89 protein-coding genes and 7 tRNA genes (1 of these 96 running past the window's edge) are annotated in these 115,343 nt (G+C 37.3%); 45 read left to right on the plus strand and 51 right to left on the minus strand.

Translation table 11 applies throughout. The features are described 5' to 3' along the window. The 3 genes from glnD to rlmA form a co-directional block, all read left to right on the plus strand. Positions 1 to 2,172: the 3' portion of a [protein-PII] uridylyltransferase gene (glnD, locus tag ABXH06_RS06285; RefSeq protein WP_353517644.1), read on the plus strand. Its footprint begins 417 nt before the window's first position; 2,172 of the gene's 2,589 nt are visible here — the last part of the coding sequence; its start codon lies off the left edge, out of view; the stop codon is at positions 2,170 to 2,172. 151 nt (positions 2,173 to 2,323) lie between these two features. Next, positions 2,324 to 3,130, plus strand: coding sequence for an exodeoxyribonuclease III (gene xthA, locus ABXH06_RS06290; RefSeq protein WP_353517645.1), 807 nt, complete (start codon positions 2,324 to 2,326; stop codon positions 3,128 to 3,130). A gap of 50 nt (positions 3,131 to 3,180) precedes the next feature. Further along, positions 3,181 to 3,996, plus strand: coding sequence for a 23S rRNA (guanine(745)-N(1))-methyltransferase (gene rlmA / locus ABXH06_RS06295; protein ID WP_353517646.1), 816 nt, complete (start codon positions 3,181 to 3,183; stop codon positions 3,994 to 3,996). Between the two features lie 438 nt (positions 3,997 to 4,434). Here rlmA and yfbV read toward each other — a convergent pair whose 3' ends face one another. Further along, positions 4,435 to 4,860 carry a terminus macrodomain insulation protein YfbV gene (yfbV, locus tag ABXH06_RS06300; protein WP_353517647.1) on the minus strand — a complete coding sequence of 142 codons (426 nt, stop codon included), beginning with the start codon at positions 4,858 to 4,860 and terminating at the stop codon, positions 4,435 to 4,437. Between the two features lie 156 nt (positions 4,861 to 5,016). On the opposite strand from yfbV, the gene ABXH06_RS06305 reads away from it, so the two are divergent. The 6 genes from ABXH06_RS06305 to ABXH06_RS06330 all read left to right on the plus strand — a co-directional run bounded on the left by ABXH06_RS06305 (position 5,017) and on the right by ABXH06_RS06330 (position 11,382). Further along, positions 5,017 to 6,213, plus strand: coding sequence for an acetate kinase (locus tag ABXH06_RS06305; RefSeq protein ID WP_353517648.1), 1,197 nt, complete (start codon positions 5,017 to 5,019; stop codon positions 6,211 to 6,213). Between the two features lies 1 nt (position 6,214). Further along, positions 6,215 to 8,338, plus strand: coding sequence for a phosphate acetyltransferase (gene pta, locus ABXH06_RS06310; RefSeq protein WP_311575997.1), 2,124 nt, complete (start codon positions 6,215 to 6,217; stop codon positions 8,336 to 8,338). A 487-nt stretch (positions 8,339 to 8,825) separates the two neighbouring features. Next, positions 8,826 to 9,200: an ACT domain-containing protein gene (locus ABXH06_RS06315; RefSeq protein ID WP_311576000.1), complete on the plus strand. Its 375-nt coding sequence runs from the start codon at positions 8,826 to 8,828 to the stop codon at positions 9,198 to 9,200. 7 nt (positions 9,201 to 9,207) lie between these two features. After that, the gene (locus ABXH06_RS06320) at positions 9,208 to 9,552 is read left to right on the plus strand and encodes an ArsC family reductase (protein WP_311576003.1); all 345 of its coding nucleotides are present in this window, start codon (positions 9,208 to 9,210) and stop codon (positions 9,550 to 9,552) included. Further along, on the plus strand, positions 9,552 to 10,691 hold the full coding sequence (dapE, locus tag ABXH06_RS06325; protein ID WP_311576006.1) for a succinyl-diaminopimelate desuccinylase: 1,140 nt from the start codon (positions 9,552 to 9,554) through the stop codon (positions 10,689 to 10,691). Before ABXH06_RS06320 ends, dapE begins: the two co-directional genes overlap by 1 nt. A gap of 10 nt (positions 10,692 to 10,701) precedes the next feature. Then, the gene (locus ABXH06_RS06330; protein ID WP_353517649.1) at positions 10,702 to 11,382 is read left to right on the plus strand and encodes a M15 family metallopeptidase; all 681 of its coding nucleotides are present in this window, start codon (positions 10,702 to 10,704) and stop codon (positions 11,380 to 11,382) included. 299 nt (positions 11,383 to 11,681) lie between these two features. Here ABXH06_RS06330 and ABXH06_RS06335 read toward each other — a convergent pair whose 3' ends face one another. Both ABXH06_RS06335 and ABXH06_RS06340 read right to left on the minus strand, forming a co-directional pair. Beyond that, positions 11,682 to 12,470, minus strand: a complete 789-nt coding sequence (locus ABXH06_RS06335; protein WP_353517650.1) for a M48 family metallopeptidase — start codon at positions 12,468 to 12,470, stop codon at positions 11,682 to 11,684. A gap of 158 nt (positions 12,471 to 12,628) precedes the next feature. Then, positions 12,629 to 13,231, minus strand: coding sequence for a hypothetical protein (locus ABXH06_RS06340; RefSeq protein WP_311576013.1), 603 nt, complete (start codon positions 13,229 to 13,231; stop codon positions 12,629 to 12,631). Between the two features lie 165 nt (positions 13,232 to 13,396). Between ABXH06_RS06340 and ABXH06_RS06345 the strand changes: the two genes are divergently transcribed. Further along, a complete protein-coding gene (locus tag ABXH06_RS06345) occupies positions 13,397 to 13,759 on the plus strand; it encodes a hypothetical protein (protein ID WP_311576015.1) in 363 nt (120 codons plus the stop codon). Here ABXH06_RS06345 and ABXH06_RS06350 read toward each other — a convergent pair. From ABXH06_RS06350 to smc, 4 genes are all read right to left on the minus strand, one after another. Next, the gene (locus ABXH06_RS06350; protein ID WP_311576017.1) at positions 13,756 to 14,091 is read right to left on the minus strand and encodes a DUF3392 domain-containing protein; all 336 of its coding nucleotides are present in this window, start codon (positions 14,089 to 14,091) and stop codon (positions 13,756 to 13,758) included. The two genes, ABXH06_RS06345 and ABXH06_RS06350, sit on opposite strands and share 4 nt — an antisense overlap. Beyond that, complete coding sequence (gene ligA / locus ABXH06_RS06355; RefSeq protein WP_311576020.1) at positions 14,088 to 16,139, minus strand: NAD-dependent DNA ligase LigA; 2,052 nt, start codon at positions 16,137 to 16,139, stop codon at positions 14,088 to 14,090. The genes ABXH06_RS06350 and ligA overlap by 4 nt, the downstream gene beginning before the upstream one ends. A gap of 64 nt (positions 16,140 to 16,203) precedes the next feature. Continuing rightward, a complete protein-coding gene (zipA, locus tag ABXH06_RS06360; protein WP_353517651.1) occupies positions 16,204 to 17,292 on the minus strand; it encodes a cell division protein ZipA in 1,089 nt (362 codons plus the stop codon). Positions 17,293 to 17,306: 14 nt separating this feature from the next. Continuing rightward, complete coding sequence (smc, locus tag ABXH06_RS06365) at positions 17,307 to 20,807, minus strand: chromosome segregation protein SMC (RefSeq protein WP_353517652.1); 3,501 nt, start codon at positions 20,805 to 20,807, stop codon at positions 17,307 to 17,309. Between the two features lie 149 nt (positions 20,808 to 20,956). Between smc and cysZ the strand changes: the two genes are divergently transcribed. Both cysZ and ABXH06_RS06375 read left to right on the plus strand, forming a co-directional pair. Next, positions 20,957 to 21,715 carry a sulfate transporter CysZ gene (gene cysZ / locus ABXH06_RS06370; protein ID WP_311576027.1) on the plus strand — a complete coding sequence of 253 codons (759 nt, stop codon included), beginning with the start codon at positions 20,957 to 20,959 and terminating at the stop codon, positions 21,713 to 21,715. 141 nt (positions 21,716 to 21,856) lie between these two features. Beyond that, entirely contained in the window at positions 21,857 to 22,204 is a 348-nt protein-coding gene (locus ABXH06_RS06375; protein WP_353517653.1) for a hypothetical protein, read from the plus strand. 16 nt (positions 22,205 to 22,220) lie between these two features. On the opposite strand, the gene ABXH06_RS06380 is transcribed toward ABXH06_RS06375, so the two are convergent. The 9 genes from ABXH06_RS06380 to bamJ all read right to left on the minus strand — a co-directional run bounded on the left by ABXH06_RS06380 (position 22,221) and on the right by bamJ (position 30,445). Continuing rightward, complete coding sequence (locus ABXH06_RS06380) at positions 22,221 to 22,355, minus strand: hypothetical protein (protein ID WP_353517654.1); 135 nt, start codon at positions 22,353 to 22,355, stop codon at positions 22,221 to 22,223. A gap of 164 nt (positions 22,356 to 22,519) precedes the next feature. Then, positions 22,520 to 22,804, minus strand: a complete 285-nt coding sequence (locus tag ABXH06_RS06385; protein ID WP_353517655.1) for a hypothetical protein — start codon at positions 22,802 to 22,804, stop codon at positions 22,520 to 22,522. Positions 22,805 to 22,927: 123 nt separating this feature from the next. Next, a complete protein-coding gene (locus ABXH06_RS06390) occupies positions 22,928 to 23,098 on the minus strand; it encodes a hypothetical protein (protein WP_353517656.1) in 171 nt (56 codons plus the stop codon). 123 nt (positions 23,099 to 23,221) lie between these two features. Further along, positions 23,222 to 23,698: a transcription elongation factor GreA gene (gene greA / locus ABXH06_RS06395; protein WP_311576037.1), complete on the minus strand. Its 477-nt coding sequence runs from the start codon at positions 23,696 to 23,698 to the stop codon at positions 23,222 to 23,224. Positions 23,699 to 23,815: 117 nt separating this feature from the next. After that, on the minus strand, positions 23,816 to 27,034 hold the full coding sequence (gene carB / locus ABXH06_RS06400; RefSeq protein ID WP_311576039.1) for a carbamoyl-phosphate synthase large subunit: 3,219 nt from the start codon (positions 27,032 to 27,034) through the stop codon (positions 23,816 to 23,818). Between the two features lie 33 nt (positions 27,035 to 27,067). Next, on the minus strand, positions 27,068 to 28,198 hold the full coding sequence (carA, locus tag ABXH06_RS06405; protein ID WP_311576041.1) for a glutamine-hydrolyzing carbamoyl-phosphate synthase small subunit: 1,131 nt from the start codon (positions 28,196 to 28,198) through the stop codon (positions 27,068 to 27,070). Positions 28,199 to 28,456: 258 nt separating this feature from the next. Then, positions 28,457 to 29,260, minus strand: a complete 804-nt coding sequence (dapB, locus tag ABXH06_RS06410) for a 4-hydroxy-tetrahydrodipicolinate reductase (RefSeq protein WP_311576043.1) — start codon at positions 29,258 to 29,260, stop codon at positions 28,457 to 28,459. Between the two features lie 21 nt (positions 29,261 to 29,281). Then, entirely contained in the window at positions 29,282 to 29,716 is a 435-nt protein-coding gene (locus ABXH06_RS06415; RefSeq protein WP_353517657.1) for a DUF6841 family protein, read from the minus strand. A 114-nt stretch (positions 29,717 to 29,830) separates the two neighbouring features. Then, positions 29,831 to 30,445, minus strand: a complete 615-nt coding sequence (bamJ, locus tag ABXH06_RS06420; protein WP_311576047.1) for a BamJ family beta-barrel-assembly machinery protein — start codon at positions 30,443 to 30,445, stop codon at positions 29,831 to 29,833. 323 nt (positions 30,446 to 30,768) lie between these two features. Between bamJ and ABXH06_RS06425 the strand changes: the two genes are divergently transcribed. Further along, on the plus strand, positions 30,769 to 32,094 hold the full coding sequence (locus ABXH06_RS06425; protein WP_311576049.1) for a Na+/H+ antiporter NhaC family protein: 1,326 nt from the start codon (positions 30,769 to 30,771) through the stop codon (positions 32,092 to 32,094). Positions 32,095 to 32,161: 67 nt separating this feature from the next. Here the strand turns inward: ABXH06_RS06425 and bamC are convergent, their stop codons facing one another. Next, positions 32,162 to 33,256, minus strand: coding sequence for an NlpB/DapX family lipoprotein (gene bamC, locus ABXH06_RS06430; protein WP_353517658.1), 1,095 nt, complete (start codon positions 33,254 to 33,256; stop codon positions 32,162 to 32,164). A gap of 276 nt (positions 33,257 to 33,532) precedes the next feature. Between bamC and ABXH06_RS06435 the strand changes: the two genes are divergently transcribed. Then, complete coding sequence (locus ABXH06_RS06435; protein WP_311576053.1) at positions 33,533 to 34,060, plus strand: glycine cleavage system transcriptional repressor; 528 nt, start codon at positions 33,533 to 33,535, stop codon at positions 34,058 to 34,060. A gap of 31 nt (positions 34,061 to 34,091) precedes the next feature. Further along, positions 34,092 to 34,565 (plus strand): thioredoxin-dependent thiol peroxidase, encoded by a 474-nt coding sequence (gene bcp, locus ABXH06_RS06440; RefSeq protein WP_311576056.1) that lies wholly within the window; start codon positions 34,092 to 34,094, stop codon positions 34,563 to 34,565. Positions 34,566 to 34,645: 80 nt separating this feature from the next. On the opposite strand, the gene ABXH06_RS06445 is transcribed toward bcp, so the two are convergent. Then, positions 34,646 to 35,722: an AI-2E family transporter gene (locus ABXH06_RS06445; protein ID WP_353517659.1), complete on the minus strand. Its 1,077-nt coding sequence runs from the start codon at positions 35,720 to 35,722 to the stop codon at positions 34,646 to 34,648. Further along, entirely contained in the window at positions 35,722 to 35,952 is a 231-nt protein-coding gene (locus ABXH06_RS06450; protein ID WP_311576063.1) for a sulfurtransferase TusA family protein, read from the minus strand. Before ABXH06_RS06450 ends, ABXH06_RS06445 begins: the two co-directional genes overlap by 1 nt. Positions 35,953 to 36,454: 502 nt before the next feature. On the opposite strand from ABXH06_RS06450, the gene bepA reads away from it, so the two are divergent. From bepA to ABXH06_RS06465, 3 genes are all read left to right on the plus strand, one after another. Further along, on the plus strand, positions 36,455 to 37,915 hold the full coding sequence (gene bepA, locus ABXH06_RS06455; protein WP_311576066.1) for a beta-barrel assembly-enhancing protease: 1,461 nt from the start codon (positions 36,455 to 36,457) through the stop codon (positions 37,913 to 37,915). Between the two features lie 99 nt (positions 37,916 to 38,014). After that, the gene (arsC, locus tag ABXH06_RS06460; protein ID WP_353517660.1) at positions 38,015 to 38,353 is read left to right on the plus strand and encodes an arsenate reductase (glutaredoxin); all 339 of its coding nucleotides are present in this window, start codon (positions 38,015 to 38,017) and stop codon (positions 38,351 to 38,353) included. Positions 38,354 to 38,362: 9 nt separating this feature from the next. Beyond that, positions 38,363 to 38,764, plus strand: coding sequence for a DUF2069 domain-containing protein (locus ABXH06_RS06465; protein WP_353517661.1), 402 nt, complete (start codon positions 38,363 to 38,365; stop codon positions 38,762 to 38,764). A gap of 24 nt (positions 38,765 to 38,788) precedes the next feature. On the opposite strand, the gene hda is transcribed toward ABXH06_RS06465, so the two are convergent. After that, complete coding sequence (hda, locus tag ABXH06_RS06470; protein ID WP_353517662.1) at positions 38,789 to 39,508, minus strand: DnaA regulatory inactivator Hda; 720 nt, start codon at positions 39,506 to 39,508, stop codon at positions 38,789 to 38,791. Continuing rightward, the gene (locus ABXH06_RS06475; RefSeq protein WP_353517663.1) at positions 39,505 to 40,623 is read right to left on the minus strand and encodes a DUF2066 domain-containing protein; all 1,119 of its coding nucleotides are present in this window, start codon (positions 40,621 to 40,623) and stop codon (positions 39,505 to 39,507) included. Before ABXH06_RS06475 ends, hda begins: the two co-directional genes overlap by 4 nt. A gap of 191 nt (positions 40,624 to 40,814) precedes the next feature. Between ABXH06_RS06475 and purM the strand changes: the two genes are divergently transcribed. From purM to ABXH06_RS06490, 3 genes are read left to right on the plus strand one after another with little or no spacing between them, the layout of a single operon-like run. Beyond that, positions 40,815 to 41,858: a phosphoribosylformylglycinamidine cyclo-ligase gene (purM, locus tag ABXH06_RS06480; RefSeq protein ID WP_311576080.1), complete on the plus strand. Its 1,044-nt coding sequence runs from the start codon at positions 40,815 to 40,817 to the stop codon at positions 41,856 to 41,858. 16 nt (positions 41,859 to 41,874) lie between these two features. Beyond that, positions 41,875 to 42,516: a phosphoribosylglycinamide formyltransferase gene (gene purN, locus ABXH06_RS06485; protein WP_353517664.1), complete on the plus strand. Its 642-nt coding sequence runs from the start codon at positions 41,875 to 41,877 to the stop codon at positions 42,514 to 42,516. 15 nt (positions 42,517 to 42,531) lie between these two features. Then, positions 42,532 to 43,287 (plus strand): DUF3108 domain-containing protein, encoded by a 756-nt coding sequence (locus ABXH06_RS06490; RefSeq protein WP_353517666.1) that lies wholly within the window; start codon positions 42,532 to 42,534, stop codon positions 43,285 to 43,287. A 49-nt stretch (positions 43,288 to 43,336) separates the two neighbouring features. Here the strand turns inward: ABXH06_RS06490 and ABXH06_RS06495 are convergent, their stop codons facing one another. Next, positions 43,337 to 44,155, minus strand: a complete 819-nt coding sequence (locus ABXH06_RS06495) for a class II glutamine amidotransferase (RefSeq protein WP_311576087.1) — start codon at positions 44,153 to 44,155, stop codon at positions 43,337 to 43,339. A 74-nt stretch (positions 44,156 to 44,229) separates the two neighbouring features. Beyond that, positions 44,230 to 46,506, minus strand: coding sequence for a peptidase U32 family protein (locus ABXH06_RS06500; protein WP_353517667.1), 2,277 nt, complete (start codon positions 46,504 to 46,506; stop codon positions 44,230 to 44,232). Positions 46,507 to 46,625: 119 nt separating this feature from the next. On the opposite strand from ABXH06_RS06500, the gene ABXH06_RS06505 reads away from it, so the two are divergent. The 5 genes from ABXH06_RS06505 (at position 46,626) to ABXH06_RS06525 (ending at position 53,281) form a co-directional block, all read left to right on the plus strand. Then, complete coding sequence (locus ABXH06_RS06505; RefSeq protein WP_353517668.1) at positions 46,626 to 47,303, plus strand: glutathione S-transferase; 678 nt, start codon at positions 46,626 to 46,628, stop codon at positions 47,301 to 47,303. Between the two features lie 240 nt (positions 47,304 to 47,543). Continuing rightward, positions 47,544 to 49,982, plus strand: coding sequence for an acyl-CoA dehydrogenase FadE (gene fadE / locus ABXH06_RS06510; protein WP_353517669.1), 2,439 nt, complete (start codon positions 47,544 to 47,546; stop codon positions 49,980 to 49,982). A 197-nt stretch (positions 49,983 to 50,179) separates the two neighbouring features. Beyond that, on the plus strand, positions 50,180 to 51,073 hold the full coding sequence (gene yihG, locus ABXH06_RS06515; protein WP_353517670.1) for a 1-acylglycerol-3-phosphate O-acyltransferase, YihG family: 894 nt from the start codon (positions 50,180 to 50,182) through the stop codon (positions 51,071 to 51,073). 89 nt (positions 51,074 to 51,162) lie between these two features. Continuing rightward, positions 51,163 to 51,831 (plus strand): TetR/AcrR family transcriptional regulator, encoded by a 669-nt coding sequence (locus ABXH06_RS06520; RefSeq protein ID WP_353517672.1) that lies wholly within the window; start codon positions 51,163 to 51,165, stop codon positions 51,829 to 51,831. A gap of 76 nt (positions 51,832 to 51,907) precedes the next feature. Continuing rightward, on the plus strand, positions 51,908 to 53,281 hold the full coding sequence (locus tag ABXH06_RS06525; protein ID WP_353517673.1) for an aldehyde dehydrogenase family protein: 1,374 nt from the start codon (positions 51,908 to 51,910) through the stop codon (positions 53,279 to 53,281). A 90-nt stretch (positions 53,282 to 53,371) separates the two neighbouring features. Here ABXH06_RS06525 and ABXH06_RS06530 read toward each other — a convergent pair whose 3' ends face one another. The 3 genes from ABXH06_RS06530 to ABXH06_RS06540 all read right to left on the minus strand — a co-directional run bounded on the left by ABXH06_RS06530 (position 53,372) and on the right by ABXH06_RS06540 (position 58,653). Beyond that, positions 53,372 to 55,192, minus strand: coding sequence for an acyl-CoA dehydrogenase C-terminal domain-containing protein (locus ABXH06_RS06530; protein WP_311576108.1), 1,821 nt, complete (start codon positions 55,190 to 55,192; stop codon positions 53,372 to 53,374). A gap of 96 nt (positions 55,193 to 55,288) precedes the next feature. Then, positions 55,289 to 57,022, minus strand: coding sequence for a thiamine pyrophosphate-binding protein (locus ABXH06_RS06535; protein WP_353517674.1), 1,734 nt, complete (start codon positions 57,020 to 57,022; stop codon positions 55,289 to 55,291). Continuing rightward, the gene (locus ABXH06_RS06540) at positions 57,022 to 58,653 is read right to left on the minus strand and encodes an FAD-binding protein (protein WP_353517675.1); all 1,632 of its coding nucleotides are present in this window, start codon (positions 58,651 to 58,653) and stop codon (positions 57,022 to 57,024) included. Before ABXH06_RS06540 ends, ABXH06_RS06535 begins: the two co-directional genes overlap by 1 nt. A 79-nt stretch (positions 58,654 to 58,732) precedes the next feature. Here ABXH06_RS06540 and ABXH06_RS06545 point away from each other — a divergent pair, with 79 nt between their 5' ends. Beyond that, positions 58,733 to 59,719 carry a response regulator transcription factor gene (locus ABXH06_RS06545; RefSeq protein WP_353517676.1) on the plus strand — a complete coding sequence of 329 codons (987 nt, stop codon included), beginning with the start codon at positions 58,733 to 58,735 and terminating at the stop codon, positions 59,717 to 59,719. A gap of 42 nt (positions 59,720 to 59,761) precedes the next feature. On the opposite strand, the gene ABXH06_RS06550 is transcribed toward ABXH06_RS06545, so the two are convergent. The 8 genes from ABXH06_RS06550 to ABXH06_RS06585 all read right to left on the minus strand — a co-directional run bounded on the left by ABXH06_RS06550 (position 59,762) and on the right by ABXH06_RS06585 (position 63,881). After that, a tRNA-Asp gene (locus ABXH06_RS06550) sits at positions 59,762 to 59,838 on the minus strand. Positions 59,839 to 60,102: 264 nt separating this feature from the next. Continuing rightward, positions 60,103 to 60,179 (minus strand) — tRNA-Asp (locus ABXH06_RS06555). Positions 60,180 to 60,218: 39 nt separating this feature from the next. Further along, positions 60,219 to 60,295, minus strand: a tRNA-Asp gene (locus ABXH06_RS06560). Between the two features lie 27 nt (positions 60,296 to 60,322). Further along, positions 60,323 to 60,399 (minus strand) — tRNA-Asp (locus tag ABXH06_RS06565). Between the two features lie 173 nt (positions 60,400 to 60,572). Further along, positions 60,573 to 61,871 (minus strand): TIGR03503 family protein, encoded by a 1,299-nt coding sequence (locus ABXH06_RS06570; RefSeq protein ID WP_353517677.1) that lies wholly within the window; start codon positions 61,869 to 61,871, stop codon positions 60,573 to 60,575. After that, positions 61,859 to 62,602 carry a DNA polymerase III subunit epsilon gene (gene dnaQ / locus ABXH06_RS06575; RefSeq protein WP_353517678.1) on the minus strand — a complete coding sequence of 248 codons (744 nt, stop codon included), beginning with the start codon at positions 62,600 to 62,602 and terminating at the stop codon, positions 61,859 to 61,861. The genes ABXH06_RS06570 and dnaQ overlap by 13 nt, the downstream gene beginning before the upstream one ends. 54 nt (positions 62,603 to 62,656) lie before the next feature. After that, positions 62,657 to 63,142 carry a DUF2919 family protein gene (locus ABXH06_RS06580; protein ID WP_311576127.1) on the minus strand — a complete coding sequence of 162 codons (486 nt, stop codon included), beginning with the start codon at positions 63,140 to 63,142 and terminating at the stop codon, positions 62,657 to 62,659. Beyond that, a complete protein-coding gene (locus ABXH06_RS06585) occupies positions 63,132 to 63,881 on the minus strand; it encodes a DUF599 domain-containing protein (RefSeq protein WP_353517679.1) in 750 nt (249 codons plus the stop codon). Before ABXH06_RS06585 ends, ABXH06_RS06580 begins: the two co-directional genes overlap by 11 nt. A gap of 245 nt (positions 63,882 to 64,126) precedes the next feature. Between ABXH06_RS06585 and ABXH06_RS06590 the strand changes: the two genes are divergently transcribed. Together ABXH06_RS06590 and ABXH06_RS06595 are read left to right on the plus strand one after the other, a co-directional pair. Next, entirely contained in the window at positions 64,127 to 66,493 is a 2,367-nt protein-coding gene (locus tag ABXH06_RS06590; RefSeq protein ID WP_353517680.1) for a carbohydrate binding family 9 domain-containing protein, read from the plus strand. A gap of 332 nt (positions 66,494 to 66,825) precedes the next feature. Beyond that, the gene (locus tag ABXH06_RS06595) at positions 66,826 to 69,198 is read left to right on the plus strand and encodes a carbohydrate binding family 9 domain-containing protein (RefSeq protein WP_353517681.1); all 2,373 of its coding nucleotides are present in this window, start codon (positions 66,826 to 66,828) and stop codon (positions 69,196 to 69,198) included. A gap of 140 nt (positions 69,199 to 69,338) precedes the next feature. Here the strand turns inward: ABXH06_RS06595 and ABXH06_RS06600 are convergent, their stop codons facing one another. After that, positions 69,339 to 70,181 (minus strand): RDD family protein, encoded by an 843-nt coding sequence (locus ABXH06_RS06600; RefSeq protein WP_353517682.1) that lies wholly within the window; start codon positions 70,179 to 70,181, stop codon positions 69,339 to 69,341. A 244-nt stretch (positions 70,182 to 70,425) separates the two neighbouring features. Here ABXH06_RS06600 and cysK point away from each other — a divergent pair, with 244 nt between their 5' ends. Beyond that, positions 70,426 to 71,394, plus strand: coding sequence for a cysteine synthase A (gene cysK / locus ABXH06_RS06605; RefSeq protein WP_311576142.1), 969 nt, complete (start codon positions 70,426 to 70,428; stop codon positions 71,392 to 71,394). A 182-nt stretch (positions 71,395 to 71,576) separates the two neighbouring features. Next, positions 71,577 to 72,011, plus strand: coding sequence for a hypothetical protein (locus ABXH06_RS06610; protein ID WP_311576145.1), 435 nt, complete (start codon positions 71,577 to 71,579; stop codon positions 72,009 to 72,011). Between the two features lie 53 nt (positions 72,012 to 72,064). Here ABXH06_RS06610 and ggt read toward each other — a convergent pair whose 3' ends face one another. Together ggt and ABXH06_RS06620 are read right to left on the minus strand one after the other, a co-directional pair. After that, the gene (ggt, locus tag ABXH06_RS06615; protein WP_353517683.1) at positions 72,065 to 73,834 is read right to left on the minus strand and encodes a gamma-glutamyltransferase; all 1,770 of its coding nucleotides are present in this window, start codon (positions 73,832 to 73,834) and stop codon (positions 72,065 to 72,067) included. A 20-nt stretch (positions 73,835 to 73,854) separates the two neighbouring features. Next, entirely contained in the window at positions 73,855 to 74,445 is a 591-nt protein-coding gene (locus ABXH06_RS06620; protein ID WP_353517684.1) for a tRNA-uridine aminocarboxypropyltransferase, read from the minus strand. A gap of 33 nt (positions 74,446 to 74,478) precedes the next feature. Between ABXH06_RS06620 and rrtA the strand changes: the two genes are divergently transcribed. Then, a complete protein-coding gene (gene rrtA, locus ABXH06_RS06625; protein WP_353517685.1) occupies positions 74,479 to 75,084 on the plus strand; it encodes a rhombosortase in 606 nt (201 codons plus the stop codon). Between the two features lie 113 nt (positions 75,085 to 75,197). On the opposite strand, the gene ABXH06_RS06630 is transcribed toward rrtA, so the two are convergent. Beyond that, on the minus strand, positions 75,198 to 76,064 hold the full coding sequence (locus ABXH06_RS06630) for a flagellar protein MotY (protein WP_311576158.1): 867 nt from the start codon (positions 76,062 to 76,064) through the stop codon (positions 75,198 to 75,200). 174 nt (positions 76,065 to 76,238) lie between these two features. Here ABXH06_RS06630 and rnt point away from each other — a divergent pair, with 174 nt between their 5' ends. Then, positions 76,239 to 76,934: a ribonuclease T gene (rnt, locus tag ABXH06_RS06635; protein ID WP_353517686.1), complete on the plus strand. Its 696-nt coding sequence runs from the start codon at positions 76,239 to 76,241 to the stop codon at positions 76,932 to 76,934. Between the two features lie 59 nt (positions 76,935 to 76,993). On the opposite strand, the gene ABXH06_RS06640 is transcribed toward rnt, so the two are convergent. From ABXH06_RS06640 to gltX, 3 genes are all read right to left on the minus strand, one after another. Next, on the minus strand, positions 76,994 to 77,368 hold the full coding sequence (locus ABXH06_RS06640) for a hypothetical protein (protein ID WP_311576165.1): 375 nt from the start codon (positions 77,366 to 77,368) through the stop codon (positions 76,994 to 76,996). 96 nt (positions 77,369 to 77,464) lie between these two features. Continuing rightward, positions 77,465 to 77,986, minus strand: a complete 522-nt coding sequence (locus ABXH06_RS06645) for a hypothetical protein (protein ID WP_353517687.1) — start codon at positions 77,984 to 77,986, stop codon at positions 77,465 to 77,467. A gap of 104 nt (positions 77,987 to 78,090) precedes the next feature. Further along, positions 78,091 to 79,503 (minus strand): glutamate--tRNA ligase, encoded by a 1,413-nt coding sequence (gene gltX, locus ABXH06_RS06650; RefSeq protein ID WP_353517688.1) that lies wholly within the window; start codon positions 79,501 to 79,503, stop codon positions 78,091 to 78,093. Positions 79,504 to 79,758: 255 nt separating this feature from the next. Here gltX and ABXH06_RS06655 point away from each other — a divergent pair. The 3 genes from ABXH06_RS06655 to ABXH06_RS06665 all read left to right on the plus strand — a co-directional run bounded on the left by ABXH06_RS06655 (position 79,759) and on the right by ABXH06_RS06665 (position 80,060). Beyond that, positions 79,759 to 79,834: transfer RNA gene (locus tag ABXH06_RS06655), tRNA-Val, on the plus strand. A 35-nt stretch (positions 79,835 to 79,869) separates the two neighbouring features. Continuing rightward, positions 79,870 to 79,945, plus strand: a tRNA-Val gene (locus ABXH06_RS06660). Positions 79,946 to 79,984: 39 nt separating this feature from the next. Beyond that, positions 79,985 to 80,060: transfer RNA gene (locus ABXH06_RS06665), tRNA-Val, on the plus strand. Between the two features lie 604 nt (positions 80,061 to 80,664). Here the strand turns inward: ABXH06_RS06665 and ABXH06_RS06670 are convergent. Continuing rightward, on the minus strand, positions 80,665 to 80,892 hold the full coding sequence (locus tag ABXH06_RS06670; protein WP_353517689.1) for a helix-turn-helix domain-containing protein: 228 nt from the start codon (positions 80,890 to 80,892) through the stop codon (positions 80,665 to 80,667). 273 nt (positions 80,893 to 81,165) lie between these two features. On the opposite strand from ABXH06_RS06670, the gene ABXH06_RS06675 reads away from it, so the two are divergent. The 5 genes from ABXH06_RS06675 to ABXH06_RS06695 all read left to right on the plus strand — a co-directional run bounded on the left by ABXH06_RS06675 (position 81,166) and on the right by ABXH06_RS06695 (position 85,522). Further along, positions 81,166 to 81,411: a hypothetical protein gene (locus ABXH06_RS06675; RefSeq protein ID WP_353517690.1), complete on the plus strand. Its 246-nt coding sequence runs from the start codon at positions 81,166 to 81,168 to the stop codon at positions 81,409 to 81,411. Continuing rightward, the gene (locus ABXH06_RS06680; protein ID WP_353517691.1) at positions 81,398 to 82,576 is read left to right on the plus strand and encodes an Arm DNA-binding domain-containing protein; all 1,179 of its coding nucleotides are present in this window, start codon (positions 81,398 to 81,400) and stop codon (positions 82,574 to 82,576) included. The genes ABXH06_RS06675 and ABXH06_RS06680 overlap by 14 nt, the downstream gene beginning before the upstream one ends. Beyond that, positions 82,569 to 83,492, plus strand: coding sequence for an HD domain-containing protein (locus tag ABXH06_RS06685; protein WP_353517692.1), 924 nt, complete (start codon positions 82,569 to 82,571; stop codon positions 83,490 to 83,492). The genes ABXH06_RS06680 and ABXH06_RS06685 overlap by 8 nt, the downstream gene beginning before the upstream one ends. A 16-nt stretch (positions 83,493 to 83,508) precedes the next feature. Next, a complete protein-coding gene (locus ABXH06_RS06690; RefSeq protein WP_353517693.1) occupies positions 83,509 to 84,066 on the plus strand; it encodes a hypothetical protein in 558 nt (185 codons plus the stop codon). A gap of 85 nt (positions 84,067 to 84,151) precedes the next feature. Further along, positions 84,152 to 85,522: an AAA family ATPase gene (locus tag ABXH06_RS06695; RefSeq protein ID WP_353517694.1), complete on the plus strand. Its 1,371-nt coding sequence runs from the start codon at positions 84,152 to 84,154 to the stop codon at positions 85,520 to 85,522. A 234-nt stretch (positions 85,523 to 85,756) separates the two neighbouring features. On the opposite strand, the gene ABXH06_RS06700 is transcribed toward ABXH06_RS06695, so the two are convergent. After that, positions 85,757 to 87,949 (minus strand): multiheme c-type cytochrome, encoded by a 2,193-nt coding sequence (locus ABXH06_RS06700; RefSeq protein WP_353517695.1) that lies wholly within the window; start codon positions 87,947 to 87,949, stop codon positions 85,757 to 85,759. A 206-nt stretch (positions 87,950 to 88,155) separates the two neighbouring features. On the opposite strand from ABXH06_RS06700, the gene fucP reads away from it, so the two are divergent. Further along, positions 88,156 to 89,577: an L-fucose:H+ symporter permease gene (gene fucP, locus ABXH06_RS06705; protein ID WP_353517696.1), complete on the plus strand. Its 1,422-nt coding sequence runs from the start codon at positions 88,156 to 88,158 to the stop codon at positions 89,575 to 89,577. Positions 89,578 to 89,909: 332 nt separating this feature from the next. Here the strand turns inward: fucP and ABXH06_RS06710 are convergent, their stop codons facing one another. From ABXH06_RS06710 to ABXH06_RS06730, 5 genes are all read right to left on the minus strand, one after another. Continuing rightward, positions 89,910 to 92,987, minus strand: a complete 3,078-nt coding sequence (locus tag ABXH06_RS06710) for an efflux RND transporter permease subunit (RefSeq protein WP_353517697.1) — start codon at positions 92,985 to 92,987, stop codon at positions 89,910 to 89,912. Continuing rightward, positions 92,987 to 94,255: an efflux RND transporter periplasmic adaptor subunit gene (locus ABXH06_RS06715; RefSeq protein ID WP_353517698.1), complete on the minus strand. Its 1,269-nt coding sequence runs from the start codon at positions 94,253 to 94,255 to the stop codon at positions 92,987 to 92,989. The genes ABXH06_RS06710 and ABXH06_RS06715 overlap by 1 nt, the downstream gene beginning before the upstream one ends. Positions 94,256 to 94,259: 4 nt before the next feature. After that, positions 94,260 to 95,648, minus strand: coding sequence for a TolC family protein (locus ABXH06_RS06720; RefSeq protein WP_353517699.1), 1,389 nt, complete (start codon positions 95,646 to 95,648; stop codon positions 94,260 to 94,262). 163 nt (positions 95,649 to 95,811) lie between these two features. Further along, positions 95,812 to 105,657 carry a carbohydrate binding domain-containing protein gene (locus ABXH06_RS06725; RefSeq protein ID WP_353517700.1) on the minus strand — a complete coding sequence of 3,282 codons (9,846 nt, stop codon included), beginning with the start codon at positions 105,655 to 105,657 and terminating at the stop codon, positions 95,812 to 95,814. A gap of 75 nt (positions 105,658 to 105,732) precedes the next feature. After that, complete coding sequence (locus tag ABXH06_RS06730) at positions 105,733 to 106,311, minus strand: PEP-CTERM sorting domain-containing protein (RefSeq protein ID WP_353517701.1); 579 nt, start codon at positions 106,309 to 106,311, stop codon at positions 105,733 to 105,735. Between the two features lie 498 nt (positions 106,312 to 106,809). Here ABXH06_RS06730 and ABXH06_RS06735 point away from each other — a divergent pair, with 498 nt between their 5' ends. The 3 genes from ABXH06_RS06735 to ABXH06_RS06745 all read left to right on the plus strand — a co-directional run bounded on the left by ABXH06_RS06735 (position 106,810) and on the right by ABXH06_RS06745 (position 110,264). Next, the gene (locus ABXH06_RS06735; RefSeq protein ID WP_353517702.1) at positions 106,810 to 108,363 is read left to right on the plus strand and encodes a sulfatase family protein; all 1,554 of its coding nucleotides are present in this window, start codon (positions 106,810 to 106,812) and stop codon (positions 108,361 to 108,363) included. A gap of 83 nt (positions 108,364 to 108,446) precedes the next feature. Then, positions 108,447 to 109,484, plus strand: coding sequence for a class II fructose-bisphosphate aldolase (gene fba / locus ABXH06_RS06740; RefSeq protein ID WP_353517703.1), 1,038 nt, complete (start codon positions 108,447 to 108,449; stop codon positions 109,482 to 109,484). Between the two features lie 78 nt (positions 109,485 to 109,562). Further along, positions 109,563 to 110,264 carry a transporter substrate-binding domain-containing protein gene (locus tag ABXH06_RS06745; protein WP_353517704.1) on the plus strand — a complete coding sequence of 234 codons (702 nt, stop codon included), beginning with the start codon at positions 109,563 to 109,565 and terminating at the stop codon, positions 110,262 to 110,264. Positions 110,265 to 110,350: 86 nt separating this feature from the next. Here ABXH06_RS06745 and ABXH06_RS06750 read toward each other — a convergent pair whose 3' ends face one another. The 3 genes from ABXH06_RS06750 to ABXH06_RS06760 all read right to left on the minus strand — a co-directional run bounded on the left by ABXH06_RS06750 (position 110,351) and on the right by ABXH06_RS06760 (position 115,267). Beyond that, a complete protein-coding gene (locus ABXH06_RS06750; RefSeq protein WP_353517705.1) occupies positions 110,351 to 111,910 on the minus strand; it encodes an alpha-L-fucosidase in 1,560 nt (519 codons plus the stop codon). A gap of 172 nt (positions 111,911 to 112,082) precedes the next feature. Beyond that, on the minus strand, positions 112,083 to 113,942 hold the full coding sequence (locus ABXH06_RS06755) for a tetratricopeptide repeat-containing diguanylate cyclase (RefSeq protein WP_353517706.1): 1,860 nt from the start codon (positions 113,940 to 113,942) through the stop codon (positions 112,083 to 112,085). A gap of 128 nt (positions 113,943 to 114,070) precedes the next feature. After that, positions 114,071 to 115,267, minus strand: a complete 1,197-nt coding sequence (locus ABXH06_RS06760) for a glycoside hydrolase family 117 protein (RefSeq protein ID WP_353517708.1) — start codon at positions 115,265 to 115,267, stop codon at positions 114,071 to 114,073. Positions 115,268 to 115,343 lie beyond the last annotated feature (76 nt).

A 115,343-nucleotide genomic window follows, 5' to 3' on the forward strand; every position in this document is an offset into this window, starting at 1 on the left:
TTATTAGATATCAGAACCTTAGTTGGCCAACCGAATCACGCGAAACATATGCTTGAAGTGCTATATAATAATAGTTTATGGAATAGCGAAAAGTTTTGTCAGCATAAACTTCAAGAACAAGATGACAGACACGATAAAGCAAAAAATACGGCTTTATATTTAGAGCCCAATATTAAAAATAATCCGGGCGGTATGCGAGATGTTCAAACCATTATTTGGATAGCTCGTAAGCACTATAATGTGCCAGACGTACAATCATTAAAATCCCTTGGTGTGCTTAAATCTGATGAATATTACGAATTGATCGAATCATATGATTTTATTTGTCGTATTCGCTGGGCATTACATATGGTGTCTAATCGTGCCGAAGAAAAGCTACTGTTTGATTACCAATTAGAAGTCGCCAAATATATGAAATTTGGTTATGGCGACAACGCTCAACTTGCCGTTGAAAAAATGATGCGTCAACTTTTCAGAGCCATGACCCGTATTCAAGAGCTCAATCAAATGATGATTGGCGTATTCAAACGTGAAGTGTTTAGCGTGAATAAAAATGACTCTAAATCCATTGATTTAGATGAAGGTTTTATCCTTGCTAATAATATGATCAAAGCAAATTTTGACGAGATATTTCTCAATAAAGCCAATGTATTACAATTATTTAAATTAATTGCCGAGTATGACCAGATAAAATATATTGCCCCTGAAACTTTAAGACTGATCCGTCAAACACGCAGGCGATTATTAGGGGAATTACAAGACTATCAAGAATGTCGAAAAGTGTTTATTTCAATCATTAAACATAAAAACGGCTTAAAACGAGCATTTAGTTTGATGCATCGCTATGGCATTTTAGCCGCTTATTTTCCTCAGTGGAAAGCCATTGAAGGGCAAATGCAGTTTGATATGCATAATGCTTATACCGTTGATGAACACGCCTTTAAGCTTATTCAGTGTATTGATAGTTTTGAAATAAATAAAAAAAATAAAAATTTAATCAACAGTATTTATAAACCCTCTTCTCATAAGCATATTTTAGTCATTGCAGGTTTATGCCATGACTTATCAGGCAAGCAATCTCATGAAACCAACGAAGTTAGTGCTATCCACGCGAAAGAGTTTGCGTTATTACACGAGTTAAAAAAATCGGAAGTTGATTTGATCCATTGGATTGTTGAGCATCAAGACCTACTTGTTTCTACGACGCAAACTCTCGATATTGCCGATCCTGAAGTGATCAAAAAAGTCGCGAAACAAGTTCGTACAGAATCAAAGCTTAATGCCCTATACTGCTTCACCGTCGCTGATTTAATGGCAACTAATGATGAAGTCTGGAATGAATGGCAAGAAAGCTTGTTAAACGATTTGTATTTATCTCTTAGGAGTGCCTTAAAAAATGGCATTGAAAATGTTTTTGAGCAACGTACCGTAATTCGAGAAAATAAAACGGAAGCCTTAACTGAATTACTCGCAAAAGGCTATGATAACGCTCAAGTTAAAACACTGTGGACGACCCTTCCTTCCAGTTTTTTCAGTTCAAATCAATTACATGAAATTGTCGAATTTACGGTTCAAATCCTCAACAGCGACTCAGTTGAACAAGCCGTGTCTATTTCAGATGACTCAAATTTAGAGTGCAGCAATTTATTAGTCTACGCCGATGATAGAAGTATGCTGTTTGTTGATATTTTTAATACACTGTCGTTATTAAAAATTAATGTCAAAGAAGCTCAACTTCATAAAACGAAAGATAATAAAGTGTTGGAAGTAATAAAGATTCTTGATCATAACGGTGAGTCTATAGCTGATCCATTTCGTATCAAGAAAATTATTAGTCGTGTTGAAGAAGTGATTTCAGGCGTTGACGTTGTTAAAAAACCTTCCAGCCCAAGGTTTGTTAAAAACTTTGAAAACACTCCTGTGATCGAGTTTTTAGCGACACCTAAACCCAATAAAACCTTATTAAGAATTAATGCTCTTGATGATCCTTTATTTATTGAAAAAATTTGTAATGTTTTCAAACATCAGCAACTTACCATTCACTCAGCGAGAATGAGTACATTAGGTGAAAGTTCAGAAAATGTGTTTTCTATTTCGTCCAAAGATAATGAAGCAATCTCACCAGAAGGCAAACAAGAATTAGCCGCTTTATTAATCAATAAAATAGCTTAAATCATTAAGGCTTATGCTTTTTACCTTTACTAAATGCGTGTTCGCTCATTAAACCTCGGCATATCACGCATTTTCATTTTTCTCTGTTTTCAATCATGGTATTATCGCAAAAATATTATTCTCACTTAGTTCACCTCTAAAGGTTTTTTCGATGAAAATCATCTCTTTTAATATAAATGGCCTTCGTGCTCGCCTGCATCAATTACAAGCAATTATCGATAAACATCAACCCGATATTATTGGTTTACAAGAAATTAAGGTACATAACGACGCTTTCCCCATTGAAGACGTTGAAGCGATGGGTTATCACGTATATTTTCATGGTCAAAAAGCGCATTATGGTGTTGCTATGCTTTGTAAAAAAGAGCCAACAAAAGTGCAGTACGGTTTCCCTACAGATAATGATGAAGCACAAAAACGCATGATCATGGTTGATACCATCAACGAACAAGGCGAAAAAGTTACCGTGCTTAATGGCTATTTTCCTCAAGGAGATAACATTGCTCATGAAACAAAGTACCCATACAAACGCCAGTTTTATAAAGATTTAATGACTTATTTAAACGAAAACCATAGCCCTGAAGATAACGTGGTTGTTATGGGAGATATCAATATTTCTCCTATCGATTTAGATATCGGCATTGGCGAACCGAATAGAAAACGCTGGTTAAAAACCGGGAAATGTAGTTTTCAACCAGAAGAACGCGAATGGTTAGCTACATTAATGAACTGGGGTTTTAAAGATACGTTTAGACAATTACACCCAACCCGTGAAGAGCGCTATTCATGGTTTGATTATCGTTCACGTGGTTTTGACGACAATAGAGGTTTACGTATTGACGTGGTGCTTGCGACTGAAAAATTAGCAGCAACCTGTATTGAGTCAGACGTAGATTATGAACTCCGTGGTATCGAAAAACCGTCAGATCACGCGCCTATTTGGTCGACATTTAAATAACCTAAAGTACAGAGCAAAGGGAGAATAGATCACTTCTCCCAAATAACATTATGACGCAAAACCCGCAATATCAATGCCCTATCTGTCATCAAGCGCTTTTGTTAAAAGCGAGAACTTTTCGTTGCCCACAAAATCATTGTTTTGATCTCGCCAAAGAAGGCTATGTCAATTTATTACCGGTGCAATTTAAACATTCTAAAGAGCCTGGTGATAATAAAGCGATGGTTAATGCCCGTAGAGCTTTTTTAGAACAAGGCTATTATCAGCCTTTACTAAATAAGCTCTTAGATATTTATCACACTTATGGACAAAAAACGGCGAATCTATTTGATGCAGGCTGTGGCGAAGGTTATTACACTCACCAACATAAAACCGAAGAAAACACAGTCTATGGTATTGATATCGCAAAAGAAGCGGTAAAAAAAGCCGCCAAAAAGTATCAACAATGCCATTTTAGTGTCGGCACTTTGTCGCAATTACCTTTCGAAGATAACTTTTTTGATTGGATGATTTCAATTTACGCACCTATCTTAGAACAAGAGTTTACCCGTGTCCTTAACAAGCAGGGTTATTTTTTAACGGTTACGCCTGCTCAACGTCATTTAATGGAATTAAAAGAAAAAATATATCAAGAAGCAAAAGAGCATGATGTTGAACGACAACCTATTGAAAAATTAAGCTTAGTTCATCAAGAAACTTTATCTTACTCGATGCAGTTAAAAACAGGTGACGATATTTTAAATTTATTGTCGATGACTCCTTTCGCATTTAAAGCCAGTGAACAGGTAAAGCATCACTTAGCACAGTTACACAATTTTCAATGCCAAGCCGACTTTCTTATTTGCCTATATCAAAAGAACTGTTAAGTTCTGCGCTATCTTTACTTAGGCTATTTAATGATCCAACGATTCTCGGAAAGCAATAAACTCTTCATAGAAAACAGCGCAGTTTCGGCAATTTTCTTCTCCTTGATAGTGTTTTTACTATAGTCTTTTATTTCTTTGGTAGATTATTTTCTGTCGATATTACTCAAAATACTCACCCAATATTACAAACGCTATTTTCTCGCTTATGGCGCTATGGTGATCTTAGTCGAAAATGGCTTGTTTAATTTCAATATACTCACTTAGCAACAAAATGTCTTAAGCACAGCTATCAGTGCAGCATTATATTTCCTTGTATCTTTTATATTTAACCCAAAAAGAACAGTTAACCCTGCATCATTGACAACAAAAAAAAAGCGTTAATCTCAATAGATAAACGCCTTTTAAACTTTTCAAAAAATGTAATTTTATACAGAATATTTAAGAGCTGTGGTGGGCTCCAGAATAACTAACATTGAGTAATTTAGCTAAATCGAAATAACGTGGTTTTTGCACAGAAAGCTTAATATTGCCTCCGCTTTGATTAATTTTAGCCACGCCTTCTTTATACCAGGTTGCTAATGCAGGAGGTAAGAATTTATCGGCTTTTACACCTAACATGACTAACGCTTGAACGGGAATACTTAAAATAAAAAAAGCATAAACAATTGATTGTGGTAATTGTTGAATACCACCTAAATAAAGTTGCATGATAAAAACGAATAAAGCTACACCGGGTAAATAACGGCATACTAAACGACTGACTTGAATAGCTCGGTACTCTTCAAAATAACTCGCTAATTCAACTTTTTCTGGCCAAAGCTGTTTGTACTTCTGACCTAACTTGATAATTTCTACTACATTCATAGGCGCACACTATAACAACTATTAATTAAAAGATAGTATAAACTTTTTACATAGTCTAAATAAAACCCAAGAAAATAAAAATATTGTAGTAAGTCAAACTTATATAAATTAAAAGCGTCTATACTCTAATTACCTTACTTAAATCCCTTAAAATAGATGCAAAACAATATATTAGTAATTAACTGTGGTAGTTCTTCTTTAAAGTTTTCATTAATGAATCCCGTCAATGGTCAAATCATCCTTGCAGGCCTTGCTGAGTGTTTATTAACAGCAGAAGCGGTTATTACCATCAAACATCAAGAGAAAAAAATATCCATAGCCTTATCTGATCCTTTTGATCATGAAGTAGCAATAAAGTTTTTAGTGGACTATTTAACCGAACATCAATTGAAAAAAAGCGTTTATGCCATTGGTCACCGTGTTGTTCATGGCGGAGAAAAATACAGTCAGCCGACGTTAATTGATGAAGACGTTAAAATCAGTATTGAGCAACTATCAAAGCTCGCCCCTTTACATAACCCTGCTAATTTACAGGGGATACAGGCAGCCGAAAAAGCATTTAAACAAACACCACAAGTTGCAATTTTTGATACAGCATTTCATCAAACTATGCCTAAGAAATCGTATTTATATGGTTTGCCCTATCATTTTTATCAAGATCATGGCATCAGAAAATACGGCTTTCATGGCACAAGTCACTACTTTGTTTGTAAAGAAACCGCCACCATCCTTAAAAAACCAATAGAGCAATGCAATATTATTAGCGCACACCTGGGTAACGGATGTAGTGTAACAGCCGTTAAACAGGGTAAAAGTGTTGATACCAGTTTAGGCCTAACCCCGCTTGAAGGGGTCATGATGGGCACACGCAGTGGCGACATCGATGCCGGCGTAATTTTTCATCTGGTGGAGCAACTCGGCTATAGCCTAGAAGAAGTGAATAATATCCTAAATAAAAAAAGTGGCTTACTTGGCGTTTCACAATTAAGCAATGATTGTAGGACAATAGAAGAAGCGGCCAGTAATGGCAATGTACAAGCAACACTCGCACTTGAAATATTCAGTTATCGTATCGCAAAAAGTATTGCGTCTTTTACCTGTAATTTCACCTCGTTAGACGGTTTAATTTTTACTGGTGGCATTGGTGAAAACTCTATGTTCATTCGCTCATTAATTTTATCGCAACTTGCCCTGCTCAATTTCCATGAAGATAAACTTGCCAACGAAACCATGCGATTTGGCAAACAAGGCAATATTGCTCAAAGAAACTCGACTCCTTGTTGGGTGATCCCAACAAACGAAGAATGGGTTATCGCGGAACAAACCTATCAACGATTAAATCAGGAGCAATAAGATGAGTCGACGTATCATGTTAATTCCCGTTGGTTTTGGGGTTGGTTTAACCAGTGTAGCTTTAGGTTTAATGCATGCATGCCAACAAAAAGGCATTAAAGTTGGGCACTTTAAACCAATCAGCCAACCTTCAAGAAACATCCTACAAAATAAAAATCACGTAGTGAGCCTGTCTCAAAATACTAGCTCGATACCTCTAAGTTATGTTGAGGAACAAATGGGTGAAGGACATCATGATGTGGTACTTGAACAATTAGTGGCGAATTTCGACCGTTTCAGTAAAGATTATGACTTAACCATAATAGAAGGTTTGATCCCAACGACACGCCAACCATATGCAGGAAGAATTAATAGAGACGTTGCACAAACCTTATCTGCAGATATTATTTTAGTAGCGTCCCCGGATAATGACTCTCCAGAAGAATTTGAAGATCGCATAGAAATGAGTGCAGGAACCTTTGGCGGTATTAAAAATAAGAAACTCATTGGCTGTATTATCAATAAAATTAACTCTCCTGATAAAGACGAATTTGGCCTTTTACCAAGAGAGCACGAATTTACACATGACACCAATAGTGTTGACTGGCAAAACTTAGCCATCTTTAATGCAAGAAACTTTGACTTACTCGGCAGTATTCCTTGGGAAATGGATCTCATTGCTCCAAGAGTTATCGATATTTGCGATTATTTAGAAGCAAAAGTGATCAATGCTGGTGATATTGATCATCGGAGAGTTCGCAGTATTAGTTTTTGTGCTCGTAGTGCGGAAAATTTGATGAGTCACTTACAACCCAGTCGCCTTATTGTGACACCTGGCGATCGAACAGATATTATCATTGCAACCTGCCTTTCTGCTATGAATGGGACGAAAGTTGCAGCGTTGTTACTGACGAATGGTTATCAACCTAACGAACAGGTGATGCAATTATGTAAACAAGCTTTTCTAACCGGCCTTCCCGTACTTTCTGTACCATGGGATACGTGGCAAACATCTCGTTACTTAATGAATTTTAATCCTGAAATTCCACAAGATGATTGTCAGCGCCAAGACCGAGTTAAACAATATATCGCGGATAATATATCTCCTCAATGGTTAACTGAATTATCAAATCAAGCAACAGAACTGGAGAAGTTTTCGCCGCCAGCATTTCGCCACAAATTAACTGAATTAGCTAAAAGTGCGAATAAATTAATTATTCTACCTGAAGGCACCGATGTACGAACAATTAAAGCGGCTGCAATTTGTGTTGAACGTAATATCGCTCGATGCCAATTATTAGGGAATAAAGACACGATTCGCACGATTGCCGAACAACAAGGTATCATGTTACCACCGGGCTTATTAATTACAGATCCAAATACAATCAAAGACAACTATGTGGCGCCTTTAATGGAACTGAGAAAACACAAAGGGCTCACTGAAGTTGTAGCTAAACAAGAGCTCAATGATAACGTTGTACTTGCCACTATGATGTTACAACTCGGTCAAGTCGATGGTTTAGTCTCCGGCGCCGTTAATACGACCGCGAATACAATTCGCCCTGCACTTCAACTAATAAAAACCGCGCCCAATAGCAATTTAGTCTCATCGATCTTTTTTATGTTGCTACCAGATCAAGTGTTGGTTTACGGCGATTGCGCCATTAACCCAGAACCAAATGCCGAGCAGTTAGCCGATATCGCTATTCAGTCTGCTGATTCGGCTAAAAGCTTTGGCATTGACCCTAAAGTTGCGATGATTAGCTACAGTACCGGCAATTCAGGCAAAGGAGCGGACGTTGAAAAAGTGATTAAAGCAACCGCTTTAGTTAAAGAGCGTCGGCCAGATATAATTGTTGATGGTCCATTACAATATGATGCTGCCATTATGGAAAATGTTGCCAAGAAGAAAGCCCCTAATAGCCCTGTTGCCGGTAAAGCAACGGTTTTTGTTTTCCCTGATTTAAATACCGGTAATACAACGTATAAAGCGGTACAGAGATCAGCCGATTTAGTCAGCATTGGTCCCATGCTTCAAGGCATGAAAAAACCAGTAAATGACTTATCACGCGGTGCATTAGTTGATGATATTGTTTACACCATTGCTTTGACAGCGATACAAGCCAACAACATTAATAGTGAGTGACAAATAATATACATTTGTTAGATAAAACATGGATTATCGGCTGTTTAATCTAAGTTAACTAGAAAATTCAACTAGGTTAACGAACATTAGTTTAAAAGTGGTTATTTAACCTGATCTTATTAAAAATTTGTTGACAAATTAACTAGACAAAAAACGAACGACCATTAAAACCTTTAAAAATCAACAGACTGAAAAGATAAACAACAGTTGCTCACAATGATATCCACAGCTTTTGTGGATATCATTTTTTATATTAATCAAGCCATTTATTCTATTTGTTTAAGATTTAAGCTAAATAAATAACGAGATTTAGCAAATTTACTGTTAAGTGCTCTTATTTGATCGTTTTTCTTGATTTTTAAATTTAAACACATCCAACTTATCGAACAATATAAGAGATAAATCAGCTGGGCTCTCTAGCGTTATCTCCTTGACAACGGTATAGTAACTAACACATTAATAATTCAGTAATCTGTTATTTAAATTTATGCTTACATTAAAATTATTAAAAGAAAATTTTTCCATCCATAGCTTGGCTGTTGATAGTAAAATTCCAGCGAAAGTGTTTGATGCGCCAATCTATTTTATTGGTAAAACATATGATGAAGTCTCTATTGTTTTACCTAGTTCAATTCACATTGACAGTGAAGACGTTGAATCAGACTGGCAAGCGCTTGAAGTAGTCGGTCCATTAGATTTTAACCTAACCGGTATTTTATCCAGCATTTCTACCGTACTCGCCAATGAAAAAATCAGCATATTTGCCATTTCAACATTCGATACCGACTATATATTAGTCAAAACGAACAAAGTAAACGATGCCGTAAGCGCATTACGTAAAAACCATTACCAAATAATATAAGAAGCCAATGACAACTCTCTACGGAATAAAAAACTGCGATACGATCAAAAAGGCCCGTAAGTGGCTTGAAGAGCAAGCAATACCTTATCAATTTCACGATTTTAAAACTGATGGTTTAAGCCATGAGCTACTCAGTGAATTTGTCAGTAAAAGCGACTGGCAAATATTACTCAATAAACGCAGTACTACGTTTAGAAATCTCAGCGATGAAATAAAAGAAAATTTAACCGATGACGTGATGTTTAACGCGGTGTTAGAGCAACCAACCTTGCTAAAACGTCCGTTATTATCACTTGATAACACTATACATATCGGCTTTAAAAAAGAACAATACCAAGAGTTATTTGCCTAATGAGTCAATCTACATCACCGGTAATTGAATTAACAAAAACACTCATTTCCCGAAAATCAGTCACGCCAATTGATGCCCAATGCCAAGTATTAATGGCTGAGATGTTAGCAAAATCAGGTTTTGCTAACGAAAGTATGGTCTTTGAAGATACAACAAACTTATGGTCAAGACGAGGCAGTGAATCCCCTGTTTTTTGCTTTGCCGGTCATACTGATGTTGTTCCCGCTGGAAATCTTGATAGTTGGAATACACCGCCCTTTGAACCCACGATAAAGGATGGCATGTTATACGGGCGCGGTGCAGCAGATATGAAAGGTAGTTTAGCGGCAATGTTAGTGGCCACTGAAAAATTTGTCGCGGAACATCCTGATCACAAAGGCTCAATTGCCTATTTGATCACTAGTGATGAAGAAGGCCCTTTTATTAACGGCACTACACGCGTTATTGATACGTTAGAAGCGCGTCATGAAAAAATTGACTATTGTATCGTTGGGGAGCCTTCTAGCACTCATGAAATTGGCGATATCATTAAAAATGGACGTCGAGGCTCTATTTCAGGAGAGTTAACCATTAGAGGTAAACAAGGTCATGTCGCTTACCCTCAACATGTTATTAACCCTATTCATAAAGCTATGCCTGCTTTAGCTGAATTGAGTAGCACTCATTGGGATCATGGCAATGATTATTTTCCAGAGACCAGTTTTCAATTATCAAATATAGAATCTGGCACTGGCGCAACCAACGTGGTACCTGGACATTTAACCGCATTATTTAATTTGCGTTTTAGCACAGAGCTAACCTTTGAAAAAATCGTCGATAAAGTCAATGAAATATTAACTAAGCATGATCTTGATTACGACATAAAATGGACATTTAATGGCAAGCCTTTTATAACAGAACCTGGTATTTTTATTAATGCTGTCAGTACTGCAATAGAAAACGTCACGGCCCGTAAAACCGAACTATCGACCTCTGGAGGTACATCAGATGGTCGCTTTATTGCACCAACAGGTGCTGAAGTGATTGAAGTAGGTCCATGTAATGCGACAATCCATCAAGTAAATGAATCCGTTAAATGTGCTGATTTAGAGGCGTTGGTGGATATTTATTATCAAACGTTAGTGCACGTTTTAACATAAGCTGCGCAAAATGAATATTGAAAGTTTAACAGGACAATCTGATCAACATATTCATTGGCTCTCTGCCAATACAGGCATTCACCAACACGTTATCGAACCTTGGCAAAAGCTCTGCGCTGCTGCTGAAAAACAAGGGTTTGAGTTAACTATCGCCAGTGGTTTTCGATCATTTGATCGCCAATTGGCGATTTGGAATAAAAAATGCCTTGGTCAACTTGATATTAAAGATATTGATAACAAACTTGTTGATCTCAACCGCCTTAGTGATGATGAAATCATTGAGGCTATACTAACTTTTTCAGCCTTACCTGGTGCTAGTCGCCATCATTGGGGCACAGATGTAGATTTTTACGATAAGAGTGCTTTAACAGCAGAACAATCAATACAGTTAGAGCCTTGGGAATATCAAAAAAATGGCCCTTTTTTTGCCCTAACGCAATGGCTGAATCAACATGCAACTAGTTTTGGTTTTTATTTTCCATATGATAAATACCGAGGTGGAATTGCCGCAGAGCCTTGGCATTTATCCTACTACCCTATTGCTGAAAATTGTCAGAAACAATTTACACAAGAAAAGCTTTATCAATGCCTACAATCAAGTGACATTCAACTTAAAGCAAAAATATTAACGAAATTAACCGTCATATATAACCAATATATTACTAACATCGGACACAATTACCATGGATAGCTGGATTGCCCCAACCATTATCATTATTGCTTTAGTCCTTATAATCGGTAACTTTAGTACTTTTCAAAAAAGTGCCAAAACCCCACTTCGCAAAAAAAGCCTGAACGACTTAAAAGAAACACTGCCAAGAAGTCATAAAACTGAGCATAAAATGAAGACCATACCGAAAAAGTAAGTCATTTAGCCTTATATCATTTATCACGCCCAAATTACCTAGATAGCTGCCTGTAAAAACAAAGCCTTAAGCGTAATACTTAAGGCTTTGTTGTTCTAGACGTTAGTTTAGTTTGAGCATAAATTTAAGGTTTTATACAACTAGGACGACTCTTGCTTTGATATAATTTATTAGCGGTCGTTAAATGTTGAGATAAATCATCAATTCTTGTTTGATTTGACGGATGCGTTGATAAAAACTCTGGCGGCGCCCCCTTAGATTGTTTAGCCATATTCTGCCATAAAGCAATAGCTGCTTTGGGTTGAAAGCCAGACCTTGCCATTAAGTCTTGTCCAACAATATCAGCTTCACTTTCATGCATTCGACTATAAGGCATTAGAAATCCATACTGTGCAATGGCCATTCCTGCCATTAACCAAGTTTCTTTATTTTCAACGCCTTGTTGCGTCAATATTGCACTGCCGGCTGCAGCACCAATTTGTGTTAATTGATTAGAAGATAGTCGTTCATTTGAGTGACGTTCAATCACATGAGCCACCTCATGACCTATAATCGCCGCTAATTGATCTTGATTTTCGGTTACTTGTAAAATTCCGGTGTAAACACCTATTTTTCCGCCTGGTAAGGCAAAAGCATTCACTTGCGGTGAATCGAAAGTCACAACTTCCCAATCACCACTATGAGCAGATTTTGGAACATGTTTTATTACTGCATTTGCTACACATTGAACATATTGATTAGTTTTTACATCGGTACTAATTTTTTCTTTTTGTTTTAACTCTTCAAATGAAGTTATTCCCATTTTGCTTAGTTCACTATTAGAGAATAAGGTGATTTGATTACGACCAGTAGAGGATTTGGCGCAACCCGTAATAGTGAAGATGATTAAGCAGATTAATAATTTTATTTTCACAATGAATCCATATAATTAGAAGTTAACGTCTTTATTTTAGAAAGTATTTCAGAAAATTTCGAGGCAAAAATGGTTATATTTCCTCGGCAACTAATACTTCAGTCATAATCAGCATAAAGCCTGACGTGACAAAACAGTATGATTAGCACAATTTTTGATTATTTAATTAAAGCGGTTTTGTCTTTAGCCACGCCAAACACATCTTGTGACTTAAAGCCAAGCGTGACATGAAAGTCTTTATTTTGAAGTAATAATTTTTGACGTAAAAATTGCCCGTCCGGTGAACTTGCAACAACAAAGTAAGCGGTATTGTCACCTTGGCTAACTCGGCCTAAGCCATGTAATTGTACGCGTATTTTTTGATTAACAATTGCCTTTTTATCTGCTAAGGCTTGATATTCGTACGGATTAACTAAAGTTACATGAAATGAGTTGTGATCTCTGGCGCTTTGATGTCTACGATAAACGTCAAATTCATCAGCTAAAATCACCTGCATTTTATTAAGGTACTGTTCAATATCGGCTTTATTAACTTTGCCTGCTAAATATTTCAAGCCTGTACTATCAGACAATTCTTGTATTTCAAGTACCAACATCTTTATATCATCCATTTGATATTTCGCTTGTTCAATGGCTCGTAGAGCACGTGCGTGTCCAGGACGAACATGAATAGGCTTATTTTTAATTTCTGCTTGCCCATTACTATCATTTGGCGCTTTCTGTAAAATAGCAGCATGACTTTCTTGTGTGACAAGTGTCATTTCTCCGACAAAGTTTGCATGCGTGATAAATGAACAAAATAATAGTGAAGATAATGTTATGCTCTTTTTTACGTTGAGTTTCATTTGCTTATTTATACTTAAATTAAGTGATTGGAAAACTGCTAAGATAATCATAGCACTTTTTAATAAGGAAAAGCCTGACAAATGAAGCTTTGGTTCAGCCCTGAAGTATTTAACACAATCGCAATTTCTATTTCAGAATATCGCTGGAATTTATTGGCTTGGAGTGTTTTTTCGTTTCTACTCTTTATGGTATTACAACATCAAGTGACACAAACAACGCCAACATTACTCATTTGGTTAGCAATATTTGTCTTGTTTTCAGCGCTGCAAACTCTGGTCATCGCATCGTTTATCTTTTTCTTTCAAGTATTACCTTCTTCCAAAGTACAAAATACCCAATGGTACAAATTTTACCGCTCAATTGAATGGTGCGAAACCATACTCTTTGGCATTATTTTACCGGTTCCAACGCTGTTATTTATATATGCGTTTATAACCATTTAAATGTGGCGTTGCTTTTGCGCATATAGCCCCAGTGCAATAAAGATTACACTGACTACAGGTAGAATATAAAGATTGGGGATTTTTGCTAATTGCAGTGATAATAGTCCAGTTAACCAGACCGTGATTAAGCCATAACCTACGGCACAAACCACGATAAATATTATCGTGCGAATAATAAAATGTTGTTTACGTACTAACTGCTTAATAACATTATTAATATCATTACCAAATATCACTAATATTGTGGCAATAATTGCTAACGCACACTGGTACTGATAAGGACGAAACCAAACGCCTAATTCAATAAGCGAGCTACTGATCACTTCACTCATATACCAATACCATGCTCTTGTAATAAATTAAGCATATCTTGCTCGGATAGCACTTTGACACCTAAGTCTTGTGCTTTGGTCAATTTAGAACCGGCTTTTTCTCCTGCGACTAAATAATTTGTTTTTGCAGAAATACTGCCTGAAACTTTAGCCCCAAGTGATTGTAAATGCCCTTTGGCCTCACTGCGTCCCATTTGACTTAACGTACCCGTTAAAACAAAAGTTTGATTCAGTAACGGTTGTTGATCTTCACTTTTCACTTCAATCGTTGGCCAAGACATAATATTTTCAAGTTCATTCACCACTTCAACATTATGTGCTTGTTGAAAAAATGAAACGATGTTTTGCGCAACTACGGCTCCAACATCGGGCACTTGCTGTAAGCTTTCTATATCAGCAATTTTTATTTTTTCAAAAGTTAAAAAGTGTTGGGCTAAATTCGCAGCCGTAGTTTCACCCACTTCACGGATCCCCAAAGAATAAATAAACTTAGCTAACGTCGTTTGTTTCGCCTTTTGCAAACCTTGGATAAGGTTTTGTGCAGACTTTTTCCCCATTCTTTCCATCGTACTAACATTAAGCTCTGTTAAGCTAAACAAGTCAGCAGGCGTTTGAATAAGTTTTTCATCAACAAGTTGTTCTACTAACTTATCGCCTAAACCATCGATATCAATCGCTTTTCGAGAAGCAAAATGTTTGATGGCTTCTTTTCGTTGTGCACCACAAAATAGGCCGCCGGTGCAACGCAGTACGGCTTCACCCTCAAGTCGTAAAACTGCTGAACCACAAACGGGGCAAGATTCAGGAAAATAAATATCGACCGCATGGCTTGGGCGTTTATCGAGAACCACACTAACAATTTGAGGGATAACATCACCTGCTCGTCGAATAACCACAGTATCGTTAATTTTAATCCCTAAGCGATTAATCTCATCTTGATTATGCAACGTAGCATTACTGACGGTCACCCCGCCAACAAATACTGGTTTAAGGCGCGCAACGGGCGTTATTGCTCCCGTTCTCCCCACTTGAAATTCAACATCTTCTAAAGTGGTTAACTCTTCTTGCGCAGGAAATTTATAGGCAATCGCCCAGCGTGGTGCTCTAGCCACAAAGCCTAGTTTTTCTTGCAAGTTAATGTCATCGACTTTAAATACCGTACCATCAATTTCATAACTTAATGCTTGACGATTCGTGAGAATATCTTGATAAAAGGCTTCAACTTCTCCAGTGTTTTTCAAAAGCTTTACTTCTGGACACATAGGTAAACCTAACGTTTTTAACTGGCATAAACGTTGATAATGAGAGTTTGCTAACCAAGATTGGCCATTGTCTTGTTCATTTTCTCCGCCGACATAACCTATACCGTAGGCATAAAACGCTAAGTTACGTTTGGCGGTAATTTTTGAGTCTAATTGTCTTAAACTACCCGCAGCTGCATTACGCGGGTTTGCGAAGGTTTTCTCAGCTTTTTTAATGGCTGTGGCATTGAGCTGTTCAAAACTTGCTTTTGGCATAAACACTTCCCCCCGCACTTCAAGAACAGGTGGATAATCATCGCCTACTAGTTTAAGTGGGATAGACTTAATCGTACGGACATTTTCAGTAATATTTTCACCTGTTGTACCATCACCACGGGTAGCCGCTTGCACAAACACGCCGTTTTCATATCGAATACTAACCGCTAAACCATCCAATTTTGGCTCTGCACATAACGCATAATCCTGCGTAGATTTCAGTCGGTCTTGAATTCGTTTGTCAAATGCTTGCCATTCTTGCGCTGAAAAAACATTATCCAGTGACAACATAGGGACTTGATGAGTAACTTGAGTGAACGCTTTTAAAGGTGCGCCGCCAACTTTTTGGCTTGGCGAATCAAGAGTTTTTAATTCAGGAAATTCAGTCTCAATTTCAATCAGTTCACGCATAAGCCGATCATATTCGATATCGGGAACACTTGGCTCATCTAAAACATAATATTGATGATTGTACTGATTAAGCAGTTCATGAAGGGCTATTATTCTTTTTTTTGCGGGTGATTCAGTCATAGTTTTTAATTCTTAACGTTAGGTCTCTTAATAGATACAGTTTAAAAGACCCAACTAAAATAGGTTAGGCAGAAGCGATACGGTTTCTACGTTCAAATTCTCGTATTTTACCAATATAGTGTTGTTCCGTTTGTTTGGTCATCACACTGCGTTTGTCATCCAATAACTGAGCGTTAAACTCCATCGACAATTGTTTAGCTGCCGACATCATTTGAGCAAAGACTTCAAAAGGGTCACCTTCATTCGGTAAGGTCATAAATAACGTAACCCCTTGTGTATTAAAGCTTTCAATTTCATCCAAATCAAACGTACCAGGGTTCATCATGTTCGCTAAACTAAAAGTTACTTTTCCATTGCCAGCATTATCTTCATGGCGATGAAAAATATCCATATCACCAAAACGTAATCCTAAAGTGAGTAAGGTAGGTAATAAAGCAGCGCCTGAAATATTATTGTTCTCCGGCATCACCACTGACACGACAATAACTTCGGGATCGATCGCTTTTTTATTTTCCTTTGCAGCACTTTGTGTGGACTGGTCATGTGCGGAAGAGGAAGTAGATAATTCCTCATTTTCTGTCTGTTCAATATCACCACCAAAGTTAATTTCCATTTGGTTACGTGCTAACTTTTCTTTCGTTGTTTTTCGTCCACCTTTAGCTTTAGATTTAGCCGTTGGTTTGATCGATGGTTTTTGTTGTTCTACAGGCTGCTGATAAACAGGCTGATCTATTTGAATTTGTTCAGGAGCAAGCTCACTAGTTTGCGCCGGATGTGGCGTATTCACTTTAGGGGGTTGTTCTGATATATCCGACAGATCTCCTAACGCAGGTTCAAGTGCTGGTTGCTCTGCACTCGGTTTTTCAACATCTATTGGTAATGGCTCTTCATCAAAAGAAGGTGCAGGCGCGGCTTCAGATGGAATTTCATTATCATTTAACGTGTTTACGCCAATAACTTTTGCTTTGCCAACTCCGTCTTGATCAAAGCCTGAACCATCAAAACCTCGAGTTTGTGGCTCAACTTTTTCATTTTTAGCTTTTAGCTTATAGGGGTTTTTATTTTTTCTAATTGTCCAAAAACCATGGATAAAGATAGCCGCTATGATAATAGCGCTGATAATAATTAAAACGTTTCTGAAGTTATCTTCCATTACCTAGCCTATTTTTATGATACTTCTGCCATAGCAACTGCTTCGTCAATATCGACCGCAACCATTCTTGAAACACCGGCTTCAACCATAGTTACTCCCGTTAAATGTGAAGCCATTTCCATGGCAATTTTATTATGACTAATATAAATAAATTGTACGGTTTGTGACATTTCTCTGACTAAATTACAAAACCGACTGACATTTGCGTCATCAAGTGGCGCATCTACTTCGTCTAACATACAAAACGGGGCTGGATTTAAACGAAAAATAGCAAAAACCAATGATAATGCGGTTAACGCTTTTTCTCCACCCGATAATAGATGAATCGTACTATTTTTTTTCCCTGGGGGTCTGGCCATTATCGTAACACCGGTATCTAATAAATCATCACCAGTCAGTGTTAAATAAGCTTGACCTCCACCAAATACTTTAGGAAATAAAGATTGTAAGTCTTGATTCACTTTATCAAACGTAATTTTAAATTTATGTCGACTTTCTTTATCTATTTTATCTATCGCTGATTCTAACGTTGAAATAGCTAAATTTAAATCCTGATCTTGTTGATCAAGATAGTTTTTTCGCGTTAATTGCGTTTCAAACTCTTCAATTGCTGCTAAATTAATCGCTCCCAGCATTTGTATGTCTTTTGCTAGCTTAATCAGTTGCGCTTGCCACTGTGATTCGCGAGCATTTTCTGGCATTGCTGCTTGTACAGATTGAACCGTTTGCCCTAATTCATGTAATTGCTCTAACGCACTTTGTGCTTTTAAACGATAACTTTCTCTGTCGAGGTGCAATTGATTAAGCGATTCTTTTAATGAATTAATAGCTTCAACGGTGACACGTTGTTTTTGTTCGCTTGATTGGATCACTTCATGGGTGTCACTTAACGTGGCTTGTGCTTTATCAAGTTGATTATCTAGGCTTACGAGCTCTGATAACCAAACTTGTAATTGTTTTTCATCAGCTTGTAATGGACTAATCCCTGCATCATGCATTTGTGCATGTTGATTTTGCTGTGCAGTAAGTTGTCGGATATTTTCTTGAAAACGAACAATATGCTGTTGACATTGGCTTTCAGCATTTTTGGTTTTTTCGATCGTTAATTCAAGTTGATGCTTTTCAGTCGTTAAAAACGATAGTTGCTTCTGAAAATCTTGTGCCTCTTGCTGTAATTGTTGCAGCTTCTGGGTTTGTGCTTGAATTGAAGTATTGTTGGCTACATCAGCTTGATGACTCGATGTTTTATCAGCCGATAATGAAGCTTCCAATGCTTCATAAGATCCCAAAGTTTCTTTTATGGTTTGTTCCAGTGATAACTGTTCAAGCTGCAATTGTTGATGTTGTGCTTGCTGTGTTTCTTGTTTTTGTTTATTCAAAGCATGCAACTGATTTAAATCGACCAACTGTTGTTGACGTTTATTGATCTGATGTTTGATTTCATCCAGTTGAGTAGTAATAGTATTCTGTTCTTTCTCCAAGCACGATATTTGTTTTACATGTTCATCGTATTGCTGATTTAACCCCGATAAAGCGTGTTCATTTTCAGCTAACGTTTCAGTATGGCTAAAGTGATCATTTTTAGCCGTAAATATACCTCGATGGATAAAATGCTGACTTAACCAAATACCTCCGGGACTTATCACCGACTCGTGTTCTTTAAGTTGAGGTAAAAGTGCAATAGCCGCTTGATAATCACTGGCGATCCTTATTTGATTTAAGATGTTATTGATCGCCTCACTTCCTTGCACTTTTTCAGCTAAGGTATTGGCTTTACTTTTGTTAGCTATTTGATGATTTAACAATAAAAAGGAGGAAGGACTGTTTTCAAGACTAGTTAAATTTAAAGGGAACTCTTCAATAAAAAGCGCTTGTAATTTATGTGACAACACCATTTCAACCGCTAACTCCCAGCCTTTAGCAATAGATAACTTACTCTGCAGTTCACCAAGCATGCGAACATTATGTTTATCCAGCCAGCTTGCTTGATCTTTTTGCCAGTCGTGTTGCTGTGCCAATTTTTTAGTTAATTGGTCAATTTCTCGAACTAAAGCCGCCCTAGTTCCAGCAATATCACTTTTTTCTTGGTTTAACTGTAATATTTTATCTTGGTGTGCCTGCTTTTGAGTTAATAAAGCTTGTTGCTGTTGGTACAAATGGTCGCGTTGTTCCGTTAAGCTAGAAAGTGAGTTTTCATCATCTTCAAGGTTGTTTGTCATTTCGGTCGTTAACTGAGTTAATTGTTCAACGACCACCGCCAATCTTGATTTTTTTTGCTCAATAGTTTCAGTCAGTTGCGCTTTTTTTCTGGTTTCTTCTAGTAACAGTTGATTTTGGTGTTCTTGCTGCTGATGGTAGGCTTGAACTGTTTGTTGCTGCTTTGACAACATTTCTTGGCACTGTTGATATTGCTGATTTAGCTCCGTATATTCTGCTGTTATTTGCAAATATTGCGGTTGTAAAGCATCAAGCTTATCTGTGTATGTTTTAAGATTTTCTTGCTCAATTAATAACGATTTTTGTGCTTGGCTTATTTGTTGTTGATGAACTTGATTATCTTCTAACAACTTTTTCTGTTGTTGCTGTTGGTGTTTAATTTGCTGTTCAATTCGTGCCGTATTATTAATTAAAGTAATCTTTTGTTGCTGTAATGCTTGAATAGACTCGTTGGCAGATTGATAATTTTGCTTTGCGGTAAATAAAGCGATTTCATCACTTTTTTGTAATGATTCTTTTTGCGTGATTTGCGCCTGAAAGCCTTCGATACGAGATTGATTACTGTTATATTGTTGATCAAATTTTTGCCATCGTAATACCGCCAATTCTGCTTTGATTTTTCTTTCTTGAGCTTTTAAGGTTTTAAAACGTTTTGCCGCTTCAGCTTGTTGATGTAATTTATCGAGCTGCGTATTCAATTCTGATCGAATATCAAACAATCTCGCTAGATTCTCACGTGTGTGTCGGATCCTATTTTCAGTATCTCGCCGACGCTCTTTGTATTTTGATATTCCAGCAGCTTCTTCAATAAAAATGCGAAGCTCTTGAGGTTTAGATTCGATTAAACGTGAAATAGTCCCTTGTTCAATAATCGCGTAACTACGCGGTCCCAAACCAGTTCCTAAAAAGATATCCGTAATATCTTTACGACGACATTTAGTCCCATTTAAATAATAAGAATTTTGACTGTCGCGATTTACCACACGACGAATAGACACTTGATTTCTATCCGCCATCGAGCCTTGGATGCGCTCAGCGATATTATCAAATAAGAGTTCAACACTAGCTTGGCCGACAGGTTTTCGAGTGGCAGCACCATTAAAAATAACATCTGTCATGGCATCGCCACGTAAATTTTTTGCTGAGCTTTCCCCTAACACCCAACGTACAGCATCAATAATATTCGATTTACCACAGCCATTTGGGCCAACAATAGCCGTCATTTGCTGTTCAAATGGCACTTTTGTTGGATCCACAAAAGATTTAAATCCCGCCAATTTGATGTGCTTTAATCGCATGTAGTCAGCAAACCTAATATGTATTGTTTTAGTGGTGATTAATGACTTTATCAGAATTTGTTTTAGTTTGTAACAACTGACAACTTCTCACATTACATTAATAGCACTATAATCAATATTTGAACTTAACTAGTTAAAAAACAAACTAAATGTCATTACAAATTCAACAACCGTTTGCCAAAAGTGGCGCTGGCTATTTTATCAAGGGCTTCGATCTGATCAAATTAAAAGGGATCAAACGTTTCGTTTTTATCCCCTTGGTCATCAATTTAATCTTATTTAGTGCTGCCTTTTATTTATTGATCGAGCAACTCGATGTATATATGCTCGAATTACAAAACTGGTTACCGGAGAGTTTATCTTGGTTAACTTCTACTGTTTGGTTAATCAGTTTATTATTTTTATTAGTGATGTTCTCTTTCGTTTTTAGCTCTGTAACGAATTGGATAGCCGCCCCTTTCAATGGCCTCCTTGCAGAAAAGATGGAAGCTTTGTTAACAAAAGATACGCCTCCGCCTGGCTCAGCTATCGACATCATTAAAGATGTACCTCGAACATTAAGCCGTGAATGGTGTAAATTTCGTTATTATTTACCAAGAGCTATTGGTTTTTTTATACTTTATTGGCTTCTACCGATAATTGGTCAAGTGTTATGGTTTTTATTTTTAGCTTGGATGATGGCAATACAATATAAAGATTATCCCTTCGATAATCATAAGATTAATTTTAATGAGATGAAATCGGCCTTAATAAAACAAAAAGGCTTAAGCTATAGTTTCGGTATTACGACGGCGGTTTTTTCGATGATCCCACTTATAAACTTAGTGGTTATGCCCGTTGCTATTTGCGGTGCTACGGCACTTTGGGTTGACCATTATCGAGATGACTTTATTAAATCAAATCAGTAACTGATTATTATATGAACGAATTTTTAATAATGTCGTCCGTTCATATAAAATATAAAACAAACAATACATTGCTACTTTATAAACAATGTTTTAGTTTGATCAACTATGTTAATAAAAGCCCATTGCTTTGGAGACAAACCCATGAATAATCAAAAACACTTTATAATGATATTAATGAGTTTTCTGCTATGTTTACCTTCCATAGAAAGCCAAGCACAAGAAGCGAATAGCAACTACGCTATTCCCTTTATGGATGATGCTAAAATTTTCGCGCAGTTTACCCATGAATTGCCAGCAGTCATGAATTATTTTACCGCTCATACGGAACAAGAGATCATTGCGTTTTATGAAAGTAACTTCGGAAAAGCAACCAGTAGTGAGCTAAAAAGAGAGAGATTAACACTATATTTCACTCATCATGATAAACAACTTAGGGTGATAATTTCTCAACAAGATAAGAAAAATCAGGTAGATATTCTATTAAGATAAGTCTCAGGGACTCAACTTAATGTTTGGCTGCTTGGGTAACTAAACAATTTTCGCGGGTCGCCATCTGTTTCAGCAACGTTTTACTTTCATCGCTTATTTGCGGGTTATCTAAAAGAATAACGTCTCTTTCATGACGATTAAATTGCTGCAAAATATTTGCACTTATCGGATGCTCTTTGAACAATTGCTCAAAACTGCCGTCTTTTACTGCTTGCTGTAAGCCATACTCTAGGCGTGCAGCTAAACGTTTATTTGCTTTACTGACAAAAAAGAAAAAAGGCGAATCATAATAGAATAAAAATCGCTTTTCGATAGCTAACTCTGGATATTCAATAACTTCAGCTCTCGCTTCATGTAATGACGGAAATAATCAAAGCGCTCTTTTGCTAACATTTCAAAAAGACTTTCATCTTCTGTGGAAGTCGTTAAGTTAAATTGATTTGAGCGCAAAATAATACTATCAGGCCAATCTTCACCTTGTCCTGCAAAAAGTAATTTTAATTGGTCGTTATTGTCTAATTGATCAAACCTTGTTTGTTGGCCTTTTTTAATTAATGAGATGCGACAACCAAATAAGCCTTTAAACAATAGGAAACGCACGGGTAATAACCTCTGCTCCCTTTTTTTAGAGGCTACCATCCAGTACAAGTTAACAAATTTATTCTCTTGAACAAGTCTCAAATTATGAGCTTGACTCGTACCTGCCTCCACTTTATTTACTATTTAAGCACCATATTTATCTTCAGATTTATTCAGAGCGAGTGTTAAAACTTCTTCAAAGTAATTTTCAGTCGATAAGTATGTCTGACCCGACCAAGGAAAATTGATCACATCGTTAGCAAAAGATAATGATGAATAAAAAATTACCGTTACCAATCGTATTAACACCTTCATTTAATTACTTTTCCTGATTAAAAAAAACAAACATCTGTTAAATCATAATAGTTAAATTTAGCGATAAAAAAAGCACCGCTATCGGTGCTTTCATATGAAATAGAAATTAAGCCGTGTTAATGATTAAATATGATCAACAGCAATAATTTCGTATTCAACTAACCCGCCGGGTGTTTTAATTTCAATCTCAGTGTCTACTTCTTTACCGATTAAGCCACGTGCGATCGGAGAATTAACTGAAATTCTGTTATTTTTAATGTCAGCTTCATCATCGCCAACAATTTGATACTTCACTTCTTCATCCGTATCAATATTAAGCAAAGTGACGGTAACACCAAAAATAACTTTACCGTTATTAGGAATTTTTGAGACATCAATCACTTGTGCGTTACCTAATTTCCCTTCAATCTCTTGAATTCGGCCTTCACAAAAACCTTGTTCTTCACGTGCAGCATGATATTCAGCATTTTCTTTCAAGTCACCATGTTCACGGGCATCAGCAATATCATTGACAATTCTAGGACGTTTAACGGTTTTGAGGTAATTAAGTTCTTCACGCAAAGCATCAGCACCTTGCACAGTCATTGGAAATTGATTCATTATAATCCTTACTACATTTAACGATAAAGGCGGCTATACATAAAGCACAACCACCTTTATTTATATGTTTTGAAAGCTTAATTTTCAATACGAATATTGTTATCAAGCTTATTTATTTTATTGACACTTTTTGTGTAATTCTTGAATAGACGTTACTGTATTTCTATCGTCTGCAGCATGCGCTTGACAAGCAGCAAACGCAGCATTTAACGTTGTCGTATAAGCAACTTTATAGCGTAATGCTCCGCCGCGCAAGACTTTAGAGTCTTCAATTGCTTTTCGACCTTCAGTGGTGTTAATAATATAACTATATTCTTCATTCTTAATCCTATCAAGAATATGTGGGCGACCTTCATGGACTTTATTAACTAAACGACATGGAATATTTGCTTCACCAAGAATAACTGCAGTCCCGTGAGTGGCATCTAATTCATACCCTAGTTCAACCATTTGTTTCGCTAAATCAACAACACGTGCTTTATCACTATTGCGAACTGAGATAAGGGCTCGACCTGATTTAGGTACTGAAACACCAGCGCCTAAGTTTGCTTTGGCGTATGCCTCTTCAAAAGTTTTACCCACCCCCATGACTTCACCCGTTGAGCGCATTTCTGGACCAACTAATGGGTCACTGCCGTGGAATTTGTTAAATGGAATAACCACTTCTTTCACTGAAAAGTACGGCGGGATCACTTCTTTTGTAATTCCTTGCTCTTTCAGTGACTTACCAGCCATAACACGCGCACCGACTTTGGCTAGCGGTACAGAAGTTGCCTTTGAAACAAAAGGGACTGTACGAGCAGCACGAGGGTTTACTTCTATAAGATAAACCTTGCCATCTTTAACCGCCATTTGTGTATTCATTAAACCATTAACGCCTAATTCAAACGCTAAATCAGTAACTTGTTTGCGCATCACATCTTGCACTTCTTGGCTTAAACTATAAGCAGGTAATGAACATGCTGAGTCACCTGAGTGAACACCTGCTTGTTCGATATGTTGCATAATACCGCCAACAACCACATCAGTGCCATCACACACCACATCGATATCTACTTCAATCGCATCATCTAAAAAGTGATCAAGCAAAACAGGAGAGTCGTTAGAAACACTTACCGCTTCTGTCATATAACGACGTAAATCATCTAAGTCGTAAACAATTTCCATTGCTCGGCCACCTAAAACATAGGATGGGCGAACAACCAGCGGGAAACCAATAGCTTCAGCTTTTGCCATTGCTTCATCTAATGACGTCACTGTTGCATTTTCAGGTTGTAATAAATTTAAACGATCAACGGCTTGTTGAAAACGTTCTCTATCTTCTGCTCTATCAATGGCATCTGGTGAAGTACCTATGATAGGCACGCCAGCCGCTTCTAATGCACGCGCTAATTTAAGTGGCGTTTGACCACCATATTGTACGATGACACCTTTGGGCTTTTCTATACGAACAATTTCTAACACATCTTCAAACGTAATCGATTCAAAATATAATCTATCAGACGTGTCATAATCGGTAGAAACCGTTTCAGGATTACAGTTCACCATGATAGTTTCGTAACCGTCTTCACGAAGCGCTAATGCCGCATGAACACAACAATAATCAAATTCAATGCCTTGACCGATACGGTTCGGGCCGCCACCTAAAATCATGATTTTATCATTATTGGTTGGTGCAGCTTCACACTCTTCATCATAAGTAGAATACATGTAGGCCGTGTCAGAACTAAATTCAGCTGCACAAGTATCCACTCGTTTATAAACAGGAAAGATTTCCGCAGTGTGACGTTTTTTACGTACTTCTGCTTCTGCAACCCCAATTAATGAAGCTAAGCGTGAATCGGCAAAACCTTTGCGTTTTAACTGACGCAAGTACTCTGGTGTCAATACTTTTAAGCCACCTTCAGCCACTTTCGCTTCTTCAAGAATAATATCTTCAATTTGAACTAAGAACCAACGGTCAATTTTCGTTAAACGGAATACATCATCAACCGATAATCCTAGTCGAAATGCATCAGCAACATACCAAATTCGATCAGCGCCCGCTTCTTGCAATTCGTGCATTATTTTCGTTTTAGCACCAGGTTGAGTAACATCTACCATAGGATCAAAACCACTTACGCCTACTTCAAGACCACGCAATGCTTTTTGTAATGACTCTTGTTGGTTACGCCCAATTGACATGACTTCACCCACTGACTTCATTTGGGTCGTTAATCGGTCTTCTGAGCCAGCAAATTTTTCAAAGTTAAAACGAGGAATTTTGGTAACAACATAGTCAATGGTTGGCTCAAATGAAGCCGGTGTTGCGCCACCAGTAATATCATTTGATAACTCATCAAGGGTATAACCTACGGCAAGTTTCGCGGCAATTTTAGCAATAGGGAAACCTGTTGCTTTAGACGCAAGTGCTGATGAACGTGAAACACGAGGGTTCATCTCAATAATAACCATACGACCTGTATTTGGACAAATACCAAATTGAACGTTTGAACCACCCGTTTCAACACCAATTTCACGTAATACTGCAATCGAGGCATTACGCATGATTTGATATTCTTTATCCGTTAAGGTTTGCGCAGGAGCAACCGTAATTGAATCGCCGGTATGAATACCCATAGGATCAAAGTTTTCAATCGAACAAATAATGATACAGTTATCATTTTTGTCGCGAACCACTTCCATTTCATATTCTTTCCAACCGATTAATGATTCGTCGATCAATAACTCAGAGGTTGGTGAAAGATCTAAACCCCGTGTACAAATTTCATCAAATTCTTCACGGTTATAAGCGATACCACCACCGGTTCCACCCATAGTGAAAGAGGGGCGAATAATACAAGGGAAACCTATACGTTTGGACGTGTCGTGTGCTTCTTCCATACTGTGAACAATTTCAGCGCGAGGACATTCTAAACCAATGTTTTTCATTGCTTTGTCAAAACGTTCACGGTTTTCTGCTTTATCAATTGCGTCAGCGGTCGCCCCAATCATTTCAACGCCAAACTCCGCCAAGACACCTTTTGCTTCAAGCTCTAATGCACAGTTTAATGCAGTTTGACCACCCATCGTAGGTAAAACGGCACAAGGGCGTTCTTTCTCAATAATTTTACGAACAACTTCCCAATGAATTGGCTCGATGTATGTCGCATCGGCCATTTCTGGATCAGTCATAATAGTGGCTGGATTCGAGTTAACTAGTATAACGCGGTAACCTTCTTCACGAAGTGCTTTACAAGCTTGTGCGCCAGAATAGTCAAATTCACATGCTTGACCAATTACAATTGGTCCAGCACCTAAGATCAAGATACTTTTTAAATCAGTACGTTTTGCCATTTTTCAATTCTCTCTTATATCTTGGTTAAGTGCTTAAGCTTTTGATGCTTTGATTAAATCAATAAAATGATCAAACAAAGGTGCAGCATCATGCGGTCCGGGGCTCGCTTCTGGATGTCCTTGGAAACTAAAAGCGGGTTTATCGGTTAAATGAATGCCCTGAATCGAATTATCAAATAATGACTTATGCGTCACTTTAATATTGTCAGGTAAATTATTTTCATCAATCGCAAAACCATGGTTTTGTGCAGTTATCATCACAACATTACGTTCAAAATCTTTCACCGGATGGTTACCACCATGATGACCAAACTTCATTTTCAATGTACTTGCCCCACTAGCTAGTCCAAGTAATTGATGACCTAAACAAATACCAAAAATGGGGATGTCGGTTTCTAAAAAGGATTGAATTGCTGAAATAGCATAATCACATGGCTCTGGATCACCAGGACCGTTTGAAAGGAAAATGCCATCAGGGTTCATGGCTAAAACATCAGCCGCAGGAGTTTCTGCAGGCACTATGGTAAGTTTACAACCACGGTCAACCAACATACGTAAAATATTACGTTTAGCACCAAAATCATAAGCAACTACATGAAAATCGTTATTTTCTGGTGTGATATGCCCTTTTCCTAACTGCCAACTTCCTTCTGTCCATAGGTATTGTTCTTTAGTAGAAACAACTTTTGCTAAGTCCATTCCTTTTAAACCGGGGAAGTCTTTAGCTTGAGCTAAAGCAGCTGATTCATCTAGTGAATCGCCGGCTAATATGCAGCCATTTTGTGCACCTTTTTCACGAAGAATACGGGTTAATTTACGTGTATCAATATCCGCTATCCCAAGAATATTTTTCGCTTTTAAGTAATCGCTTAAGTTTTGTTCATTCCTAAAATTACTCGCTAATAATGGTAAGTCACGAATAACTAGGCCTTTAGCCCAAATAGTACTAGATTCTTCATCTTCACTATTAGTCCCTGTGTTACCAATATGTGGATAAGTTAGCGTAATAATTTGTTCTGCATAAGATGGGTCGGTAAGAATTTCTTGGTAACCAGTCATTGAGGTATTAAATACCACCTCACCAACTGCTGCCCCGTCTGCACCGATAGCGGTGCCTTTAAAAACAGTGCCGTCTTCAAGCACTAAAATTGCAGATTTAGTCAATTTAACCTCCGTAAAGAAGAAGTAAACTTAACGAAGAAACAACTAAACTTCATTCATTAAGTATAAAAGCGATACACATAAAAAATGCCAAAAATTTGTTTATCATCCCTTGAATAATTCAGAATCAATAAATTTTTGACAAAATCCACTTATTTTACGCTTATATTACATATTCGTCCAGTGAAAAATGTAAAAACTAAGCGTTTAATTGTTTTTTAACCTAAAAGCATCATAAACAACACTTTCATAAAATTATAATTACTTTAAACCTAAAACATCTTGCATGTCATAAAAGCCATTTTCAGCATCATTTAACCAAAATGCGGCTCGCATTGCGCCCAAAGCAAAAGTCATGCGTGAACTTGCTTTATGGGTAATTTCTAGTCTTTCACCTAAGTCAGCAAAAAAGGCAGTATGCTCACCCACGATATCCCCGGCTCTAACCGTTGCAAAACCTATGGTGTCACGTTTACGTTCCTCTGTTATCCCTTCTCGACCATAAACAGCAACTTTATTCAAATCACGGCCTAAGGTCTCAGCGATAACTTGCCCCATTTTAACGGCAGTGCCAGACGGTGCGTCTTTTTTAAAGCGATGATGTGCTTCAAAAATTTCTATATCAGTATAGTCGCCAATTGCCTTTGAGGTAATTTCTAATAGTTTAAACATTAAATTAACGCCAACACTGGTATTGGGTGCTAAAACAAGCGGTATATTTTCAGCTGACTTTTCAATCAATTTAACTTGTTCATCGTTAAAGCCTGTCGTGCCAATCACTATCGCTTTATTGTGTTGCTGACACCATTTAATATTTTCTAATGTTGTTTCAATTGAGGTGAAATCAATAAAGACATCAGCATCAAGTAATTCATTAAGGTCCGTTGAGGTTTGTTTACCTATCGCGCCTATTCCTGCTAATTCGCCTAAATCAAAATGAACAAAAGAGGATGAAGAACGAACAGAGCCACCAATCAGTTCAACCGACTCATGTTCAATAGCCGCTTGAATTAGATTACGACCCATTCGACCACTACAACCTAAAATGGCAACTTTAACTTTCATATTTTTTCTCAACTTTTTCTTTTATTTCAATTTTGACAATTGCGCTGTTATGTTTTCAGCTAACGCTATGCTATTGGATAATTCGTGTGACACTACACTCATTATTTTAAATTCTTCAACTATTTTAGTGATATGATAAAACGCACAAAAATCAGCAAATACTTCACCGTTTTCATCAATAAATACCCAGCTAATACATACATCAACCGCATTATTGACTGATTTGCTATATGTCGCCTTAGTCATGTTAATGTCACTGACTTTTGCTTGCTGTAACATTGTGAAAATGGCTAAAAACTCTTGTTCAAAGGCTCGGTCATCTGCAAGGTATGCAACTTTATCGGGTGTATGCAATACACAAGGTAATTGATAACACTGTTTCAACTTTGTTAAGTCATAATACTTAAACGCGGTCAAATACTGCTGAAATAAGTTTTCTAATGCCGACTCAATCATTTTCACAAACATCCATGCTTTATTTTTATCAATAAACTTTTATAACTTATCAAACTATATTATTTAAATTCATTCATAAAAAAGCCCTCAACGGAGGGCTTTAAAAATAACTGGTTAGCTAACGATGGCTAACAACTCAACGTCAAATACCAAGGTTGCGTATGGAGGAATTGCACCTTGAGAGCCACGCTCACCATAAGCTAAGTTATAAGGTACATATAAACGCCACTTAGAACCTTCTGTCATTAATTGTAAAGCTTCAGTCCAACCTGCGATTACGCCACCCACTGGAAATTCAGCTGGTTGACCGCGATCAACAGAACTGTCAAAAACATCACCATTGATGAAAGTACCGTGGTAATGAGTTCTTACCGTGCTTGAAGCTGATGGTTTTTCGCCTTCACCTGTCGCTAATACTTCATATTGCAAACCTGATTCAGTTACGGTTACTTCATCACGCTTAGCATTTTCAGCTAAATAAGCTTCGCCTTCAGCAGCTTTAACTTTAGCTTCTGCTTGCTCTTGTTCTTGTAATTTTTTCGAAATAACAGAGAAAGCTTCGTTTAATAATTCATCAGAAACTTGACTGTCAGCATTTGCAATGGCATCAGCAATACCTGCTTGCACTGCAGCTACATCAAATTCTTTAAAAGGGTTATTACGTAGTTGATCACCTAATTGACGACCTACACCGTAACTTACGCGTTGTTCGATAGTTTCAAAAGACATATTATTCACTTATATTTTCGCCGACTTTGCCAATTGAATAAACAAAGTTAAGGGCGAGTACTAAAAAATTCGCGAAAGGATAGCATAAACACAGCCTTCTCTGTAGTGTGTTTTGCTGAGAATTTGTTATTTATTATAATTTTTTTCTTGTTCTGTAGTTTTAACATTCCGTTAATTCGAAACTTTTTTCATTTTAGCTCTTTGTTTGAATGAGCCACAGGAGCACTTTTGCGATGATAATGTAATAATCTTCATAGACTTTTTCTCAAATTACTTTATTGTTTTCCATAATTAAATCGATAAAACACTATTAGAATTGACTCATGACAACATCTGAATTAAAAAAATCTCCTAAAGCGGAGCGTTTAAGTAGTTTATTTCCCTTTGCCGTATTTTTAGGTCTGTTTTTAGGAACCGGCGTTGTACTTACTTTGCAAGGAGTAGACTTTGCTTTTTACCAATTACCCGCCAGTATTGCGATTATTCCCGCCATTTTAGTTGCAATTTGGCTTGGTAAAGCCCCAATAAGTGAACAAATATCTCAATTTATTCAGGGAGCTGGCCATCAAAACATTATTACAATGTGCATCATTTATTTGTTAGCGGGTGCTTTTGCTACCGTGGCTAAAGCCACAGGAAGTGTCGACGCGAGTGTTCAACTTGGCTTATCACTCTTTCCTGATTATCTATTATTACCTGGATTATTTTTAGTCGCCGCTTTCATCTCTACAGCGATGGGCACTTCTATGGGGACAATTGCAGCGATAGCACCTATCGCACTCGGTTTTATTGAATCGGCAAATTTAGACGCCAGTATTATCGCAGGCGTCATTATTTCAGGGGCAATTTTTGGAGATAACTTATCGATAATATCTGATACAACAATCGCCTCAACACGAAGTCAAGGCGCTCAAATGAAAGACAAATTTAAAGTGAACTTTAAGTTTGCCATTCCCGCCGCCATTATTTGCCTTATTATCTTTGCCAGCTTAGGAGTGTCGATTCCTCATGAACAAATCAATGATATTAACGTCGTCGGTTTAATTCCTTACATAGTTATTTTAGTGTTAGCTTTATTAGGCGTTAATGTGTTCTTAGTGCTGATTATTGGTATCGTACTCGCCGCTGGTGTTGGCATGTTTACTCAAGGGTATCAACTGAGTACTTGGGTGAAGGATATTAATACCGGCTTTGGCAACATGCAGGACCTCTTTATCTTAGCATTGTTTATCGGCGGCTTAAGCGAACTGATCAAGCAACAAGGTGGTTTAGCTGCTTTAACCCATAAAGTAGAAAACCTTGCTCGTAAACTTAGTCCTAATAATAAAAAACGTGCAGCGGGTTTAGGAATAGCAAGTTTGGCATTTACTTGTAACTTTTTTACGGCAAACAATACGGTTTCTATCATCGTTACCGGAGAAACTGCGAAAAATTTAGCGAAAGATGGCGAACTTTCACCTGCACATTCAGCCAGTATTTTAGATATTTTTGCTTGTATCAACCAAGGTTTATTACCCTATGGAGCACAAGCACTGCTATTAGGCACTACCTTAAAGATATCGCCAATTGAGGTTGTTTCAAGTGCTTTTTATCCGTTGATTCTTTTCGTAGTCGCGAGCATTGCTTTTTGGCGTGTGACTAAAAAATAATGCTTTTTCAAGTATCCAGATATAAAAAAACCAGTCAGTTGACTGGTTTTTTTTTATGGTTTAACTATTAAAACGTATCCCTGAAAGATAATGCTTGCTCCATAACAGGGAAAATGAATTCCAGCTTATCATTAGGAAGTACATTGCCTTGAGCATCAAAAATAGTTACCGTAGTTTGTTCTTCATTTTCACCGTTTGGTGATAAAACAAATTGATAGCGTTGATCATCAAGTTCAATAATTGGCTGTTGATCACCCCAAATTTTATCCCATAAACTGATGCTTGGTTTCTCATAGTCAACGTAATAAATTTTCTTAGTTTCATTCAGATCAGCCACTTTAAAACCGTGATCTTCAAAGAAGATAGGCATATTGGCCCACAACAAATCTAATTCCATTTCTACAATATAAGTCGGTTCATTTAACTTATTCGTGCCAATGGTGACTAGTTTTTGACTTGCTCTAAGTAAACGATTATCACGTTGTTGTTTACGGTATTTAAAATCAACTTGCGCAACAATTTCGTTTAACATCGCCATTTCAGCACGTTGCTTATCAAGTTGATTCATCTCTTTTGAACCACCTGATTGATCCGTTTTCATGTAATCAACTAAAGAAACAATCACAGCAACACTTCGGCCATGTGGTTTAGTTTCAAACTGATATCTAAAACGTAAACTTTCTGTTGACTCCACTTCTTCAAACAACCAAAATCCCGATTGTTTTTCACGGTTATACCACTGTGATTCGTAAATTTTATTTTCAGCATCGATAACTTCAATGCCGACACCGTCAGAAGCTAATTGCTCTTCAATCGCTTGATAGATAAAAACCTGTAAATCTTTATCCTCTAATACTTTATCAAACCAAATTTTAGCTTGATTACTATCTCCTTCAATACGAGAAGAAGCCGCAATAGGTAACACAAGTGACGGTGCTCGCACATCCACCTCTTCGCCGATTGGACCTTGACGATTGATATCATCACGAACGACATACGTTTGAGGTTGCTCTGGTGCTGATAATCCTGATGGAATATTTAACTGTTGAGGCTCAGGTTGACTAGCATAGTCAAAATCACCACCTGCCTGTTTATTATTAACTGTACTACAACCTGCAATAGCAAGGCTGAGCAATGAAAAATAAAAAATATTACGATTCATTAAAACTCCCGCGGATAACATCTGAATCTTTTTTTGTTTTAGAAAAACTAGTTAACAATTTTTGATGACGATTGATTAAGTGCAGAGATAGACGCTTTATAAGAAATAAAGTTCATTTTCTTCGTTAATTTAAAACTTCACTACAAGTTGTTCAGCTTTCATTTTATGCGCTACATGGTACTTGCCCCTAAAAACAAACACAAGAATAAATGCGGATGTCATTGCGCTTTATTTACGCTACAATATCGCACTTTTTTAAAGCAGAGGAGGTTAATAATGTCTCAATATCTAGTTCTCACAGTCATGGGCGCTGACAGAACAGGCAGCGTAAGTAGTTTAACCAAGCTTGCAAGTGAATGTGGTTGTAACATCGTAGATAGCCGAATGGCGATTTTTGGATTAGAGTTCACCATGATAATGTTGCTTAATGGTACCAGTAAAGCTATTAGCCAAATTGAAAGTAAACTACCAGCTGTTGCCTTAAAACGTGAATTAATCACTATGATGAAACGAACGTCTGACTACAAACATCAAGAATTTACTGAACATTATCAAGCAGAATATGCGGGTATAGATCAACCGGGCTTATTAAAAGCTATGACGGCTTTTTTTGCCGCTAGAAATATCGATATTTCTTCACTTAAATCTGAAATAAACCCGCAAACCAATCAAATGAATGCGGCAATTCAAATTGCGTTAACCAAAGAAACTACCATTGAAGCACTAGAAAAAGACTATTTTGATCTCTGTGATCAAATCGATGTTCAAGGTACCATCACCAAAGTTAACTCAAATTTTTTATAGGTTTAAATAAAGCAAATTACAAAGGACAAAAATGAATACATTAAAGGCTGGCGATAGCGCACCATTATTTTCTTTATTAGATGAAAACAACCAAACCGTTTCATTAGCCGATTATATTGGCAAAAAACAAGTACTTGTATATTTTTATCCAAAGGCTATGACGCCAGGCTGTACAGTACAAGCACAAAACTTAAGAGACAGTAAAGCGGAATTAGAAAAGCTTAACACCGTCGTCTTTGGTATCAGTCCTGATGAAACAAAAAGATTAACAAAATTTTGCCAACGCGATGAATTAAATTTTACGCTATTGTCTGATGTTGATCATAAAGTTGCAGATGATTTTGGTGTTTGGGGTTTGAAAAAATTTATGGGTAGAGAATACGATGGCATACATCGTTTAAGTTTCTTAATAGGCTTAGACGGTAAGATCAGTCACGTTTTTAATAAATTTAAAACTAAAGATCATCATCAAGTTGTTTTAGATTATTTACAAGCAAACAACTAAGTAATAGCTTACTCGTTTACTTAACGAGATTACGAAAGACGGTAAAATTATTTACCGTCTTTTTTATATCAGCCGTTAACTTATTCAGGATTAGAAGCTTCAGCACTCATCGTTGATGACGGCCAAGCATTTAACACAGCTTTTACTAAGGTTGCTAATGGAATGGCAAAAAACACTCCCCAAAAGCCCCATAGCCCACCAAACAAAATGACCGCAATAATAATAGTGACAGGATGCAGGTTTACCGCTTCAGAGAATAATAAGGGCACTAATAAATTGCCATCTAATGCCTGAATAATGCCGTATGCGAGCATCACATAACCAAATTCAGCACCAACTCCCCATTGAAATAGAGCCACTAATAACACAGGAAATGTCACTATTGTCGCCCCTACATAAGGCACTAGCACAGACAAACCGACTAAAACACCTAACAGTACCGCGTAATTCAATCCCAAAATAACAAACGCGACCGTCGAAGCTGTACCGATAATAAGGATCTCAATAACTTTACCACGAATATAATTCATAATTTGCTGGTTCATTTCATCACTGACTTGCGATGCCATTTTTCTATCTTTTGGTAGAAACTGGCTGAAACCTGCAAGTAATTCTTTTTTATCTTTCAAAAAGAAAAACACCATAAGCGGCACTAAAATGAGATAAATCAATAACGCCACGATATCTGAAATAGAATTTAAAGAAGCTTTTAAAGCCACTTGCCCCCATTCAATTAACTTATCATTGACTAAAGTGATCACAGACTGAATTTGTTCTGCTTTGATATATTCAGGGTATTGTTCTGGTAAAGTTAATAAATAGGTTTGTCCCTGAGAAAGCATCTGCGGTACTTCTTGAATTAAATTGGAACTTTGTTGCCATATCACAGGCATTAAACCTAGAAAGCCTAACAAAGCCACACCGACAAAAGCGACAACAATGATCACCGTAGAAAACCTGCGAGATAAGCCGAAATTGCCCAGTCTATTAACCGGTAAGTCGAGTAAAAAGGCAATCGCTATCGCAACAAAAACAGGCATTAATAAGCTACTTAAAAAGTAAATGGCAAGAAAAGCCATCAACAAAATAACAACAAGCGTTACCGCATTAGGATCGGAAAACTTTTGCTTGTACCATTGAGAGAAAAAAGAAACCATTATAATAACTTACCTGTTTTTATGTGAAATTCGACTATTGAATTATCCAGTTGTTGTTGCGTATACTGATAACCTTTTGCAGTGAGGTATTTGGGAATATCAGATTTAGAACCTAGATCAGCTAAGCGAATGATACAAGTATCTTGAGCCTGTAATTTTTTTAACAGCACTCGCATTTTTACTAAAGGTAAAGGACATTTGTCTTTACTGGCATCATACTGATAAATCATGTACTAAACATTCAACAACACTTTTGCCTGATTATCTATTTTGCGTCGGTTAATTACAATCAAGTTTTCGATTTCTGTTGATATTTTTCGTAAATATAGCGTGTTTTCATAACGTCGTAATAAGAGGAAGGTTAACCGATTAAAATTTCTAAAACAGTGAGAGAATTTTACTGATTAACGGTCTTATTTAATTCACCCTTGTGTTATATACAGCGAGTGAAAGACTGAGTAACGTATAAAAAATTGAGCATTATCTCAGTTAAGCTTAACAAAAGGCTTGTTTACTTTGTTTGACGGCAAAAATTCTCGCAACAATATGTTGCAATATGATGAGAAATACTCTGAACTTCATTGGTAACTTATAGTCGAAGTTTAGAATACTTGGATAACTTAAAACAACAACCCGAAGATAAGCAATAATATTGACATATTACGCGACTATTTAACGAACAAATTTTACTTTTAATAAAAGAATTACGGAACTTATCCCTTGGTAAAACTATTGACATTACTTAACACCTTTTTATTTGTTTTTTTATTATCAACCCCCTACAGTCATGCTCAGCAGGTCAATGGTAAAAATCATGGCCGAAATAAATTACCTGAAATTGGCGCCGCTGGATTCAGCGCCTTATCTATTGATAAAGAGCAATTAATCGGTAATGCCATGATGAAACATCTTCGTGCATCGCAACCTATTGTTAATGACCCTGTTTTAATTGAATACATTAATGATTTGGGCAACAGAATGGTACGAAATGCTCAAGACGTTCATTACAATTTTGAGTTTTTCTTAGTCAATAATAAAGAGCTCAACGCGTTTGCCTTTTTTGGCGGACATATTGGGATTCATACCGGGCTAATCACTACAGCTGAAACTGAAAGTGAATTGGCTTCAGTTGTTGCACACGAAATATCACACGTTACGCAACGCCACCTTGCCAGAAAAATGGAAGCACAAAATCGTAACCAACCGCTGACAATGGCTGGCATGATCTCAGGCGTATTACTGACCTTAATTAACCCTACTGTTGGTATGGCAGCGCTTAGTACGAGTATGGCAGCTTCACAACAAGCTTCAATTAATTATACCCGCACCAACGAAAAAGAAGCAGATCGTGTAGGCATTCAATTGCTGGCAAACAGTGGGTTTGATCCTATGGGCGCACCAAACTTTTTTAGTAAAATGGCCGAGCAATATCGTTATAAAAGTAAACCTCCTGCGATGCTCCTGACTCACCCATTACCTGAGTCGCGTATTTCAGAAGCGAGAGTTAGAGCTCAAAATTTTCCTGCTCGTCAAATACGGGCAAGTTTACAATTTGAATTAGCAAAAGCCCGATTAAAAGCCAGATATGAAGGTAATGCACAAGATAATATTAAGCGTTATTTAATTGAGATAGAAAAACAACGCTACGTTTATAAAGAAGCAGCGCAATACGGCTTGGCCATTGCTTATTTTGAAAATGAAAATTATGAAAAGTCACATGAAATCATTAAGTCACTTCTGACAAAAGATCAAAATAATTTATTTTATATTGATCTTTTCACTGACCTTCATATTAAAGTTAAAAACTTTCCCCCTATTCTAGAACGGTTAGAGAAACTGAACCTATTAATGCCCAATAATCAAGTGGTTGCATTGAATTATGCTAACGCTTTAAATGAGGCAGAAAATTATCAAGCCGCTGAAATTTTGTTACAAGACTTCCTGTTAGTTCAACCAAACAACTTTATCGCACACGACTTACTCACTGATACCTATAAAAAACAAAATAAAATGGCGATGATGCATGCGACAAAGGCTGAAGTATTTGCATTATTAGGCGCTTATCCAAGAGCAATAGATGAGCTACAAACCGGTTATAATTATGCAGATGATAAACCTTTAGTGAAAAAACGTATTAAAGCACGTATCATTCAACTCCAAGAACAAGAAAATAAATTAAAACGACTAAATTAATGCTCTCTGCGTACGTTAACAACTCGTGAGAACATTGTTAATTCATACTAATTTATTCATACTTGCAATCTATTAATAACTGTTATTTATGAGAGAAAAATGCTAACTATTTATCACAATCCTCGTTGTTCAAAAAGCCGACAAACTTTGTCTTTAATCGAAGAAAACAATCAAGACGTTACTGTGATTGAATACTTAAAAGCTCCATTAAGCAAAGAAGAAATTAACCGCTTATTAAAAGCTTTATCGGTAACTCCCATTGAAATGATGCGTACCAAAGAAACCGAATTTAAAGAACAAAACTTAAAAAATGCCGACGATGAAACCTTGATCAATGCCATGGTTAACACTCCCAAATTAATGGAACGCCCTATTGTTGTAAAAAATGACAAAGCGATTATAGGTCGTCCTCCCGAAAACGTTTTAAGCTTATTTTAACCCCTGACAATGAACCGATATTTTTCAACTCAAGCCCATAAGAAAATAGCCTTAACCGGTTACTTTGCTTTACTGGTATACATGCCACTTTGGTTATTGCTGATCAATCCATCTGATGGCCTTTCACCCATGCTTACTTTAGTCATGTTTACCTTACCGTTATTATTCCCATTAAAAGGTTTAATACAAGGAAACCCATATACTTACGCATGGTCTAATTTTATAGTCATGATTTATTTCCTTCATAGTTTAACCACTTTGTGGGTTTCTGAAGAAGACATGATTTGGGCAATGCTAGAATTAATTTTTACCACTATGATGTTTATATCAGGCAGTTATTTTGCAAAATATCGTGGCCAAGAATTAGGTTTAAGTATTCGAAAGAAAAAAGAACAACAAGCGTCAGAATAAAGGTTAACTTGATTGATTAACCCGTTAGGTTAATAACACGTCTTTGATAAAGGGAATGGTAATTTTGCGCTGTTCTCTTATCGACGCTTTATCGAGCTTATCTAACGCTTTTAATAAGCTCGACATTTCACGAGATAACCGAGTTAATAAAAATCGTGCAACCTCATCGGTTAATAACAAGCCTCTTTGTTGTGCTCGAAATTGAATTGCCAATAGCTTTTCATCATCAGACAGGGGTTTTACTTGTTCTATATAGCCCCAAGATAACCGCGAACGTAAATCAGGTAGCGTTAATTGCAGTGCTTGAACACTTTTATCGCCCGTAATAATTATCTTTTTATTTTGCTCTAAAACGCGATTATATAAATCGAAAACGGCCTGTTGCCAGTCAGCTTCTCCGCTTATATATTGAATGTCATCTAGGCAAATTAAATCGATCTGCTCCAAGCCATCTAAAACTTCCACTGATAAATGACGTAATTCGGAGAATGATAAACACACTGAGGTTAGTTGGCTATCTTGTGCTTGTGCACAACATGCGTGCAGTAAGTGTGACTTACCTACCCCTTTTAGGCCAAATAAATAAAAACCACTGATATTCTTCTCTTGCGAGTGTTCAGCCTGATTGGAAATAAAGTCATTTAATAATTTGCAAACCGATTGATTGACTTCACTTTGATAACTTTTAAACGTTTCGTCATCAGGTAGCTGCACAGATAAAGTTAACTGATTGTTTTGAATCACAATCGCTCCCAATAAAAGACAGGTACTTTTTCATCAAGGATAGGATTGAGGATATCAATGCGCTGGTTTAAAACCTTATTCAATTTTAATGAAGCTAAAAAAGCTTGTTTTGAGCCCAGTAGCGTTAAACTAAATCGACGAACTTGCCCTTCAGCCTGAGTTAATCGAACCGCTTGCACGGAAGAAAGTTCTTGTAAAAACTGACTCACTTGTACATAACGAGCAAGCGAGTCGATATTCGCGACATCAATTTCAAAGTGATTATTTTCTTCCGTAGACAACGCATAACGTTGATATATATCGTCAGTAATATCACTTAAAGCCTGGCTAAGTAATTCACTTCGATTAAACCCTTGATAGCGTTTACTAAATTGAGGAGGCAAATCAACATTATCCGCTGATAAATACCCCCAATCTAATGCAACCGCTGATTGACATAACAACTCACAGCCATCGGCATTAGTGATAAGTTGTTCTTCCGTTAATAAACTATTATCTGAAAGTCTTACAACAATAATTGCTTCAGCCTGATAACGTTTTGATGCATGGTAAATGGGTTGTGAAAATCTGCCCCAGATATCAGAAGCACTAATAACATTCGTGTCGGTAATATCCCATAATGGCATCGCAATCGGTAAGCCTCTTAAACTACTAAATTCAGCCACTGTTTCAACCAAAGATGAACTACTGTTTTCACTAACGACTTGACGAGTTAATCCTTGTTCATCCACTAACCATAAAACCACTTGTGGTCTTAAACTTCCCCAAATAGGAAGATTAGCATCAACAAACAATTGATTGATTTTAGCTTCATCAAAACTGGCCAATAAATATTGCTGTTCAGCATGTCGTTCATAACGATAATGAGTAACAAAATTATTGTAACGATTTAATTGAGCTCTAATGGCTTGATGATTAAGAACGCTTTGATGGCCACCTACTTTTATTAACACAGCACGCAATGTTTGTTTTAAAGCACGGTTTCGATCATTGCTCCCTTGAGATTCAACAGCAACTTTTGCCACATATAAATCTTTTACTTCAACGGCATTCGTTGATAGACAAATAGCAAAGGAGGTAAAAATTATTGTAAAAACAAACCAATATCTAATCATTCTTTTCAAAGAGAGGTTTTTCATAAAAAGAATATTATCATAACTTAACGCGTTTTAATCCTCGAAAAAAAATAATTTATTATAAAGATTTTCAGCAAGCTCCTGCGCTGGTAGAATACGCACTTTTATAATCATGCAAAAATTATTTTTGATTATTTCATCTAATAACGGTAACAAAACGAGGTTCCCCCGTGAGTGAAGAAAAACAGTCTTTAAGCTATAAAGATGCTGGTGTTGATATTGATGCTGGTAATGCCCTAGTTGAAAATATAAAAGGTGCTGTTAAACGTACTACTCGTCCAGAAGTTATGGGTGGAATTGGTGGTTTTGGGGCGATCTGTCAATTACCTACGGGATATAAAGAGCCTGTTCTTATTTCAGGTACGGATGGTGTCGGCACAAAATTACGTTTAGCCATTGATCTTAAAAAACATGATACGGTTGGTATTGACCTTGTCGCTATGTGTGTAAACGATCTTTTGGTCTTAGGTGCTGAACCTTTATATTTCCTAGATTATTACGCCACTGGTAAACTTGAAGTTGACGTTGCATCAGATGTGGTTAAAGGTATTGCAGAAGGCTGTGTACAATCAGGTTGTGCATTAGTTGGTGGTGAAACGGCTGAAATGCCTGGTATGTACCATGCCGGTGATTACGATATTGCAGGCTTTTGTACCGGTGTTGCAGAAAAATCTGAATTAATTGATGGTTCAAAAGTTGCCGCTGGTGATCAATTAATTGCCTTAGGCTCTTCAGGACCACATTCAAATGGGTTTTCGTTGATTCGTAAAGTATTGGAAGTCAATAATACCGACACCGCCGAAATGTTAGGTGATAGAAGTATCGCTGAGCATTTATTAGAGCCGACCAAGATTTATGTAAAATCAACTTTAGCCATGCTTAAAGAAGTAAAAGCTCACGCACTTTCTCACATTACTGGTGGTGGTTTTTGGGAGAATATTCCTCGTGTTTTACCTGATAACGCTCAAGCCGTTATTGATGGAAACAGCTGGCAATGGCCTGAAATTTTTAACTGGTTACAAGAAAAAGGCAATATCACGACTCACGAAATGTACCGTACCTTTAACTGTGGTGTTGGTATGATCATCGTTGTGCCTGCAGACCAAGTTTCAAAAAGCCTTGAGATTTTATCCGCTCATGGTGAAAAAGCCTGGCATATTGGTGCCATTGCACAATTGCAAGATGGTGCTGAACAAGTAGTGATTAATTCATAATCAAGGTACCCGTTAAATGACACGTCGTATTGTTGTTTTAATCTCAGGTAGCGGCTCAAACTTGCAGGCAATTATAGATGCCTGCAAGTCGACTGACTATCCTGGGGAAGTCGTTGGCGTTATTTCCAACAAAGCTGAAGTTTTTGGATTAACACGTGCCGAAAATGCCAACATCCCTCATCAAGTACTTTCTCATAAAGCGTATGATTCAAGAGAAAGTTATGACCAAGCTTTAGTGAACGCTATTGATGACTACAAGCCTGATTTAGTTGTCCTTGCTGGATTTATGCGCATTTTAACACCTGCTTTTGTGCAACATTTTTCTGGAAAATTATTGAACATTCATCCATCTTTGTTGCCTAAGTACCAAGGTCTCAATACACACCAACGTGCGATTGATGCTAATGATAAAGAACACGGTGTCAGTGTTCACTTTGTTACCGAAGAACTTGATGGTGGTCCCGTTATTTTACAAGCGAAGGTACCTATTTTTCCTGAAGACACAGCCGATGATTTAGCGAGTCGAATTCATGTTCAAGAACATAAAATTTATCCGCTTGTCATTAATTGGTTTTGTTCAGGTAGAGTCGTTATGCAAGGTGACAAAGCCGTATTAGATGGGGTAAGCTTACCTACATCAGGTTATGCAAGTGAATAATAGTTAAGGAATTTTATGCTAAAAGCATTATGTTATTTTTGTTTATCAACACTCACTTTTACTCAACTTGCAAGTGCAAGTGAACATGAACAAAACAGTGCGAACATAGTCGTTAAGCCTTTTAGCGCAGAATATACTATCTTACATAAGTCATCCGTTGTTGGTACCGGTGTAAGAGAATTGAAAAATATTGACAATGGCTTGATTGAATATAGTTATCAAACCGATATTGAATGGCTCATTTTTTCTGATTCTCGAAAAGAAACCTCAACCGTGGCTTTGAAAAACAATCAAGTGATCCCGACACAGTATCATTATGAACGTTCGGGTACAGGTCGAGATAAAGAATACCAATGGCGTTACGATACTGAAAATAACAAAGCGTTTGATATGATAAAAGAACGTGAAAAAACCATTGATTTCCCAATTAATATTCAAGATAAGCTCAGTTACCATCTGCAAAATCGTATTAACTTACTTAAAAACCCTACACAAAAACATTTTGTTTACCCTGTAATAAGCACCTCAGGTAAAATTAAAAACTATGTCTATCAGTATGATGGTGAAGAAGATATTATGTTGCCGTATGGGCTGGTTAAAACCATAAAGTTAAAACGAGAAGTTGTCGAAAAAAATCGTATTACTTATGCATGGTTTGCTCCTGAATTAGACTATTTAATGGTTAAGCTTTACCAAGCGAAATCAGGCGTAGAACAGTTTGAAGCACAACTGAGTAAAGTCTCTATTGATGGTCAACCTGTGACAAAATAAAGCCGTTATTGTTCAAGCTGTTAAACGCTAAATGATGTTAGCAAGTAGGTTAAGGGGCAACATGTACCGGCTCTTTAATTTCAGCCTCTGTTTGCCCACTTGCAATAGACTCACCTAAACAAAATAACTGCCATTGACCCGGTACCATTTTTTGCCACGTTTCATCGTCGGTTAATGGCTGGGTAGCAATAACGGTAACAATATCATTGGCCGTTGTTTCTTTATGAAAGTCCACCACCATCTCAGCATCGATTAAACTCGCTTCACCAAAAGGTGCGCGTCGAGTGATCCAATGCAACTTAGTTGAACAATAGACGAATAAGCAGTCACCATTTGAAATGTTCAAATTAAACACCCCTAAACGGTTAATTTTCTCACTTAAGGATGCAATGAATTGAAAGAGCACTTCATTGCTTGGTTCATGCTCTGCAAATTTAATATGTAACTGGTCTAAAATCCAACAAAATGCATGTTCGCTATCGGTAGTGCCTATCGGTATATGAAATTTTATAGGCAGCTCTTCTTTGAATGACGTTAATTGTCCATTATGAGCATAAGTCCAATTTTTCCCCCACATTTGACGAGTGAAAGGATGGGTGTTTTCAAGACAAATCCCACCTGAATTTGCTTGGCGAATATGACAAATAACCGCTTCACTTTTAATCGGATACTCGGTCACTAATTGCGCGATAGGTGAACGAGAGCTAGGTAAAGGATCTTTAAAACTTCGACAGCCTTTTCCTTCATAAAAAGTTATTCCCCAACCATCTTTGTGTGGGCCGGTATTCCCTCCTCTTTGCATTAAGCCACTAAAACTAAAACAAATGTCTGTTGGAACATTGGCAGACATGGCTAACAATTCACACATTTAAAACACCTTACTTTTCAATAATGTTTAAAAATACCAACTTAAATATACGGGATAATTTAAACAATCAACACTTATAAACCATTGTAATATTGCACGTTCGTCGATTCAGGTACTAACGCATGTAACGAAGACTCGAAAGATGAGTCCCCTTGTAGCAATTGTTCAAACTGCTGAATCAACACGTTTTTATCCGGTGAGGTTTTATCCCCTGCACCAATATTAGTTAAATCAATCATAAACCCATCAAATAAGGTTGCCAGATCACGAATAATATCCATATTTAAAAATTGATCTTGGTTATAAATACTTGGATAACCAGCCTTTTGCTTATCAATGGCAAATGATTCACCTTTTAAATTAGTGATACTTGTTGATTTATCACAAGACAACATACAGCCATTATCAATACGCGGCTTTTCACAACCGACACTTTGTTGAAAAAAGCACTGACGACTCGCCATCAATAGAATAGGATGATAAATACTATAAAATAATTTAAACCCTTCCGGTCGAGCAATATTTTTGATTTGCTTATGGTTGATTTCATTAGAAATAAAAGCGCCTCGACAATTGAAGTTTTCTTTCATGGCTAACAATGCATAAGAATTAGTGGTATTTAAAAATGGCCCAGCAATCCACTCAACGCCTAACTCACTGGCTCTGTTGGCAATGCCGGTATTATTCGTAACAATGAGTGGTGGTTGCACTTGTTCTAAAATATTCAAGGCAACGTCATAATCTTTGCCAATTAAGACCGATGGAAACCAAGGAATTAACCTAGGATTTTCCTTGAAAAAATCGACATATTTAACACAGCCCCGCTTATAAGCGTCAGGTAGTTTAAAATAAATGTCTGCGTTGGTTTCAGCCAGTAAAGAGACATCTGCAATACCAGAGATTAATATTGATAATTCGTTATTCTCTTTATTTACTTTTTCATGATTAGCAAGTGTTGGTAACTCTACTTCAGGATGAATAGTTTGGTGGTTATTTAATGCATGCAATAATGTATTTTTAAGTAATGTTAACTCTTTAAAAGGGATACTTAAGCCATGCTCAAAACGATCTAAATTGATACCGCTTAGGTAAAAGTGACCGTTATTTAAACTTTTAGAACGTTTTTCTATTGCACTTTGATCAATAGCATTGTTTGCTGTTTTTGCTAATAATGACGTTGACTGAACAAGATGAGTTTGCGCCGCTTGTACCGTATCTTCAACAATAGCTTTAATTTGAAGAGGTTGACCTTCACTGCCAATGATGTGCAATGTGAGTTGCTGTTTTTCAATACTTAAATATTTAATTTTATCAAAAACACTTGCCTGAATAGCTGACTTTTCATCACTAAGATTTTGTTCTATGTCATGAATTTGTACAACGGAAATTGCTTCGCCTTTATTTGAAGACAACTTTTCAACCGCATGGTTTTTCGAATTATCACGAGGGTTATCAATAAACATCGATTGATTAAGATCGCCTCGTAAAAAAGCGTTTGAGAAATCACGATTGAAAACTTTGTATAATCGTTCGCCATCTTCTAGTAACTCACCCGTTTTAAAATAACCATCTATTTGTTTTCGAAAGCTATCCACAACCGTATGGACGTAGCTAGCCCCTTTGATTCTCCCTTCTATTTTGAATGAGTGAACTCCGGCATCAATTAACGTGGGTAAATCAAAAAAAGCAGAATTATCTTTGATATTTAAAGGAAAATTATTCCCTGACTCTGTGGTTTCATATTCTTCACGACACGCTTGACTACAACGGCCACGATTACCAGAATTACCGACACTAGCCGATGTTGAATAACAAAGCCCAGAAAAAGCGACACAGAGAGAGCCATGAACAAACACTTCAGTAAGAACATCGTTTTCATGACCGACCTTCGCCATCGCAGTGATCTCTCTTAAGTTTAATTCTCTGGAAAGATTTACTCTAGTAGCACCTAGTTTTTTAAGAAACGGTATTTGTCCGACATTATGAGTAGTTAATTGAGTTGAAGCATGAATATCAAGCGTTGGGTAATGTTTTCTTAAAATATAAAGTAAACCTAGATCTTGTACTATTACCCCATCAAGTGTGGTATTCACTAGTTTATTCAATAATTTAGTTAATGACTTAAACTCATGCTCTAAAATAACAATATTCAAGGTTAGAAATATTTCACATTGATATTGGTGAGCTAAACGGATAATGCCGACCAGTTGTTCGAATGAAATATTAGAGGCACGATTTCGGGCATTAAAGGTATCTAATCCGCAATAAACCGCGTCGGCCCCTGCAATGATTGCCGCTTTAATTGCATCGACATCACCACCGGGGGCTAATAATTCAATTTTATGATCCATTTCTACAACTTTTATTTATTCGATATATTAAGGTGAGATTTTACCTGTATATTTAACAGATGAATATCGTTAAAGTAGTTTAATCGCCAGAAAGACTTAGCCTAGCTCGTAAAATTTATATGAATGACATAAGCCAACTGCCAATTTTATACTCTTTAAGACATTGCCCCTTTGCAATGCGAGCAAGACTCGCGTTATTTAAAGCGAAACGAACAGTGGTTTTACGAGACATAGTGTTAAGTAATAAACCTCAAGAAATGCTCGATGCATCACCAAAAGCAACCGTCCCAGTATTAGTTTTATTCGATGGTACAGTGATAGAAGAAAGTTTAGACATTATGCTCTGGGCTTTTCAACATCAAGATCCCGCTGACTTTCTGCATAAAAACGAGTCTGACGGGCATATCTGTAGAAATAAAGAAATGATGGCGCTGATTAGTACCTTTGATGTTCAGTTTAAAACCTGCTTAGAAAATTATAAATGCGCCAAGCGATATCATGAAGCAAACCTTATTGAATGCCGACAAGCCTGTGAAGTTTATCTTTTGCAATTAGAGCAAAGATTAACAGAGCACCAATTTTTAATATCAAATCATGAAAGTTTGGCGGATATCGCGCTATTACCTTTTATTAGACAATTTGCGCGTATTGAGCGTCAATGGTATTTGCAAGCTCCTTACCCTAAAGTAAGAGAGTGGTTAAATAAGTATCTGCAAAGCGCCATGTTTACTAAGGTTATGGCTAAACATCCGTTATGGCAAAAAAACCAAGTACCGCTTATCTTTTCTCAACAGTGATCACTTCATCCACTGATGTTTTATGAATAATTAATCTATTAACTAATATTAAACGATATTAACCGCCAATTTCCGCTAAGCTGCTATATTTAAAGAGATCATTAAACATAAAGTACAAACGATGTATCAAAGCAAAGATTATCGTTTATCAAGTTGTGAATAAATGATTGAAATTAACACAAAAGCAAATTAAGCTATTTAAACCTAGTGGTCTGACCTCTTTAAATGTAAGGAATTTTTGTGGAACTATTTACTTGGCTAGTATGTGCAATCGCACTAATTGTATTTATGACTTATAACCGTGCGTCATTAACAACGTTTAGCGTTTCATTTGCGGCGTTAATGGTTATCGGATCTTTTTTTAATGTAATTTCATTTTGGGGCTGGTTGATTTTCGCCATTATAATTCTGCCTTTTAATATCGCAGACGTTCGTAAAAAATATCTTAGCCAACCGTTACTCAGTGCTTTTCAAAAAATAATGCCTGAAATGTCAGACACTGAAAAAGAAGCCATCGATGCAGGTACAACGTGGTTTGAAGCAGAATTATTTAGAGGAAGTCCTGATTGGAAAAAACTTCATCAATATCCAATACCTCGACTAAGTGCAGAAGAACAAGCTTTTTTAGATGGCCCTGTTGAACAAGTATGTAAAATGATAGATGACTGGGAGACTACACACGATAGAGCCGATTTATCACCTGAAGTGTGGCAGTATTTAAAAGACAATAAGTTCTTTGCCATGATCATTAAAAAACAATATGGTGGTTTAGAATTTTGCGCCTATGCACAATCAAGAGTTCTTCAGAAATTATCAGGTGCTAGTACAGTGTTAGCCAGTACCGTTGGTGTTCCAAACTCTTTAGGTCCAGGTGAGTTATTACAACACTATGGTACTACGGAGCAGCAAGATCACTATTTACCACGATTAGCCAGAGGCGAAGAGATCCCTTGTTTTGCCTTAACAAGCCCAGAAGCAGGTTCAGATGCAGGTGCAATCCCTGACTTTGGTATTGTTTGTCGAGGTGAATTTGACGGTAAAGAAACTTTAGGGATGAAATTAACTTGGAACAAGCGCTATATCACTTTAGCCCCTGTTGCAACAGTATTAGGCTTAGCGTTTAAATTACGAGACCCTGACGGCTTACTTGGTGATAAAGAAGAGTTAGGCATTACCTGTGCCTTAATTCCAACCGACATTGACGGCGTTATCACAGGTCGACGCCATTTCCCAATGAATGTTCCTTTTCAAAACGGTCCAACACAAGGCAATGAAGTATTTGTTCCACTTGATTTTATTATTGGTGGCCCAGAAATGGCAGGACAAGGCTGGCGAATGTTAGTGGAGTGTTTATCGGTGGGTCGTGCCATTACATTACCTTCGAACAGTGCTGGTGGTATCAAATCTATCGCATTAGCAACCGGCGCTTATAGCCGTATTAGACGACAATTTAAATTACCGATAGGTAAAATGGAAGGGATTGAAGAAGCCTTAGCCCGTATTGGTGGCAACGCATATTTAATGGATGCTGTAACAACCCTATCAACTGGCGCTATTGATTTAGGCGAAAAGCCCTCCGTTGTCTCTGCTATTTCAAAATATCATTTAACCGAAAAAATGCGCGCTTGCGTGACCGACGCGATGGATATTCATGGCGGTAAAGGTATTTGTATGGGTAAAAGCAATTATTTAGCCCGAGGTTATCAAGGTGCGCCTGTTGCGATAACCGTTGAAGGAGCCAATATTTTGACCCGAAGTATGATCATTTATGGTCAAGGGGCTATTCGTTGTCATCCTTATGTACTCGCTGAACTTGAATCGGCCGGTAATCCTAATGAGTCAAAAGCGCTGATCGATTTTGATCACGCATTATTTGGTCATATTGGTTTTGCCATCAGCAATATCGTTCGTAGCAAATGGATGTCATTTACTGGTGCTCGTTTTATCAAAACACCTTTTAATGATGAAACACGTCGTTATTATCAATTAATGACACGATTTAGTTCAAATTTAGCCATGCTTTCTGATATCGCTATGTTAACACTAGGTGGCGATTTAAAGCGTAGAGAAAGAATTTCAGCACGATTAGGCGATATTTTAAGTTATCTTTATTTAGCCAGTGCTAGTTTAAAACGCTTTAACGATGAAGGTCGTCAAGTAGATGATTTACCTTTAGTTCAGTGGGCGGTTGAAGATTCATTGTATCGCACACAACAAGCAATAGATGAGCTTATTGGTAACTTCCCTAATACAGTGGTCGCTTTAGCACTTCGTGCAATAATATTCCCTTTAGGCACTTGGTTGAAAAAACCATCTGATATCACAGATCACAAGGTAGCAAAAATTTTACAAACCCCATGTGATGCCAGAACACGTTTGGGACAAGGTCAATACTTAACAGATGATGGTGAAAATAATTTAGGTAAACTAGAAACGGCATTACTCAATATTATTGCTTGTGAACCTATTTTTGACCGAGTTTGTCAGGCTATTGATAAAAAACTACCTTTCTATCAACTTGATAAGGTTGCCCAACAAGGTTTAGAAGCTAATGTTATTACCGAACAGGAAGCGCAATTATTAACAGAAGCCGAACAGCAACGTTTAGCGGTGATCAATGTTGATGACTTTGATAATGACGAATTGATTTCTGCAGCGTTTGCGCAACAACAAAAATAACGAATCGTTTATTTCAAATGCTATAAAACTAAAAAGAGTGAAATTAAAAATTCACTCTTTTTTTATGCGATAAGTTTATTAAAAACACCTAATATCATACTGTTCAGCGTACATGTGTAACTAATAAAGCATTACCAATATAGTTAAATACCACGTAAAATATTTCACAAATAATTCATAAACTTTCTTTTTAACTTATGCTATCAGGCTTACCGGCTTTTATCTTGATGCCTCTTTCTTTTACTTTGTTTTGTTTAAACCTAGCTTTTACTGGTACTTTTTTGCTATTAGGTGGTTTGATAAAATTATTTTTCCCTTTAAAAATTGTTCATCAAGCCGTGCATAAACCTATGCATATTCTTTACCGCTTTTGGGCGTTAAATAATTTTCTTATTATGAATCTATTCAATAAAATTACCTGGACCATTACCGGTGATGAAGGATTAAGTAAAGATTCATGGTACTTATTAATCGCTAATCATCAGAGTTGGTTAGATATATTTGTGTTATCTAATTTTGCACGTACACATATTCCAGAGCCAAAGTATTTTCTTAAAGATTCATTAAAAAAAGTTCCTTTTATTGGCATGGGATGTTGGGCTTTAGATATGCCATTTATGAAAAGATACAGTAAATCTTATCTTAAGAAACATCCGCACTTAATTGGGACCGATATAGAAACAACAAAGCGCTCATGCCTAAAATTCAAAAATACCCCAACAACCATCATTAATTTTGTTGAAGGCACGAGATTTACGCCTGAAAAACATCAAGCACAACAAAATAAATTTAATCACCTGCTTAACCCCAAAGCTGGCGGTATAGCTTTTACCTTAGCAACTATGGGTGAGCAATTTGATAAAATTCTCAATATCACCTTGGTCTACCCGCACAATAATGGCCATATAATGAAGGAAATGCTAAAAGGACAACTTAAAGAAGTGATTATTGATGTAGAACAGATAGCTGACGTTGAGAAACTTCGTGGCAATTATCAAGAAGATATTCAATATAAACAATCCTTTCATCAATGGTTAACACAACTTTGGCAAAAAAATGATCGTAAAATAACACATTATTTGTCTAAGTAAGCGCTACCACTTAGTTACAATCATTGTATATATATTAAAAATACGTTAATTTAATGTTAATTAAATTAAAATTTTAAGTAGTATTTAATATGACTGTACTAAAAGATAAAACTTTAGTTAAGCGTCGTTCAAAAGGTGAACAAACGCGCAATCAAATTCTTACCGCGGCGATTGAAGTCTTAGCCACGCAAGGTATTAAAGGCACCACTCATAGAGCTATCGCAACTCATGCTCAACTTCAACTGTCCTTAACCACTTATTATTTTAAAGATATAAAAGAACTGGTTCATGAAGCGTTTGTATTGAGTTCAACTCAAACCGTTTCTAGAGCAGGTGCAGCCTGGTTACCTGCCTTTGACTTATTAGAGTCTTATACTAAAACCCAGTTAAAAAAAGTCGCTTTACGCATGGAGTTAGCAGATAAACTGAGCGAGATGGCCACTAATTATTTGTATAGCAAAATTAAACATCACTCGACAGAACTAGCGATAGAACAATTACTCTTTACCGAGATCCAGATCAGTCCTAAATTAAGGGAATTAGCACAGATACATAAACAAGCATTAATTTTGCCATTTATAAAGCTTTGTTCATATTTTAATGATGAGAATGCGGCATTAGATGCAGACATTATGTTAACCGTCTTTACACAATTAGAATATCGTAATTTAGTCGTGCCTGTGGACGAAATTAACGTCGATAATATCCAGAAAACGGTGGAACGTTTAATTTATTGGATCTTGCAATTAAAACGTTAATTCAGTTTTGTACAAAAGTTCTAAATAGTGTAGATTAAGTCATCTGACCACTCACGCATTTACTATTGGAAACTTTATGAATTTTGCAAAACAAGTCGACGTACATAAAGCATATTTTAATCGCCAAATTACTCATGATTTGGCTTGGCGTAAAAAGCAATTATTACAAATAAAAAAACTGGTCACAGAAAATGAACAACTTTGCTTAGATGCTTTAAAGGCCGATTTAGGTAAACCAGCTTTAGAGGCATGGATCACCGAAGTATCGTATGTTGCAGGCGATGTAGATCACATGCTGAAACACCTGAATAAATGGGCAAAAAAACGCAAAGTTTCAACCCCAGTTGTTGCCCAACCAGGTCGTTCATACATTCAACCAGAGCCTCAAGGTACGGTACTAATAATGGGCGCATGGAATTATCCATTGCAACTTGTATTAGCTCCCCTTGTTGCGGTTATTGCGGCGGGTAATTGCGCAGTCATTAAACCGTCAGAGTTATCACCAGCAACGTCGGCATTATTAGCCAAACTTATCCCACAATATTTAGATAAAAAAGCGGTTTCGGTCATTGAAGGTGGCGTTGAAGAAACCACCGAATTATTAACCTATCCTTTTGATCATATTATGTATACGGGCAATGGACAAGTTGGCCGTATTGTTATGACCGCAGCAGCAAAGCATTTAACCCCTGTAACTTTAGAATTAGGTGGTAAAAGTCCAGTCTATGTTGATAAAAGTGCAGATTTAACAATAACCGCGCAAAGGCTAGCTTGGGGAAAATGGTTAAATGCAGGACAAACTTGTATTGCTCCAGATTATATTCTAACCACTAAAGATGTCGCTGAAAATTTAATTATTGCACTTAAAAAGCAAATTAAATCAATGTTTGGCGACGACATAAAGCACAACCCTCATTATGGACGGATTGTTAATCGTCGTCATACCGAACGTATAGCATCTTATATGGATAATGGTGAGATTGTTCACGGAGGGGAAGTTGATTTAACGACAAACTATATTGAACCCACCATTATTCTTAACCCAGCACTTGATAGCGCTATTATGACCGATGAAATTTTTGGTGCACTCTTACCTATTATCACTATTGATAGTTTTGATGCCGCCAAAACCTTGGTTAAATCAAGAGAAAAACCATTGTCTGCTTATATCTTTAGCAAAGATAGTCAACAAACGCAGAGCTGGATTAATGAAATCAGCTCAGGCAGCCAATGTATCAATGATGTGATCATGTTTAATGCCGTACCTGATTTACCTTTTGGTGGTGTTGGGCCAAGCGGTATGGGGCAATATAGCGGCAAAGCAGGTTTTGATAATTTTAGCCATTTAAAGTCAGTGTTATATCGACCGTTTTTAAAAGACTTACCGGTAAGGTTTGCACCTTATACAAAACTAAAATTCAAATTACTCCGTTTGATCAGACATTTATAACGTGTCACTAATAGGTTGTTTGAATCGCAAACGGCCAAAATAAAAAAAGCTGCTAATGCAGCTTTTTTTGATTTCTTCAAAGACTATTCATTAAAGAAATGATAATAAATCTTCATCTAATTGCATTAAACTTTTAGGATCTGCCATCATAGTTGCGGCATGCGATTTAATACGAGGTAAAATACGATCAAAATAAAACTCAGCAGTTTTAATTTTTGCACGATAAAAGTCTCTATTTTCGACATCACCTGCTAGTTTTTCATAAGCCGTTTGTGCCATTTGCGCCCAAAAGTATGCCATGGTGATGTAACCTGAATACATCAAATAATCAACAGAAGCTGAGCCAACCATGTCGCGATCTTTTTTGGCTTTAATCGCTAAACGAACGGAGTATTGTTGCCAATTCGCCACCGCTTTACTTAATGGCCAAATAAATTTATTCATTTGACGTTTATGAGGGTTGCTAGAAATCATACTTTTCTCACGGCAATAACTTAATATTTCCATAGTAAAACTTTTTAATGATTTTCCGCGACTCAACAATATTTTTCGGCCTAATAAATCAAGCGCTTGAATACCCGTAGTCCCTTCATATAAAGTAGAAATTCGGCAATCGCGAACAATTTGCTCCATGCCCCACTCTTTAATATAACCGTGGCCACCGAAAACTTGAACACCTAAGTTGGCACTTTCAGAGCCTACTTCAGTTAAAAATGCTTTCAATATTGGCGTAATAAACCCTAAACGATAATCTGCACGTTTACGTTCTTTTTCATCTTTAGAGGTTTCAATGGTATCAACAAGTTTTGAAACATAATAAATCATCGCACGTCCGCCTTCAGCAAACGCTTTTTGTGTGAGTAACATTTTACGAACATCAGGATGAACAATAATAGGATCTGCTACTTTTTCTGGTTGTTTAGCTCCAGATAATGAACGCATTGAAAGACGTTCTTTTGCATATAGTAATGCGTTTTGGTAAGACAATTCAGCGGCACAAACCCCTTGTAAAGCAGTACCTACACGAGCGGTATTCATAAAAGTAAACATACACTCTAACCCTTTGTTTTCAGGGCCAATGAGTACACCTTTGGCATTGTCAAAATTTAATACCGCAGTTGCTGAACCTTTAATACCCATTTTATCTTCGATAGAGCCACACGTGACATGGTTACCACCAATAATGCTACCGTCTTGCTCTACATCCATTTTAGGTACAATAAAGAGTGAAATACCTCTCGTTCCTTTTGGGGCATCGGGTAGGCGCGCCAAAACAATATGAATAATATTTTCAGCGAGATCATGCTCACCTGCCGAAATAAATATTTTAGTTCCACTAATTGCATAAGTACCATCACCATTTGGCACCGCTTTAGTTTTCACTTGACCTAAGTCAGTGCCACATTGTGGCTCTGTTAAACACATAGTACCTGTCCATGTGCCTTCGGTAAGTTTAGTTAAATAAAGTTCTTTTTGATCCTTTGTACCATGTACATCAATAGTGTTCATCGCACCATGACTCAATCCAGGATACATTGCCCAAGACCAATTTGCTGTCCCCATCATTTCTGACTTAACCATACCAAGTGAAGGTGGTAAGCCTTGACCACCATACTCAATGCCATGCGACAATGACTGCCAGCCACCATCAACATATTGCTGATAAGCTTCCTTAAAACCTTTCGGCGTGGTAACAGTACCATTGTCAAATTTACAGCCTTCTTTATCTGCACTTTGATTCATTGGTAATAATTCATTTTCAGAGAATTTTGCACATTCTTGGAAAATAGCATCAACTAAATCAGGTGTCGCTTCTTCAAATTCAGGAAATTTTTCGTAATGTTTGTAATATCCGAATACATCTTCAAAAAGAAACTTAATATCTGCAATAGGTGCTTTGTATGTCAACATGAATAAACTCCAAATAGGTCCGACCTGTATAATGACTTTATACTATTGGACATTAAGTATAAAAGCAACTGGTCAAACCACTTATTTTTTACGTTATTAAACACGACGCCATAACGCTCTTGAAATCATCCGTACTTTTGTCGGTAATTTCATTCGTTTTAAATTGGTCGTAATAATGCCTTGGGTAAAACGTGTTTTCTTTGAATAATCTATATTGACATCCAACACTACCGGTACTTTATTTTTAGCATAGTTAAGCGCTAGCGCAATTTTTTCATCAATATCATCATTAACGTCAATACGTAAATACTGACAACCACTCGCATGAGCGATGGCTTCAAATTTAACATTAGGTAAAATGGTACAGGTTTTTTTATTGTAGGTTGTTTGCTGCGCTTGAGAGATTTGTGCTAACTCACCATCATTAAAAATAGTAAAAATTGCCCCTATATTTAAATGAGCGGCAGTAAATAGCTCAGTCTGGCTCATCAGAAAAGCTCCATCCCCGATAATTCCTACGACTTGATTCTCAGGGTTGGCAAGTTTAGTGCCTATCACAGCTGGAATTGCATAACCCATACAATTAAAATCAGTTGGGCTGAAAAAGTGTTTCGCTTGATAACATGGCATCAGTTCAGCAGTTAAAAAGGTATGATTACCATCATCAGCAATAACATAAGCATCGTCATCAAGCTGCTGACGTAAATGTTGAAAGAATAGAGCAGGATTTACCCGATCTTTACTATCATGCTTTAACCATTCTTCTCGATAAGCTGCTTTGTCTTGTTTAATTGCTCCTTTAATATTTTCCGTTTGCTTTTCCACGATTGTCATTTGCTTTAGTTTTTCAACTAAACAAGCTAACACCAATGTAGCATCCCCTTCAATGGCAACTTTAGCTGGGTAATTCGCATTAAAGACTTGTTTATTTATATCGATATGAATCAAATTATCGGGAACTTCAACGCCAAAACTTCCGGTGGCTATTTCAGCAAAACGAGTTCCGATAGCCAACAAACAATCACAGTTTTTAAACGCGTTAGTCGCTGCAGGAACCGCCGCGGGGCCAAAGCCCATACCGGTATGCAGTGGATGTTTTGCTGAAAAAGCACTGAGCCCTTGCAAAGTGGTTGCCACAGGCGCACTCAGCAATTCAGCGATAGTTTCAGTATGAAGAATCGCTTCAACCCCTCCCCAACCAACAAATATTGCCGGATTTTTTGCTTTCGCTAAAAGTTCAGCGGCTTCCAACAAAGCAAGATCTAAATCATTATTTTTTTCTGGTAATGAAGGACTAAAGGTTATTAACTCGTCTACCTCGCCTTTGTCTAATTGAAGGTTAACTGGGATCTCAACAAATACAGGTCCTGGTTCACCTCCATTCGCGACTTTATAGGCATCAAAAATAGTGGCAACTACATCTTGATGATTTTCTACCTTGTAGGTTTTTTTCGTGATTGGCTCTAACATTCTATGCTGATCCATATCATGTAACTGATATTGAAATTGAGAGTCTGTTCTTACTCCACCACTGATCACTAACATTGGAATACCATCTAAATAGGCTTCACCTATTCCACTTGCGGCATGGGTTGCTCCCGCAGCAGGAACAATCACTAAAGTTCCAATACTCTCACTACTGCGACTCACAGCATCCGCCATAAACGCACCATAACCTTCATGAGTTACTAAGATAGGTGCTATTTGATCTGACTTAGCTAATTCATCATAAATTTCAGTATTGTGAACCCCGGGGATCCCGAAGGTAAATTTTACGTTTAATTGCTCTAAGGCATATCTGACTAACCACGCGGCTGTTTTTTTCATCATTAGTTCTCATCGTTATTATTTATTATTGCTTGTGCGGCATTTTTAGCCGTTAAAATACACCCGGATAAAAATGTACCTTCTAAAGAACGCTTTCCACATGCTCCGCCACCGCCAAAACCTGCGGCTTCTCCTATGCAGTATAAGTTTGGCATAATTTCCCCATTTTCTTTAAGCACTTGGCTTTTCAGGTTGGTTTGTATCCCTCCTAAACTTTTTCGACTGATTAAATGCAAACGTATTGCGATCAACGATTGTTTATTACGGTTATTTACAATGGGTTTAGGTTGGCATGTTCTTAATTTATCAGGTCCCCATTGACGCGCATGCATAATGCGCCTGATCTGTTCATCATTTTGTAAATTGGTCGGTTTGTTCAATTCATTATCATAGTGAGCTATTTCATCTTGAATAACATCGAACTTGATATAATCATCGTCAGTGAGTGCGTTCATTTTTTCAGTTAATTCACTCAGTGAATCCGCACAGATAAAATCTTCACTTTCATCGCTTAACTGTCTGATCAAACGTTTATTACCAAGTAATATTTCTTTTAAAAAGCTAAATAATTTTTTATTTTTGATCGAAGGATTATGAAGGGAGCCCGACACCGCCAGCTCTTTTTTTGCCATGGCTTCATTGAGGACTTGCCAAGTCCACGGTTTTTCTTGTTGCACCACTTGCTGACATAAATAGTGCGTATCAAAACCTGTCACTAATGGCATAGGTCCTATTCGTTTTCCAAGATGATTTAACCAAATGGCAGATTTACTAGGAATTAAACTGAGTCCGTGTTCTTCAAACTCTGCTTGAGGGTGATGTATACCCGCCGCATAATTCCACATTTTATCTGCATGAGTAATGTTGCCACCAATGGCATTAATATGTTCATGAAGTTTGCCATCTGAAATGGGATTGGCACCATTTAATACTTTGCTACTGACTTGGTTGCCTTGATATGGCCAATGCTCTTTTACTTTCTCCAAGCTGCCATTTATTCCTCCGCAGGCAATAATGGTATTATTCGCATTAATATTAAAATTAACATCATTTACTTCGTCATTGACTTGTACGCCTATACATTGCTGGTTTTCAAGCAAAGTACATAACACTTTATGTTGATGAAAAATCGTTAATGCGCCGCTTTTGATAAAAGGGGTTAATAATGCAATTATAGTTTCAACTAACTGCCAACCTGTTCCCCACAAAACATGGTATCTAGGTAGAGAATTACCCGGTTGATATAACCCTCTTTCCACCCAATTAACTGCGGGTAAAAAACTTAAGCCAATTTTTTTTAACCATAAATAGACTTTGTCATGGTTATGCTCTGCATACTCTTTCGCCCACGCTTTCGGCCAAATATCTTGCTCAGTAAACTCCGCGAAACTATGCCAATCTTTTAATAACGTTTGGGAGGAGTCGGGGATCTTCATCTTTTTTTGTTGTGAAGTATTTGTTAACGCCATACCACCAAAAGCCCAACGAGCTAGACCACCTAACCTTTCTGGAGTATCGCGATCAATAACCATTACTTGCTGTCCTACTTGCAATAATTCAAGTGCGCTGACAAGTCCGGCGAGACCACCACCAGCAATCACAGTATCGCAATGTAAAAGTTTTTCTTGTTCCATTAACTAACCACCTGTTAGCATAAAAATTAACTTTATATTCTGTGAATTAACTCAATTTGACTATAGTAAAAATTACCTAATGAATGAAACTTTGATAAAAAATACTGACGCTGATAAATTCATTAGCCAACTTTATCGTGGCGCTCTCAATGTTTCATTAGCAGATTTTCCAACTTGGGCATTAGATCTGCTTCGGCAAGTAATACCATTTGATGGTGCGATCTGGGGGACAGGTCATATTTCAACGAAGAAATTTCATACTCAAATAACCCTAGACGTCTCAGATGAGATCTTTAACAATCTTTTAAAATATTTACCAATCAACCCTATTTTTACTCAAATTACAGAACAATTAGGGTCGGCGGTGAATATGAGTGATGTCATAGATGATGAAAATTTTTATCGTTCAGAGCTTTATCATAAATGTTTTAAACCCTGTGATATTGAAAGAATTTTAAGTTCGATAAATGTCGATGAACGCAGTGGCGTGTTTACCTTATTAACTCTTTATCGATACGACAGAGCACATTTATTTACTAAGGCTGAACAAGGCTTACAAAGCCGTTTACTTTATCATTTAATGAGTTGTTTTGCTTATCGACAACTTTCAGAAATATCAATGACACCAAAGTCTGTGGATGCATCACAAAGTAATCAAATTAACGCTTTATGTGATGCCAAAGGCATATACCATTGTGTAACGCCACAGTTTTTTGCTGTGCTTGATGAGCATATGCCCCAAGCGTCTCATCAAGCGTTTCCCGCTGATTTACTAGAAAGTAATGAGGAATACTTCGAATTTATCCAAGGTAACTTACATTTTTCAGTAAAAGTTGAAGGGGCATTATTTAAAGTATCAATCAGGATTATTAATCAATTTGATATCTTGACCACACGTGAGAAAGAAGTGGTTGATGGGGTTTGTCAGGGTCAAACCTTTAAACAAATTGCGAAAAAATTAGCTCTTTCACCTTCGACAGTCTCAAATCATTTATATCGAATATATATCAAGTTAGGAATAAACACTCGAAGCGAGCTTATTGCTTTAGCGCAAAGGAAATTATAAAAGCTTGTGAAGTTTTGAAATAGACTATGAAGGTGAAAAATGTGGCGGAGTGGACGGGACTCGAACCCGCGACCCCCGGCGTGACAGGCCGGTATTCTAACCAACTGAACTACCACTCCGCGATATTTTTCTTTTGAGTTTTGATGACGGGACTCAACCCGCGAAACACATCTGGCGTGACAGGCCGCTTCGCTAAAAAAAAAGCTAACCAACTGAACTACCACTCCGCGATATTTTTCTTTTGAGTATTAATGACGGGACTCGAACCCGCGAAACACATCTGGCGTGACAGGCCGCTTCGCTAAATAAAAGGCTAACCAACTGAACTACCACTCTGTATTTTTCTTTTGAACATGAAACGTTGCTCGACACGTGTGAAATAGTGGCGGAGTGGACGGGACTCGAACCCGCGACCCCCGGCGTGACAGGCCGGTATTCTAACCAACTGAACTACCACTCCGCATTATTTCGCGCAAACAATTGTTATTGATGTATCAAGTGGCGGAGTGGACGGGACTCGAACCCGCGACCCCCGGCGTGACAGGCCGGTATTCTAACCAACTGAACTACCACTCCGCAAAGATACAAATAGCAGGGATTAAGTGGCGGAGTGGACGGGACTCGAACCCGCGACCCCCGGCGTGACAGGCCGGTATTCTAACCAACTGAACTACCACTCCGCATATTAATCGCTGCTTTCAACAACAAGTCGTTGAATGCGGCGGGAATAATACGGTTAACAATCGAATGCGTCAACCACTTTTTTATAATCATTTGGCTATCTGGACAATTGATGACCAATAAGCGGAAAAACTCAGCAAATATCATCAATTTTTATCTGAAATTGAAAAATTTACTTCTTTTTTCGTCGTAAAAAAAAGAAAACACCTAAGCCAATAACGATAATAACCGCATTGGAAATACCAATAATAATCAATGTTTGCTTCTGAGCAGCCTCTTGATCCGCTTTTGCTTGCGCGATTTCCATTTCTAGTTGTGCTTTATCTTCGGCAATTTTAGCGGCTAACGCTTCAGCAGCTTGTTCAGCCGCACTAATGGTGTCTTCTTCACCATCAATAGTAGGCACTAATGGCCCATCCATTCTTTCCACATTAAAAGAGAATTCAGGAACAACTAAACGAAACTCTCTACCGTTTATTGTTTCGCCATAAGCATTTAAACTAATACGGTGTATACCCGCTTCCGTGTAACCAACTTTTTTAATTCGAGTGTTGCCCTCACCCTCCATGATGGCAAACGGTTCGGTTTGCCTGTCTGGATAAGTAATTTTACCTTGAAAGATCATGCTATTAGGATCAACGTTATTCTCATCTATATGTAAAGTAACTAGATGAAAATCTAATGGATCACTGGTTGCTTCTACCGAAATCTCCACAGGATTAGGTCTTAAAATAATAGGTTTTTGTCTGAGTTCGCGAGTAGCTCTAGGCATGATAACCTTATAAATAGGTAACCATTCACCAGGAGAGAAATCTAAATTAAATTCAGCCGTGAAAATACCATCTTTTGCATATTCATCTAAATCATAACCATCGTCTCTAAATGAACCAATCTCAATAGGTTCCGCACCGAAATTATCAAACCCTGTATTGTTGGTACTATAAAAATCAACATCAAGATTGATAACATCATCAAATAGAGGATCATCAACCAATTGTTCTCGATTAAATATTTGCCCCTTAATTTTCAAAGTTTCGCCGGATAATACTATGTCGGGAATAGGATCAACTTTTAGCGTTACATCTGACACCAGCATGATTTTACTATTAGGTAAAATATCACCAATTGCTTGCCAAGGTCCCGGCATCGGCTGTTTTATAGTGATTAAATCAAAGGTTCTATCGTCATACCATTCTATTTTATCTTTAGGAAAGTTATTAATTTTTAATTTACTGCCATCAGGACGAACTAGAATAATAGGGGGAGAGCCGTTATTACGATAAAAAAGCAAGGTAATTTCGTCGAGTTGTGCATCAATATGAAATCGGTTGTCAAAATATGGAATTTGATTGGTAATATCATCTTGCTCATAATATTTTACATCAGGCATTTGATCTTGTGCGATCAAGTGTTGTGGTAAAAAGGTCATTACCACTACAGCCCAAGTTTTTAACCAATTCAATTTTTCCATATGGGTTCGCTCCCCTTTTCAGCAACAATGGCTAATCTTTTTTCATGTTCTGTTACTTCATCGGCCGTTGCATAGATAATCTTTAATTTTTCCCTATTTATGGGTAAACGTTTGATGGCATTTGCGTCTGCTCCTTCTGAATCCCCTTCACCAACCGTTAAGTTTAATGCCGATTGTTTACGGGTCATTTCGATGTAAACAAAGCCTAGCAGCTGAGCATCAATTAATGCTCCGTGATAAGTTCGATCAACTAACTTATCTACTCGATAATGCCGTGCCAAAAAGTCGAGGGTTTTAGGCGAACCAAATTCATCCTTTGACACTTTTAAGGTATCTGTAACCGTACAGATATCATGAGTCATAGGTAAATTAGCTTTGGCCATTGCAAATTCATGATCCATAAAGCCGACATCAAACTTAGCATTATGAATCACAAGTTCAGCGCCTTTAATAAAATCTATAAACTCTTGTGCTATCTGATCAAATTGTGGCTTATCTCGAAGAAACTCATCCGTTAAACCATGAACATTAATAACTTCCTGATCCATGATCATTTGCATACCATGCTGCATGGGTTTGATATAAGCATGATAAGTTCGACCTGTCAGTTGCCGATTGATCATCTCTACACAACCAATTTCAACGATTCTGTGCCCTTCTCTGGGATTTATGCCAGTTGTTTCGGTATCAAGAATAACCAGTCGTTGCTCTTTATTGTTTTCTATTGTCAAAACATGTCCTATCTTTATTACTCTAATTACAAGTGATGAAAATAACTGATGAAACTATTCAGGTAATTTTTCAGGAAATTCATTTATATTTATTTGTATTCGTTTGTTTTTAAATAAAAATAAACAACAAACAATAACCACCAAAGCATTTACTAAAACCCAAGTTAATGATTGTAGTTGCCAATAAAAGTAGCCGACAACATTCACAATGAGATCAAACACTAAAGCGGACAACAAAATTCCTCGTAAATGTTGCCAACCGTTTTGAACCCAAGGGCTAGCATCAGGTTTTCTCAAGGCTAATATCAACAAAACAAATAAGCCTAAACTGCCAGAAAACAAGCTTAAATAAAAAAGACTTGGCTCAGGGTAAACCCACTGAATAACACCTACTTTATCTCTTAGGTTTGAAACCGACATCAACCAAACGATATAACCTCTCAAAACAAAAACCAATATTAGGTAAATAAGCTTTGAAATTTTTAAACAATCAAAGGCATCAAAATCAGAGGGTGTATAATGTGCAAATCTATGGCTCATCTTTACTAAGGGTGTCAGTCGGTGGAAATCGGGTATTACGCTCTATATCTAAAAATTCTTGTCCGGCGGTGATTGCCTTAACCGATTTAGATTTAAACTCTCGAATATATAAGGTATAAACCACGAAAAGGCTGGCAAAAATAAAGAGTAACGGATGAAAAAACCAACAGATAGCCGCCATAGAAAAATAATAGGAACGTAAGCCATAATTATAGGAATGTGCCGCTTGATCTTGCACTATAGCCATTTGTTTAGCATAACGTCGTAAATTTTCATTATTACCTGACTCATCAATCGGCGCTGCGCCGATCATCACATTAATAAAACCATATTGCCGCATTGACCAAGTAAATTGAAAAAAAGCCAGTACAAAAATAAAAGCTAATAAACCCAGTTTAAATTGCACAACTGAATGTGGAGATAACTCGGCATAAGGAATAGATTGTATCACCGATTCTAGTTTTTCAACTTGTGCGAATAATGTTAATACACCCGCTAAAACCAGCAACGTTGAGGATGCAAAAAAAGCAATATTTCGTTCTAAATTAGCCAGTAATGCCGCTTCGCCAACTCTAATATCTCGGGTGATCACCTCATACATCCAGTGAATACGATGTTGATGCATACATTTCGCAATACAATTAGTATCTTTGGCTTTTCTTTTTGCAAAAATAGTATAGCCAAACCAACAAATAAGAAAGCACATTAAAGCAATGATATTTAAAATTGAAATAAACATAATGATAATAACTATTTAACCTTAATAAGATTATGCAGCAGATACACTTAAGATTCGACCTCTAAATAAAAATTAATCTAATTAACATGTTAATTACAATACACCAACAAAATTAAAACAATGTTCACCTGAATTAACCATTAAACTTACTAAAATGGTTGATCGTCGATATTACTTTGACAGGTGATTATACCTTTATAAAATCGGCAAAATCTTTTTCTTTATTCTTATTTAGTGAAACATCAATGACCGCTATAAAAACAATTATCTTTTGGTCGACCATATTAATATTATCTGCATTTGCAACAACCAGTTATGCTAATAGCAATAGCCATCATCAGATCTTAATCCCCTCGATTTCAGGCAGTGTCTCCATTGATGCTCAATTAGATGAGCCGCAATGGCAAAAGGCAAAGAAAGTGTTAATCAACAATGTTACACGCCCCTATGACAACACGCCCAGCCCTATTCACACTGAAGCATTGCTTATGGAAGATGGCAAACAATTGTATATCGCCTTTATCGCTGAAGATCCCAACCCAAGTCAGATACGAGGCTTTTTAAGAGATAGGGATAAATCATGGGGCGATGACATTGTTGGCGTGAAACTTGACACTTATAACGATCAACGCACCGCATATCGATTTTTAGTTAACCCGTTAGGCTCTCAAATTGATGGGATTGAAAATGAAGTCACTCAAAGAGAAAGTGACGCTTGGGATGGTATTTGGGATAGCGCGGGAATCATTAATGACAAAGGCTATATTGTTGAAATGGCCCTGCCATTAAGAATGCTTAATTTTACAGAAAAAGAAAGTATTCAAGATTGGGGCATTGAGTTACTAAGAATGTATCCTAGAGATGAACGACTTCGTATTTCAAATATACGCCTTGAACGAAATAATAGTTGCGAGCTTTGTCAATTAAAAACAGCCTTAGGTTTTAAAGGGGCAAAACAAGGTGAAAACCTAACCATCACCCCTTCGCTTGTTGTTGGTAAACATAAAGAAATTAATGATAATAATCTTTGGGAAGAAAAGAATAACACCGATTTAAGCCTTGATGCTCGCTGGGGGATCACACCAGATTTACTTTTAAATGCTACAATTAATCCTGACTTTTCAACCGTTGAAACGGATTCTTCACAATTAAACCTCAACAATAACTTTGCCTTGTACTTTCAAGAAAAACGACCGTTCTTTTTAGATAACGCTGATTATTTTGATTCAAATTACAATTTAGTTTATACCCGCAATATAAATGCGCCTAATTACGGGGCTAAATTAACCGGGAGGAAAAATGATCACTCCTTTGGGTTATTTGTAACAGACGATGACAGTACCAATATTTTAATTCCAGGTAATCGCGCCTCTTCGCTTGCTGAAATCTCGGGGGAATCGAAAGCATCAGCTTTACGCTATCGATATAACTATAATGACGATATCACCTTAGGTTGGATAAGCACGCTGCGAACAGCAGAGGATTATCAGAATTCCGTTCATGGAATTGATGCAAGATTTAGGTTAACGACCAATGATGTATTCAAATTCCAATCGCTTTACTCAAATACAGAATATCCCGACACTTTATTTGAACAGTTTTGTGATGAAGCAGATAACAGCGATTGTATACCTGATGACAACGAGCAATGTACTTTTGGCGAATGTAACTTCAGTGAAACGATTCTCCGCACCACCCAAGCTCAACCGTTTAGCGGTAATGCACTTAAAGTTGGTTATTATCATAATGATACAAATTGGTCTTATCGCGCCGACTATAATGAAAAAAATGCTGGCTTTCGTGGTGATTTAGGTTTTATCTCAAGAATTGACCAAAAGACGCTATCCGTGGGAGTTGATAGAAAATGGTATGCCATTCAAGGCGATTGGTGGTCAAATTTTTTCCTATCTTCCAATTGGCATAAAGCACAAAATGATAATGGCGAACTCATTGAAGAAAAGTTAAATATGAGTGCTCGTATCAATGCTAAATATAGTTCCAGCATACATTTAGGACTGACTTATCGAGATAAAGTAGGCAGACGTCTCAATAATAGTCGCTTAGCTATCAAAGGTAATACCACATTATTTTCAGAAAGTAGAATATACCTTTCTGCCAATATAAAACCGCTACTTGGCTTACACTTAAATACAAGTATGGAATATGGCGATGCAATTGATTACAGCAATAATAGATTAGGATTAACCAAACAACTACGAGGCAATATTAACTGGAATGTAAATAAGCATTTAGAATTACGATTTAAACAAGTATTCAATCAATTAGACGCTGATAGCAGCAACCTTTTTACAGCAAGGCTAACGGATATTCGAGCGACCCACCAATTTAGTATCAAAAGTTTTCTTCGTTTGTCTTTAGTCTATAACAATACCACAAGAAATCCTCTCAATTATCTTTATGAAAAACCGGAAGATATTATAAAGCATAGTAGAGATGTTTCGACTGAATTACTTTATGCCTACAAAATAAACCCACAAACAGTTTTTTATCTTGGCTATTCAGATCACCAATATACTGAAGAAACGTTAAGTCATTTAACGAAAGACCTACAAAAAGTGTTTATGAAATTTAGCTATGCTTGGATGAAGTGATCCCCTTGAGTCGCTAAAAATCCTTTTTACCTTATTCAAAGCTATGAGCGAGAAAAACTGGGGTATTGTTAAACCCCAACCTTAATTTTTCACAAGCATGACTTTTTCCAGGCAAACTATCATTGATTGTTAAAGAATAAACATGCCATAAAATAAAATTTGTTAACATTTCATCATCAATTTAAGCGAATAATTAACAAATTATTAATATTCATTGTATTAAAGGTGCAGATTTGTAAAAATTCATCTCATAGAAAGTACTGTAGTGAAGCAGTCAAAATAATAAATAATAAATAATAAATAATAAATAATAAAAATATGGAGCACTTTCAATGCAGTTAGTCAGTCGTTACTGCTTTATCTCTGTTTGCTTAATGGTGTTGTTGATAAACAAACCCTCTCAGGTGCTAGCAGAAGAAACCAAACTTTCATCACATCAAATGCCCTATTCGTCACTTTCAGCAAAAATTGATGGTGAATTAACGGATGAAATATGGCAACACGCGAAAACCTTCGATTTAAATATTGTCAATTACCCTTGGAATAATAAAGCGAGTCCGGTAAAAACATCGGCGAAAATAGTCGAAAATGGCGAATATATTTATGTCAGTTTTTTAGCGGAAGATCCTGAGCCTGAAAAAATCCAAGCGTTTTTAGGGGATAGAGATACCCGCTGGGGCGATGACATAGTTGGAATTAAGTTTGATACGTTTAATAACCGTCGCTTGAATTACGAATTTTTTGTTAACCCATTTGGTGTTCAACTTGATAGTATCAAAAATGAAATGACAGGTACCAGTAATGATTCTTGGAATGGCATTTGGGACTCCTATGGAAAAATCACCGAAGCGGGTTATCAAGTAGAAATAGCGATACCTTATCGCATACTTAATTTTGCAGATAACGATGAAGTAAAAACTTGGGCATTTGAATTGATTCGCTCGTATCCAAGAGATACTCGATTGCGCATATCGCATATTCCACTTGATAGAAATAACGATTGCTGGTTATGCCAATATCCTGAGATACAAGGTTTTAAAGAAGCTAAAACAGGGAAAAACTTAATGGTTACGCCTGCCCTCGTAGCCACTAGAAATGAAACGAAAGATATTTATACCCCCGAAGACAATTGGCATAGCGAAAATGATGTTGATGCAGGTGTCGATATTCGCTGGGGGATCAATGCTAATACTTTATTAAATGTAACGCTTAATCCTGATTTTTCAACGGTCGAAGTCGACTCAGGTCAATTGAGCATAAATAAAACCTATTCATTGTTTTATGACGAAAAACGCCCTTTCTTTTTAGAAAATGCCGATTATTTTGCTAGTAATTATGATCTCGTTTACACACGAAATATCGCAGATCCTGACTATGGAGCCAAAATCACAGGTACAGAGCAAGCGCATAGTTACGGCTTTTTTATTACCAATGATACGGAAACTAACTTTTTTGTCCCAGGAAACACCGGCTCTGATTTAGCAACATTGAATAGAGAAAGTCATTCCGCCGCGTTCAAATATCGCTACGACTTTACCGATGACCTTTCTGTTGGAGCTATTAGTACACTGAGAACCGCCGATGATTATCATAACTATGTTTTTGGGATTGATAGTAAATATCGATTAGATGACTCAAATACTTTCTCAGGACAACTCCTAAATTCAAATACCCAATACCCAACAGATTTGTATCAAAGCTTCTGTTATGGCGAAAGCGATACTGATTGCGATCAAGCAAAAGATGTTGATTGTATCTTTGGTAACTGCCAGTACTCAGAACAAGTCCATCGGACAAAATTTGATAATGACATTACAGACCTAGCTTATAAAGCAACTTATGAGCATAGCTCTGAATACTGGAATATTACCGCAGAGCACCAAAACATTGGCAAAAAATTTAGAGCTGATTTAGGTTATATGCCAAGAGCAGATTATCAATCAGATAAGGTATTACTCGACCGACTTTTCTATGGTGAAAATGACACATTTTGGCAAGAAATGAAATTATCTGGGCTATGGCAAATTAATCACAATGAAAAAGGTGAATTGTTAGATAAAACCCTTGCTACAAGTTTCACCATTGATGGTCCAATGTTATCCACTTTTGATGCTATGTTCACTTATGCCGATAAAGTGGGATTACGTGAAGATGAATCAAGTTTAGCGATTGATGGCAACACGACTCGGTTTACTGAAAAGTTAGCTACTTTTTATGCCAATGTTCAGCCTAACTCACAATTATATTTAGAGTCAGAATTTATTATCGGTGATAAAATTGATTATCGTAATAACCGTTTAGGTGATTACCGAGAGCTATACGCTAACATTTCATATAATTTTACCCGCCATTTAGAAACTGAGCTTTATTATACTAACAGTACATTAGACGCTAACGGAGCAAATGTTTACCAAGCCAGTTTAACGGAATTACGCGTTTCTTATCAATTTGATGTTCATAGCTATTTAAAGTTAAACCTTGTTTATAGTGATATTGATCGCAATCCTGAAAATAACCCTTACCTTTCAGTTTCAAAAAGAAATAAAAACTTATCAAGTCAGTTAATTTACGCTTATAAACTGAACCCACAAACGGTGTTTTATTTAGGCTACTCTGATAATAGTTTTCAAGATGATTATTTAAATCATTTAGCGCGCGAACAACGCACATTGTTTACAAAAATCAGTTACGCTTGGATGCCATAGCTGATAACTTTTGCACGTTCAATTAGCTTACAGCAATGTTTAATTTAAGACGAGAAACTAAACAAGACAAGTCAAGATAAGACAAGACAAGACAAGACAAGAAGTACATTACGACTCTTCTTGTCTTTGATCAGCTTTTTTTACCGCGATATTTTTTTTACATCGATGACAACTGTTGCCGATATTTTGTCATGTATTGCTTGGCGGTTAGGGTCCCAATATATTTGTAAAAAGCCCAGCAAGCCTGTGGCTAACCCGGCAGCATATCCCCCATATCGACCAAAACTATCCCAAATAGACAAAGGCGTGCCATCGAGCTGTATGACTCGAATTTTCAGCAGTTTTTTTCCGGGGGTTTGACCATTCCATACTGCGGTTAACACAGTGAAATAAAACACCGCCCAACCAAAACTTAACCCTAAATCTTTAATCAATCCTTTAAACCAGTCAATGCCTTTATAAACGAGCGACGTTGACTCATCTTTTGCGGTCTCATCAATTGATACAGCATTTTCACTTTTCTTTTTGTCTACATCTACCGTTGAATTTTCTGGTACTTTTTCAAGCACTTGTGAACGTTCATGATTGGTTTTTGTTTCATTTTGAGTAAATTGCGCAATAAAATCAGGCACGGTAGAAACAAGCATAACGAATAAAATAAACGCCCCGATAAAGCGTAAAATAAGTTTTCTTATTCCTCTTTTTTTACCTAACTTTTGTGCTCGTTTTTTACTGCCTATCCTAAAAAACGTGATGGCAACCATGAATACCAGTAACTCAGCTGGAGTTTCTGCTAATAAAAAAACACAAAGAAAATCAATTAATAAAGCAATGCCTCGTTTCCATGGCACAGCTAAAGGGAGACCAAATAAAGATTTATCTATCTCAAACGCAAATGGCGTTAAAATCTGCTTCGTTTCTTGTTCTGTTAAGACATGAGCAACGTCTTGGTTTGAGGTTATATTTTTATCCGAAGACATCATGATACCTTGATTTGTTTAACATTAATTTTCATATGCAACGCATTACTTCTTTTTATTATGCCAAGAAAGTAATCTACATGGTTTGATAAAATATGCTTATTCCATTTAAGAATATAAGATATAACGAATCGTCACTTCTTTTTAAGTCAAGAACCGCTAATATTACCGTTAATAAATGATAATTTATCTTATGCTTAAATTATCATACGAAATTCTAATAACTAATGTACCAAAGGAATTGCAAATGCCTAATATATTTGAAGATAACTCAACAGCAATTGGTAAAACTCCACTTGTAAAACTTAATCGAGTCACTGGTGGCAATGTTTTTGCAAAAGTAGAATCTAGAAACCCAAGTTTTAGTGTTAAATGTCGTATCGGTGCAAATATGATTTGGGATGCAGAAAAACGCGGAGAGTTAACTGCAGGTAAAGAAATTGTAGAACCAACGAGTGGTAACACTGGTATCGCTTTAGCATTTGTCGCAGCAGCCAGAGGCTATGGCATTACCTTAACAATGCCTGCAACGATGAGCTTAGAGCGCAGAAAATTACTATCCGCATTAGGTGCTAAATTAGAATTAACCGATGGCGCGAAAGGTATGGGCGGTGCTATTGCAAAAGCGCAAGAAATAAAAGATTCAGATCCTGAAAAATTTGTTCTGTTAGGACAGTTTGAAAACCCAGCAAACCCTGAAATTCATGAAAAAACAACAGGTCCTGAGATTTGGCAAGATACTGATGGCAACATCGATATTTTTGTAGCTGGTGTAGGCACAGGCGGTACAATTACTGGTGTAAGTCGTTATATCAAGAATGTTGCCGGAAAAAACATTACCTCCGTTGCTGTTGAACCGACTGATTCTCCTGTTATTTCACAAAAGCTTGCCGGTGAAGAATTAAAGCCTGGCCCTCATAAAATTCAAGGTATTGGCGCTGGTTTTATTCCTGGTAATTTAGATCTAGACGTTATTGATGCTGTAGAACAAGTGTCAAATGAAGATGCTATGGAAATGGCCCATAAACTCATGAAAGAAGAAGGCATTTTAGCCGGTATTTCTTCTGGTGCAGCCGTTGTAGCAGCCAAACGTTTGGCCGAAAAACCAGAAAATGCAGACAAAAACATTGTGGTAATTTTACCAAGCTCAGCTGAACGTTATTTATCAAGTGCATTATTTACCGATACATTTTCAGATAAAGAACTTGTTCAATAGCAAAGTAAAACTTTCTATTTCAACAATATTGAAAAAGGTGCTTCGGCACCTTTTTATTTTTAAGGTAAAAACGGTATGATTAACAATAAGCTTTTTGTAAAATACTGGTAAATTTAAGCGTAGAAGTTAGACTTTACTTTAATGTATGATATTGAAACTATCAGGTAATAAACTTTTCCATTATGAATAAATATTTTAAAACTTCCTTTTTCGTCCTGCTATTCACATTGTTAGGCTGTAATAACGGTGAAGAGCCTATCAGTGAATTAGATAATCCTGAATTAGTCACCGTGGCATTTTTTAATGCTTTATATAATGAAAAAGATATTAAAAAAGCCGCGTCGGTATGTTCACCGAAACTAGCAAGAATCATTCTTCATTATAAGTCGACAAAAGCCGTTGGCAGACACTTATTCAACATGTCATATGATAATGTTGAAATTGCTCCCGATGATAGTGGTGTAAAAGTGAGAGAACAATTTAAAAATAAAGCGATTATCACTGTGTATTTTGATGGGTATTATAACGACGATAAACTTAAAGATGTTAAACGAGTGTCATTGGTTCAAATTGATGATAGATGGGTTATTGATAAAATAATGAAAGATCCTTTCTAAAAAAAATGGCCTTAATTGGCCATTTTTTTTACTTATTTTTTCAAATGATTTATTTATTGCCCCATCACCTTGCCTTCACGACGCGGATCTGCACCACCAACTAAGCCATTGTTTTTCACTTCTATCACATGTAAACCACTGTTTAAATCTCGCACAGCAATATTATGCCCTTTCGCTTCTAATCCTGATTTCAACTTAACAATTGAAGTGCCTTTCTCCAACGTTGTCACTTTATTTCTATTGGTAATTTTAGGAAGATTTATTGCTTGTTGCGGATCGAGTTTCCAATCCAACATTGCTAAAATCGTTTGGGTTACATAATTGATAATACGACTTCCACCAGGAGAACCCACCACTAACTTAAGTTTTTCCCCTTCAAAAACCATCATAGGCGCCATTGAACTGCGTGGTCTTTTTAATGGTTCTAAACGGTTTGCAACAAGCTTACCATTTACTTTCGGTGACAATGAAAAATCCGTGAGTTGATTATTTAAAATAAAACCTTCAACCATCACCGCTGAACCAAACGCCATTTCAATACTAGTAGTCATAGACACTGCATTTCCTTGATCATCAACAATAGAAATATGACTCGTTGACGGTAATTCCATAGCAGAGTCATCAGCTAAAGCTATACTTGCTTCTGGACTACCAGGTAAAGCCTCTCCCATATCTTGGTGGATATTAATTAGCTTTGAGCGCTCGGCTAAATAATCTTTTGACAATAAACCGGAAACGGGCACATCAACAAAATCGTTATCTGCGATATAACGATTTCTATCGGCAAAAGCTAAGCGTGAACTTTGAGTATATAAATGAGAAGTTTGTACATCTTCAAGTTCTCGTTTATGTAATTGAAATGGCTCTAATTGCGACATAATTTGAATGACAGCAATTCCGCCGGAGCTTGGTGGCGCCATACCGCATACTTTATAATTACGATAAGGACCACAAACAGGTTCTCTTTCTATGGCTTGGTAGTTTTTCATATCCGTCAAAGATAAGCGACCTGGCGCAATCGAAGAATGTTGTACTGCTGAAACAATTTTTTCAGCTATCCAGCCTTGATAGAAAGGTGTAGTCCCCTCTTTTGCCAGACTACGGAAAACCTTAGCAAGTTTCGGATTTCTTAATTTATCACCGGCTTTAATCGCTCGTCCATTTGGGAAAAAATAACGACGTATTTCAGGTAGCTCACTGATCCCCGGATTGAACTGCATTTGAACCAATTTTTCTAATCGAGGAGAAACCCGAAAACCTCTTTCAGCTAAATTAATAGCATCTTTAAATAAAGTTTCCCAAGGTAATTTACCGTACTGTTGATGGGCCTTTTTCAGTGCTGCCAATACCCCAGGGACTCCAACTGAGCGTCCACCAACCACAGCTTTTATCCATGGAATAGCTTTTCCTTGTTCATCTAAAAATAAGTCAGATGTCGCTAACGCAGGTGCTGTTTCTCTTCCATCAAATGTCGTTAGTTTTTTTTCGCTATTTTCCCAGTGAAGAATAAACGTGCCGCCACCGATACCAGATGATTGTGGTTCAACTATCGTGAGCGCTAATTGCACGGCAATAGCAGCATCAATAGCACTGCCGCCTTTCGCTAAAATGTTATAACCAATTTTACTCGCATATGGATTTGCGGCAGCAACCATAAACTTTTTGGTTTTAACTGCTTTCTTTTCAGTAAGGCCAGTGGCAGCCTCTGGCTCCCTGTCTTCTTGTACAAAAGCTTTAGTGTCAAAAGGCTGAGCATTAACTGAATTAGGGTTAAAAACCAATAATGCACTAATACAGGCAACTTGATAAAACTTTACTAACATATTATTCCTTTGTTTTTATATTAATTTTTTGGGACGAATGATAATTGCATTTGATTAAATTGTTTAAATTTTTCCAGTAACCCCACATATTTTTCAGTATTATTTTCCATAAGCGCTAAGCCATAACAACAAGCTTCTAGACTTGATAATGCTCCTTGCTTTTTTGTCTTTCTGATCTGATATTGACCTTGAATATTTTCAGGTAATATCCGATGAGGTAAATGGTGTAATACCTCATTTATCATATAGATCCGAAACGCTTTTTTCCATGTGCCATCAAGTAAAATAATACACTTTATAATTTCATCAGCTTTAACTTCACTATTTTTTACTATCTTTTCTGCTTTTTCTGACGGGTATAATAATGCGATATGACCTTGATATTGTGCTAATACCGCTAAAAACTCTTGATGTTGTGAAATGTCTTCAGCAATGATCACCTGACATGAAGATAAAGATTGCGATAACAATGTTACCGTTCCCTTGCTTTGTTTTACTTCACTGGGGTGCTGAAGTATTACCACATGAATATCGTTTTTCGTCGGATGAATTAAATGACAAATACAACTAACTTGTGGGCGCTGACATACGTTACAATAAGGTCGTGACATAAAATAATAACATTCACTTAAAAATATAAGACTATGTTCCAGTTAAAAAAATTTCCAATTCAAACCACTCATTTACTTGCACCATTACTTTTGCTCATTGTCGCTTTATGTTGTTTTGTTTTTAATAGTCAAATAAGTGAAGCTTTTATCTATAAACGTTCGCTTATTGCTGACCATCAATATTGGCGTTTGTTTTCTGGACACGTTTTTCACACTAATTATGCCCATTTATTATTAAATACGCTCGCAATAATTTTACTTTGGGCTTTACACGGTCAATATTATTCTACAAAACAATATTTCAAGCTTGTTTTCTTCAGCAGTATTGCTATTAGTATTGGAATATATTTTTTTACCCCAGAAATGAGCGAGTATGTTGGTTTATCTGGAGTACTACATGCTTTGTTTGTATGGGGCGCATTAAAAGATATTGAGCATAATGAAAAAACTGGTTACCTATTAATTTTAGGGGCAATCATTAAAATCATTCATGAGCAATGGTTTGGCGCAAGCGAAGAAATCGCGCAACTTATTCACGCCAATGTGGCCATAGATGCACACCTATGGGGAGCTATTTCAGGCCTTAGCTATTATTTACTGTCGTATTTTTCAAAGAAAGTTGACAAAAAACCGGCTTGATCTGATTGGTATCTCATTATTATTAACGGTAAATTTTTCAGTTAGATAGCAAAAGCCCAACTTATCACTAAGTTGGGCTTATCAAAAATGAAGTTAGATTGTCATTATATGCGTTATGGTTTGTCCATTCTGATCACAACGCGCCTGTTTTTAGCACGACCTAATACCGTGTCGTTAGCCGCAATATGTCGTTTTTCACCATAACCTTTTGCTTCAATACGACTCGCATCAATGCCGTTTTGAACAAAGTACTCTCTAATTTTATTCGCCCGCTTTTCTGATGTTTTCTGGTTAATATTACGAGCCCCATAGCTATCAGAAAAACCATCTATTAACACTAACTCTAAGTCAGTATCTAAGCTTAAATATTCTTTGATCATGGCAATTCTTTTTTGAGATGATTTCGTGAACTTATCACTACCAAATTCAAAATTTAAAACCGTATAAGCGATATCATCAAAACTGTAATTTAATAAATTGCCGACACAGCCAATAAACTCTTGATACGCTTTATGAAAACGAGACGTGGATAATCCAACCGCTATTTTATCGTTATCGTTATACCAATCATTATAATAAAACGTCGGACTCATCCCTTGTTCAAGCTCAGATAACATAGTCCAGGCAACTTTTTTTGGTAAATCAGGAGCAAATTGCTTATGCAGTTTCATATCGGCTAACGTTCGACTTGCAATACCGGGTCGCCAATTTGGAGCTACCGCTCTTACTTGTGCTAATGAATAGTTATCAGGCAGACGCAACATATCTAGTTCAAATTCCATATTAGTTTTACGATTGGCGGTACTGTAAAACTTGGCTTCACCATAATTAGGAATTTGGTGCGATAATGTACATTTTAGTCGAGAATCTTTTTTTAACTGCCACTGTGAACTACCTAAATCAGCATGATACTGCCTGATCCCGGCATTGGCCTGGCTAACAAGTATGCTCAAACTTATGGCTATTAACGTTTTTTTCATAACTATTTTATCTGTTTACTGAGCTTCATAAATTTTATCGACTCATTATCAAATAACTTTAACAAATATTTATTCATTCTGGCTTAACTTGGTAAAAAATTCTAGAAAGACTTTAGTTAACTAAGCATTATCTGCGATAATAACCATCGAATTAAAGAAATAAACTAATAATATATGACTGAAGAAGTAAAACAATCACAGAATGCTAACGAGAAAGAAAAAACAGCCTATGCCATGCGTTTTAGAGGTTATTATCCTGTCGTAGTAGATGTTGAAACAGCAGGGTTTAATGCTAACACCGACGCATTATTAGAAATTGCTGCAAGTACCTTACAGCTTGATGAAGAATCAGGTTTGTTTAGTTTAGATGAAACTATTCACTTTAATATAGAGCCATTTGAAGGGGCAAATTTAGAGCCTGCAGCGCTAGAATTTACCGGTATTGATCCTACGAATCCGCTTCGTGGCGCCATCAGTGAAGAAGTAGCCTTGAAAGCAATTTTTAAGCTTATACGTAAAAAAATGAAAGCAGCCGGTTGTCAACGTGCAATAATGGTAGCCCATAATGCTGCCTTTGACCTTGGTTTTGTTAATGCTGCAACTGAGCGATGTAGCATAAAACGATCACCTTTCCATCCTTTTGTGAGTTTTGATACAACAACCCTTTCTGGACTTGCATTGGGGCAAACTGTACTAGCAAAAGCCTGTAAAACAGCAAAAATTGATTTTGATAATAAAGAAGCGCATTCAGCATTATATGACACAGAAAAAACCGCAGAATTATTTTGTTATATCGTCAACAAATGGCAAGCATTGGGCGGCTGGCCACTTAATAGTGATCATGCAGAAGTAGAAAATTCTGAAGGATAGCGAAGCTTATAAACTCACGATTAAAATCAGCTTTTACTATGTTAATTTCCAACATTAATTCAAAATAAAGAAGGTGATTTAGTACGGTTGTTTTTTCGGCAAAGTAAGTTTCTTAACGCTAAAATCAATAAAGTGAACGCAGCAAATTGATAAAATGGATTTACTGTACTCATTAACACAAAAATACCTATTGCTGCATAAGTGTATGGCAAATATTCATAAATTAGTTCAGGAAAAAGATATTGAATTGAGTTAGCCTTGTGCTTATCTAACCGTCGGTGTGCCGAGCGAGAAACTAACACTATACAGGCAACAGCATAAAAAATTCCCGCCGAAAAAATCAAGGCCCATTCGTCACCAAGCACCAGCAAACCACCACTGGCTAAAAAGTACAGGTAAGGTAAATTTTCATAGACTAATTTTGGTAACACCATGATATTTCTCTCCTTGTAATATATTATTAGTGTAGCGTTAAATACCAGAATCGCTAATGATATCTATTATTCTGCTTTCCGTTACAAGCAACTTTTTTAGACATTTTCATCTTGTAGCCATTCCACGTAACTAATAAAAAAACCTTGCCAAAAGTCCGTATTTTCACTGATATGTGCCAATTGCTTTCCGAAAATTTCCAATTTTTCCAAATCAAAAATCGCCGTACTATCTGGAACAAATTTAGGCTCATCTTGTTCAGTAAAATGAAAAAGTAAATCAATACATTCAACAAACCCAGTTAATGATGTAGCAACAAGAGTTGTCTGCCATTGGTGTGTTGTTTCGTTAAAAATTGCCGTATATACGGGGAGTTGAGTATTATTTATCTCCACATAATAAGGATCGCCTAACTCAGTATCTTTCGCGATCACCAACCAATGTCGTTGCCAACTGCCCGGTTGATTACTGGCGATATTTGCTCCGTTTTTATCAATAGAGTAACCAATTTGTGCCTTTTTAATCGCACGCTCTTCAGTGATAAGTTTAATACCTTGTGGACCTAAATAAGCTTCAGGTTGCGCTGAATTTAATAACGAGACTATTTCAGTTGTATCCATTTTTTAACTCTTAGGTGCATTCATTATTAGTCATTTAGCTAGATAAAAAAAACAAAAGCCAATGTCTCAAAAAGATCATTGGCTTTGGCTCATAGCTTCATTGGTTAACTATTAGCAATTCGTGCTTCAACTACTGCTAACGCTTGGTCGATTCTGGCAACGACTTTGTGTTGATCAAGCAAAGCTAACGTTATATCTAAGGATGGTGAATTTCCGCCACCTGTTGCCGCAACACGCAATGGCATACCTACTTTACCCATACCAACTTCTAATTCAGCAGCGGTATCATTAATCGCAGCATGAATAAGCTCTGGCGACCACGTAGTTAACTCGGCTAATTTCTGTTTCACTAAAATTAATGGCTCTTTGACTACTGGACGTAAGTGCTTTTTAACGGCAGTAGCATCTAATTCCGTAAAATCTTCATAAAAATAACGAGAAATTTCAGCCATTTCTTTTAAGGTTTTGACTCGATCAGCTTGGACTTTTACGATTTCTTCTAAGGCTGGACCATTATCCGTGTTGATCCCCTGCTCAGCCATATGCCAAGCGAGATGTTTAGCCACATATTCTGGAGCCAAGGTTTTCATGTAATGTTGGTTGACCCATATAAGCTTGTCGGTATTAAAGCCTGACGGTGCGCGATTACAATCTTTCAGGTCGAATAACTCGATCATTTCTTCACGAGAAAATATTTCTTGGTCGCCATGTGACCAACCTAAACGCACTAAATAGTTTAATAATGCTTCAGGTAAGTAACCGTCATCTCGATATTGCATAACACTTACCGCACCATGACGTTTAGATAATCGTTTACCGTCATCCCCCAAAATCATCGGAATATGTGCATATTCAGGAATTTCTGCACCCAGTGCTTTTAAAATATTAATTTGTTTAGGCGTATTACTAATATGATCGTCACCTCGCACAACATGCGAGACTTTCATATCCCAATCATCTACCACCACGGTTAAGTTATAAGTAGGTGTACCGTCGGTACGCGCAAGAATTAAGTCATCTAATTGCTCATTGCTAATCGTGATATCGCCTTTGACCATATCTTTAATAACCACATCACCGTCTAATGGGTTTTTAAAACGAATAACATAAGGTTGATCTTCAGGGTGATCAGTGCGGTCACGCCACATACCGTTGTATTTTTCAATTTCGCCTTTTGCCTTTGCTTCTTCACGCATGGCATCAACTTCTTCCGCGGTACAATAACAACGATACGCATGACCAGACGCTAATAATTGCTCAATAACTTCTTTATAGCGATCAAAACGTTTAGTTTGAAAAAACGGGCCTTGTGTCCATGCTAAGTTTAACCAGTTCATACCATCCATAATGGCATCTACCGACGCTTGGGTTGAACGCTCTAGATCAGTGTCTTCAATGCGAAGAATAAAGTCACCGCCATTTTTCTTTGCATATAACCAACTATAAAGTGCGGTACGCGCACCACCAACATGAAGGTATCCCGTAGGGCTTGGTGCAAATCGAGTTGTTAAGCTCATAAAAGTCTCACTATTATATTCAGACTAAGGAGTTGCCAAAGTCGTAAAATGATGTCTATAAAAATTGGCGACATTTTAACAGGCAATGAAACTGAATACATCTATTGTCTAAAACAAACCAACAAAAAGAATACAAAATAATCAAGCTGTTGATAATTGCAGCAGTTAAAATAAATTAATCAAAAAAAGCTAAAAAATGCTTTAGTTTTAGTTGACAGCCTTTACGATCTCCCTATAATACGCCCCCACAGAGATGGACGATTAGCTCAGTTGGGAGAGCACCGCCCTTACAAGGCGGGGGTCACTGGTTCAAGCCCAGTATCGTCCACCAATTCTGTTTACAGAATATCTCTTGATAAAATGATTGGACGATTAGCTCAGTTGGGAGAGCACCGCCCTTACAAGGCGGGGGTCACTGGTTCAAGCCCAGTATCGTCCACCACTTTACTTTACCCTGATTCATATCATATCTGATATATATGGACGATTAGCTCAGTTGGGAGAGCACCGCCCTTACAAGGCGGGGGTCACTGGTTCAAGCCCAGTATCGTCCACCATATTATTGTTTTTATTACGAATTAAAATTTCATTTTTTCCCTAATTTTTACCCTTAAAGTATAAAGGTCGCAATTTCGATTAAATTACAACTTTAAAACCACTATAATTCCACCTCATTTTTTTACCATTTTTCGACCTTAAAAAACTAATTTTTCAACAGAGTTTTTTTTCTCTGTGACAAGAATGTGACAAATTAGTGACAGTTTTGAAAATCAGCATTTTTGATGTCTTTTGCTAATGACCTTTTCCCTGATTCTGTCACTAGAAATTTTTTCAACTTTAAATTGGATACTATAAACATCAAAAATTTAAATGGTGCATTCTGTCGGTTTTATTCTACAAGCTAATATTTTTAGTTTTTAACTTCACTACATCTTAAACTTTCTGTATTTCAACTTATCAGCTCAGTAATTTTTTTGTTCCTTTTAATAATTAGTGGATACATAACGGTTTTGCCTATAAAAGTAAAAGCGAGCAACTTGTGCTCGCTTTTATTATACAGACTAACTAAACTCAACAACCAAAATTCAGGCTAATTGACAGTTTCTGCTCCTATACTAAAACTATCGCAAGCTAATACGATATTTTGAAACATGTAAACAATTAATCTTTATCAGGAATATATTCAACTAAATCTTCGATCTTGCAATTAAAATAGCGACATAACTTATCTAGGTTATCCGTATTAATACTCTGCCCTTTTTTGTTCACTATTTTTGATAATGTCATCCTATTTACATCGCATTCGCGAGCAAGTTCTACAAGAGTGATCTGACGATCCTCATTAAAAGTTTTTTCTGCAATTAATTCACGTAATTTAAATCTAAGCATTCTAATTAAGCTAATTTATAAGGTCACTTGCCTATATATACTAGCAAATGATAATTAAAAGTGATGAATAAAAGAATACTCCAATTACAAGGTTTAGTCGAATAGTAAACTAAATATTTACAACTCAGCTAAATATCAAGTTCAAAACAGAACCTAGTGATAATTTAAATTATCACTTGACAATTAAAGCAATCACCAATATGCTTATAATCATCATCAATTGACAATATAAATAATCATTTGATGATGTAACTTAACTTTTGGAGATTGATTATGAAAAAAGATCAAACCTTTTTAACCACATCAGAGTTGTCAAAACTCATTAAGTACGACAGTCGCACCATTCGTGATCGTTTAAAAGATTCGGTATTGCTTGAAGGAATTCATTACATACGCCCTTTCGGTGGCCGAAAAATTTTATACATCTGGGAAGCTATCCAAAAAGATATTGGTAAAAAATCTACCAATGCTTTTGAAATTCCAATGGCAAACGGAGGGATAGCTCATGGGACATATTAGAGTCAGAAAAGAAACGGGTAAATTGTACTTTGACTTTAAGTACAAAAACCTTCGCTGCAGGGAACAAACAGCATTAAGTGACAACCAAACTAACCGGAAAAAATTAAAGGGTTTACTAACTCAGATTGAAGCACTCATTCTAGTGAACCAATTTGATTATGCTAAACAATTTCCTGATAGCAAAATGCTGCCAAAACTTGAAAAGTCGCATAAAACGATGATTCAAGTGACAAACGGCACGCCAAACTTTGAGGACTTTGCCAATACTTGGTTTGATGAAATGCAAACAAGTTGGCGTATCAGCTACAAAGAAAAAGTACGTCATATTTTAGATAACCGGATACTGCCAAGGTTTGAAAAAGAAGATGTCGGCCAAATCACCAAAGCAGATTTAATGCAGTTTCGCGCACAGCTCGCCAAAGTCACGCGCAAAAACGGCAATCCTATTTCTGCAGGCCACATTAATAAGCATATGAAAATCTTAAGAATGATTTTGAATGAAGCAGCCGACCGTTATGATTTTACAACACCTTATCGTAACATTAAACCGCTTAAGGTACCTAAAACAGACATTGCACCATTCACGCTTGAAGAAGTTAATTTAATTCTCACGACTGTTCGTGCTGATTTTGTTAACTATTTCTTATTACGTTTTTTTACTGGCTTAAGAACAGGTGAAATTAACGGCCTTAAGTGGCAATACGTAGATTTTGAAAACCGGCTTATTTTTATTCGGGAGTGTCTACTTAACGGCAGAACTGAGTATACAAAAAATGATGGTAGTTACCGTGAAATTCAAATGTCACAGCCGGTATTTGATGCCCTACGTAAACAAAAGCTAATAACCGGTGATTACGACTATGTTTTTGCTAACAACAATGGTCAGCCACTTGATAATAACAATGTTGCCAAACGTGTATGGCACCCTTTACTTCGAAACTTGGGTTTAGAGCCTCGATCTCCTTATCAGTCACGCCATACGAGCGCTACACTCTGGCTGGCATCAGGTGAATCCCCTGAATGGATTGCAAAACAAATGGGGCATTCAACCACCATGATGTTATTTCGGGTTTACTCACGCTTTGTGCCCAACCTCACACGCAATGACGGTAGTGCATTTGAAAACCTTCTTAAAAATAACCTTTCAGGAGTAAATCATGACTAATTTACACAACACCCAACTTATGACTGCTACTGTTGAGCAATCAATTCAACCTTTATTGACTGAGGTAAGTTCTTTTAAACGTTTTAAAGGGGCATACAACCTTGTTGATAGCACTGAGCGTATTGATAAATCAGGTAAAGCTTATTGGATAATTAAACTTTCAGACATCAGTACCAGTATTAATGTTTACTGCTTTAATATGAATGAGTTCATTGAGCAGCTAACACTTAACTCAATTGTTCATATTGAAGCAACCTTAAAGTATGTAGATGGCCATCAGTATGTTCGCTGTGCTTTTTTGCAAACACTGCCAACTAATGTGAGCAATCAGCTACTCAGCATAAACTTACTGCCAAGTTGTTATTGCCCAGCACCGGAAATGCTCTTAGAGCTGAAAACCTTGGTTGATAGTCTATCATCTCGTCATTTAAGTAGATTTATCTCGGATGTTTTAGTTGGTAGCGATATTGGTATTAATTACCTTCAGTGCCCTGCAAGTCTGCGACACCATCACAACTTTACGGGTGGCTTACTCGCGCACAGTATTGATGTTGCCAACAAACTATTAAGGGAGAATCAATTTAAAGGCGTAGAGCGCGATATTGCCATTATCGCCGCACTAATTCATGACATAGGTAAAACAAAAACCTTGTCCTCGGATGGTCAAAGAACACATTTAGGTAATTTAGTCGACCATGATGAATTAACACTGGAAATATGTGCTAAGGCTTTTGCAAGGCTTGATAAATTTGAGCCTAAAAGTGCTTTACTACTTCGTCATATTCTCACCTGTGCAAGCCCAGGAAGTCGCTATGGCTATGAAGCAATAACACCAATTGCATCAAAGCTTCAGATAGCAGACAAAGCAAGCGCTTCAACGCACTTTGCCTCATCTACCCTTGCACAAATCGCTTAACCGTAGGAGATAACTCATGACAAATACAAACTCACCTTTAACAAATGAGAAGAATACCGCTTTTTTGAGCAGTGTAATCAAAGTAAACAACGAGAGTAATCCTGATGTGCTAAGCAAGAAACAATGGGCTATGAAGTACGAGGATAAGCTACCTGGGTGCTGGACATTACAATACCAAACAGAGCTAAACAAACGCTACTCACACTATCTCGATGAAATAGAGGCTAGATTGCAAGCAAGCCAATACGAGATTGAACTCACCAATATCAAGTGCGAGCGAAATGCAAGGTTTTCTCAAATCTTGCTCACGGTACAAGTAACCCCATTTACCAGCAATATTCAGCTTGTACTTAAAACAAAAGATGGGGATGAAGTGTCTCTTTGCTCGCTGAAAGAGATAGCAGAGGAGTTTGATGATGAGTTAACTTTTGAGAATCAAAAGATTAATCTTGCACAAGCATTGAACCAAAGAGTCCCTGACTTTTGCTTACCTGCGGGTCAGCAACTGCTATTGAGAATATCTGGCGGTATTTTGCTCACTGACAACATTTTACTTATTGCCAGCTACACGTAGTCATACTCCCACATAGACATAGTGACAAAGATGTCACTGTGTCTCCCCTTCTCTATTTTCTTGTTTTCACCTATAGGTATTTCTCATGAGCCATTTAACTAAAAATCAATATGATTACTGTCACTTTAAACTATACGCGCAACTAGATAATTTAAAACGCTTTGACATGATGACCACTATCACTACATTTTCACTTGCTACAGCTTGTTGCTATATCGATGATGACCGTCACTTGCAGGACATCATTAGCTTTATGTCCTTTGAGCAACAAAAAGGCTTCAAGTCACTTATTAGTACAATACAAGAGATGCCTCCTACTCCTGAGTTTGTGGTAGAAGTACAACAGATGATAATGAGCGTTTTCAAAGACTTCGAAGTAACCATATCAGTACTAGCAACCGTCGCAGATATTTTGGGTGTTACCTTCAGTGACGACTTAACTGGGCAGGAAGAGAGCAAACATAAGTTTGAAGAAAACAGTGGTGAACAACCTGAGCTAATACCGATTTTCTCCAAAGAAGGGTTAGCGATTGAAATGAAACACAGAAAGCCTAAAGATATGCCAAAACTTAAGGAGCTTAAAGCATTAGGGCCAAACAAAACACTGTATTATGCACAGCGTAATACAGTTAAGCAGTTATCATCACTAGCGACATCATTCCCTAACTTTCAGCCTGTAATTGCCCAAGTAAATGCTGCCTGCCAAGTAAGTTTATTAACAAAAACGCCATTATCATTACCCGTCATTAACCTGCAAGGTCATCCTGGTATTGGTAAAACACAGTTTGTTAATGCCCTAGCAAAAACACTATCGTTAGAGTTTTTTACCATTAATGCCGCTGCCATGACCGGACGGTTTGAGCTATGTGGTGGTAACCCTCAATATGGCGATGCTGATGTAGGAGCAATAGGCAGAATCATGTGCTTTGAAGCAAAGTCCGCATCGCCCATAATTCTCATTGATGAGTTATGTATGGCTAAAGATAATCATCAAGAAAGTATTATACAGCCACTGTATTCCTTTTTTGAGCGAGAGCAGCGTAAGTGCTTTAAAGAAAACTTTCTGAACATTGAGTTAGATTTGTCTGGCGCTATTATCTTTACCACCACCAATGATTTTGAATCGCTAAAACCCGCATTAAAATCTCGTGTAGTGAATATAGATATAGAAGCACCTACGCCAAACCAAATGCAAGCAATAGTCCAGAGCATATATGAACAGTGTTTAGTTGATATGAAACTTGAAAGCTATTTCTCCAACAAACTATCAGCTAAGTTACTATCAGCCCTTTGTCACTTGCCACCCAGAAATGTTTCTGAGCAGTTAAGGCTCGCCATTGGCAAAGCATGTGTTCAGGCTAACGACAAAGATCTGGTGATTTTAAAGTTAAGCGATTTAAATATGTTAGATAATGACAATGAGCCAAACCAAAACCATCCTAATAAAGTCCACTAAAAAGTTAGCTTGTAAATATAAAAGGCTCAGTAACAATAAAAAGTTGTTTCTGAGCTTTTTTGTATGGCATCACTACAATCAATGATAAGAGCTTCTTTTACAATCATCATATAACTCTACCCTAAAATCTAAGTCAATTTGAATAGTTTTTTCATAATAGTCAAAACCGCATTATAAAATAATTTTAGAATATATATTCTATGGCGCTTTCGCCCCCACAATGAGATAAAAACTTTAAATTTTCAAAAACCAGTCGTAGTCAATTTTGCTGTTTAACTTTTGTGATAAATAAAGGCCCAGTTCTTTTAATTGGCTTTTATCAGGGTATTTAGGTGTTAGCCTTTTAAGTTCAGTGAGTGCGTTTTGACTGTCCCCTGTACCATCCATTGCAAGCACATAGGTATAAGCGTACTGTGAATTTTGTGAGTCAAGAGTTATTGATTTTTCGAAATATTCAATCGCCTTAGCAAGCTTTTGTTGTCGAACAAGGTGTAAGCCATAAGAATATGCAAGCGCGCCTGATAACGGGTTATTCTTCATTCCTTGACGAAGTACTGAGTTGACTGAAGAAGTACGTTGTTGGCTTCGGTATAAATCAGCTAAGTTAATATAGCCAGCATCAAAATAAGGCTCTATTTTTATCGCTTGCTTAAGTGCAGATTCTGCGCCCAGCGTATCATTCACTTCTAGCGCTATCATCGCTTGATTAGCACGCCCTTCTCCTCTCCAACTGTTTATTTCGTTGGTACGGGTTAATTCTTCAAATGCGCTTGAAAATATAGACTGATTTTCGCTAGAAATTGCTGTAGAAACCAAACTTCTCGCCGCGGCTACTCTAATTGCTTTTAACTTATCGTTTAATAAAGGACTTAGGTGCCTTTCTCTTTCTTTTGGCGCTAGCAATAATCCAACGCTTGCTGCACTTAAGCGTAATAGTGGTTCGCTGTGTTTTATATAAGGTTGAAGTTTATTTGCAGGTATAGATTGAGTCGTGTAACTCAGCATTTGTAAAGCACTTGCCCTACTGATGACATCAAGCTTTTCATCCGCGATTATCGATAAATGCTGCGCGACTGAAATGCTCTGCCCTGCATTTAACTTCATTAATAAACGTTTACTTGGTAATAACGCCTGAGGTTTACCATGCCACTTGGTTAATTTTTTATCTGCCCAACTATTGCTTTTATCATCATGACATTTAATACAAGCATTAGGGGTATTAAACTGCTGTGATAAATCAGGACGTGGAATTTTGAAACTATGGTCACGCCTATCATCTACTCCCATGTAACGCGTCTCAGGCATATGACAATTCACGCACTGAGCGCCTTGTGAATTTTCCTGATGTTGATGATGCTCTTTTACGTTATACACTTCGCCACTATGGCATTGAAGGCATAATCCGTTTCCTTCAATTTTTATTTTCATGGTGTGTTTATCATGACAATCTAAACAGTTAACGCCTGCACCATACATTTTACTTTGTAAGAATGAACCATAGACATACACTTCTTCTTTGATTTGTCCGTCAGCATGATAATTAGGAGCCGCGGGGAGTTGCGGTGTGAATTGTTCAAGAAAAGGTTTATTTTTTTTAAAACCATCTGTTAATGGAGAGCGTAATGAGTGACAAGCAAAACAGTTATCCATAAAACTATTGTCGCGTTTCTCTCCTTGCCAATGAGCTATTTTGTCATTTATATTGCGAAGCCAATTTCCAAGTGGCGGAACCATGGCTGCTCGATGGCTACTTTCTTTATTTTGTTTTTTTCCATGCTCTGACATATCACCATGACATGACAGACAACCGACATTTATATTGTCAAACTGGGTATTAAAACTATTTTGCTTTGTATCGTAATTTCTCTCTAAACCATCAGAATGACAATCGGCACACATGCCATTCCAGTTTTGTAACGGTTGACGCCAGTGTAGTCTATCTTCAGGACGAATTTCTTCATGGGCATAATTATGATACCAACGCTGGCCGCCTTCTTTTTTCTCTCGAGAGTCCCAAGCAAAGGGTAACACTTGCAATTTACCTAGCTCAGTTTCAACTAAATATTGTTGTAGCGGAAAATGACCAAAGGTATATTTTATCGGGTAAGTATCTGTTTTATCATCATAAGAAATAGTTACCAAGTAGCGATTATCTTTAATAAAAAAACGAGCTTTTTGGCCATAGTGCTCAACATCAACATTATTGAAATTAGCCAAAACGGATGTACTATCTGCGATAGCCATTGATTTTGCATGATCGGACTTTTCCCATTGTTTATGCTCAAACTCATGACAGCTAATGCATTGCGTACCTTTAGGTAGACTATCTATTTGAGCTTCCACCTGTTGGGCATAAGCAAGTGAAGCATTACTTACGTTAAAGTAATAAAAAATTAGTAATAATAATACTTTAATAAACTTATTCAAAAAACATTCCTAACATACTATTTAATTCGTTTATCTTTATCGCCTACATTTATTCAGTAAATATTTTAAATATGATTGACAATGAAACCTCTTAAAAGTAACTTAATGATGAACTTTATATATAAAAGCCATAATAACAGATAAATATGGTTCAGCAAAACATTTTGAATGCTGGACTTACTATATAATGATTGGGGACATTTTAAATGAATAGCATAGCTCATTCAGAAACTAACGTTGAACAAGAAAATTTAACATCCAGCAAGTCAAAGGTTTTAAGTAAAGAATATATTTTACCGTTTATATTAGTTGCTTCACTATTTCCGCTATGGGGTTTTGCTAACGACATCACAAACCCATTAGTGAAAGCGTTTAAAGACATCTTTTTAATCACTAATGCACAAAGCTCTATGGTGCAATTTGCCTTCTATTTAGGCTACGGCATTATGGCAATTCCTGCTGCAATTTTCATTCGCCGCTTTTCTTATAAGTCGGGAATTTTATTAGGGTTAGGCTTATACGCTGTCGGTGCCTTATTATTTTTACCTGCTAGTATGACCGCTCAATTTAACTTCTTTTTATTAGCACTTTGTGTATTAACTTGTGGTTTGGCTTTGTTAGAAACGACGGCGAACCCTTATGTACTTTCAATGGGTTCACCTGAAACATCGACTCAACGTTTAAATTTAGCACAAGCATTTAATCCAATAGGCTCTTTAGGTGGCATGTTTGTCGCCTCAAACTATATTCTTAGCGAATTAAAGGTAGAAGAATTTAGAGCAGCAGAGCGAGCTGCTCACCCTGAATATGCAGAAATGCTTCCGTCAGTTGTTGACGGCAAGCTCACCGAAGCATTAAGTAATTTTTCTCAAACGGAGACTGTTACCCACCAAGCGATGCAAGCTGCTGATTTAGTGACTGTTCGTGGTCCGTACATCGCTATAGCTGTTGTTGTCGCCGTGCTGTTTTGTATGTTTTTATTCAGTAAATTACCCGATACGATTAGCCATGATGAACCACTAACCAAAAAAGTATTAAAAGACACTTTTGTACGATTAATTAGTAACGCACGTTATCGTGAAGGTGTTATTGCTCAAGCTTTTTATGTTGGCGCACAAATCATGTCTTGGACGTTTGTTATTCATTACGGTATGACATCAGTTGGTTTAACTGCCGCAGAGGCTCAGCAATACAATATGATAGCGATGGGAATTTTCTTAGCTAGCCGCTTTATTTGTACCTTTATGCTTGCTTTTATTCGTCCAGGTCAATTGTTATTGTTACTTGCTTCAGGTGGTATGTTGTTAACTATAGGTACGATATTTATTGGTGGTATGACCGGTTTATATTGCTTAATTGGTACTTCTGCTTGTATGTCATTAATGTTCCCGACAATTTATGGTATTGCATTAAAAGATACTGGTGATGATGCAAGTTTAGCATCCGCTGGCTTAGTTATGGCGATTGTAGGTGGTGCTTTAATGCCACCAATGCAAGGCAGTATGATTGATGGCGGTTCACTAATCGCTGATATTCCAGCTGTACAAACTTCATTTGTCTTACCGTTTGTCTGTTTTATCGTTATCGCTATTTACGGTTATAGAGCGCATAACATCCACAAAGTTTAATTTTTTGTATAACGGTCAAAAATATAAGAGCGACTATATTGTCGCTCTTTTTTATGCCTGAGAAAATGGTTGTGTGGTCTGATAACTCTATCAATAATCTGTTACAGCTTTAGCTCAATCGCCGGTTTAATTTTCTCACCTATGACCTTTTAGTAATTAGCATAAATCATGTAAAAGACTTAACCGCATTTAATTCAATTAGTTAAGTTATCTCTTAAACCGAGTTAAGGTTATTTAGAGTCTTTTATCTACCACCTTTAGTTCAATGACATAAAGGCAATATATAAAATAAGTCAAACCTTTAAATGAGCCACTTTTGCGCAGTAATAACGCTAGTCAGCAGTGCTTTGAATATGCCCTCGATTGATAACAAAATATAACGATGGCAAAACTAATAAACAAATTAAGGTGGTAAACAAAATACCAAATCCTAAAGATACCGCCATAGGAACAACGAACTGTGCTTGGCGCGAAGTTTCAAATACCATAGGGGCAAGGCCACAAAAAGTGGTAATAGTTGTCAGTAAGATAGGACGTATTCTTCGCAAGCAAGCTTCAATTATGGCTTCTAACGCATCATGACCGTGTTGTAGTTTCTTATTAGCATATTCAACTAAAATAAGGCTGTCATTCACCACTACCCCAGCGAGTGCTAGCATTCCCATTAAGCTGACAACACTTAAACTATAACCTAATGCCATATGTCCTAAAATAGCACCAACGGCGCCAAATGGAATAATCGCCATGATAACCGCGGGTTGTAAATAGCTTCTAAATGCCACTGCTAATAAAATATATATACCCACTAACGCAAAACCTGTACCTAGCTCTAACCGTGAAACACTCTCTGCGATTTCTTCCTGATCACCACCAAAAACAATTTTAATACCAGGGTATCGACCGGTTAATTCAGGGATCAAATGATCACGAACCGCTTGCGATACTGCTGGGATATTTTCTTCTGGGAGAATTTCAGCCCCTACACTTTCAATACGTTGACTGGCGCGTCGGCGAATAAATGAGGGAGCTAATATTTTATCGATGTTAGCGACACTTCCTAGCGGTGCATAACCGCCGGATTTAGTGCGAATCAACAAAGACTCTATTTGATTGACATCAGTACGTTCATTTTCAGGTAGTCGCACTAAGGTTGTTACTTCATTTCTTAAGCGGTGTTGTCGTTGAGCTCTTGCACCATACAGCGAAGCACGCATCTGCTCAGAAAGATCTGCGGCATTTAAACCCAGTGCTCGACCATTTTCATTAAGTGATAGTTTCCACTGAGGTTTCCCCTCCTCCATGGTATTGATCGTCGCAACAACAAAAGGCGTTTCAGCTAAGAACTCCACCGCATCTTTGGAGGCTGCGGCTAAAACATTTGAATCACTGTGTCGTAACTCAACGGTTAAAGAAGCAGTGGAAATTTCACTACTACCTCGCCTTGCACCACTAAATCTAAGTTTACCGTATTGAAATAACTCGCTGGCATTTTCCCGCCACAAGTGCTTTATTTGCTCAGTAGAATACTCACGTTCTTCACTTTCTACCAACAACATCGCCACTTCGACACTGTTGTCACGGATCACTCCTCGAATACTAACAACTATGTCTTGTAAGTTTGTTTTTGTAAGAAAATCGTTGGCATTTTTTTCTAATTTTCCACGTAACACTATCGCTTGTGATTCTGTTGTCGTTTCAGATATTTCAAAATTGGCCTTTACCCAACGACCGTCCATCTTTGGATATAAACTAAACCCCATTTTTCCACTAAAAGCATAACTAATGACAACAATAAAAATAAAACTCGCGATAGCCAATACTAAACTTGGCCATTTTAAACAACGTTGGAGTAGAGGCAGGTAATAGTTTTTAATAAAATTATTTAAGCCTTTATTGCAATGTTGTTGTGCAATATTTAAGTAACACTCTATCTTCGAGGGCTTCTTTTTATCAATATGCGCTAAGTGTGAAGGTAAAATAAATAAAGCTTCCACCCATGATACGGCAAAACAAATCACAACAACGATAGGGATCGCACCAAATAATAATTTCATTGAGCCAGGTAGTAGCAGCAAAGGTAAAAAGGCAACAATATTGGTTAATATGGCAAAAGTTAATGGTTTAGCAACTTCATTAGCTCCCTGTACCGCCGCTTGTTGAAAGGTCATGCCCTCTTGCATATGAGAATATATATTCTCACCGGCAATAATTGCGTCATCCACAACAATGCCAAGTGCCACAATAAAACCAAACATTGAAACCATGTTAATCGACACATCAAACATTGGTAAAAATAACATCGTGCCAAAAAAAGCACTTGGAATACCTGCAACCACCCAAAAGGCGAGTTTAAATTGTAAAAACAAACTCATAATAATGAGAATAAGTAGTAAACCAATAAAGGCATTACTCAGTAACAAGCCTAACCGTTTTTGGTAATTTTTTGCGTCATCATCAACCACTGAAATACCTGCATTAAGAGGCAGTATATTTAATAGTTCTGGCCACATATCTTTTATAGCATCAGCTATTTGGCTAGGTGTTTGCTCACCCATACGATAGATATTCAATTGTGCGGATAGTTGTCCGTCAAACGTCACTAAATTTCGTTCATCAGCAAAGCCTTCTGAAACAGTTGCTATATCACCTAAAAGCACTAAGTCGCCCGTTTGGTTTGATATAATCGGTACATTAGCTAACTCTTCAGCCCAGAATTTTCGTTGATCAACCGAAACAATAATGTCACCGTTTTCTGCTTTGATTTTCCCTGCAGATTGCTCTATAACATTTTTTTTCAATAAAGAAGAAACTTGATTGAGGGTAAGATCATATGCTTGTAATTGCGCTTGTGAAATTTCTATATGAATTTCTTCCTTAGGGAATCCTCGCAATCTTACTTGGCTAATATAAGGAGACTGTAAGATCCGATCCCTGATCTGCTCAGTTAAGCGTTTTAATGCAAACTTATCTAAGTCAGCATGAACAATTAACTCCATCACATCAACAATACGTGTATCTAGCCTAACCTTAGGTTTTTCCATTCTTGAGGGGAAAGATGAGATTCGATTTACCGCCTGTTGAGCGTCTTGATATATTTTTTGTGGATCTACCCCAGCATCTAGTTCAGCACGTACACGCATCCAACCCGAGCCAATAAAAGTATTTATTTTGCTAATGCCAACGAGGCTGTCTAATGCATCTTCAATAGGAACAGCAATACCTATTTCCATTTCACTTGGTGATGCCCCAGGATACGAAACAACAACCGATACCGTATCGAGCGTTGTTTCAGGCATATACTCTTTGCGGATCACAAAGGACATAACAATGCCCCCCATAATCAATGCTAACATCAATAAATGAGGAGCCACACCATGACGTATCATCCAAGTAATAGGGTTAAAATTCATTATTCATTACCCTTTTTGACTTTTTTGTTTTTCTTTCTCTTGGTTAAGTCGCGCGTTTTTTTTTTATTTTTGCCAAACTCTTCAGTAGATCGATTTTTTCCTTTTACAATATCAATGCGCCTTGGTTTAACCGGTAAATTAACATTAGCGATACCAGGCTTTTCAGCCAATGCTAGATCTCCACGTTGAAACTCGCCCTCAATATAAATAAGATTTCGCCCTTTAAATAACACATTAACTTTACGCTTTTGTAGTGTCTGTGCCGCATCAACCACCCAAATAGTATTGTCAGCTTGCAACCAATGGTGCTTTATTGTCCATGCATTGTTAATTGTCTTTCCTTGAAGCTCGACATTAACAAAGTCATTAATAAAAACATGTGGTTGATTGTCTTTTAATGGGGTAATAGGGTTATCAATTGCCAGTAAGACTTTAATTTGCCGATCTTTGTTATCGAGTTCAGGCAGTATCGATATAAATTGAGCTTGACGATATTTTCCTTTACCCCAAACACGCTCATTCATTACCTTGTACTGCACACTTTCATCTAAGAAGGCTAAAAACAGATGGGAAATTTTCACCTCTAACCAATATTTTTGCGTATTAGTAATGGCAAATAATTTCGTATTAGACGACACCTTACTGCCCCGCCCGACATTTTTAGTCATTATTTGACCATTAAATGGCATCACCACAGTTGTGCGTTTTAAATTAAGTTTCGCTTTAGCTAGATTGTTTTTTGCCACGGCCACTTTTGATTGAGCAACCGCTAGTTGTGGTTTTCTTAGCACAAGATCTTGGTCAATATTTAATGCATTGTTTTGATTTAACAGCGCTAACTCTTCTTTGGCGAGTACTTGGTCAGCTTGTTCGAGGGCTAATGAGGCATTAGCTTGTTCAAGTTGTGCGTGTTGAGAGTTTAGTGACAATTCAAAATCTACCGGATCAAGTTTAACCAGCCAATCACCTTTTTTTAATGTCTGCCCCGGCAGAGCCAATGGGTTAATTTGCTCAATATCACCCGACACTTTTGCATGTATATTGATAGTTTCAGAAGGTTTGACATAACCCGATGCAAGCCAAGAAGGTGCAATCGAGCCTTTTTCTAGGGCTGAGACCTGAACTATTCGCACACGCTTTTGTTTTTTTCTTTCAGATTTTTGAGACGTTACCGAACTGGTAGATAAAATTTGGTAAGCAATGAGCCCACCTAGCGCAATGATACCAATAGGAAGCCACGCTTTTTTATTCAATAATGAAAATGACATTCTATCACTCTTTCATAGTAGGGGATGTTGATGCTAATTGAGAAAAGTCGCCATGACTTAATTCTCGATACAATAAGACTCGGTTAATCAATAATGCTTTTTTCGCATCTATTAATTGAATTTCAAGGGATAAAATATCTTCTTGGGCATTCAATAAGCTGATGTACTTTATTTTGCTATTGAGATACTTCAACGTAGTCAATTGCTCAGTTTTTTGTGCCAATGACAGTTGCAGTTTTAAATTTTCAACAACATTCATCAATTGATTTTCATTAAGCAGAGCCTTATTCACTGCAGCTATTGCCTCAAGCCAAGTTTGTTTATATTCAACAATAGCGGCTTGTAAATGTAGTTTTTTCTGTTCCACAACTGCTCGCCTTTTTCCACCGTCAAAAAGTGGTAAAACGAGAGATGAAATGAGATTACCACTCCAATCATCGAAAAGTTCTTCTACATTGGTTTTCTGCGTTGAATAGCTTGCCCTTAAAGTAATACGTGGCAGTCTTTCAGCAACCGCAGTTGCAACACTTGCATCAGCTGAATGAACCTTAGCAAAAGATTGTTGAATATCCGGTCGATTAGCCAGTTGTTCTAACGGTATTCCCATTTTAGGCAATGGCGGTAAATGCGGAACAGCTGTAAAGGCAACTATGACTTTACTAGTGTCCATTTCCCCTAACCAATTCGCTAAATTTTGCTTAGCTAAATAACTGGCTACATCATTTTTACTTTGTTTGACTTCAATAGATTTTACGAGTTTTTCTTGTTGCCAGATATCAGTAACCGAGCTTTTCCCCATAGCAAAACGCCGAGATATAACCTTTAGTGCTTGGTTTGTTCGTTGATATTGTTTCTCTAACACTTGGTATTTTTGATGCTCAGATAAGGATAATAGCCATGCATTCACGATACTTGCCGCAACTAAGTTTTCTTTTGCGTGACTCAAGGCGGTAAGCTCTTGATGTTGCCAATACGCTTTTTCTTCAACCGACTCTAGCTTTCCCCATAAGTCCAACTCCCATGAAGCTGCCAAGCCTAAATTGGCACTATCTATTTGCGCGATATCGGTAATGTCAGCTTGAGTACCTGACACTAGATTGAGTGAAGGTAATTGACCTGCACCAGCAGAAACGATCCCTAATTGACTCGCTTTTTCCCGAAGTTGAATAGCCTGTATAGTATTGTTTTCGTTTAATGCTTGAGTTACTAACCGATTAAGTTCCTTGTTATTAAAAGCATGCCACCACTTATCTTTATGCGCAGCAGTGCCTTTACTGATAAAGGTATTTGGTACAGCTATGTTGTCAATTATTGATTTACTGTTTTGGCTACACCCATAAAATGTAAAAGTAATAAAAAGAAGTAAGCACCTAAAATATTTAATGGTTAACACAGATAATATCCACTTTGAGAAAAATAGCTCCATTTAGCTTTTTATTAATAATAAACCTTTAAAAAAATTAAATCATTACATTTACATTACTTTACGCAGCGCAAATAATAAAAAGCTCAGCGATTGCTGAGCTTTTACTTTGTTAAGTTAATGATAAAAAGAACTAATTAACGATAAACTTCCATGTATCACCCTGAATAACAGTACCGTTAGCTTGTACGGCATCCACTCTCCAGTAGTAATTTCCCGGAGCAAGTGTTGTATCAGCTTGGTAAATATTGGCTTGTTCAGCAATATAGTTACCTTGGTAATGTTCACTATCAATATCACCAGCACTAATCGCTTCTACAGCAGATTTTGTTGATGATAAGTAAACATTATGACTAACCGCTTTATAACCATCTCTCCACATTAAGCTAGCATCACCTGACACTGGCTTAGCTGTCGCATCAACAAGCTCATTTCGAGGAATAGCAAATGAAGCTTTAACCGTTTGATAACCAGGGATCCAGTAATAAGGTGCGTCAAGTTCATAAGCACCTAAGTCAAGAGCGGCTCCCTGTACCATTGCTTCTTGATACTGTGGTAATGGAGCATCGCCAACATAGTTTGCATAGCTGTTTGGGCTATCAATTATTGCTCCTGTGTCATGTAATGCTCCTCCACGTAATGGTCTAAAGTCATAGTTAAACATGTCATGTAATTGAGACGTTAGTGTGACCGTTTCTTTTAAGCCATTAAAGTTATTACCGACAATACCCGGCAAGGTATCAGACTCAACAGCTCTGTCACTTGATATAGAATCAGAAGCATTATTTGCAGTGACGGTACGTTCATGGCGATAATAAGGGTTCGGATCAACCAGCATACGCTGGTCTATATCATCGTTATTCCACGTCGTATTATGATAAACACGATGGTCATCACCTTTAACCATAATACCCTTGGCATTCCAAACAACATTATGGTGGATCATACCAAACTGGCCGCCAGAAGTTTCATTTGTCGTATCAAATGGCGCATCAAAGCGAACACCATATTTTTCCGAATCATGAGCCCAGTTATAGGCAATATTTACCGCCGCCTGTTGTGCTTTACGCAACTGGAAACTGGCCCCATCATTTTGAGCAAAGCCACCGGTGATCATATCATTATAAAGTGCGTGTAAACTGCCACCTTCAGGGACAAACATCGTAGAATTACCAATAACGTCCATAGTATTTCTCTTGAAAGTTGCCTGTTGGTTAGTCATTTTAGTGATCATAACGGTTGCATGCGGAGAGATAGTGTCGGCACTGGTTGCATCTAAACGTTCAAATAAGTTGTTTTCAATGATAGAGTTGCCTCCTTGAATGATCAGACTTTGTACATCGCTATCAGTCACCGTATTATTTTTAAAGACAATTCCGCTATTGGCCCGCTTATCAAGAGCAGAATACAATTCAATTAGCTGATTACGACCATAGCCAGATTTATCATCACCAAACTCTTTTAATACCCTCAATGAAGCAGCACTGTGTTTAAAGTTTGAATCACTAATAGTGATGTTATTACATGGTGAACATTTAATGGTACTGGCGAAGTAATCAAAACCTTTAATTTCTACGTTTTCCCAGTTTGCTACATCGAACGCATAACCAGTATCACGAACAGTAACGTCACCTATAGGACCATTAACAGCATCAGACCATAAATATACGTAATGTTTGCCATCTTCCACTTGGTAAAGCCATTCATTGTCAGCATCAAGTAACGACAGTTTTGCCTCAAGGTAATAACTTAATTGCTTACCTTTGTAGCCTGACTTAATGGGCTCATGGGTAAAAGTATTGGAGCCGGCAACATGACCTACGCTGGTATCATCAGGCATTGATTTAAACAAACTAGTGAAAGTTGAAGACATGTCGTCGTATGCTTTCACCATACGTGAATAAGTATAAAAGCTTGCTGTATTAGCTAAAACAATCGCGCCTTCAACATCTAATGGCTCACCACGGTAGTCTTTTGCAGTCGCTAGGTCATGATAACTTGGATCATTAATCATAATACCGTTGCGCACTTTACTACTGTCTAAGGTTCCTTCAGCCCAAACTTCGTCTGAGTATATTGACTGGTGATTAGTCGCTGATGGCAAATCAAAATTAGCGTTTGGCCAACGGGCCACCATACGTTCTTTATCATTAACAAATAGCTGCCATACTGGTGCTGTTATTTCGCGTTTATAGATATTACCGTAATATTGTTGCCATTGAGATTTTTCACCTAACTCATTCGTTGCTGCTAGGTTTTCAATATTATTAGCACCAGTTAAACGAACATTTTCACATGGGTATGCTTGTATGCTAACAGGGTTATCTACCGAACCAGTTAAGGAACTGACTAACGTACTATCAATCGTTTCATGGTATCGACCTTCACGAAGGTAAATGGTTAAACCTGCTTGGTTTATTTCACCTGCAACAGCAACACTAGATAACGCAGCGCTTAAGCTATTAAATGGAGAACCTTCACTACCATCACCATTTTCACTACCCATAGAAACATACAAGGCATCAGATTTAAGCTGAGATAAGTCGGCCTGACATTGGTTAGCGCTAATGCCATAACCTTCAGTTTCACCGTCAGCAACACCTGTTTCAGGCTCTGGCTCAGGTTCTGGATCCGGGTTAGTAGTATCTAGAGCTTGTGTTTCTACTGTTAAATTATCAAATAATATACTATTTGTAGTATCTGATTTAACCCAAACCTGAGCTCTAGTAATATCACCATCAATTGGTAAAGTAATTTCGCCAGATAGAGTAACCCACCCTTCTGTAACTTCGAGACTATCTAATGTAATAGCTATTCGTGTTCCACTGTTATAATACTGTAGAATTAAGTCGAGACCGCCAATGACACTATTTAAATTACCATCCACCAATTTAGCATCAACTGATATAAAGTATTGTTTACCAGCATCTAAATTAAGATTTAGTCGTGCTGATGATGAAGCTACACTCCGATTAAAAACATGACCAACATTAGAGCTTCGCTCTGTATCAAAAATAACTTCAAAAGATGAATTTTTTAACGAATATCCTTCAATGTCAGACTCAAGATCACCATTTACTGCGATATTAACCATATCTGGTGTTGGTGCGTTTTCAGATGTTTTCACCAACAATGGTGCAGCACCTTTCGCATTCGTATTGAAGCTATGCTTATGAACCACAGCACCAATGCTATCGACTAACACATTAACGCCCCAAGAAACGCCAGCGGTATCACTCTCATCTAACACTTCACCTGGGATCAATGCATTCCACTCATCACGTGTGGTTTTAGGCGACCAAACATTACCATTCATCGCTAAAAAGGCTTGTGCATCACCTTCATAAAAAGCAAAGATTTCTGCCATTTCCGCTTTTGTTGCCCAGCGCCAGCCATCAACATTCGCTTCACTTGCTAACCATGTAGTGGTGTCTGCTGTACTTATATTGATATGACCATCTAAATCATCGCTATTAGGCAAGCGCATGATATCAAGTGCTTGTCCGCCGATATAAAATGCAGACCAAAATGATTGAGTTGCATCATCTAAAAAGCTATCTGGGTCTGAAATTAAAGATTGCTGAGTTGGGTCCGTTGGGTCCGTTGGGTCCGTTGGGTCCGTTGGGTCCGTTGGGTCCGTTGGGTCCGTTGGGTCCGTTGGGTCCGTTGGGTCCGTTGGGTCAACAGCATTGGAAACAATTGTGACGTCGTCAAGGTAAATACTCGGAATAGGATCTGATGTCGCATGCTCTCCTTTCGTTGAGCGAACCCAAATTCGATAGCCTTTATCAGCTAACGCATCAGCAGGCAAAGTAAATTCAGCATCAAATGCTAACCAATCACCCGTTGTGCTTAAGTAGCTTCCTACTTGAATAGCAATATCTTTAGTCGCCCCTTCATTACGATAGCCAACAAATACGCCAACATCGTAACCACTTTCGAGCATCTTCAATTGCGCGGTTAATTGATAAGTTTCACCACCAATAAGCCCAGTAAATGACTGTTTAACGGTTGAAGCATGTGAGCCATCTCTACCTTGAATAACTGCGATAGTATTGCCATCAATCGTCTCTAATGCCATTGACGCGCCACCTTGGTTTATATTCCATGGTTCGCTTGTACCATCTTCAAAATCACCGTTAACAATGAAGTTATCAACTACTGGATCGGTGACATCTTCACTTGGATGGTCACGCACAATCAATGCTGCCCCACCTTTAGCGTTGACATTAAAGCTTTGTTTATAGCCCACAGAGCCGACTTGTGTAGGTTTTGCAGTAAAGCCAAATGAAGGATATAAACAGCCATCATTGTGAGTACATTCACCTTGTTGGCTAGTTGGAATGAGTGCAGACCATTGCTCAGTATCATGAGGAGACCAAGCATGGTTTAATTCAAGAAACGCCGAGCCGTTATTCTCAAAAAATGCCGCAATGGCAATCATTTCAGCTTCAGTAGCATAGCGCCATAGGCTACCTTGTTCAGTCGCAACATTGTCACTACTAGCTAACCATGCTTGCACTTGATCATTCGTAGCGCCGACGGCACCTAAATCATCACTGACTGGTAAGCGCATAATGTCGAGCCCTGCACCCGCAATATTCGTGGCCGTCCAATAATCATTGGTATCATTGTTTAACCACGTTGTGGCATCGCTATAAATAGACGTTGCGTTCGGCACTGGTGGAAGTTCTACTTGAGCAAGCATCAGTGGAATACTAGTACTTAATTGATTAGTGACAGTTTCAACCGTTGCACGCCAATTGTCTTTGTCATTTCTGACATCAAATATTGGTGCTAACACATCATATTCAATTTGAAGATTTTCACTGAGTTCTTCAACTAAGGCATTATCTTGAATCGTCCAACGTTTATCTTCAGGCTCAACAACACCGGTAACCTCAGCTCTATCATCAGTTATAACGAGCTCATTAAAACTAAAGTTTTCAAAAGCGCTACTGCTTTGATAATGAAATTCTTCTTCCGTGCTATATGCCAAAAACTCGATAAAATCAGGGTATTTAACATACGGTGTAGCATTCACATCAGCATCATTAAATGCTTTTTGAATGCCTAGCATTTTACTGTAGTAATTGTTGAACAATGAATTAGCAGCAAATTTATTGTATTTAATAGGACGACCAGCATTGTAGAAAAAGTTTTGCTGCATCATATTTTGACCGCCGCCATTAATATTGATCCCTGAAAAGGTATCGTTATTATTGCCGACTTCGTTAAAGACATTATGCTCTACTTTTATACCACTAGAGAAGTTGTCTAAATAAACACCGTTAGTTGGAATAAATTCAAAGTAGTTATTGGTGATTTCATTACCACGTAAATGCGGTAATGCACCAATACCAACATATAACGCCCCGCCATCACTTTTGTGATAGTTAGGTAAGTCATGAATATAGTTATATGCCACCACATTGTCTGTAGTATTGCGCATTAAAATACCAAAATGCGGCGCAGTATGAATTTCATTATAGGTTGCACTGTTGCCAACCCCTGTTAATGAAACACCTGGGATCTGTGACTTTTGATCCCATGCAAAGTTATAAATAGTGTTTTTAGTGACACTGTTATTAGCTGCGACAAGTTCAACTGGCAGCTCTAATGTATCAAGTACTTGGCTACCTGAAGATTTTGACAGTTTAGCTGACTGACCACCGGAAATTTTCACCCCGTAGCCACCCACGTTAGCAATTTCACAACCACTAACGCTATTGTCACTACCATCAAGTAGCACACCACCTAGACTGAAATTACGTATCGTACAGTTCGTAATGGCAATGTGTTGGCCTTGTTGAACGTTAATGGCTAAATTTCTACCTGTGTCAAAAGTTATGCCATCAAAGGTAATATGTTTTGCACCTGAAATGGTCACCATTGGCTCAGCTAATGTAGATAAAACCGTAGTGTTAGTCGCAAAATTTTCTGTTGGATAAAAATACAGTTTGCCTAAATCACGGTCAATATAGAACTCTCCTGGCTGATCGAGTTCTTCGGCAATATTTTCAAAGTAAAAATGAGAGCCTTTATTGGTACCAATACCACTTAGCTCACCACGTTTTAACGTCAGGTGTTTGGTATCAGCATCAAACGCTTTCACTTGGTTATATGTCCACTCCCAAGAGTAAGCTAAAATACCATCTAGATGAACTTCACTTAAGTCATGCCACAAACTTGGACGGTCAAATTCAACCGCCATTGTGCCGCCACCGTTGTTGAATTCATCACTAAATTTATTAGCATCTTGCTGCGTTAAACCTTTATCAACCACAGATAAATATGACACCATGCCTGAAATATCATGATGACCAGACTTATCATCTAAGTACGGACTTTGTTCACCAATATTTGGCCAACGAGCAAGGTTCATTTTCTTGTCACCGGAGTAAAGCATCGCTGAAGGCACTCTACCATTAGGCTCTAAATTCCAACCATGAGGTGATAAATTACCTAATGCTTGACTCAAGTTTTCAAGCCCCGCTTGAGCAAGATCAATTTCAACAATATGTGAACCCGCACTGCCGTCAACTAACATTGAGGTAAAACCTGCGTCTGCGGCAGTAAACTCAGATGGGTTTAACACTTTACCGCCAAAGAAATTAACCTGAGCGCCATCAGCTGCTTTATACACGATTGGCGCAGTTTCAGTACCAGAGTCTAGCGATGTAAAGCTTAATTCATCCGCAATAAAGTAATCACCACTTTGTAATTCAACCGTAATACCTTGGGTATTATTACCTTGTGCAATGATTTCACGCACCGCTTGTTGAGCTGCCAATAAGCCGTTATAAGGCTGGTCTGCTGAACCATCAGGATCACCAGAAGTCTCTGCAGAAACATAAAGTACAATAGGTTCATCTGTTGAAGGTTCACCGGTATCACCTCCCGTATCTGAGGTTGGTGTATTACGAACAACCAGCGCTGCTGCTCCTTTAGCGCTTACGTTGTAGCGAGGTTTATATTCAACACTACTAATATTAGAGGTGGTGACTTTAAAAGAGAAAGCAGGCATCAAGTCGCCATCATTTTGTGCCGTCGTTGGAATATTAGCATTCCAAAATTCTCCTGCTGGCGACCACGCACTGCCATTCAACTCATAAAAACCCGCACTGTCTTGTTGATAAAACTGTGCGATAGCCCACATTTCTTCTACTGTTGCATAACGCCAGCCTTGCGCTGAATTAGCATTTAGCCAATCACTTACGTTATCATAATTGGCCTTGCCATCTTGAGTATCTCTACCTAATAAATCACTAACAGGTAATCGCATCACATCAAGCGATGCGCCATTTAAATGAAAACCTGTCCAAAAATCTTCTTCCGAGTTATTGGTAAAACTTTCACTATTTGAAATATAAGAGACCGGCGTAGTATCAACTAAGGTGAATTTATCAAAGTAAATATCTTCTGTGCTATCAGCCGTTAATAAATAAAGCTCTTGATAGCCTTCACTACCTATTTCATCTGGCAACGTAAAGGTTGTTGATAACCTAACCCAACCATTATCAAGTGTTTCAATGATAAGTTCAGGATAAACAAATTTACTACTGTTATCGATTTGAGGATAACGTACTGCAAGTTTCAGTTCGTTAACATCACCAGAAAATTTGGTTAAAACAGACGCATGGTACTGACTACCTGCGTTAAAAGACACTTGGGCTCGGGCAGAAGACCCTTTTGCACCACGCTGATAAACGCGCCCCACCCAAGTCTCTTCATCACCGTTATAACTACCAATATTTCGTGTATGGACCAACTCTAACTGTGCTCCAACCTTGCGCCAATTTGATGTACCAGATGTGAAGTAACCATTAGCAATTAAATTTAGGCTATCATCAATTTCTTCATCTACATCTTGTGGGGGTAGTGGCGCAATTTCAGTTTCAGCATAGCTATTACACTCTACTGCCGTTCCACGATAGGGTTCTAAAACAACAACCCCCCACGAATCAAGTACTGGTAAAGTAAACTCTTTAACCCCTGATGATGTTTCAGTTAATGGCAACTCAATACATTGGGCTGTAGATGCGTCATCATCCACTGAGTAATAGACCGCTTTGTTAATTGGTGTTCTAAGTAAATCTCGATAACGTAGCTGAACCGTGACATTTTCAAGCTTTGTTAACTCGTCAGTTGCAACATTTAAGGTTTTATTTAACGCATGTAAGACAATTGGCGCTCGGCGATCGTCAGATTGGCGAACCACAATTTCAACATCGGTATTGTGTTCACCTGCATGTACATAACCGGTTTCACCAATTTTTGCGTAAAGCTTTTCCATATCAGCTTCACTTTCAATATGAACAATGCGTGATTGATATCTATCTAATAGCTGCTTTTGCTCGTCAGTTAAATAATCAATATCACCTGTGGTGACAATAACGCGCGCCATAGCGAGTTCACGAGCAGTTGGCTCTTCATGCCAAATATCTGAGCCAAAACTTAATAAGTTATATTGAATATGAGCTTGCTCAAGTAACGCATCTACTTGATATAAAGCTGGCATTTCACCATTAATACGGTGAACTTTAGACGCTTCCATTGCTTCATAAGAATGTAAAACGTAAACGTTAGCTACTGGAGAATAGTTATCAAAGAGTTCTTTATTACCACTAATAAAGTCAGTAATAAATTCAAAATCGCCTGGATTTGATAAATACTCATCATTTTTTACGGGTACAACATAGTTGGCGCCGTTAGCATAAGCTTGAGTCATTAATGTACGAGGGCGATTAACGGCTTTTTGCTCTGCCATTTCAATCCAGTCAGGAGGCCCTTGGTTAAAGGTAATAGCTTTGCCTTGAGCTTCAGCAATTTTGTAAAGCAATTTAATATCTTGCGGGTCACCTTGCTCTTCTTGTGAGTAGAAATCAGCCGAATCAGGTGAATGGCCTGAAATAGGATAAACCAGCTTACCACTTGAACTGATATCAATGCTTGGCACACTTTGCCCATTCGCATCTACAAAGCTGTTAGCGTAGGCTTTTAATGTTTGAAGTAGCTCACCGTGGGCTTTAACATGGAATTGTTTAAACAAATCATAAAGAGGAATATCACTGGTTTGATTTAAATAAACAGCATTTGCGATAGATTCATCGTTATAATTTAATAATCGTAAATACTCGCCATAATCAAAATCACTAATTGACTCAACTTGAAGGTTCGCTACTGCTGATTCAATCGCCTGATTAAACGCTGATACTGATGTAAATTCATTGCTTAAAAATGCGTTAAAGGCGGTTAAGCTTGGCTCAGAAAAGTCACCTCCCCAAAACAAAGTTTTTGAAGAACTCGTTTGAGAATCAAACATGATAGCATCAACATTTCCGCCTAGTTGAAAGCCAACTGTCTGCTCGGGGCTACCTCCCATTAATACATCAACTTGTTTCTTCAATAACGCAATTGTGGCTGGACTATGTGTCGAATAGAAATAAGGAGGGATAGCATATGCTTGCCCACCATAGCTGAAATTCCATGTTTGACCTTGATAACTACCTTGAGCTAATTCTTCTTCTGTATAGCGTGAACTAGCACAGTTTTGACCAGAGCAGTTTTCTCCTGCAGGTAAGCCCATATGTGCAGGGTACAGTTGATATTTACCTTCTAACGTTCTTACCGCCTGCTCTTTCGGGTTTATACCTTCCATCACAAAATATTCAGCAAAAGTTTTCCAGTTAGCGTCAAATTCAACACGCGCTTGAATCTTAATGCCTTGAGCACGTTTTTCAGCAATCTCCTGATAAAAGGCTGTTTTGTCTCTTTGAGTAATTGGACGCCAGTGGTGAAATAACCAGTTGTACCAATCTGCGTGAAAATATTCAGGAAGAGAAACCGATGCTTCTCCATAATTACCTGTATCGAATTGCCTTAATAAAATGTCTGATTTTTTGGGTACGTCTGCCTGAACCGTCGCGATGACCGAAAGTACGGATAATAAAACGATTGATCGGTTAAATAATTTCAAAATATCACCTATTATATTTATTTTAAGATCATTCATCGGACAAAAACGTGACTTATTGACCGATGAGAAAGACTATTAATTTAGAAGCTTACGACGTGAGCTAAGTAAGCAAAGTGCAAGTGCGAAAACAGCGATAGTTGCAGGTTCCGGCACATCTGTTGTAGGTGGAACACTTGGATCTTTATCTAACCCAAATGACGTAAAGGCAAAATTTGATAATTCAAAAGGTGACTCAAACCCCAAAGTTTCAAAACGAAAATCAATAAAGAAATCGCCGACCACTTCAGAAAGGTCGATATTAACGGTTAAACCATCAAGCGAAAAAAGTTCACTGCCAAAGAGTAGATCATTAGTGAATTCAAAAATGCTACCTTCAGTACCAAAAAAGCCGACAGCTAGCATATCGAAGTTAAACTCTGAATCTAAAGGTTTATTTAAATCAAAACTTAATGATTCAACATTACTTAAATCAAAAGTGCTATCGCTCGACAACATTCCATTCCATGAGTTGAAAACTATGGTGTTATTATTAAAGACTGCAGTATCATCTTCAAATGGATATGGATTATTCCAAGTACTATCGCTGATTAATAAGCTCGCGTGAACTTGTGTTGACAAAATAAGAGTCAACATTATTGTAATTAGTTTTTTCATTTTCTTCCCCGTTATACAGCAACGAACGAAGGGCTTATTAAATTCCTTATTAAGATAGCTATCGTTTTGCTTCAGTTATTATTCTTTTCTAAAAATTATTTTAATTATGACCCCACTCCCCAGTTCTATAACTTGAACTTTATAAAGTAAAATCACACAAACCTCATTATTAAAACAGATTGATGATTTATTGATCACCGTGAAAAGTTACCTTTAGTCGCATGCAAAAACAAGTACTTTGTTTATAAAATACACTTATTGTAAATGTTTTGTAAAGTTGAGAAGGAGTGCTTTTCGTTAACATACAACAAGTTACCCCAACATAACGATTATGAATAAATAATTAAGATTTTTATCTACGAACAAACACGTACATATTAATCAATAAACAGCCATCACACCAAAAAGATGTCTTTTATTAATATTTGACACTTTTATCATTGATCAGTTATTTAATTTAGATATAATTAAACTATTCGCTAAAGTAGAGTCATAAAGATGAATAAAAATATTTCTAAACTAAAAAGCACCATTTTATCGATAACAGTAATATTGGGTATGAGTGTAACTAGTTCGGTAAGTGCAACTGATAATATTGAAAACGGCAATGCTAAAAAACCTAACTTTTTAGTGATTATCACCGATGATCAATCCATAGATACCATTAATGCTTTTGGCAATAGTGCAATCAATACCCCAAATATCAACCGTCTTGCTAAATCTGGCATGGCTTTTACACATGTATTTAATCAAGGTTCATGGTCAGGTGCTGTATGTGCCCCCAGTCGCCAAATGATCAATACCGGTCGTAATCTCCACCACACAGGTTTTACACCTAAGTCACCTAACCATAAGGGTAAGAAAAAAAATATTAATAAAACCAAATACCCTCTTTGGGGTGAAACCTTTAGAAAGTCAGGCTATGAAACCTTTATTACTGGCAAATGGCATGTCGGTGAAGATGCATTAAAACGATCTTTTAGTATTGGTAAGGCGGTTCATGAAGCGGGTATGGCTCCCTTAAGTAAAGGTGGGCAATGGAAACCATGGTTAACTGATTTTGGAGAAAATATTAAATGGCAAAAGAAACAAGTAAATCAGCACACTAGTGAAGCCTTTGCTGATGCCGCTGTTGGTTATTTAAATACCAAAGCACAACGTAATGACGAACCATTTTTAATGTATGTTGCGTTTACAGCGCCACATGATCCAAGACAATCACCACAGTCATTTGTTGATAAGTACCCTGCTGAATCTATTCAATTACCACCAAATTATATGCCTTATCATCCTTTTGATGCGGGTGATTATAATAACCGTGATGAAGCACTAATGACCTTCCCCCGTACTGAAGAGCAAACAAAAGAGTTCATCGGTGAATATTATGCCATGATCGAGCATTTAGATGTTCAAGTGGGTCGTATTCTAGATAGTTTAGAAAACTCTGAATTTGCTGATAATACTTATATAATTTTTACCTCAGATCACGGTTTAGCTGTTGGTAAACACGGTTTAGCCGGTAAGCAAAACATGTACGACCATAGCATTCGTGCACCATTTATTATGGTAGGTAAAGATATTCCTGCCAATACTAAAGCTAAAGGGATGTTTTACTTAAATAGCTTATTTGCCACGACTGCCGAACTTGCTAAAATTGAAATTCCAGATACTGTAGAAGGACCAAGTATTATTCCAATAATCAACGGTGAAAAGGAAGTAATGAATGATTATATCTATGGCAGTTACCGTCACTTTCAGCGCATGGCGCGTAGTCATCGGTATAAATTAATTTATTACCCGATGTTAAAAAAGAATGTTTTATTTGATCTTAAAAATGACCCCTGGGAACTCAATGATATTTCGAAGCAACCAGGGAGCGACAAAATCATTCAATCTTTAACCGTTAAGCTAGAAGAATTGAAAAAAGAAGTAGGAGATCCGTTAACTAATGATGATCCTATTGGTAGCTACAAGCCATTTATGCTGAAAATAGATAAGAAAAAGCAAATGTCGGCACTAAAATCACTACCGTTTACTTCATTAAATCAATAATACACCTCATTACATAACGAACTTACGGCTACTAATTTTAAGTAGCCGCTTCTTTTCCTTAAACAAAATATACGAGCAGTACAATGGCCTTGATCTCAATGCGTCAACTTTTAGACCATGCATCAGAAAATAATTACGCAGTACCTGCGTTTAATGTCAATAACTTGGAGCAAGTAAGAGCGATAATGCTGGCAGCAAATGACACCAACAGCCCTGTAATAATGCAAGCTTCAGCAGGAGCAAGAGCTTATGCTGGTACTGCTTTTTTACGCCACTTGATTTTAGCGGCAATTGAAGAGTTTCCTCATATTCCTGTTGTAATGCACCAAGACCACGGTACTTCACCCGCTATTTGCCAGCAAGCTATTCAAATGGGCTTCACTTCTGTGATGATGGATGGCTCACTATTAACCGACGGTAAAACACCAGCGAAATACGACTACAATTTTAACGTTACTAGAAAAGTTGTTGAAATGGCCCACGCCTGTGGCGTATCTGTTGAGGGCGAGTTAGGTTGTTTAGGCTCACTCGAAACCGGACTTGCTGGTGAAGAAGATGGCATTGGCGCGGAAGGTATTTTACGTAGCGAGCAATTATTAACAGATTCAACTGAAGCCTTTGAATTCGTCGAAGGCACCAAGGTCGATGCACTTGCTATAGCGTGTGGTACTTCACATGGCGCCTATAAATTTACCAAACCACCAACAGGAGATGTTCTCTCCATAGAAACTATTAAAAAAATTCACAAAAAATTACCTAACACCCATTTAGTCATGCATGGCTCTTCTTCTGTTCCACAAGAATGGTTAAAAACGATTAATCATTTTGGTGGCGAAATAGCTGAAACCTACGGCGTACCCATTAAAGAAATTCAACAGGCAATAAATCATGGTGTCAGGAAAGTAAATATAGACACAGATCTACGTCTAGCGGCAACAGGAGCAATTAGACAATTTTTATTTGAACACCCTAGAGAATTTGATCCTCGTAAATACCTAAAAGAGTCGAGTAAGGCGATGTACGATATTTGTGTTAACCGTTATCAGCAATTACAAACAGCAGGGAATGCTAGTACCATTACAGTAAAGTCGCTTGAGAAAATGACACAATTTTATACGTAACAATGTTCCTGCTTTATTAATATCTGCGAATACCTGCTAATATTAGTTCAATAAACAAGCTAATAAGGTATTGTTAAAATGTATAAGCTGTTGCATATAATTATTTTGATAACATGGGGTCTTTTAAACACCACTTCAGTGAATGCTACCTCCAATAAGAAAGTAAGCGATAGCGACTTAATTACTATAGGGATTCCGGTAAATGAAGAGGTATTAAATGAAAATGACCCATATTTTGTTTCTTTAAAAAGAGCTTATAAAGCACTTAATATTCAAGTTGAGTTTATAGTTTTACCAGGAGCTAGAAGCTTCAAAATGCTTGAAAAAGGTAAAATTTCCGGTAGTTACCCAAGGTATGCTAATTTAGCCACTTCAAAAAATAAATTTATCGCCACCCCCAACTTTAATATTAAAGAAAATATATATGCATTTTCTTTAAAGCCAATAGACTCTATTGATTATGTCACTTACACCCTTAAATATAACCCCAAGAAGATAGGAACAGTTCGGGGCATAAAAATAGTCGAAGCTTATGTTGGTGATCAAAAAATACATTTATTCAACCATATTGATCATCTAATTGGGGCATTAAAGTCCAAAAAATTACACTTGGTATTAGAAACAGAATATGTAATGGAAAGATTCTCAAGCGAATTACCAAAGCTATATAAATCCCCTGAGCCAGTAATAAAAGGCACTATTACCCAATTATTGCATGAAAGGCATCAAAATATCGCAGATAAACTACAGAAATATTTTGAAGAAATACCAATCCAATAAGCAAAAAAAACTTAAGAATACAGGCATAAAAAAACCAGACCCGAAGGCCTGGCTAAATTGTTGGTGGGACCTACAATTTAAAAAGTTTAAAACTTACCTTTAAATTTAATTTTAATACCAAAAGCATGATCACCGGGCTTTTTATCCGGCATAGTCACTTTAAGACCATCACCATGTTGTCGCCACTGTATTTCGCCATCATGCCCTAGCATAGAGACTGACTCCACAGCAGAAAGACGTGTATTCATCGTAACAATGTTTTCGATGGTTACTTCTTTACCTGCACCAGGCCAATCTAGGACGTAGGCGTATAAATGACCGTTATTTTTGGTAAAGCGAATATCCTTTTTGTTAAACGGAGAACGAGTCGCCTTATGTGGCACTTCATTGGTTTTACCTTCACCATACATATACCAAGGACGAGAGCCGTAAATACCTTCTCCATTAATAGCGAACCATTCGCCCATTCCTTCTAGCGTTTCAGTCGTGGCAGCATCAAGAGTACCATCGGCTTTAATTGGTACATTTAACAGCATATTACCGTTTTTACTGACGATATCGAGAAACTTGTCGATAACCATGTTCGCATCCATTAAACCATGTGGCCATTTAGCGTTATAGCCCCAAGACCCTAATGAATCATCGGTTTGCCAAGGTTTATCTAAAATATGACTTGCTTTACCACGTTCAAAATCAAGTGTTGCCATACCTTCGGCATAAAGCCCTTGCCATGGACGCTCTTTTATCGCCATAACCGCTTCTTGTTTGCCATCATTGTTTTTCATGCTGTTATTGTACAAATATGAAATCACTTCCATACCTGTTTTCCCTTCATCTTTACCACGAAATGGTACTGCTGAATCAAAATAGAAATGGTCTGGATCGTATTTTTCAATTAAGTCCTTCATCCGTGCTGCCCATTGATCACGCCACCACTTCGGTGGTTTTTCAGCTGCACGCTTATGAGTATCATCATGCTTAGGAAAATAAAAGTCGTCATACTCAGGGTTATCACCATCATATGGTACCCCTTTTAATGGCCCTCTTTTATCTGATTGGTTAGCAACATTTAGCCAGCTATAAGCGCGTGATAAGTGAGTGGTGACACCAAAGCGTAAACCATGCTTTTCTGTCGCTTGTTTCCATTCACCGGTAATATCACGTTTTGGCCCCATATTAACCGAGTTCCATTTATGGTGTTTTGAATCCCATAAATCAAAGTTGTCATGATGAACCGCTGCTGGTGAAAAATACTTAGCACCTGCTTTTTTGAACAAAGCCACTAATGCATCAGGATCCCAATTCTCCGCTTTCCACATAGGAATGAAGTCTTTATAACCAAATTCTGAAGGATGACCGTAAGTTTTAACGTGGTGTTTATATTCAGGAGAGCCTTGCTGATATAACTTACGCGCATACCACTCGCCTCTTTCGGCAACGGAATAAGCGCCCCAATGCAGATATATACCTAATTTTGCATCTCTAAACCATTCAGGAGCTTGGTATTGTTGTAAGGACTCAATGGTTGCTTCAAACTTAACTGGTGGTGTAGAAGCTGAGTTATTACTGTCTGATGTCGTTGCACAGCCCATCAATGATGATAGTAGTACAGAACCTATTACCGCTCGAATCTTATTATATTTCATTTTATACACTCAAATATCTAAACACACTCATTTGTGTTTTTTATTTATAATACACACCATAAAATATAAATCAAATAAATTTGTGTAAAGCTATGTAAAGGTTCTTCAAATGCATAGTTATTAATTTTATAGGCTGTAGAAGTAGAGAGTAAAAAGGTAAATAATCATAGTACTAAGGAGCAAATACTCTCTGAGTATTTAGCAATTGTACGCTGCGATCTCGACCTTGAGATTTGGCTTGATACAATGCATTGTCTGCTCGCTTTAGCATTTCGGAATAATTTTCATCGGTAGTTTTAATTTCCGTTATACCAATACTTACTGTTACTTTATGATCTTCATCAGGAAGGTTAATCTGCTTAAGGTTTTCTCTTAAACGATGAATGATACTTTCTAAGTATGCTATGTCTGTTTGCGGAAAAATAAATAAAAACTCTTCTCCACCGATACGACCTATATAGTCAACGTCTCTAATACTAGTCTGAGCAACTGAAGCAAACTCAATTAACACTTTATCGCCAATATCATGACCATATAGATCATTAATTTTTTTAAAAAAATCTAAATCCACTAGTGCAATAAGTAAAGGTGAGTTATAACGTCTAGCACGAGAAAACTCTTCATCCAAATTAAGAATTGTCGCTCTGTGATTGGCGACATTAGTTAACGAGTCAGTTAATGCCATTTTAGTTAACATGATACGAGTTTTATGAGAGCGTGCATAAAGGAATAAAATGATACTGATAATTAACACTAAAATAACACCGATCAGTATTTGATTAACTAGTCGCTGTTCTTGAATTGCTAGCTGTGCCTTGGCACTTTCATTTTCTTGTTTTAATAGTTTGTTTTCTTGCTCTTTTAACAGGCTGTCGAACTTAACTTGCATTTCATTTAGCGAGCTGACGTTTTCTTTCTGCTCAACGTTTTTTTCGACTTCTTGTTTTTTTATCAACACAGCATAAGCTTGTTCATACTTTGACTGTTTTTCAAAAAAGAAGTTTTCAGCATCTAAAGTATCTAGCTTGAATAAATCATTTTCAGCAAACTCTTTGCTCGTTTTTAATTGCTCGATAAGAGCTTCTGCTGAATCAAAATCATCAATTTTAATTTTTTGACGAATTAGCGCGAGGTTTACATAAAATACAGAATTAACACTATTAAACTCTTGGTAAATGACTAAAGCTTTTTCTTTGATTCTGATAGCTGAATGTAATTTTCCTAATTCTTCTTCAATGTCAGAAAGTGAATTTAGCGCGTAAGCTACCCCTAACTTATCCTCAATAGCATGCGAAATATTTTCAGATTTTTTAATATATTCTTTAGCTTGTGTTAAATCTCCCGCTTTAAAGTATGCAATTCCTATATTTAAATTGAGCACTGACATTTCATAGGATTTTTCAGGTGATTGGCTATAATCTATCGCTTTTAAATAGTACTCTATCGATTTTTCCCACTGCTGATTTGCTTGATATATCATGGCAAATAAGTTCAGTGAAAAAACCATATTTGAATTATCGTTTACTTTTTCAAAGTAATTATAAGCTTTGCTAATAAGAGGTAGTGCAAGCTCAGATTGTTTATTGATAAAAAGTAGATAGCCTTGCTTGATATATATTTCGTTAACTAATTTATCGTTATCTATTTGCTCGGCAAACAATAAAGCATCTTCAAGAATACGTTGAGCTTGAGACATATTAGACTTTTGAAGCAAGGTATCTGATTCTAATATTGCAAATTCAATTAACTTTTCCTTGATATTATATTGCTTAGCTAGAGCCTTACCCCTTTCAATATAAATTTCAATATTTTCAAAATCACCAATGACTCGTAATGTGCTGCCTAATAAATAGAGAGCTTCTATTTCTAGAAGCTCATTATCTTGCTGTTTTGATCGTTCAAGCAATGAAATTGATTTATTCTTTGCTACTTCTGGCTGCTCCTTTAAAAGCAGCTTTATTTCAGCTACTTCTGTTGCAAACTCATTATTATTTTCACTGGCTAAAACATTCCCTGTAATTGTTAGCCACAAAACACATATTAACGAATAGAATCTTGTATTACACATTAACAATTATCGACTATTTAAGGTTACTCTCTTCGATTGTAACTAAAAGTAGTGACTATTTCTGTAATAAGATCGTTAAATAAATGTACAATTTATTTAACTAAACTATCTCTTGGAATATTAAATTTATCAGGGGCAACCATAACGTCTCTGATCGTACTGTAATGTGGAAACTGTTTCCAACCTAACTTCTTTTTCATTCCTTGTTTTAATTGGGTATCAAATCTCACTAAGAACGCCCAGTCGCTGCGGCCATAGTGTGCTAAGCCCCATGAGAATCCTTGCCCGTCTTTAGGGTCATCAAATTTATCCGCAATATAAGCTCCTCCTGCAGGTGGTACATCTTCTAAAGTAGATTTTACATAAAAGTTGATACCATCATCTGAATATTGGACGGTCGATTTTTCTGGGCCAGCCCAATCAACAATAGCCGCAATTCCTTCTTTCCAAGGCCATACCCAAATTTCATGGCCACTATTAGTTATCGGGTTCATTGGGCTTTTTATATAAGGTCCTTCTGGATGATCAGCTACCGCTACCCCCCACTTAGAATCTGCCCACATAGTATCGCCAATACCATGTCCTTTATAATACAACCAATACTTACCAAATCTTGGAATGACCGCTGGATCATGTACCATTCGACTGTCCCATGAACCAGACTTAACAGCTACAAGCTTGTTGTCCCACTTAGGGTGTGGTTTCCATTCGCCGTCATAAGTTGGGGTCAATATAGGCTTTGCTAATTTTTGCCAAGGCCCTTCGGGCGAATCTGCTTTTGCCATGGCTACAACATTGATTTCATAGCCATCTTTCTTTTCCGCTTGATAAGTAAGGTAGTATTTACCATTTGCCACTAAAATATTGGTGGTAAAAACGCTTAAGTCATCATATTCTCCATCAACGCCACGCTTAACAGCAATATCTTGCTCTTGCCAAGTTATGCCGTCTTTACTCGTCGCGTACCAAATATCAGCATTCAACCAACTGAGTTTAGGGTCCTCTGATCGGGTATACCAAACATAATAGTAATCACCTACTTTAATAATTGAGCTTGGATCACGTCTGTGAACTCCTTGTTCATAGCCAAGTCCTTTTACTGGCTGATAACTAAATCGCGCATATAAGTCATTTTTACTATCATCGACTTCATGGCGTTGCATGGCCGCACTAACTGGAGGCGTACTAGTGCTTTTATCTATTAACTTCATTTTTGATTCAGCGTTGCATGCAAATAATGGCAACAAACTTAAAGACACTACAACGGAGACCATCTTTTTATTTTTCATATTTTTACCTATTTTATAATTCGGCCACAACAAACATTGTGAATTGTTAACAATCTAGCATTTATTCAAAAAAAAC

It is taken from the genome of Thalassotalea sp. SU-HH00458, from assembly GCF_040362795.1.
Classification (GTDB): domain Bacteria; phylum Pseudomonadota; class Gammaproteobacteria; order Enterobacterales; family Alteromonadaceae; genus Thalassotalea_H; species Thalassotalea_H castellviae.

Bases quoted from the DNA above. Each gene is read 5' to 3' on its own strand.
- xthA (WP_353517645.1), top strand. From the start codon at position 2,324: ATGAAAATCATCTCTTTTAATATAAATGGCCTTCGTGCTCGCCTGCAT.
- rlmA (WP_353517646.1), top strand. From the start codon at position 3,181: ATGACGCAAAACCCGCAATATCAATGCCCTATCTGTCATCAAGCGCTT.
- yfbV (WP_353517647.1), bottom strand. From the start codon at position 4,860: ATGAATGTAGTAGAAATTATCAAGTTAGGTCAGAAGTACAAACAGCTT.
- ABXH06_RS06305 (WP_353517648.1), top strand. From the start codon at position 5,017: ATGCAAAACAATATATTAGTAATTAACTGTGGTAGTTCTTCTTTAAAG.
- pta (WP_311575997.1), top strand. From the start codon at position 6,215: ATGAGTCGACGTATCATGTTAATTCCCGTTGGTTTTGGGGTTGGTTTA.
- ABXH06_RS06315 (WP_311576000.1), top strand. From the start codon at position 8,826: ATGCTTACATTAAAATTATTAAAAGAAAATTTTTCCATCCATAGCTTG.
- ABXH06_RS06320 (WP_311576003.1), top strand. From the start codon at position 9,208: ATGACAACTCTCTACGGAATAAAAAACTGCGATACGATCAAAAAGGCC.
- dapE (WP_311576006.1), top strand. From the start codon at position 9,552: ATGAGTCAATCTACATCACCGGTAATTGAATTAACAAAAACACTCATT.
- ABXH06_RS06330 (WP_353517649.1), top strand. From the start codon at position 10,702: ATGAATATTGAAAGTTTAACAGGACAATCTGATCAACATATTCATTGG.
- ABXH06_RS06340 (WP_311576013.1), bottom strand. From the start codon at position 13,231: ATGACACTTGTCACACAAGAAAGTCATGCTGCTATTTTACAGAAAGCG.
- ABXH06_RS06345 (WP_311576015.1), top strand. From the start codon at position 13,397: ATGAAGCTTTGGTTCAGCCCTGAAGTATTTAACACAATCGCAATTTCT.
- ABXH06_RS06350 (WP_311576017.1), bottom strand. From the start codon at position 14,091: ATGAGTGAAGTGATCAGTAGCTCGCTTATTGAATTAGGCGTTTGGTTT.
- ligA (WP_311576020.1), bottom strand. From the start codon at position 16,139: ATGACTGAATCACCCGCAAAAAAAAGAATAATAGCCCTTCATGAACTG.
- zipA (WP_353517651.1), bottom strand. From the start codon at position 17,292: ATGGAAGATAACTTCAGAAACGTTTTAATTATTATCAGCGCTATTATC.
- smc (WP_353517652.1), bottom strand. From the start codon at position 20,807: ATGCGATTAAAGCACATCAAATTGGCGGGATTTAAATCTTTTGTGGAT.
- cysZ (WP_311576027.1), top strand. From the start codon at position 20,957: ATGTCATTACAAATTCAACAACCGTTTGCCAAAAGTGGCGCTGGCTAT.
- ABXH06_RS06375 (WP_353517653.1), top strand. From the start codon at position 21,857: ATGAATAATCAAAAACACTTTATAATGATATTAATGAGTTTTCTGCTA.
- ABXH06_RS06390 (WP_353517656.1), bottom strand. From the start codon at position 23,098: ATGAAGGTGTTAATACGATTGGTAACGGTAATTTTTTATTCATCATTA.
- greA (WP_311576037.1), bottom strand. From the start codon at position 23,698: ATGAATCAATTTCCAATGACTGTGCAAGGTGCTGATGCTTTGCGTGAA.
- carB (WP_311576039.1), bottom strand. From the start codon at position 27,034: ATGGCAAAACGTACTGATTTAAAAAGTATCTTGATCTTAGGTGCTGGA.
- dapB (WP_311576043.1), bottom strand. From the start codon at position 29,260: ATGAAAGTTAAAGTTGCCATTTTAGGTTGTAGTGGTCGAATGGGTCGT.
- ABXH06_RS06415 (WP_353517657.1), bottom strand. From the start codon at position 29,716: ATGATTGAGTCGGCATTAGAAAACTTATTTCAGCAGTATTTGACCGCG.
- bamJ (WP_311576047.1), bottom strand. From the start codon at position 30,445: ATGTCTTTTGAAACTATCGAACAACGCGTAAGTTACGGTGTAGGTCGT.
- ABXH06_RS06425 (WP_311576049.1), top strand. From the start codon at position 30,769: ATGACAACATCTGAATTAAAAAAATCTCCTAAAGCGGAGCGTTTAAGT.
- bamC (WP_353517658.1), bottom strand. From the start codon at position 33,256: ATGAATCGTAATATTTTTTATTTTTCATTGCTCAGCCTTGCTATTGCA.
- ABXH06_RS06435 (WP_311576053.1), top strand. From the start codon at position 33,533: ATGTCTCAATATCTAGTTCTCACAGTCATGGGCGCTGACAGAACAGGC.
- bcp (WP_311576056.1), top strand. From the start codon at position 34,092: ATGAATACATTAAAGGCTGGCGATAGCGCACCATTATTTTCTTTATTA.
- ABXH06_RS06445 (WP_353517659.1), bottom strand. From the start codon at position 35,722: ATGGTTTCTTTTTTCTCTCAATGGTACAAGCAAAAGTTTTCCGATCCT.
- ABXH06_RS06450 (WP_311576063.1), bottom strand. From the start codon at position 35,952: ATGATTTATCAGTATGATGCCAGTAAAGACAAATGTCCTTTACCTTTA.
- arsC (WP_353517660.1), top strand. From the start codon at position 38,015: ATGCTAACTATTTATCACAATCCTCGTTGTTCAAAAAGCCGACAAACT.
- ABXH06_RS06465 (WP_353517661.1), top strand. From the start codon at position 38,363: ATGAACCGATATTTTTCAACTCAAGCCCATAAGAAAATAGCCTTAACC.
- ABXH06_RS06475 (WP_353517663.1), bottom strand. From the start codon at position 40,623: ATGATTAGATATTGGTTTGTTTTTACAATAATTTTTACCTCCTTTGCT.
- purN (WP_353517664.1), top strand. From the start codon at position 41,875: ATGACACGTCGTATTGTTGTTTTAATCTCAGGTAGCGGCTCAAACTTG.
- ABXH06_RS06490 (WP_353517666.1), top strand. From the start codon at position 42,532: ATGCTAAAAGCATTATGTTATTTTTGTTTATCAACACTCACTTTTACT.
- ABXH06_RS06495 (WP_311576087.1), bottom strand. From the start codon at position 44,155: ATGTGTGAATTGTTAGCCATGTCTGCCAATGTTCCAACAGACATTTGT.
- ABXH06_RS06500 (WP_353517667.1), bottom strand. From the start codon at position 46,506: ATGGATCATAAAATTGAATTATTAGCCCCCGGTGGTGATGTCGATGCA.
- ABXH06_RS06505 (WP_353517668.1), top strand. From the start codon at position 46,626: ATGAATGACATAAGCCAACTGCCAATTTTATACTCTTTAAGACATTGC.
- yihG (WP_353517670.1), top strand. From the start codon at position 50,180: ATGCTATCAGGCTTACCGGCTTTTATCTTGATGCCTCTTTCTTTTACT.
- ABXH06_RS06520 (WP_353517672.1), top strand. From the start codon at position 51,163: ATGACTGTACTAAAAGATAAAACTTTAGTTAAGCGTCGTTCAAAAGGT.
- ABXH06_RS06525 (WP_353517673.1), top strand. From the start codon at position 51,908: ATGAATTTTGCAAAACAAGTCGACGTACATAAAGCATATTTTAATCGC.
- ABXH06_RS06530 (WP_311576108.1), bottom strand. From the start codon at position 55,192: ATGTTGACATACAAAGCACCTATTGCAGATATTAAGTTTCTTTTTGAA.
- ABXH06_RS06535 (WP_353517674.1), bottom strand. From the start codon at position 57,022: ATGATGAAAAAAACAGCCGCGTGGTTAGTCAGATATGCCTTAGAGCAA.
- ABXH06_RS06540 (WP_353517675.1), bottom strand. From the start codon at position 58,653: ATGGAACAAGAAAAACTTTTACATTGCGATACTGTGATTGCTGGTGGT.
- ABXH06_RS06545 (WP_353517676.1), top strand. From the start codon at position 58,733: ATGAATGAAACTTTGATAAAAAATACTGACGCTGATAAATTCATTAGC.
- ABXH06_RS06570 (WP_353517677.1), bottom strand. From the start codon at position 61,871: ATGGAAAAATTGAATTGGTTAAAAACTTGGGCTGTAGTGGTAATGACC.
- ABXH06_RS06580 (WP_311576127.1), bottom strand. From the start codon at position 63,142: ATGAGCCATAGATTTGCACATTATACACCCTCTGATTTTGATGCCTTT.
- ABXH06_RS06585 (WP_353517679.1), bottom strand. From the start codon at position 63,881: ATGTTTATTTCAATTTTAAATATCATTGCTTTAATGTGCTTTCTTATT.
- ABXH06_RS06590 (WP_353517680.1), top strand. From the start codon at position 64,127: ATGACCGCTATAAAAACAATTATCTTTTGGTCGACCATATTAATATTA.
- ABXH06_RS06595 (WP_353517681.1), top strand. From the start codon at position 66,826: ATGCAGTTAGTCAGTCGTTACTGCTTTATCTCTGTTTGCTTAATGGTG.
- ABXH06_RS06600 (WP_353517682.1), bottom strand. From the start codon at position 70,181: ATGATGTCTTCGGATAAAAATATAACCTCAAACCAAGACGTTGCTCAT.
- cysK (WP_311576142.1), top strand. From the start codon at position 70,426: ATGCCTAATATATTTGAAGATAACTCAACAGCAATTGGTAAAACTCCA.
- ABXH06_RS06610 (WP_311576145.1), top strand. From the start codon at position 71,577: ATGAATAAATATTTTAAAACTTCCTTTTTCGTCCTGCTATTCACATTG.
- ggt (WP_353517683.1), bottom strand. From the start codon at position 73,834: ATGTTAGTAAAGTTTTATCAAGTTGCCTGTATTAGTGCATTATTGGTT.
- ABXH06_RS06620 (WP_353517684.1), bottom strand. From the start codon at position 74,445: ATGTCACGACCTTATTGTAACGTATGTCAGCGCCCACAAGTTAGTTGT.
- rrtA (WP_353517685.1), top strand. From the start codon at position 74,479: ATGTTCCAGTTAAAAAAATTTCCAATTCAAACCACTCATTTACTTGCA.
- ABXH06_RS06630 (WP_311576158.1), bottom strand. From the start codon at position 76,064: ATGAAAAAAACGTTAATAGCCATAAGTTTGAGCATACTTGTTAGCCAG.
- rnt (WP_353517686.1), top strand. From the start codon at position 76,239: ATGACTGAAGAAGTAAAACAATCACAGAATGCTAACGAGAAAGAAAAA.
- ABXH06_RS06640 (WP_311576165.1), bottom strand. From the start codon at position 77,368: ATGGTGTTACCAAAATTAGTCTATGAAAATTTACCTTACCTGTACTTT.
- ABXH06_RS06645 (WP_353517687.1), bottom strand. From the start codon at position 77,986: ATGGATACAACTGAAATAGTCTCGTTATTAAATTCAGCGCAACCTGAA.
- gltX (WP_353517688.1), bottom strand. From the start codon at position 79,503: ATGAGCTTAACAACTCGATTTGCACCAAGCCCTACGGGATACCTTCAT.
- ABXH06_RS06670 (WP_353517689.1), bottom strand. From the start codon at position 80,892: ATGCTTAGATTTAAATTACGTGAATTAATTGCAGAAAAAACTTTTAAT.
- ABXH06_RS06675 (WP_353517690.1), top strand. From the start codon at position 81,166: ATGAAAAAAGATCAAACCTTTTTAACCACATCAGAGTTGTCAAAACTC.
- ABXH06_RS06680 (WP_353517691.1), top strand. From the start codon at position 81,398: ATGGGACATATTAGAGTCAGAAAAGAAACGGGTAAATTGTACTTTGAC.
- ABXH06_RS06685 (WP_353517692.1), top strand. From the start codon at position 82,569: ATGACTAATTTACACAACACCCAACTTATGACTGCTACTGTTGAGCAA.
- ABXH06_RS06690 (WP_353517693.1), top strand. From the start codon at position 83,509: ATGACAAATACAAACTCACCTTTAACAAATGAGAAGAATACCGCTTTT.
- ABXH06_RS06695 (WP_353517694.1), top strand. From the start codon at position 84,152: ATGAGCCATTTAACTAAAAATCAATATGATTACTGTCACTTTAAACTA.
- fucP (WP_353517696.1), top strand. From the start codon at position 88,156: ATGAATAGCATAGCTCATTCAGAAACTAACGTTGAACAAGAAAATTTA.
- ABXH06_RS06710 (WP_353517697.1), bottom strand. From the start codon at position 92,987: ATGAATTTTAACCCTATTACTTGGATGATACGTCATGGTGTGGCTCCT.
- ABXH06_RS06715 (WP_353517698.1), bottom strand. From the start codon at position 94,255: ATGTCATTTTCATTATTGAATAAAAAAGCGTGGCTTCCTATTGGTATC.
- ABXH06_RS06730 (WP_353517701.1), bottom strand. From the start codon at position 106,311: ATGAAAAAACTAATTACAATAATGTTGACTCTTATTTTGTCAACACAA.
- ABXH06_RS06735 (WP_353517702.1), top strand. From the start codon at position 106,810: ATGAATAAAAATATTTCTAAACTAAAAAGCACCATTTTATCGATAACA.
- fba (WP_353517703.1), top strand. From the start codon at position 108,447: ATGGCCTTGATCTCAATGCGTCAACTTTTAGACCATGCATCAGAAAAT.
- ABXH06_RS06745 (WP_353517704.1), top strand. From the start codon at position 109,563: ATGTATAAGCTGTTGCATATAATTATTTTGATAACATGGGGTCTTTTA.
- ABXH06_RS06750 (WP_353517705.1), bottom strand. From the start codon at position 111,910: ATGAAATATAATAAGATTCGAGCGGTAATAGGTTCTGTACTACTATCA.
- ABXH06_RS06760 (WP_353517708.1), bottom strand. From the start codon at position 115,267: ATGAAAAATAAAAAGATGGTCTCCGTTGTAGTGTCTTTAAGTTTGTTG.